This window comes from Roseateles microcysteis (assembly GCF_036880965.1).
Lineage (GTDB): Bacteria > Pseudomonadota > Gammaproteobacteria > Burkholderiales > Burkholderiaceae_C > JAUASW01.
This window is the reverse complement of record NZ_JBAJMV010000001.1, coordinates 788,009-902,459: the sequence shown is the minus strand read 5'-3', so window position 1 is coordinate 902,459 and position 114,451 is coordinate 788,009. Positions and strand designations below refer to the sequence as shown.

The following is a 114,451-nucleotide window of genomic DNA, read 5'->3' as shown; positions in this document are numbered from 1 at the left end:
AGCGCTTCGATGAGGAGGTGGGCCGCCACACCCGCGAATCGGGCCATGTGGCGATCGGCTTCGATGCCAGCCGGCCGCATGAGCCGCTCCTGAGCTGGCAGCGGGCCGGCTTCGAGGTGTTCGACAGCGTGGCGCTGAAGCTGGAGCCCGACGGCCTTGTGCGCGGGCTGCGTGAGTTGCCGACCGGGTTCCACTTCGCGCCGTTGGACCTGCAGGACCCCGAGCAGCTCGACGCGGCTGTGAATCTGCAATGCGCTGCCAACGCAACCGACGCCAGCGGATTTCAGGCCCTGGGCTACCGCGAGCACCGCTTTCGCCAGATGCAGGGCTATGCGGCGATGGAGAAGGCGGGCCGCGGGCATTGGTTCGGGGTGTGGCGAGGCGGCGAGCTGGTGGCCGACTGCGGCCTGTTTCACGATGGCATGCTTGGCCGCTTCCAGCATGTCACCACACATCCGGCCTGGCGCCGACGGGGCTTGTGCACGGCCATGGTTGAAGCCGCCTGCCTTTTTGGATTGGAGCAGCAGGAGCTTGAATTGCTGGTGATGTGTGCTTATCCAGCTGACGCTGCAATAGGCATTTATGAATCCCTTGGCTTCGAAGCCGATTGCCGCTACTGGGGCATGCAGCGCCGGCCCACCCGCGACCAGCGCGCAGCCTGAGATGCCTTTTGTCACGGGGCGGCTTCGGCTGCTACCATCCCGGCACTCCGCGCACTGCAAGACCATGACCAAGCTGCTCGACCGCAACCGACGCCCGGCACCTGCTGCCGCCGGCTTGCGCTCGCTCGAGCATTGCGCTGCGACTCATGGCTGGCTGTTCGCGCCGCATTGAGCCGGCCCCGACAGCTACCGTTCTTTCGCACCCCTTTTCCTGGTAATTTGCGGCTTCGGCCCTGCGGTCGATCTCACGAGGGTCGCCGCCGGTCGTGCCATGGAGTGATTCATCATGCTGACCTGGCTTGAGCCCTGGTATGAGCGTTTGAAGCGGGCGGTCACCCTGCCGCCGACCGACCTGCTGCGCGACCGCGTCTATCGCCGCCTGTGGAGTTCCATCCTGATCAGCTCGCTGGGCGGGCAGATCACGATGCTCGCCTTGCCATTGACGGCGGCGGTGCTGCTGCAGGCCACGCCCACGCAAATGGGCCTGCTGACCTCGATGGAGATCGTGCCCTTCGTGCTGTTCTCGCTGCCGGGCGGCGTCTGGCTGGACCGGGTGCGCAAGCTGCCGGTCTATGTTGCGGGCGAGACGCTGCTGGCATTCACCGTGGCCACCGTGCCGCTGGCGGCCTGGATGGGCTGGCTGAGCATGGGCTGGCTGTATGCCGTGGGCTTCGTGCTGGGATGTGTCTACACGGTGGCGGGCAGCGCTGCGCAGATCGTCCTGACCCAGGTCGTCTCGCGCGACCGTTTGGTCGAAGCACATGCCAAGAACGCCCTGGCATCGTCAGGCGCTGAAGTCGCGGGGCCGGGCGTTGCCGGGCTCTTGATCAAGATGCTCGGTGCGCCGATGGCCTTGGCTGCCGATGCCTTGCTGGTGCTGGCTTCCGCCTTGATCCTGCGTGGCATCAGGGTCGAAGAGCAGGTGGCGGCCAAAGGCTCGGGCGCGGACTTCTGGCGCGACCTGAAGGCCGGCGTGAACTTCGTGCGGCGGCAGCGGCTGCTGGTGAGCCTGGCTTGCGCGGTGGGCGGTTGGCAGATGTTCCACAACGGCGCGCAAGTGGTGCAGATCCTCTTCGCCACGCGGGTGCTGGGTTTGACGGCGCAGCAAGTGGGCCTGTCGTACGTGGGCCTTGGCGCCGGCACCGTGTTGGCCAGCGTGCTTGGCCACCGGCTTTCGCGACGCATCGGCCCGGGCCCCAGCCTGGTGCTGGGCTTTGCGACCTGTGGCCTCGGCTGGTTGGCCCTGGCCGTGGCACCCGCCAATGCGCTGGGCATCGCGGCCTTCGCCTTCATGCTGTTCACCTTCGGCATCGGCGCCGTGCTGATCTTCATCAACTTCCTGTCGCTGCGCCAGGCGGTCACGCCGGCGCCGCTGCTGGGGCGAATGACGAGCACCATGCGCTGGCTGATCCTGATTCCCGCTGGGCCTGGGGCCTTGATCGGCGGCTGGTTGGGCGAGCATGTGGACTTGCGCGCGGCCCTGCTTTTCTCTGGCTTCGGTGCCTTGCTGCTCGCAGTGCTGGCCTGGCGCAACTCGACCATCCGCGGCGTGCGCGAATTGCCCAAACTCGGCAGCGCGCATGAACCTGAACTGCAGCCGAGCAAGTGATGTCGATGATCGACCCCGTTCTGATCGAAGTGCCCGAAAAGATCGAGACCGATCGCCTGGTGTTGCTGGCACCGCGCGCTGGCGTCGGGCCGGCCCTGAACGAGGCGGTCATCGAGACCCTGGAACAGCTGCAACCCTGGATGCCCTGGGCGCAGCAGGCGCCGACCATTGACGAAACCGAGGGCGTGGTGCGGCGTCAATTGGCGGCCTTCATCCTGCGCCAGGACCTGCCGTTCCAGATCTACAGCCGCGAGCCGCAAGGTCGGCGCCTGCTGGGCGCCACCGGCCTGCACCGCTTCGACTGGGCGGCCGGGCGCTTCGAGATCGGCTACTGGCTGCGTCGCAGCGCGCAGGGGCAGGGTTTCATCAGCGAGGCGGTCCATGGCCTGGCGGCGATGGCTTTCAGCAAGCTGCGCGCCAGGCGCCTGGAGATACGCTGCGATGAACGCAACGTGCGCAGCCGCGCGGTGGCTGAGCGCTGTGGCTTCAAGCTCGAGTCCATTGCGCAAGGCGATTCGACCAATGTGGCCGGCGAGCTTCGCAACAGCTGCCTGTATGTGAGCTTCAGACCGGGCTGAACTTGTCGACCGCGTCGGTGATGATGCCGTCCAGGCCATTGGCGATCAGCCACTTGGCGACCGATTCATCGTTCACCGTATAGACCAAGGCCTTCATGCCCAGGCCGTGGATGGCTTCGACCATCTGTCGGTCCATCAGCGCGTAATTGGTGATGACGGCGATGCATTGCAGGGACTTCGCCTCATCGCGCCAGCTGGCTCGAAGGCTGTCGAGCAACAGGCCGCGTGGCAATTCGGGGGCTGCGGCTTGCGCGGCTGCAACGGCCGCGGGCTTGAAAGAGCTCAGCAAGGGTGGCCGCGCGTCGCCAGCCCAGAGCGCGCGAACAGCCAGCGCAACAACGCGTCCGGTTTCTTCTTCCTGACCGGGGTTCGGCTTGAGTTCCAGGTTCAGCCCGTAGCCATTGCGGCGGCAGAAGGCCGCCACGGTCTCCAGGCTGGGTATCTGCTCGCCAGCGTGCGCGCGGCTGTGCCAGCTGCCGGCGTCGAGACGGCTCAGCTCATGCCAGCTCAAGGCCCCGGCCGGGCCGCGGCCCGAGGTGGTGCGGTTGAGCTTGTCGTCATGCAGGAGAAAGGGCTGGCCGTCGCTGCTCAGCTTCACATCGCACTCAAAGGCCCGGTAGCCGTGCGCGGCGCCCAGCCGAAATGCGGCCAGCGTGTTCTCCGGCGCCAGCTTGCCGGCACCCCGGTGGGCGATCCAGAAGGGAAGGGGCCAGGACTGCATGCGTCAACCTCGTATCAGCCTCGTGCTTGGATGCGCCACTCTATTGCATCAATGCCCCCGCTGGGGCGGCGGCCATGCTGCACTGCGGTAGGATCACGCTCCGACGACCGCTGGGCCTCTTGTATCCGCGAGAACGCCCGGCAGCGATCTGCGGCACCGGCGCATCGGACCGGCCAAGCGGACGCTCTGCCGGCGCCATGACCATGGCGCCGGGCTTGCCATCAGTGCGAGGGTCGGCGACCTTTTGTTGGACTGACCAGGCCGCCATGAATGCACCGCATCCGCTGATGCCCGCCGAGATCGCCACCGCTGCCAACGAAGCAGTGCTGGATGCCGCGCCCCGACTGCGCGAGATTCCCTACAACTACACCTCGTTCTCGGACCGCGAGATCGTCATCCGGCTGCTGGGTGAATCCGCCTGGGACACGCTGAACCAGCTGCGCGAAGAGCGCCGTACCGGCCGCTCCGCCCGCATGCTTTATGAAGTGCTGGGTGACATCTGGGTGGTGCAGCGCAACCCCTATCTGCAGGACGACCTGCTCGACAACCCCAAGCGCCGCCAGATGCTGATCGATGCCCTGGAGCACCGACTGCACGAGGTGGAGAAGCGTCGCAACCCGAGCGACGCCAAGCGTGACGCCGCCGTGGGCGAGCTCCTGGAAGCTGCACGCAAGGCCGTGGCCGAGTTCGGCGCGCTGTTCCGTCGCATTTACGACCTGCGCCGGCAAACGAACAAATTGCTCGGCAAGCGCACCGCCAAGGACAACATCAAGTTTGATGGCCTGTCGCGCGTTTCGCATGTGACCGACGCGACCGACTGGCGGGTCGAGTACCCGTTTGTCGTCCTGACGCCCGATACCGAAGCCGAGATGGCCGGCCTGGTGGCTGGCTGTATCGAGCTGGGCCTGACCATCATCCCGCGAGGAGGCGGCACCGGCTACACCGGCGGCGCCGTACCGCTGGTGTGGAACAGCGCGGTGATCAACACCGAGAAGCTCGAGGCGCTGCGAGGCGTCGAGATGCTGCAATTGCCAGGCGTCGACAAGCCGGTGGCAACGATCTTCAGCGAGGCCGGCGTGGTCACGCAGCGCGTGTCCGATCTCGCCGAGCAGCACGGCTTTGTGTTCGCCGTGGACCCGACGTCGGCCGAAGCCTCCTGCGTGGGCGGCAACGTCGCCATGAACGCTGGCGGAAAGAAGGCTGTGCTGTGGGGCACGGCGCTGGACAACCTGGCCAGCTGGCGCATGGTGACGCCCGAGGCCAAGTGGCTGGAGGTCGTCCGCCTCAACCACAACCTCGGCAAGATCCACGACGTGGCGACGGCCAGCTTCGAGCTGCGCTACTTCGACGCCTCAGGCAAGAAGCTGGAGCGCACCGAGCGCCTCGACATCCCGGGCCGCACCTTCCGCAAGGAGGGTCTCGGCAAGGACGTGACCGACAAGTTCCTGGCCGGCCTGCCCGGCATCCAGAAGGAAGGCTGCGATGGCCTGATCACCAGTGCGCGCTGGATCGTGCACCGCATGCCAAAGCATGTGCGCACGGTCTGCCTGGAGTTCTTCGGCAATCCCAAGGACTGCGTACCGTCCATCGTGGACATCAAGGACTTCATGTTCGCCGAGGCGAAGAACGAGGGTGGTGCCATCCTCGCCGGCCTCGAGCACCTGGACGACCGCTACCTGAAGGCCGTGGGCTATGCCACCAAGAGCAAGCGCGGCGGCCTGCCCAAGATGGTCTTGATCGGCGACATCGTCGGCGACGACGAAAACGCCGTGGCGCGTGCAACGTCTGAAGTCGTTCGCCTCGCCAATGGCCGCAGCGGCGAGGGCTTTGTGGCCGTCTCGGCCGACGCGCGCAAGAAGTTCTGGCTCGACCGCAAGCGCACTGCCGCCATCTCCAAGCACACCAATGCGTTCAAGGTGAACGAGGACGTGGTGATTCCGCTGGAGCGCATGGGCGAGTACACGCTGGGCATCGAGCGCATCAATATCGAGCTCAGCCTGCGCAACAAGCTCGCGCTGGTTGATTCGCTGAAGGCCTTCTTCTCGCAGGGCAAGCTGCCGCTCGGCAAGAGCGACGACGCGAGCGAGATCCCGAGCGCCGAACTCCTGGAAGACCGCGTGCAGCAGGCGCTGGCCTTGCTCGACGAGATCAGCGGCCGCTGGGCGCGCTGGAAAGACGAGCTGGACGCACCGAGAGAAGAAGAGCGCAGCTACTTCGATCAGTTGCAGGACCACTCGCTGCGCGCTTCCTGGAAGGCGCAGATCCTGAAGCCCTTGCAGGAAATCTTTGCCGGCGGCGCCTTCGCTGCCATCATCGAAGAGTGCAAGCGCATCCACAAGGAAGTCTTGCGCGGCCGCGTCTGGGTGGCCTTGCACATGCATGCCGGCGACGGCAACGTGCACACCAACATCCCGGTCAACTCCGACAACTACGAGATGCTACAGACGGCGCACGAAGCCGTGGCACGCATCATGAAGCTGGCGCGCTCGCTGGACGGTGTGATCTCGGGCGAGCACGGCATCGGCATCACGAAGCTCGAATTTCTGAGCGATGAAGAGCTGGCGCCGTTTGCCGGCTACAAGGCCAAGGTCGACCCGGAGGGCCGCTTCAACAAGGGCAAGCTCTTGCGCCTGGGTGGGCCTGATTCGCTGACCACCTATGCCGATCTGACCAATGCCTACACCCCGAGCTTTGGGCTGATGGGGCATGAATCCCTGATCATGCAGCAGAGCGATATCGGCGCGATTGCCGACAGCGTCAAGGACTGCCTGCGCTGTGGCAAGTGCAAGCCGGTCTGCGCGACACATGTGCCACGCGCCAACCTGCTTTATTCGCCGCGCAACAAGATTCTCGCCACCTCGCTGCTGGTCGAGGCCTTTCTGTACGAGGAGCAGACGCGCCGGGGCGTGTCGATCAAGCACTGGGAAGAATTCGAGGACGTGGCCGACCACTGCACGGTCTGCCACAAGTGCGCGAACCCCTGTCCGGTCAAGATCGACTTCGGCGACGTGACCATGAACATGCGCAACCTCCTGCGCAAGATGGGCCAGAAGAGCTTCCGCCCCGGCAATGCGGCGGCGATGTTCATGCTGAACGCCACGAGCCCGGAGACGATCAAGCTCGCACGCAGCGCCATGGTGGGCGTGGGCTTCAAGGCGCAGCGCCTGGCGCACGACGTCTTGAAGACCTTCGCGAAGAAGCAGACCGCCGCGCCGCGCGCGACGCTGGGCCCCGCTCCGATCAAGGAGCAGGTGATTCACTTCATCAACAAGAAACTGCCGGGCGGACTGCCGAAGAAGACGGCGCGTGCGCTCCTGGACATCGAGGACAAGGACTACGTGCCCATCATCCGCAACCCGGCCGCCACCACGGCCGAGACGGAGGCTGTGTTCTATTTTCCGGGCTGCGGTTCGGAGCGATTGTTCTCGCAGGTGGGTCTGGCCACGCAGGCCATGCTCTGGCATGCGGGCGTGCAGACGGTCTTGCCGCCGGGCTATCTGTGCTGCGGTTACCCGCAGCGCGGTTCGGGCCAGTTCGACAAGGCCGAGAAGATGATCACCGACAACCGGGTGCTCTTCCACCGCGTGGCCAACACGCTCAACTACCTGGACATCAAGACCGTGGTGGTGAGCTGCGGCACCTGCTATGACCAACTGCAGGGCTACAAGTTCGAGGACATCTTCCCGGGCTGCCGCATCATCGACATCCACGAATACCTCTTGGAGAAGGGCATCAAGCTCAGCTCCAACCAGGCTTTCCTGTATCACGACCCCTGCCACAGCCCGATGAAGCTGCAGGACCCGATGAAGACCGTGAAGGCGCTCGTCGGGCCCGAGGTGGTGAAGAGCGAACGCTGCTGCGGCGAGAGCGGCACGCTGGGCGTGACCCGGCCCGACATCTCGACACAGGTCCGCTTCCGCAAGGAAGAAGAGCTGCGCAAGATGGAGACCGAATTGCGCGACAGCGGCAAGGTCGCGGCAGCCGAGAACCTGAAGATCCTGACCAGCTGCCCGAGCTGCCTGCAAGGCCTCTCTCGCTACGGCAACGACCTGCAGAATGGCCTCCTGGAAGCCGACTACATCGTGGTCGAGATGGCCAACCAGATCCTCGGCAAGGACTGGATGCCCGAGTACGTGGCCAAGGCGAATCAGGGCGGCATCGAGCGGGTGCTGGTCTAGGAGGCCGTTCGCAGGCGGCTGGCCGGCTTCAGCCGGCGGCCTTCCTCAGCGCATAGCCGAGCAGGGTGCCGACCTGGCGCAGGTACTCGACGTGCTCGGGCGTCCAGTCGAGGATGTCGGTGGTGTTCTCGCAGCAGAACAGGCCAAAAGGGGTGCCACCGATGTTGATGCCGACGTCGAGCAAGGAATAGATGCCAAGCGGCTCGAAGTAGATCTCGTTGAAGCAGCTGGTGATCGGATTGGCGCGGGCATCCCCTGCGACGATCAGGTTGTCGCGGCGCATGGCCTCGAAATAGGGGCCGAAGTCTTCCTCCGTCAGCACGGCGCCATTGGTCCACTTGGCATCCGTGCGGTCGTACAGGCTCAGGCACTCGATGCTCATGCGCAGTTCGGGATCCGGATAGCGCCAGAGGCTGGCGCGCGTGCAGCCCATTTCCTCTGCCAGGGTGCGCGTCAGCTGTTCATAGAACGCAGAGGAGGCCATGCCGCCGTCCATCAACTGCTTCGAGATGGCAAGAACCTTGGGCTTGTCAAACATCGGTTTCTCCTTGGGCTTCGAATGTGGCCCGCATGCGCGGGATCTGCGTAACTTGCCCTGTGGCAAACTCCCGCGCTTCCTCGTTTACCCGTACCTAGACGTTTTGGACAAGATTCTTCTGCAGTTGGCGGCCGAGCTGAAGGTCCGCCCCACCCAGGTCAATGCAGCCGTCGAGCTGCTCGACGGCGGCGCCACCGTTCCCTTCATCGCCCGCTACCGCAAGGAAGCCACCGAGGGCCTGGACGACATCCAGCTGCGCGAGCTGGAATCGCGCCTGGGCTATCTTCGCGAGCTTGAAGAGCGCCGCGCCGCGGTGCTCAAGAGCATCGACGAGCAGGGCAAGCTGACGCCTGAGCTGCGTGCATCCATCGAGGCCGCGCCCACCAAGCAGGAGCTGGAAGACCTCTACCTGCCCTACAAGGTCAAGCGCCGCACCAAGGGCCTGATCGCCCGCGAGGCCGGCCTGGAGCCGCTGGCCGACAAACTGTTTGCCGACCCATCGCTCGACCCGATGTCCGAGGCGGCCGCTTTCCTGAACCCCGACGCCGGCTTCGCCGATGCGTTTGCCGTGCTGGACGGTGTGCGCGACCTGCTCAGCGAGCGCTGGGCTGAAGATGCCGTGCTGATCGGCAAGCTGCGCGAATGGCTGTGGGAAGAAGGCCTGTTCCAGTCCAAGCTGATGGACGGCAAGGACGAGAACAACCCGGACATCTCCAAGTTCCGCGACTACTTTGATTACGCCGAGCCAATCCGCACCGTGCCTTCGCACCGCGCGCTGGCCGTGTTCCGTGGTCGCACGCAGGAATTCCTCGATGCCAAGCTGAGCCTCGACGAAGTGCTGGTGCCGGGTCAGCCCGGTCTGGCCGAGGGCCGCATTGCTCGCCATCTGGGCTGGAGCCATGCGGGGATGCATCCGGCTTCGCCGGGGCATGCCCAGCCCACCCGGGGGGCAGCGAGCGCAGGGAGCGTGGGGGCTCCGATTCGCGCGAGCGACGAGTTGATCCGCAAGACCGTGGCCTGGACTTGGAAGGTCAAGCTGGCGATGAGCCTGGAGCGCGACCTGTTCTCGCGCCTGCGCGAAGCAGCTGAAGCAACCGCCATCAAGGTGTTTGCGGAGAACCTGCGCGACCTGCTGCTGGCCGCGCCGGCCGGCAAGCGCGTGGTGATGGGCCTGGACCCGGGCATCCGCACCGGCGTGAAGGTGGCTGTCGTCAGTGACACCGGCAAGGTGCTGGACACCAACACCGTCTATCCGCACGAGCCGCGCAAGGACTGGGAAGGTTCGCTGCATACGCTGGGCCGCCTGGTGGCCACCCATGGCGTGAACCTGATCGCCATCGGCAACGGCACCGCCAGCCGCGAGACCGACAAGCTGGCCGCCGACTTGATCAAGCGCATCCAGCAGATGGCGCCTGAGGTGAACATCGAGAAGGTCGTGGTCAGCGAGGCCGGTGCGTCGGTCTATTCGGCCTCCGAGTTCGCATCGAAGGAGTTGCCCGACCTGGACGTGAGCCTCCGCGGTGCCGTGTCCATCGCCCGCCGCCTGCAGGACCCGCTGGCCGAGCTGGTCAAGATCGACCCGAAGAGCATCGGCGTCGGTCAGTACCAGCATGACGTGAATCAGAGCGAGCTGGCCAAGACGCTGGACGCCGTGGTGGAAGACTGCGTGAACTCGGTGGGCGTGGACCTGAACACGGCGTCGGCGCCGCTGCTGTCCCGCGTGTCGGGCCTCTCGGCTGCCGTGGCAGCGAGCATCGTGCGCTGGCGCGACGCCAACGGCTCTTTCCGCAACCGAAAGCAGTTGCTCGACGTGACCGGCCTGGGCCCCAAGACCTTCGAGCAGGCGGCAGGTTTCCTGCGCATCCGCGATGGCGACAACCCGCTGGACCTCAGCGGCGTGCACCCGGAAACCTATCCGGTCGTGCAGCGCATGCTGACCCAGCTCGGCCGCCCCGCGACCGAGGTGCTGGGCAAGAGTGACGTGATACGCACGCTTCGCCCCGAGGCCTTTGCCGACGAGACATTCGGCGCCATCACCGTCAAGGACATCCTGGCCGAGCTGGAGAAGCCGGGCCGCGACCCGCGTCCGGACTTCAAGGTCGCGCGCTTCAACGACGGCGTCGAGGACATCAAGGACCTGACCGAAGGCATGGTGCTGGAAGGCACGGTCTCCAACGTTGCGCAGTTCGGTGCCTTCGTCGACCTGGGCGTGCACCAGGATGGGCTGGTCCACGTGAGCCAGCTGTCGAACAAGTTCGTCAATGATGCCCGCGAGGTGGTGAAGACCGGCGACATCGTCAAGGTCAGGGTGCTGGAGGTCGACCTGGCCCGCAAGCGCATTTCGCTGACGATGAAGCTGGACGCGGCGCCGCAAGCCCGAGGTGCCAAGAGCGCCGACAACAACTTCCGCCCCGCAGCGCGCAATGAGCGAGCCGGTGGCAGCGGCAAGGCGCAGGCGCCGGCAGGCGGCAATGCCATGGCCGAGGCTTTTGCCAAGCTGCAAGGACGCCGTTGACGTCGCCTGCTCGCGCTTGGGCACCGGATTCCTGCAACTGATCGCATCCAGCCTGACAGGGTTTACGAGTATCGATATCGTGCCGCCTCAGTTCAGACCCTCCCTTGGAGCAGTACATCTTGACCAATAAGAAACACGCCATTGCCGCCGCTTGCGCGCTGCTGACCTCTGCCGCCGCATTTGCCCAGGAAGGCCCGCAAGGCCCCGGCGACGGCCAGCCCCGCCCTGGCGCCAAGCTGGAACGGGTTGAAATCAGCGCTCGCCCGCAGAGCGATACGGACCTGCGCCGCAAGTCCCAGGTGGCCAAGCAGGTCTATGGCCGAGAGGAACTCGACAAGTTCGGCGATACCAATGTGGCCGATGTGCTCAAGCGCCTGCCGGGCGTCAACGTGTCGGGTGGTGCACCGCGCATGCGTGGCCTGGGCAGCGGCTACACGCTGATCCTGCTGAACGGCGACCCGGCGCCCCCGGGTTTCGACCTGACCCAGCTGGACCCGGCCCAGGTGGAGCGCATTGAAGTCACCAAGGGCCCCAGCGCCGACCAGAGCGCGCAGGCGGTTGCCGGTGCCATCAACATCATCCTGAAGGACGCGCCCAAGGTCACTCAGCGCGACCTGCGCCTGAACATGGGCTACAGCGCCGTGCGACCCAGCGTGTCCGGCTCCTACACCTATGGCGAGAAGAAGGGCGACCTGGGCTACACGCTGCCGATCTCGCTGTTCTCCTGGCGCAATCAGCAGGAGTCGACAACGACCCGCGCAGCTCAAGGTTCGAATGGCCAGCCCTCGGTGATCACCCAGCGCCTGGAACAGAACGGCTGGGGCAACGGCTGGAACTTCTCGCCGCGCATGAACTGGAAGATCAGCGACGAGGAGAACCTGACGGCCATGGCCTTCATGCAGCAGGGCCGCTGGCACTTCAACCCGGAGTACGAGACGATTCTCAAGTCGGGCCTGCCGAGCGAGGACTACAACAGCCGCAACATCGGCACCTTCCGGATGGCACGCGCCAACCTGCAGTACAACAACCAGCTGAGCGAAACGCGCCGTATCGAGCTCAAGGCGGGCGGTCAGGAAGTACACGGCACGTTCAACAACACGGTCTACGACAACCAGCAGCGAGGTTCGGTCGGCGACAACACCGACCGCAACCTCACCCAGGCCGGCAAGTTCGCGCAGGTCCTCAATGACGCGCACAGCCTTGCGCTGGGCTGGGACCTGGAATGGCGCAAGCGCGACGAGACGCGTTTCGTGACCGTCGGCGGCAAGGCCCAGTTGCCGGGCGTTGATGGCCTGCCGTTTGCGGCCACCATTCAGCGCCAGGCCTTCTTCATCCAGGACGACTGGGAGATTTCGCCGCAGTGGTCGGCCTATCTGGGCCTGCGCACCGAGCGCATCGTCACCGAGAGCGCCGCCGTGGGCGATGCCGAGCGCCGCAACAAGAGCAGCGTCACGACGCCGCTCTTGCACATCAACTACAAGATCGACCCCAAGGGCCGTGACCTGATCCGCACCAGCCTGACGCGCAGCTACAAGGCACCCAACCTGAACCAGTTGCTGGCACGCCCGGCCATCTCGGGCCTGTACCCGGATCCGAACACGCCCAACACCTACCTGGCGCCTGACTTCATCGGCAACCCTGACCTCAAGCCCGAGCTGGCAACCGGTCTGGACGTTGCCTATGAGAAATACCTCAGCGGTGGCGGCATGATCAGCATCGGCGGCTTCTACCGCCGTGTGAACGACCTGATGCGCAACGTCACGACGCTCGAGGCTGCGGGCTCGGCCTTGAATGTGTCGAAGACGCAGGCGCGCTACGTCAATCATCCGACCAACTTCGCGCGTGCCGAGACGGCTGGCCTGGAGTTCGAGATCAAGGGCCGTGCCGGCGAATTGTTGCCCTCGGTCTTCGACGCCAAGCTGCCGCTGAACCTGCGGGCTTCGCTCAACTACTACAAGTCCAAGGTCCAGAATCTGCCCGGACCGGACAATCGCCTGGATGGCCAGCAGCCCTGGTCGATCACGGGTGGCTTTGACTACCGCCTGACGGGCCTGCCGGTGAGCATGGGTGCGAACCTGAGCTTCACGCCTGGCTACCTGACGACGCAGACCTTGACGCAGTCGATGGAGCAGACCCGCAGCCGTGGCTTCGACATGTTCGCGCAATGGATGCTCAGCCGCACCAGCTCGATCCGCATGTCGGCCAACAACCTGTGGCCGGTCGATACCCGTTCGACCACCTTCGTCACGAACGGCTACAGCCGTACTGAGCGTTATGGCCGCGCGCAGTTCGGCCTGTCGTGGGAGCAGAAGCTCTAAGCAGAGCATTTAGACTGCGGTGCATGCAAGCACTGCAAATCCATGCGGGCCCTCGGGCCCGCATTCGTTTGGCCGAACGCGGCCTGCGCGCCGACGACGTGCGCGTCATTCCCGCAGCGGCCGGCGGGCCCAAGGGCCTGATCCTCAACGGGCTTGATCGACACATCTTCGGCCCCTGGCTGGGCAGCAGCGCGCAGGACGTTCATCTGCTGGGAGCGTCGATAGGCGCCTGGCGCATGGCGACGGCATGCCTGGGCAATGCCGAAGAAGAGTTTGCTCGGTTGGCCGTGGAGTACGCGCACCAGGACTACGAGCATGCACCGGGCAAGGCGCCGACGGCTGCCTCCGTCAGCGGCGGATTTGCCGCCAAGCTGAACGAGGTTTTCGGCGGCCGCGAGGCCCAGGTCTTGAGCCATCCGCGTTTCCGCCTTCACCTTTTCACCTCGCGTGGCCGGCATGTGCTCGCAAGGGAAGGGCGCCTGCGCACGCCGCTTGGCTATTTCGGCGCCTTCGCAACCAACCTGGTCTCACGTCGTGCCATGGGCGCCTGGCTGGAGCGGGTCGTCTTCTCCGACCTGCGCTCGCCGCTGCCAATGCTCTTGAAGGACTATCGCAGTCGCCAGGTCGAACTCAATCGTCGCAATCTGCTGCAGGCGCTGCTGGCCAGTTGCTCGATTCCCTTCTGGCTGAAGGCCGTGCACGACATCCCTGGCGCGCCGCGTGGTGCCTATTGGGATGGCGGCATCACCGACTATCACCTGCACCTCGACTACGCGCAGATGCTGGGCGACGGCATCGTGCTGTATCCGCATTTCCAGCGCAGCGTGGTGCCCGGCTGGCTGGACAAGGCCTTGAAGCATCGGCATGCGCCGAGCGCGTTTCTCGACAACGTGGTGGTGCTCGCGCCCAGCGAGGAATTCGTCAAGAGCCTGCCGCGCGCCAAGCTGCCGGATAGAGCCGATTTCCAGCATTACGGCGACGATGTGAATGCACGTGCGAGCGCCTGGCTGCGCGCCGTGCGTGAAGGCGAGCGGCTGCGCGATGAATTTGCCACACTGACCCAGAGCAGCTCGGTTCAGGCGCTGCCGCTTTGATTCGCTACAATCGGCGCTCCTCCAATCAGCAAGGATGAGAAAGGCGACCTGGTTATGACACCGCGAACTACGACCTCCACCACTCAGGTTTAGTCGGCCGCGGCTCGTCTCGTCTTTTTCATTTCATACCAAAAGCGCGGCAAGTGGCCGCGCTTTTTGTTTTTCGAGCCCCGATCCTCGAGTGATCGCCGGGCTTCAGGAGCTACCCATGATTTCGATTCAATTGCCCGACGGTTCCAAGCGCGAATTCGACTCGCCCGTCACGGTGGCGCAAGTCGCCGCCTCCATCGGCGCCGGCCTGGCCAAGGCTGCACTGGCCGGCCGCGTTGACGGCAAGCTGGTGGACACCAGCCATCTGATGGCGACGGACTCGCAACTCGCCATCGTCACCGACAAGGATGCCGATGGCCTGGAAGTCATCCGCCACTCGACAGCCCACTTGCTGGCCTATGCCGTGAAGGAGCTGTTTCCCGATGCCCAGGTCACTATCGGCCCGGTGATCGAGCATGGCTTCTTCTACGACTTCTCGTACAAGCGCCCCTTCACGCCGGAAGACCTGGCTGCTATCGAATCGAAGATGAACGAGCTCGCCAAGAAGGACGAGCAGGTCACGCGCACTGTGCTGCCGCGCGACGAGGCCGTGGCTTACTTCAAGAGCATCGGCGAGGCCTACAAGGCCGAGATCATCGCCAGCATCCCGGCGAACGAAGACGTCTCGCTGTATGCCGAAGGCAAGTTCACCGACCTGTGCCGCGGCCCGCACGTGCCTTCCACGGGCAAGCTCAAGCACTTCAAGCTGATGAAGGTGGCCGGCGCCTACTGGCGCGGCGACCACAACAACGAACAGCTGCAACGCATCTACGGCACGGCCTGGGCCACCAAGGACGACCTGCAGAAGTACCTGACGATGCTGGAGGAAGCCGAGAAGCGCGACCACCGCAAGCTCGGCAAGGAACTCGACCTGTTCCACATCGATGAGGTCTCTCCGGGCACGGTGTTCTGGCATCCCAAGGGCTGGACGGTCTGGCAGGAGGTGGAGCAGTACATGCGCCGCGTCTACCGCGAGAACGGCTACCTGGAGGTCAAGGGCCCGCAGATCCTGGACAAGAGCCTGTGGGAGAAGTCCGGCCACTGGGACAAGTACCGCGAGAACATGTTCACGACCGAGTCGGAGAAGCGTGACTATGCGCTGAAGCCGATGAACTGCCCCGGCCACATCCTGATCTTCAAGCAGGGCATCAAGAGCTACCGCGACCTGCCGCTGCGCTTCGGCGAGTTCGGCCAATGCCACCGCAACGAGCCCACGGGCGGCCTGCACGGCATCATGCGCGTGCGCGGCTTCACACAGGACGACGGTCACATCTTCTGCACTGAAGACATGATCCAGCAAGAGGTCACGACCTTCACGACACTCTTGCGCAAGGTCTACAAGGACTTCGGCTTCAACGAAATCCTGTTCAAGCTGTCGACGCGCCCCGAGAAGCGCATCGGCACCGAAGAGAGCTGGGACCGTGCCGAGGCGGCGCTGGCCGAAGGCCTGCGCGCTTCCGGTTGCGAGTTCGAGTACCTGCCGGGCGAGGGCGCCTTCTACGGTCCGAAGATCGAGTACACGCTGAAGGACGCACTGGGCCGCCAGTGGCAGTGCGGCACCATCCAGGTGGACCCGAACATGCCCGAGCGCCTGGACGCCGAGTTCGTCGGCGAAGACGGCTCGCGCCATCGCCCCATCATGCTGCACCGTGCCATCGTCGGCAGCCTGGAGCGTTTCATCGGCATCCTGATCGAGCAGCACTCCGGCGCGCTGCCGGCTTGGCTGTCGCCGACCCAGGTTGTCGTCGCCAATATCACGGATGCGCAGGCCGACTACGTGGCTGAGATCGTGAAATCGCTGCAAAAACAAGGGGTTAGAGTCTCGGCAGATTTGCGGAACGAGAAAATCACGTATAAAATCCGCGAGCATTCTTTGCAGAAGGTACCGTTCATCCTGGTCGTAGGCGACAAGGAGAAGGCAAACGGTGCCGTTGCAGTGCGCGCCCGAGGCAACCAAGACCTGGGTGTGATGTCACTGGCAGACTTCCAATCGAAGCTGTCGGAAGCCATCACCTCCAAGGCCTGATGAGGTTCGATCCAGGGCGCGCTTTCGTTCTTGTCGGGCCTCGCCTTGGGTCCATTGAAAGGTAAGCACCATCGCTACTTTTGCTGACCGTCGAGCTATTCCTGAGCGAAAGCATCGGCTGAACCGTGAAATTCTTGCTCCCGAAGTCCGCCTGAATGGCCCGGAAAATGAGCCCATTGGCGTCGTGAGCATCCAGGAAGCCCTGCGCATGGCGGGTGACCTGGACGTCGATCTGGTTGAAATCTCGCCCACCGCCAACCCGCCCGTGTGCCGGTTGATGGACTACGGCAAGTTCAAGTACATCGAGCAGAAGCGCGCGGCCGAAGCGAAGTCGAAGCAGAAGGTCATCGAGATCAAGGAAGTCAAGTTCCGCCCGGGTACGGACGAAGGCGACTACCAGATCAAGATGCGCAATCTGCGCCGCTTCATCGCCGAGGATGGTGACAAGGGCAAGGTGACGCTGCGTTACCGCGGCCGCGAAATCACCCACCAGGACATCGGCATGCGCCTGCTGGAGCGGATTCGCGACGAGCTGGCAGACGTGTCGGTGGTCGAGAACATGCCCAAGCTCGAAGGCCGGCAGATGATCATGGTGCTTGCACCAAAGAAGCGCTAAAGCGTTTCTGGCAGTTTCAGCCCGCCGATCTGGTCGTCGGCGGGCTTATTAGTCTCCTGAGGCCAAACAAGTGCAACGAGGAATCGGAGCCGCCCCAGGGACATACTTAAAAGGAGCACTAACATGCCCAAAATGAAGACCAAGAGCAGCGCGAAGAAGCGTTTTCGCGTTCGTCCGGGTGGTACCGTCAAGCGCGGTCAAGCGTTCAAGCGCCACATCCTGACCAAGAAGTCCACGAAGAACAAGCGCCAACTGCGCGGCACCGTGACCGTCCACGAAACCAACATGGGCCACATGGCTCAAATGTTGCCTTTCGCTGGCCTGTAATTCCACCATTTAACTAAAGGAGATTTAATATGCCTCGCGTTAAACGTGGTGTTACCGCTCGTGCCCGTCACAAGAAGGTCCTGGCTCTGGCCAAGGGCTTCCGTGGTCGTCGCAAGAATGTCTTCCGCATCGCCAAGCAGGCGGTGATGAAGGCAGGCCAATACGCCTACCGTGACCGTCGTGCCAAGAAGCGCGTGTTCCGTGCACTGTGGATTGCTCGTATCAACGCAGCAAGCCGCGGTCTGGGACTGACCTACAGCAAGTTTGTGGCTGGCCTGAAGAAGGCTCAGATCGACATTGACCGCAAGGTCCTGGCCGATCTCGCCGTCAACGATCCTGCTGGTTTTGCCAGCATCTTCGACAAGGTGAAGGCCGCTCTCGCTTAATTGCCCGTCTGCCGCCGCGAGCGGCAGCGGCAGCCCCGGTGCAAGCCGGGGCGCGCCCTTTAAAGGCCGAACACCTGTGGTGCTCGGCCTTTTCTTATTTGTTTCCCGAACTGAAACGATCGCCCCGCGATGAACGATCTCGATCAATTGCTGCAACAGGCGCAAGCGGAATTCGCCGCTGCTGCCACGCCCGCTGACCTGGAGAACGCCAAGGCGCGATTCATCGGCAAGTCCGGTCGCGTGACCGAGCTGATGAAAGGCCTGGCCGCATTGCCGATTGAAGAGAAAAAGACCCGCGGCGCGGAGATCAATGTCTTGAAGACCGGCATCGAAGCCGCTCTCGCTGCCCGTCGCCAGGCGCTGGCCGATGCCGAGTTGGCCATCCAATTGAAGGCTGAGGCGCTGGACGTGACGCTGCCCGGCCGCAACCGCGGCACCGGTGGCCTGCACCCGATCACCCGCGCCATGGAGCGCATCGAGGCCATCTTTGGCTCGATGGGCTTTGATGTGGCCGACGGTCCCGAGATCGAGAACGACTGGTTCAACTTCACGGCGCTGAACACGCCGGAAGACCACCCGGCCCGCTCGATGCACGACACCTTCTATATCGAAGGCGGCCATGTGCTGCGCACCCACACCAGCCCGATGCAGATCCGTCATGCGGTCCAGCATGTGAAGAAGCACAAGGCGCTGATCGATGCCGGCCTGCCCATGCCCGAGATCCGCGTGATTGCGCCGGGCCGCACCTACCGCGTCGACAGCGATGCCACGCATTCGCCGATGTTCCACCAGGTCGAAGGCCTGTGGGTTGGCGAGAACGTTTCGTTCAAGGACCTGAAGTCTGTCTATGTGAACTTCATGCACCAGTTCTTCGAGACGACGGACATGGACATCCGCTTCCGTCCGAGCTATTTCCCGTTCACCGAACCCAGTGCCGAGATCGACATGATGTTCGGCTCCGGCCCCTTGAAGGGCCGATGGCTGGAGGTGTCGGGCTCGGGCCAGGTGCATCCGCAGGTGATTCGCAATATGGGCCTGGACCCTGAGCGCTACATCGGCTTCGCTTTCGGCTCGGGCATCGATCGCCTGGCCATGCTGCGCTACGGCGTCAACGATTTGCGCCTGTTCTTTGACGGCGACCTGCGATTCTTGAGTCAGTTCAAGTGATCCGCAAGAACAACCCGCAAACGAACGCCTGAAGAGAACAGAACATGCAATTCCCCGAGTCCTGGCTGCGGAGCTTCTGCAACCCCGCACTGAACACCCAAGAGCTGGCCGAGCTGCTGACCATGTCCGGCCTGGAAGTCGAAGAGCTGCGCCCGGTGGCACCGCCTTTCCATGGCATCGTGGTCGCCGAAATCCTGTCGGCCGAGCAGCATCCAAATGCCGACAAGCTGCGCGTCTGCACGGTCAACGCTGGAGGCGCAGAGCCGCTGCAGATCGTCTGCGGCGCGCCGAATGCGCGTGCCGGCATTCGCGTTCCTCTGGCCACCATCGGCGCTGAACTGCCCCCGGGCGAAGACGGCAAGCCTTTCCAGATCGGCAAGGGGAAACTGCGCGGTGTGGAGAGCTTCGGCATGCTGTGCTCGGCCCGTGAGCTGAAGCTTTCCGAGGACCACGGTGGCCTGCTGGAGCTGGCCGCCGATGCGCCCATCGGCCAGAACATCCGCGAGCACCTGAAGCTCGACGACACGCTCTTCACGCTGAAGCTCACCCCCAATCTGGCGCATTGCCTGAGCGTCTACGGCGTCGCCCGGGAAGTCTCGGCGCTGACTGGCTCGCCACTCCTGAAGCCGGAATTCACGCCGGTTGCCGTCAAGCATGACGCGAAGCTGCCGGTGCGCATTGAAGCGGCTGATCTTTGCGGCCGCTTCTCCGGCCGCATCGTGCGCGGCGTCAATACCAAAGCGCAGACGCCGGCCTGGATGGTTGAGCGCCTGGCCCGTTGCGGCCAACGCTCGGTGTCGCCGCTGGTCGACATCTCGAACTATGTGATGTTCGAGTTCGGTCGCCCCAGCCACATCTTCGACCTCGACAAGATCCACGATGGCCTGACCGTGCGCTGGGCCAAGCAGGGCGAGGCGCTGAAGCTCCTGAACGGCAACACGATCGAGCTCGACGAGACGGTGGGCGTCATCGCCGATTCGAAGCAAGTGGAGTCGCTTGCCGGCATCATGGGCGGCGACGCCACGGCCGTGTCTGACGACACGCGGAACGTCTACGTCGAGGCCGCTTTCTGGTGGCCCAAGGCGGTCGCCGGCCGCTCGCGCAAGTTCAACTTCTCGACGGATGCTGGTCACCGCTTCGAGCGTGGTGTCGATCCGGCGCAGACGGTCGAACACATCGAGCGCATCACGCAGTTGATCGTCGACATCTGCGGTGGTGAAGCTGGCCCCATGGACGACCAGACGACGCAGTTGCCTGCCCGCAAGCCGGTCACGCTGCGCGTAGCCCGTGCCGCCAAGATCATCGGCATGCCGCTGACCCAGGCGCAATGCGCGACCGTGTTCCAGCGCCTCGGCCTCGACTACGTGGAAGGCGAGGGCACGCTGACGGTGACGCCCCCGAGCTGGCGTTTCGACATCCAGATCGAGGAAGACCTGGTCGAGGAGGTGATCCGCGTCCTGGGCTATCCGAACTTGCCGGACACGCCGCCGCTCGCGCCGGTGGTGGGCAAGGTGCGCTCGGAGTCGCGTGCCTCGGTGCATGCGCTGCGCCACGCGCTTGCCGGTCGCGACTATTTCGAGACCATCAACTTCAGCTTCGTCGAAGCGCGTTGGGAGCAGGAGCTGGCGGGCAATGCCAATCCGATCCAGCTCTTGAACCCGATTGCCGCGCCGCTGGCCGTGATGCGCACCAGCCTGATCGGCAGCCTGGTGCAGGTGTTGCGCTACAACCTGACCCGCAAGGCCCCGCGCGTGCGCGTGTTCGAGATCGGCCGTGTGTTCCTGCGTGACGCCTCCATCGTCGAGAGCGACAGCAGCATCGCCGGCGTGCGCCAGCCGATGCGCGTGGCCGCGCTGGCCTGGGGAGCCGCAGACCAATCGCAATGGTCGCAGCGTGATCGCCTGGTTGACTTCTTCGATGTGAAGGGCGACCTCGAATCACTGTTTGCGCCGCGCCAATTGCAGTTCGTGGCCGCAGAACATCCGGCCTTGCATCCGGGCCGCAGCGCACGCGTGCTGCTGGATGGCCAGGAGATCGGTGTCGTCGGCGAGCTGCATCCCAAGTGGCGCCAAGGCTATGAGCTGCCCTCTGCCCCGGTGCTGTTTGAGCTCGACCTCGATGCGGTGCTGAGCTTGACCCTGCCCAAGGGTCAGGGCGTGCAGCGCCAGCAGTCGGTGTTGCGTGACATCGCAGTGATCGTTGGCGAGCAGGTCACCCATGACGCGCTGATCAGCACCATTCAAGGCGCACAGGACGGCCTGGTCCGTTCCGCCAAGCTGTTCGATGTGTTCAAGCCCGGTCAGGCCAATGCCGAGATGCAGGCCGGGGAGCGCAGCATGGCAGTGCGCCTGGAACTGCTGGACGAAGAGACGACGCTGACCGATGAGCGCATCGAGCAGACCGTGGCCCGTGTGCTCGCGGCCCTGGGTGAGAAGCTCGGCGCACGTCTGCGCGGTTGATCGAGAACAGCGGAGGAGACCAAGAGACCATGAGCGACGACCAAGAAGACATCAAGCCCGCCGCGTTGAGCGTGCTCCTGCCCAGCCTTGAAACACCCACGCTGACCAAGGCCGAGCTGGCCGACCTGCTGTTCGACAAGCTCGGCCTGAACAAGCGTGAATCCAAGGACATGGTCGAAGCCTTCTTTGACATCATCCATGCGACCCTGGTGCGTGGCGACGATGTGAAGCTTTCGGGCTTTGGCAACTTCAACATCCGTCGCAAGGCGCCACGCCCGGGCCGCAACCCGCGCACCGGCGAATCGATCCCGATCAAGGCGCGCAATGTGGTCACGTTCCACGCCAGCCACAAGTTGAAATCCCAGGTACAAGGCGATGCACCTGCCGGGGAAGACTTCGAGTAGAGTCTGACCTCCCAACCTGAAGCCCTTGATTTCAATGGAGAAAGCGCTCCCAGCCATCCCAGCCAAACGCTACTTCACCATCGGTGAGGTGAGCGAGCTGTGCGGCGTGAAGCCCTATGTGCTTCGCTACTGGGAGCAGGAGTTCACACAGCTGCGCCCAATGAAGCGCCGCGGCAACCGGCGCTACTACCAGCATCATGAGGTGCTGCTGATCCGGCGCATCCGTGACCTGCTGTACGACCAGGGCTTCACGATCAGCGGGGCCCGCAATCAGCTCTCCGATCTGGGCGCCGCGCGCATGGAAGCGCTGCAGGACTTCGAGCCCGATGCCGATTTCGGCGAACCTGTCGAGGTGGCGGCACCGCACAGCGGCGAGCAGATGTCGATGGGCCAGCTCCGGCAGGAGCTCAAGGCGATTCGCGAGACGCTGCTCCTCTGAGGGAGCGAAAAAATCGTATATACTCTCGCTCTTCAGTCGGGGCGTAGCGCAGCCTGGTAGCGCACTTGCATGGGGTGCAAGGGGTCGCGAGTTCGAATCCCGCCGTCCCGACCACTGAATAGCGAGAAATCCGAAGGGCCTGATGTGCAAGCATCAGGCCCTTTTCTCCTTCTTGGGCCTGTTGTACAAGATCGCCTGCAGCGCTTCTGAACCATGTCAACCGGACTTGATCCTTCGCTGATTACCGGTCTCCTCCTTGCCGGCGGCCAGGGCAGCCGCATGGGCGGCGTGGACAAGGGCATGCTGCCCTTCCGCGGGCACACGCTGGCGCAGAACGCGCTGGCCCGACTGGCGCCTCAGGTCGGCCCCTTGCTGATCAATGCGAATCGCAACCTGAAGGCTTATGCGAGCCTTGGTGTGCCGGTCTGCAGCGACGCTGAGGCAGACTTCCTCGGCCCGCTGGCGGGCTTTCTGAGCGGCCTGGACCGCTGTCGCACGCCTTATCTGGCCACCGTGCCTTGCGACACGCCGAACTTCCCTCTGGACATGGTGGCGCGCCTGGCACGTGCGCTGCAGGAGGCTGGTGCGGAGATTGCCATGGTTGTCACTCGCGACGGAAGTGGCAAGGTGCAGCGTCAGCCGGTGTTCTGCCTGATGAAGGCCAGCGTGCAGGCCGGCCTCGAAGACTATGTGGTCAGCGGTCGACGCAAGATCGAGGCTTGGGCCTGCGCGCAGGAATGCGTCGAAGTGATGTTCGAAGATGCGGCCGCATTTGCCAACGCCAATACGGCCGAGGAACTGCAGGCCCTGCAGCTGCGGCAGGGCGAGCGATAGGTGCAGTGAAGCAGCCCGAGCCACCCGTGAGTTAGGGATGCGCGCCCGGGCCGGGCTGGCCGATGCTTGCCGGACTTTCCTGGAGCCCGCGACATGCCCGCATTGACCACAGCCCTGCGCAACGAGTATCAGCAGCTGTTCGACAGCTGCCAGATCCTGCCCGAGCGCCAGGCGCTCGTGAATCAGATGACGCAGCAACTGCGCAATGCTGAGGCCCGCTATCGCGGTGTTGCCGACCCGCTTGGCATTCCCTGGTACGTGGTGGCCGTCCTGCATGCGATGGAAGGCGGGCTCGACTTCAAGCGCCATCTGCACAACGGCGATCCTCTGGCCGAGCGCACGGTGCAGGTGCCCGCCGGCCGGCCCAAGGTTGGCACGCCGCCGTTCACCTGGGAGCAGAGCGCCAATGACGCCTTGCGGCTGGACAGGTACGACAGCTGGTCCGACTGGAGTGTGCCGGGCATTCTCTACAAATGGGAGGGCTACAACGGCTGGGGCTATCGCAGCTACCACCCCGAGTGCAAATCGCCCTACCTGTGGAGCATGAGCAGCCACTACAGCCGCGGCAAGTATGTGGCTGACGGCACCTGGTCGCCCACGGCGGTCAGCAAGCAGGTGGGGGCGGCGGCCTTGCTGCGCCGGCTGGCGGAGCTGGGGCTGGTCGATGCGCCGTCGTTCGCCTCAACCGCGAACGACGCCCAACTGGCCAGGGCGCTGGCCAAGAGCAGCGCGGCACTGCGCTATTCGCCCGCCAAGGTCTTGCCGGGTGCGCTGGAGTTGCAGCAGTTCCTGAACCGCTTTCCAGGCATCTTTCTGCGCGAGGATGGCAAGCTGGGTGACCGTAGTTCCGAAGCCTTCCAGCAGGTCTTCGGCCACTATCTGCAGGGCGACCCGCGCGACGCCTGAGGCGAGCGCGAGTCAGGCCTCGAGACGGGTGCGGCGCTCGCTCAGAAAGCTCTGCGCCAGGGCGGTGCCGGGCTGCAGCCGCTGGCCGATATAGAGTTCGCGGCGGCGCTCCGAGATCTGGGTGCGCAGGCGGTTGGCCATCACCGTCAGCGGGCGCAGGCCCTTGGTCTCGGCCTTGCTGACGGCCTGCCAGAGCCGGTTCAGAGGGTGCTCCTGAAGCTGCCGTTGGCGTAGCTGCACGACGCCCAGCCGCTCCTGCACGATGTGCTCGGCTCGGCGCAGCCAGTCGAGGCGCGGCTGCATGTTCTCGCCAGTCACACGTACGGCGTCTTCGCCGGCGGCGATCAGGAGGTTCTCCAGCGCCTGGCGATCCTCGCGGGCATAGGCATCGTTGACCGCCATCATGCTGACCAGGCTGCGCTGGCGATCAGGCTCGCCGAGCACGCGATCAGGGTGCAGACGCATGGCGGCACGCCGGTAGAGTTGCTTCAAGCTCGGCGGTTCGCCAGGCGCGCCGGAGGCGGCAGGCTCAGGCGGCAAGCCCGGCGGAGGCGGCAAGGGCGAGGCCAGTGCCGGCATGGCGGCGTGGGTTATTTTCGGGGGGGGCGCGATGTCGGTGCCACCCAGGCCCAGCACGATGCGCTGCAGCTGGCCCTCGACATGCTCCAGCTCCTGATAGAGCGAGCCCAGCTCGCCCTGGTAGCGGTGCATGAACTGCAGGAGCGTGGCACGCAGCAGCTGGAAGTCCTGTTCCTGGATCGTCAGGTAGCGGCGCATGTCGGCCAGCGCATTCTGGCGGCGAGCCAGCGCGTGGCGCGACAGGGCCAGGCCTTCATTCATCACGCAGGGCTCTCCGGGACATGGGTCGTATTTTCACCTGAGAACAAGGGCCCAGAAATAGATACAGCCCCTAGAAGGGGCTGTTCGGTTCGGATCAGGCGACAGCTGGTTACTGCGAGGCGCCCGAAGCGGGTTCTGCCGGGGCCATCGGTGCGGAAGCCGCTTCCATGGCCGCAGGCGCGCTGGCCGTGGCCGCAACCGGCTCGTGCGTAGCCGCCTTGGTGTTGGCAGCCGTCATCGGCAGCAGCGGCACGATCAGCAGCGCCACGATGTTGATGATCTTGATCAAAGGGTTCACTGCCGGGCCGGCCGTGTCCTTGTACGGGTCACCCACGGTGTCGCCGGTCACTGCAGCCTTGTGGGCTTCGCTGCCCTTGCCGCCATGGTGGCCGTCTTCGATGTACTTCTTGGCGTTGTCCCAGGCGCCGCCGCCGGTGCACATCGAGATGGCCACGAACAGGCCGGTCACGATGGTGCCCATCAGCAGTCCGCCGAGCGCTGCCGGGCCGAGGGCCAGGCCGACGATCACCGGCACGACCACGGGCAGCAGCGAAGGCACGATCATTTCCTTGATCGCCGCCGTGGTCAGCATGTCCACGGCCTTGCCGTATTCGGGCTTGCCCGAGCCGTCCATGATGCCCTTGATGTCGCGGAACTGGCGGCGCACTTCCACCACCACCGAGCCGGCTGCGCGGCCCACGGCTTCCATGGCCATGGCACCGAACAGGTAGGGAATCAGGCCGCCGATGAAGAGGCCCACGATCACGTTCGGATCGCTCAGGTCAAAGGCCACCGAGAAACCGCGGCCTTCCAGCGAGTGGGTGTAGTCGGCGAACAGCACCAGGGCAGCCAGGCCGGCGGAGCCGATGGCATAGCCCTTGGTCACGGCCTTGGTGGTGTTGCCCACGGCGTCCAGCGGATCGGTGATCGCGCGCACGCTGTCCGGCAGCTCGGCCATTTCGGCGATGCCGCCGGCGTTGTCGGTGATCGGTCCGTAGGCGTCCAGGGCCACGACGATGCCGGCCATGCTCAGCATCGAGGTGGCTGCAACAGCGATGGCGTACAGGCCGCCCAGCTGGTAGGCCACCAGGATGGCCACGCAGACGAACAGCACCGGCCAGGCGGTGGAGCGCATCGAGACGCCCAGGCCGGCAATGATGTTGGTGCCGTGGCCGGTTGTCGAGGCTTCAGCGATATGCTGCACCGGCTTGTACTGCGTGCCGGTGTAGTACTCGGTGATCCAGACCATCGCGGCGGTCAGCACCAGGCCGACGGCGCAGGCACCGAACAGAGCGTTGGCCGAAACCATGGCGCCACTGGCGAGCGTCAGGCCCTGCGGGAAGAGCGCGGTGGTGATGAAGTAGAACGCGATCAGCGAGAGCACGCCTGCCACGGCCAGGCCCTTGTAGAGCGCCGGCATCACGTTCTTCATGCCCGGCGAGGCCTTGACCATGCTGCAGCCGATGATGGAAGCCAGGATGGATACGCCGCCCAGCACCAGCGGATAGATCAAGGCGTTGATCGTGCCTGCGCCCGCGACCATCAGCGCGCCCAGCGCCATCGTGGCGATCAGGGTCACGGCATAGGTCTCGAACAGGTCGGCCGCCATGCCGGCGCAGTCGCCGACGTTGTCGCCGACGTTGTCGGCGATCACGGCGGGGTTGCGCGGGTCGTCCTCGGGAATGCCGGCTTCCACCTTGCCCACCAGGTCGGCGCCGACGTCAGCGCCCTTGGTGAAGATGCCGCCACCCAGACGGGCAAAGATCGAGATCAGCGACGAGCCGAAGGCAAAGCCCAGCAGAGGCTTCAGCGTGGTCGGGTCGATGTGCTTGCCGCCCTCGCTGATGTGCCAGAAGAACAGGCCGACGCCCAGCAGGCCCAGGCCCACGACCAGCATGCCGGTGATGGCGCCGCCCTTGAAGGCAACGCTCAAGGCCGGCGCCATGCCCTTGGTGGCGGCCTGCGCCGTGCGCACATTGGCCCGCACCGACACATTCATGCCGATGAAGCCACAGGCGCCCGAAAGAACCGCGCCGATGACGAAGCCCACGGCGGTGGTCATGCCCAGGAAGTAGGCGATCGGAAGGGCCAGCACGACGCCGACGATGGCAATCGTCTTGTACTGGCGTGCCAGATAAGCAGCGGCGCCCTGCTGGATCGCAGCTGCGATCTCCTGCATGCGGGCATTGCCAGCGTCCTGACTCAGGATCCAGCTGCGTTGAACAAAGCCATATATGACTGCGGCGACGCCACAGGCCAGCGCGAAGTACAGCGCTACATCTGTCGACATGTACATGTCTCCTCGGTTGTCTCTGCCGTTGTGAATTCACGCCTGCAGCCATTCCGCCCAAGTCAGAGGGCCGCCAGGTCGCTCGGGGCATGCTAAGGAAGGGGCCCGTTTTGCGGGCTGCGTATTTACCAGCGAAATGCGGGTAAACGAGATTGGGAATGCGCGGCGTCAGGACAGGGCAAGCGGGCACCGTAGAATTCGGGTTTCCCCTGGCATTACAGAAGAACCGCGATGAGCCTGCACAACGTGACCCCCGGCGCCAAGGCGCCCGAGCAATTCAACGTCGTCATCGAGATCCCGATGAACGCCGATCCGATCAAGTACGAAGTGGACAAGGAAAGCGGCGCACTCTTCGTCGACCGCTTCATGACCACGGCCATGCACTATCCGTGCAACTACGGCTACATCCCGCGCACCTTGTCGGACGACGGCGATCCGGTCGACGTGCTGGTGATCACGCCCTTCGCGCTGACCCCGGGCGTGGTGGTGACCTGCCGCGCCATCGGCGTGCTGAAGATGGATGACGAAGCCGGTGGCGACGCCAAGCTGCTGGCCGTGCCCACATCGAAGATCCTGCCGATCTACGACCACTGGCAGAAGCCCGAAGACATCAACCAGATGCGCCTGAAGGCCATCCAGCATTTCTTCGAGCACTACAAGGACCTGGAGCCTGGCAAGTGGGTCAAGGTGCAGGGCTGGGAAGGCCCCGAGTCGGCCAGGGCCGAGATCGTTGCCGGCCTGGCGAACTACGCGAAGACGCAGCAGAAGTAATCTGCTTTCGCCCTGAACGTCAAAGCGCCCCTCGAGGGCGCTTTTTTATTTCGGGCTCTGGGCGCTGGTTCCAGCCTTGAAGGGCTGGTGCTCTTCCAGCTCGTTCACGTAGCCGCGCATGGCCTGACCCTCCCGAGCCAGGAACTCGGCCACTGCATCACTGAAGTCGGGATGCGCCAGCCAGTGTGACGACTGCGTTGGCACCGGCAAGAGCCCGCGCGCCATCTTGTGCTCGCCCTGGGCGCCGCCCTCGAAGCGGCGGTAGCCGTGCTCGATGCACCAGGCCAGGGGCTGGTAGTAGCAGGCATCGAAATGCAGGCAGGGGATTTGCTCGATGGCGCCCCAGTAGCGGCCGAAGGCGGCGCCGCGCTCTGGGTCCAGCGCGAGCAGTGACGCCGCAATCGGCACACCCTCACGCATGGCGATGAAGAGCAGCCAGTTCGCCGCCATCGTTTCGCTCATCAGGCGGAAGAAATCTCGCGTCAGGTAGGGCGTGCTGTGGTGCGCTCTGTAGGTGAGCTGGTAGCAGTGGTAGAAGAAGTCCCAAGCCTGTTCAGTGATTGCCGGGCCCTCGAGGGTTTTGAAGCTCACGCCGGCCTCGCGCACGCGACGCTGCTCCTGCTGGATCTTCTTGCGCTTGTCACGCTGCAGCGCGGCGAGGAAGTCCTGGAAATCGACGAAGGGTTCGGGCACACGCTGTGTCCAGTGGAACTGCACGCCCTCGCGTTGCAGCCACGCATGGTCGGTGGCGGCCTGATGGTCTTGTGGCGCGCCGAAAAGCAGGTGGATGGACGACAGGCCCTGCTGTTCCGCGAGCGCTTGAAGGGCCTGGACTAGGAGGGCGCGCTTCTCTTCATTGCGGGCCAGCAGCCGGCTGCCCGGTACCGGCGTGAAGGGCACGGCCACCAGCAGCTTGGGGTAGTACTCGAGGCCATGACGGCGGTAGGCATCGGCCCACGCCCAGTCGAATACATACTCGCCGTAGCTGTGTGATTTCAACCAGACGGGGCAGGCCGCCAGCAGCTCATCGCCTTCCCAGATGCCGATGAACTGCGGCTGCCACCCGGTGTCCGCCGTGGCGCTGCGGGATTGGTGCAGCGCCTGCAGGTACTCCAGCCGCATGAAGGGCGTGGGCTGCGCCTGCGTTGCAAGCAAGGCGTTCCAGGCAGGAATTGCCAATTCGCCCGGGTCGGCTTGAACCCGGATGACATAATTCTCTGGCCTAGTTTTCATGCCCTCATCCATGTCCCTGAAAGTCGCGCTGGCGCAAATCAATGTCACCGTCGGTGACCTCGCAGGCAATGCCGGCAAGATCGTGGAATGGGGCCGTCGCGCGCATGCGGCCGGCGCTCGCCTGCTGCTCACGCCTGAGCTGAGCCTGTGCGGCTATCCGCCTGAAGACCTGCTCCTGCGCCCGGCCTTCATCGAGGCCTGCGACGAGGCCTTGAAGGGCATTGCGACGGCCTTGGCCGATTGCGAGGGCTTGCATGTCGTGGTCGGTCATCCGTATCAACGCGAGGGCGATCTTAGGTCGCGCAGCCTGAGCGTGCTGCGCCGCTTCAATGCGGCCTCGCTGCTGGCAGGGGGACAGGTCTTGCGCACGTACTGCAAGCGCGAGTTGCCGAACTACCAGGTCTTCGACGAGCGCCGCTATTTCGTCTCGGGCCGCGACGCGGGCGAGGAGCCGCTGGTGTTTGAGGTCGAGGGTCGGCGCTTCGGTGTGCTGATCTGCGAAGACGCCTGGTTTGATGAGCCCGCGCGCGCAGCGAAGGCGGCGGGGGCCGAAGTGTTGTGCGTGCTGAACGCATCGCCTTTCCACGTTGGCAAGGTCGAGGAGCGGGAGCAGCGCATGGCTGAGCGGTCGCGCGATGTCGGGCTGCCCCTGCTGTACTCGCATCTGGTTGGCGGCCAGGATGAGGTGGTCTTCGATGGCGCTTCGTTCGCAGTGGGCCGCGATGGGCGCGTGGCCGCGCGCGCTGCGATGTTCGAAGAGGCGATGCCGCTGATCGAATTCGACGCACAAGCGACGCCTTCCGGCGAGCTCGTGCCGGTGCCTGAGTTGGAAGCGCAGGTCTGGGGCGCCCTGGTGCTCGGCGTGCGCGACTATCTCGGCAAGAACGGTTTCCCGGGCGCCTTGATCGGGCTTTCCGGAGGTATTGACTCGGCCCTGGTGCTGGCCATCGCCGTCGATGCGCTGGGCGCAGACAAGGTGCGCACGGTGATGATGCCGTCGCCATATACGGCCGATATTTCCTGGATTGATGCGCGCGACATGGCCGAGCGCCTGGGCGTGCGCTACGACGAAAAATCCATCGTGCCGATGTTCGAGGCCTTCAACGCGACGCTGGCTGACGAGTTCACAGGCCTGCCGCTCGATGCCACCGAGGAGAACATCCAGGCACGCATCCGCGGCACGCTCCTGATGGCCCTGTCCAACAAGTTTGGCTCCATTGTCCTGACTACCGGTAACAAGAGCGAGATGGCGACCGGCTATTGCACGCTGTACGGCGACATGGCCGGTGGTTTCGCGGTGATCAAGGATGTGGCCAAGACCCTGGTGTTCCGCCTCGCCACGTGGAAGAACCAACAGCCGACGAAGCGGGCAGACGGGACCATCGGCCCAGTCATTCCCGAGCGCATCATCACGCGGCCGCCTTCGGCTGAATTGCGTCCGGATCAAAAGGACCAGGACAGCCTGCCGCCCTATGAGGTGCTGGATGCCATCCTGGCGATGTACATGGAAGAAGACCGCTCGATCAGCGACATCGTGGCGGCCGGCTATGCCGCTGCCGACGTCGAGCGGGTCACGCGGCTGATCAAGCTCAACGAGTACAAGCGCCGCCAGTCGCCCGTGGGCATCCGCATCACGCACCGGGCCTTCGGACGCGACTGGCGCTACCCGATCACGTCCAGGTTCCGTGCTTAAATCAGGGTCAACACACAGCCATTTGCCGGAGCGCAGCACCATGAAGCAGATCACCGCCATCATCAAACCCTTCAAGCTTGACGAAGTGCGCGAAGCGCTGGCCGAGGTGGGTGCTTCCGGCCTGACGGTCACCGAGGTCAAGGGCTTCGGACGCCAGAAGGGTCATACCGAGCTCTATCGCGGTGCAGAGTACGTGGTCGACTTTCTGCCCAAGGTGAAGGTCGAGGTCGTGGTCAAGGACGATGAGGTCGACCGCTGCATCGATGCGATCCTGAAGGCCGCCAAGACCGGCAAGATCGGCGACGGCAAGATCTTCGTCACGCCGGTGGAGCAAGTGGTGCGCATCCGCACCGGTGAGACGGACGAAGCGGCCGTTTAAGGCCTTATTGGGCAAGGCGCTGCCACAGCGCCGTGCCCCAGATGCCGCCGCACAGCGTCAGCGCGATGAAGACCGCGGCGCTGCCAATGTCCTTGGCGCGCTTGGATAGTTCATGACGGTCGAACGAGATGCGGTCGATGGCCGCCTCCACCGCCGAATTCAGCAGCTCCACGATCAGGAGCAGCGCGAGGCAGCCCAGCAGCAGAGCGATCTCGACCCAGCTTTGCCCCAGCCAGAAGGCAACGGGCGTCGCAACGACACACAGCCAGGTCTCTTGCCGGAAAGCGCTCTCGCCCGTGTACGCGGCGCGCAGGCCTTCCATCGAATAGCCGGCCGCGTGGATGATGCGGTCGATGCCGGTGCGGCCCTTGTGTGGATTGCTCATCGCTTCACTGGGAGTTGGGTGACCAGGCGCGTTCCGCAGACGACATCGTGCAAGAACTGTTGGCCCGGCAGGACCTTGGCGAGCAGCGCGTAGGCGAGAACGCCGAGCGTGCCAACGCACAGGACGGCGGCCATTCCCAGACCATGCTGACGCAATTGCAGGGTCGACATGACCGGCAAGAGCCACCATGCGTAGGACAGGAGGTGGCGCGCCAAAGCCTGGGCGAAGGTCAGTGGCGAACCGTCAAGCCGCTCCACCTTGATGTGCCAGGTCTTCATGGCGAGCGTCTGGCCGCTCCTGGTCCAGAAAAACACAAAGTAGGAGGCGAAGCCCAAGGCCTCCACCGCCATCAAGCCTACCCGGTAGTCCATGGCGTTGCGTTGGCCAACGAGCGGTGAGAAGACCAGAGCCGTGACGACGGCTACACCGAACAACAGCAGGCCTTCATAGACAAAGCAGGCCATCCGACGGGCAATGCCCGGCAGGCTTGGGGTCGGCTCGCTCATTGCGCAGGGGCCGAGGAGGGCTTGGGCAGCAGGGTTTTCGGATCGACCAGGCTCGGGTCGGCGATCAGCTTGGGCATGCCAGGCATTTGATGGCGGGGGGGCGTAGGCGTCTGCGTGATCAGCACGGTGGTGGCGCCGGGCTTGGCTTGCAGCACCGACGGCGCAACCGGGCGACCAGTGGGCGTGGCCGGGGCGGCGGGCACCAAATTGGACTTGGAGCCTGCACCAGCGCCGGGCGTTGTGGCCGGCGCGCTGGCCTTCTGGGCGACCTTGAGTGCTGCTTTGTCAGCCAGTTCCTGCCGACGCTCAGGCGGCAGCGATTGGTAGGCTTCCCATTTGGCCTGGCGGTCATCGGCCTTGATCTGCTGGACACCCTTGTAGCCGAAGCGGGCCTGCTGGCGCTCCGCCACAGTCATGTGAGCCCATTCCCCCATTCTTTGCTGGATGCGAGCTTGCTCTTCGGCCGGCAGCGTGCCGTAGCGGCCGGCGACTTCCAACCACTTGCCCTGGCTGGCCGGGTCCAGGCTGTCCCAGTCCTTTTGCAGGGGCGCGAGCACGCGCTGGTAGCTCGCCGCCAAACCCTGCCAGCGTCCGCCGGCATTGGGTGCGGGCTTGCTTGCATGGCTGACGGGCTTGGGCGCTGCGACGCTGGAAGGGGCAGCCTCAGGCGCCGAAGCCGCCTCGGCTTGCGCCAGGGCGGCTTCAGAGACGGCGACGCTCAGCAGCAGGGCGAAAGAGGGGATGAGGAACCGGTGTGCCAGCGGCCGACGGGTCATAGGGTGGGGCTCGTCACTCTTGTTTTGGTTGTTGTTGCTGCTGCGGCTGTTGCTGCGGCGCTTGTTGCTGGTCTTCCTGCAAGTATTCGCGGAAGCCAGGGTCGCTGTAGGCGGCAGGTGGCAGTTTATCGGCCAACAGCGCGGTGTCGACCTCGGCGGCCGCGGTGATCTGCTCGTACCACTCGCTCTGCTGGATCAGCAGCAGGCCGGCAGCCAGCACGATCAGCGGCAACAGTGTTGCCAGCTTGAGCCAACGTGGCGAGCGGCCGTTGCCAGCCAGCGCCATGGAGCCACCGCCGACATCCATCGCCTGCAGCACGGTCGCTGCCGCCAGAGCGCGCTCGCGGCGCGCCTTGGTCAGTGCTTGCTCTCGCGCAAAGCGAAGCCGTTCAGTGATGTCAACCGGGAGGCCGGAGGCTTGCTTGTCGAGCCCAGCCGTCACGCGCTGCGCAAAGCGCGAGACCGCTTGATCCGGGTCCTGAGGCGTTTGGCTTGACTGGTTCATAGCGTGATTCCCTTGGCTTTCAGCGATTTCGCGAGCGAATGCACGGCTCGTGAACAATGTGTCTTTACACTGCCCTCGGAACAGCCCATGACGGAAGCTGTCTCGGCGACATCGAATTCTTCCCAGTAACGCAAGAGAAATGCTTCGCGTTGACGGGCGGGCAATTCAGCGACTTCCGCTTCGATCACCTGCAAGATCTGGGCCTTGGAAACCTCGTCGGCCGCACTGAGTGCGCCCATGGCGCCATCGCCAGTTTCCAGTGATTCAAGCAGATTGAAGTCGTCGTCGGGATCCCCGGACTCGAAGTCCGACATGTTCGACATGACCGCTCTGCGAACTTTCTGACGACGGAAATAGTCCATCGTCGCGTTCGACAGGATGCGCTGGAACAGCAGCGGCAGTTCCTCGGCCGGGCGGTCGAAGTATTTCTCGGCCAGCTTGATCATCGCGTCCTGCACGATGTCCAGCGCCGCATCGTCGTCGCGAACCATGTACGCCGTGCGCTTGAAGGCACGGCGGTCGACGCTGCGAAGGAAGTCGTTCAGTTCTTTATCGGTGGCCAAGGGAATTCGGGCAGGGGACCCAGCACTGGCAAAGGGTGGCGATTATTGCATTGCGAAGGCTCACCCTAGGGAATGCGAGGGGGTGTCAGCAATTCTGTGCATAATGCTGCTTCGCACAATGAGTTTTTGGTCTCAAGCTGGCCGCCCGACCGGGGCGCCTCGTTTCTGATCGCGCAGGTTCCGAATCCACCTCACGAGGGTGCGAGAAGGAGCACCGATGGTTTTTCGTTAGAGAAATTCACAAAGGTTCGAAAAATGGACATGTCTGCCGCGGACATCAAGCGTGCAGCGACCGTGGATGGTCGCGCACAGCCGCAAATCAATTCCCCCTCCTCGGAGCCGAACGGCTCTGAAATTCTTGTTCGTTGCCTTCAGGCTGAAGGGGTCCAGTACCTCTGGGGCTATCCGGGCGGCGCAGTGCTGTATATCTACGACGCACTGTACAAACAGGACACCATCCAGCACGTCCTGGTACGCCATGAGCAGGCCGCCGTCCATGCCGCTGACGGCTATGCCCGCGCGACAGGCGATGTTGGCGTTGCCCTGGTGACCTCGGGTCCAGGCGTGACCAATGCCATCACAGGCATTGCCACCGCCTACATGGATTCGATCCCCATGGTGATCATCACCGGCCAGGTGCCGACGCCGGCGATCGGGTTGGACGCCTTCCAGGAATGCGACACCGTGGGCATCACGCGTCCCATCGTCAAGCACAACTTCCTGGTGAAGGACGTGCGCGACCTGGCTGTCACGCTCAAGAAGGCCTTCCACATCGCCCGTACCGGCCGTCCTGGCCCGGTGGTGGTGGACATCCCCAAGGACGTTTCCCAGGCTAAGGCCCATTTCCAGTACCCCACGCATGTGGAGATGCGCTCCTACAACCCGGTGCGCAAGGGCCATTCGGGCCAGATCCGTAAGGCGGTGCAGTTGCTGATGCAGGCCAAGCGGCCCTACATCTACACCGGCGGCGGCGTGATCCTCGGCGAGGCTTCGAAAGAGCTGCGCGAGCTGGTCGAGTTGCTGGGCTACCCCTGCACGAATACGCTGATGGGCCTGGGCGCCATGCCCGCGAGTGACCCGCGCTTCCTCGGCATGCTGGGCATGCATGGCACGTATGAAGCCAACATGACCATGCAGAACTGCGATGTGCTGCTGGCCGTGGGCGCGCGCTTCGACGACCGTGTGATCGGCAACCCGAAACACTTCGGTTCCGTGGAGCGCAAGATCATCCACGTGGACATCGATCCTTCCTCGATCTCCAAGCGCGTGCGCGTGGACATCCCCATCGTCGGCGACGTGAAGGATGTGCTGCAGGAGTTGATCCATCAGATCAAGGAGGCGCAAGCCCGCCCTGATTCAAACGCGATCAATGCCTGGTGGAGCCAGATCAATGAATGGCGCCGCCGCGACTGCCTGGCCTACAAGCATTCCGACGAAGTCATCAAGCCGCAGATGGTGGTCGAGACGCTCTGGAACCTGACCAAGGACAGCGACACCTACATCACGTCGGACGTTGGCCAGCACCAGATGTGGGCTGCGCAGTTCTATCGCTTCGAGCAGCCGCGCCGCTGGATCAATTCCGGTGGTCTGGGCACCATGGGCGTCGGCCTGCCCTACGCCATGGGCATCAAGCTGGCCAAACCGGATGCAGACGTGTTTTGCATCACCGGCGAAGGCTCGATCCAGATGTGCATCCAGGAGCTGTCGACCTGCAAGCAGTACAACACGCCGGTCAAGGTCGTGTCGCTGAACAACCGCTACCTCGGCATGGTGCGTCAGTGGCAGGAGCTGGACTACGGCAAGCGCTACTCGCACAGCTACATGGAAGCGCTGCCGGACTTCGTCAAGCTGGCTGAGGCCTATGGCCATGTGGGCCTGCTGGTCGAGAAGCCCGGTGATGTCGAGGGTGCGCTGCGCGAAGCGAAGCGCCTGAAGGACCGCACGGTCTTCCTGGACATCCGCACCGATCCGACCGAGAACGTCTGGCCCATGGTCCAGGCGGGCAAGGGCATCTCGGAAATGCTGCTGGGCTCCGAAGACCTGTGAGGCGCTGAAGCTGCCGAGCGATCCTGGCGTTACCGCGCCAGCGTCGACCCGGCGGCAGACGTGCCGCTCAGCGGACCACCCAGCAATCCCACCATCGAAGAGCGTGGCCAAGAGCCGTCGGTTACCGCCGCCGGCTTGAAGAGCGCGAAGGACGAAGATTCATCATGAGACACATCATTGCTTTGCTCATCGAGAACGAGCCAGGTGCGCTGTCGCGCGTCGTGGCCTTGTTCTCGGCACGGGGTTACAACATTGAAAGCCTGACCGTGGCGCCGACCGAGGATCCCTCGCTGTCGCGCATGACCATCGTCACCACCGGCTCGGACGAGGTGATCGAGCAGATCACCAAGCACCTGAACCGCCTCATCGAGGTGGTCAAGGTGGTCGACCTGACCGAAGGCAACTACACCGAGCGCGAGCTCATGCTGATCAAGGTGCGCGCGGTCGGCAAGGAGCGTGAAGAGATGAAGCGCACCGCCGACATCTTTCGCGGCCGCATCATCGACGTGACCGAGAAGACCTACACGATCGAATTGACCGGCGATGCCGAAAAGCTCGATGCCTTCATCGTTGCGATTGATCGCGCCGCCATTCTCGAGACGGTGCGTACCGGCGCCAGCGGCATCGGCCGCGGCGAGCGGATTCTCCGCGTCTGAACGATTTCCCTACCCAACACCCTGAACCGATTTTTCCTGGAGACCGACATGAACGTTTATTACGACAAGGACGCTGATCTGAGCCTCATCAAGGGCAAGAACGTCACCATCATCGGCTACGGCTCACAAGGCCACGCCCATGCGCAAAACCTGAACGACAGCGGCGTCAAGGTCACCGTCGGTCTGCGCCGTGGCGGCGCCTCCTGGGCCAAGGCCGAGAACGCCGGCCTGAAGGTCGCCGAGATCGCTGAAGCCGTGAAGGCGGCCGACGTGGTCATGATCCTGCTGCCGGACGAGCAGATCGCCAGCGTCTACCAGGCTGAAGTCGAACCCAACATCAAGCAGGGCGCTTCGCTGGCCTTCGCTCACGGCTTCAACGTCCACTACGGCCAGGTCACGCCGCGTGCCGACCTGGACGTCTGGATGGTCGCTCCCAAGGCCCCGGGCCATACGGTGCGTGGCACCTACACGCAAGGTGGCGGCGTGCCCCACCTGATCGCCGTCTATGCCGACAAGACCGGCAAGGCGCGTGACCTGGCCCTGTCCTACGCTTCGGCCAACGGCGGCGGCAAGGCCGGCATCATCGAGACCAACTTCCGCGAAGAAACCGAGACTGACCTGTTCGGCGAGCAAGCCGTGCTGTGCGGTGGCGCCGTCGAGCTGATCAAGGCCGGTTTCGAGACGCTGACCGAAGCCGGCTACGCGCCCGAGATGGCCTACTTCGAGTGCCTGCATGAGCTGAAGCTGATCGTCGACCTGATCTATGAAGGCGGTATCGCCAACATGAACTACTCGATCTCGAACAACGCCGAATACGGCGAGTACGTGACCGGCCCCAAGGTCGTGACTTCGGCCACCAAGGACGCGATGCGCCAGTGCCTGAAGGACATCCAGACCGGCGAGTACGCCAAGAGCTTCATCCTCGAGAACAAGGCTGGCGCGCCGACCCTGCTGTCGCGCCGCCGCCTGACGGCCGAGCACCCGATCGAGCAGGTCGGCGAGAAGCTGCGCGCGATGATGCCCTGGATCAAGAAGAACCGTCTGGTGGACCAGTCCAAGAACTGAGTTTGCCTCTCTAGCGAAAGCCGCACCGCCCCAGGGCCGTGCGGCTTTTTTACTGGGACGCTGTTGTATCCTCCCGCACCATGACCGATCCGAAACTCAATGCCCCGTCCGATGTGGATGACGACGACGTCGATGCGCCCGTTCGGCCACGCCGCAAGGGCATCTACATCCTGCCCAACCTGTTCACTCTGGCGGCGCTGTTCGGCGGCTTCTACGGCATCGTGATGGCGATGAATGGCCGCTTCGAGCAGTCGGCCTATGGCATCTTCTGCGCGATGGTGCTGGACAGCCTGGACGGCCGCGTGGCCCGCATGACCAATACGCAGAGCACGTTTGGCGAGCAGATGGATTCGCTCTCCGACATGGTTTCCTTCGGCGCTGCGCCAGCGCTGATCATGTATGTCTGGGCCCTGCAAGGCCTGGGCAAGCTCGGCTGGATCGCAGCCTTCGTCTATTGCGCTTCGGCGGCACTGCGCCTGGCCCGCTTCAACACGAACATCGGCGTGGTGGACAAGCGCTTCTTCCAGGGCGTGCCCAGCCCCGCAGCGGCGGCGTTGGTGGTTGGCCTCGTATGGGTGATGGACGACGCGGGCTACACGGCCGTGCACACCAACCCGCAGCTGGCCTGGGTGGCCTTCGGCTTCACGCTGTATGCCGGGCTGACCATGGTCACCAACGTGCCGTTCTACAGCTTCAAGGATGTGAGCTTCAAGCGTTCGGTGCCCTTCATCGTGATCGTGGCGATTGCGCTGGGCATCGCGCTGATCAATATCCACCCGCCTTCGGTGCTGTTCGGCGTGTTCTGCATCTACGGTGTTTCCGGCTATGTGGTCTACGCCTACCGGCGCATGAAGGGCAAGCCGGTGAGCGTGATTGCCACATCGACCGATGAACCTGATGAACAGGGCCTTCATCGCTGAGCGGTGATCAAAAGCTCTGCTATATTCCAAAGCCATGAAGACGTTTGCCGCTATTGCGCTGCTACTACCAGTCGAACCTCGGGTTCGCTGATCGCGCACGCACGTCCAAAGCGTTTTGATCTCAACGGCCCGTATGCAACCCGCAGCGGGCCGTTTTGCTTGTACATAGTCTGCTGGTTGCAAATCTCGATCCTCTCGATTTGCCAGGAAGCACGACCATGTTGAAGCAGCCGAACACCAAGTACCGCGCCTTTGCCCCCATCGGATTGACCGATCGCACCTGGCCGGACGCCCAGCTGACGCAAGCCCCGATCTGGCTCAGCACCGACCTGCGCGACGGCAACCAGGCGCTGATCGAGCCGATGGATGTGCAGCGCAAGCTGCGCATGTTCGAGATGCTGGTGCGCATCGGTTTCAAGGAAATCGAGGTCGGCTTTCCCTCGGCTTCGCAGACCGACTTCGACTTCGTGCGTCGGCTGATCGAGGAAGACCTGATCCCCGACGATGTGACCATCCAGGTCCTGACGCAGGCGCGTCAGCCCTTGATCGAGCGCACCTTTGAATCGTTGCGTGGCGCGCGCAAAGCCATCGTCCACCTCTACAACGCTTGCGCGCCGGTGATGCGCAAGGTGGTGCTGGGCCTGGACGAAGACCAGATCGTCGAACTGGCCGTGGCGCACACGCAGATGATCCGCCGCATGGCAGACGCGCAGCGTGAGACCGAGATCGGCTTCGAGTACTCGCCCGAGATGTTCTCCGGCACCGAGCTGGCTTTCTCCAAGCGCGTGGTGGACGCGGTGACAGAGGCCTGGGGCGCAACACCCGAGCGCAAGGTCATCATCAACCTGCCGGCCACGGTCGAGCATTCGACGCCCAACATCTTTGCCGACATGGTCGAGTGGATGCACCGCCATGTGGAGCGTCGTGATTCCATCATCCTGTCCATCCATCCGCACAACGACCGCGGCACCGGCACGGCCGCTGCGGAGTTCGCGCTGATGGCGGGCGGTGACCGGATCGAAGGCTGTCTGTTCGGCAGCGGTGAGCGCACGGGCAATGTCGACATCGTCAACATCGCCTTGAATCTGTACACGCAAGGCGTCTCGCCGGAGCTGGATTTCTCTGACATCGACGAAGTGCGCCGCTGCGCCGAGCATTGCACGCAGTTGCCGGTGCATCCGCGTCATCCGTACGCGGGCGACCTGGTCTACACCTCGTTCTCGGGCTCGCACCAGGACGCGATCAAGAAGGCCTTCGCTGCTCGCAAGGAAGGCGATATCTGGGTCATGCCCTATCTGCCGGTGGACCCGAAAGACCTGGGCCGCAGCTACGACGCGGTCATCCGCGTCAACAGCCAGTCGGGCAAGGGCGGCATCTCCTATCTGCTCGAAGCCGAGTACGGCGTGGAGCTGCCGCGTCGCTTGCAGATCGAGTTCAGCCAGGTTGTTCAGGCGGTGATGGACGACAGTGGCAAGGAGCTCAGTGCGGCTGACATCTGGGGCATCTTCGACCGCGAGTACGGCATCAGCGAAGGCCCTGCCCTGAATCCGGTCACGAGCGAGGTGGGCGCGGGCCGAGTGAGCCTGCGCGCCCAGGCTGATCTGGGTGTTCGGCGCGTGCAGGTGCAAGGCGAGGGCACCGGCCCAATCGATGCCTTCATCAATGGCCTGAACGCGCACCTTGCTTCGGCCGTGCGCGTGCTGGATTATCACGAGCATTCCATCGGCAGTGGTGCGGACGCCAAGGCCGTGGCCTATCTGGAGCTGCGTGTCGGTGATGCGCTGACGGTGTTTGGCGTGGGCATCGATGCCAATATCGTGTCCGCCTCGCTGAAGGCCATTGCGTCCGGCTTGCGCCGAGCCGCGCAGCGCGGTCATCTGAAATTCAACGCCAACGTGGCAGCCTGAGGAGCCGAGCAATGTCGCAGCAACTGATCATCTTCGACACCACCTTGCGCGACGGCGAGCAATCGCCCGGCGCATCGATGACCAAGGACGAGAAGCTGCGCATTGCGCGCCAACTGGAAAGGCTGCGTGTCGATGTGATCGAGGCGGGCTTTGCAGCCTCGAGCAATGGCGACTTCGAAGCGGTCAAGGCGATTGCCGACGTGATCCGCGAAAGCACGGTCTGCTCGCTGGCCCGCGCCAATGATCGGGACATCGGCCGCGCCGCCGAGGCCTTGAAGGGCGCCGCCCGCTCGCGCATCCACACATTCATCGCGACCAGCGAGCTCCACATGGAGAAGAAGCTGCGCATGACCCGCGAGCAGGTGCTGGAGCAGGCGAAGCTCGCCGTGCGCTTCGCACGCAATCTGACTGGCGACGTGGAGTTTTCGCCTGAGGACGGCTATCGCTCGGACCCCGAGTTCCTGGCCCGTGTCGTCGAAGCCGTCATTGCCGAAGGCGCGACCACGATCAACATCCCCGACACCGTGGGCTATGCCATCCCCGAGCTCTACGGCAACTTCATCAAGACCTTGCGCGAGCGCGTGCCGAACTCGGACAAGGCCATCTGGTCGGTCCATTGCCACAACGACCTGGGCATGGCCGTGGCCAACTCGCTGGCGGGCGTGCAGATCGGTGGCGCGCGACAGGTCGAGTGCACGATCAATGGCCTTGGTGAGCGGGCGGGCAATTGCTCGCTGGAAGAGGTGGTGATGGCGATCAAGACTCGCCGCGACTATTTCGGCCTGGATGTGAATGTCGACGCCACGCAGATCGTGGCGGCCTCGCGCATGGTTTCGCAAACCACGGGTTTCGTGGTCCAGCCGAACAAGGCCGTGGTCGGCGCCAATGCCTTTGCCCATGCGTCGGGCATTCATCAGGACGGTGTGCTGAAGGCGCGCGACACCTACGAAATCATGCGTGCCGAAGACGTGGGGTGGGCGGCCAACAAGATTGTTCTGGGCAAGCTCAGCGGCCGCAATGCCTTCAAGCAGCGCCTGCAGGAGCTCGGCATCCAGCTCGAGTCAGAGGCCGAAGTGAATGCCGCATTCGTCCGCTTCAAGGACCTGGCGGACCGCAAGAACGAGATCTTCGACGAGGACATCCTGGCGCTGGTGATGGACGAATCGGTCAGCTCCGAGCAGGAACACTACCGCCTGCTCTCCCTGGCCCAACGTTCTGAAACCGGCGAGCGGCCGCATGCGGCCATCGTCTTTGCCGCCGGGACTGTCGAGCACCGCGTCGAGAGCGACGGCAACGGCCCGGTCGACGCCACGCTTCGCGCGATCGAGCAATCCGTGCAAAGTGGCGCAGAAATGGTCCTCTACTCGGTGAACGCGATCACCGGTGGCAGTACAGAATCTCAGGGCGAGGTCACGATCCGTCTGCAGCATGCGGGTCGGGTCGTCAATGGCGTCGGGGCCGACCCCGATATCGTGGTCGCATCGGCCAAGGCATATTTGAGTGCCTTGAACAAGCTGCAAAGCAAGACCGAGCGTGTCGCAGCGCAAGGTTGACTTGAAGAGTGGCGGTTAAGTTTTTGATCTTGCTAGGTTTTTGCTGATCACATAAACTGCCCATCTGACCGTTGGGGACGCTTTTGAAGACTCTTGCCACCTTTGTTTCCTCAGCCGTTTTGAGCGGCTTGCTGATGGCTTCGGGCGCGCTCATGGCGACCCAGGCCGAGGCGGCCACCTCGGCCAAGGCCGGTGGCAAGGCAAGCGCCCAGAGCGTCGTCCGCAAGTCCAAGCCGGCCACCCGCACGCCCCGCAAGGCCGCCGTCGTGGCTGCCGCGGCAGCCGCCCCCACTTTTGGCCAGCTCTATGGCCTGCACTCGGTGGACGATCCGCTGGACCTGAAGTCCAGCGTCGCCCTGGTCATGGACCAGGACACCAACGAAGTGCTCTTCTCCAAGAATCCGCAGGCGGTGCTGCCCATCGCCTCGATCACCAAGCTGATGACCGCCCTGGTGGTGGTTGAAGCCGGACTGCCCCTGGACGAGAAGCTGACGATCACCGATGCCGACAAGGACACGGAGAAGGGCACTGGCTCACGCCTGGCCATCGGCACCACGCTGCCGCGCAGCGAGCTGATGCACCTCGCGCTGATGGCTTCCGAGAACCGAGCTGCCCATGCGCTGGGTCGCAACTATCCCGGTGGTCTGGATGCCTTTGTTGCGGCGATGAATGCCAAGGCTCGGTCGCTGGGCATGGAAGACACCCACTATGTGGAGCCCACGGGTCTGTCCAGCCGCAACCAGTCCAGTGCCAAGGACCTGGCTGCGTTGGTGAAGGTGGCCCATGAAGTGCCGCTGCTGCGCGAGTACTCGACCTCCAAGGCGCACAGCGTCACGGTGGGCCGCCGCCAGATGGCTTTCCGCAGCACCAATGGCCTTGTCAGCAGCCGCGACTGGGATATCGGCCTCCAGAAGACCGGTTTCATCAACGAAGCCGGCAAGTGCCTGGTGATGCAGGCCCAGATGGCAGGCCGCAAGCTGATCATGGTGTTCCTTGACTCGACCGGCAAGTACGCCCGGATCGGTGATGCCGAACGCATCCGCAAGTGGTTGGCGACCAACCCGACAGCCGCGGCGACGAGTCTCAGCAAGGTCGAGTGAACCTGGCAGGCTGACAGAGAACGAAGGGGCTGCGGCCCCTTCAGTCTTTTTCAGACCCAGCGTTCAGCCGCGGTGGCCCAGCGCCGCGGAAATCTGCGCGGCGGTTTCCTTCAGCCGCGAGCTCCAGCCTTCTTCCAGCCGGTCGGCCGGCGCCGAGATCGACAGCCCGGCCACCAGCTTGGCCTGGTCGTCATAGATGCCGGCGGCCATACAGCGCACGCCCAGCTCCAGCTCCTCGTCGTCGCGCGCCAGGCCGCGCTGACGGACCAGCGCCATCTCGCGCTCCAGCGCCCCGATCTCGGTGATGCTGTTCTTGGTGTGGCCGGCCAGCCCGGTGCGGGTGGCATAGGCGCGCACCCGCAGCGGCTCGTCGCTGGCCAGGAACAGCTTGCCGACCGAGGTCAGGTGCAGGGGCGCGCGGCCGCCGACTGCGCGTACGACCTGCATGCCTGAGCGCTCGGAATAGGTGCGCTCGATATAGACGATCTCGTCGCCCTGGCGCACCGAGAGATTGACCGGCTGGTGGGTGAACTTGTGCAACTCGCGCATGGGACCGAGGGCCGCATCGCGCACGTCCAGCCTTGCCTTGACCAGATTGCCCAGCTCCAGCAGCCGCATGCCCAGCCGGTAGCTGCCGGCCTCGGGTCGGTCGACAAAACGCCCGATGGTGAGGTCGTTGAGGATGCGATGAGCAGTGGAAGGATGCAGGCCGGTCGATTCGCTGATCTGCTTCAGCGAAACCGGATCCTGGTGGCTGGCCAGCACGTCCAGCAAGGAAAAAGTGCGTTCCAGCACCTGGATGGCAGGTGTGGCGAGCTCTTTGTTTTTCATGCCGCCATTGTGGTCGATTTCGCACCCGTTTTACATGGCGAAATGGCCACATTGGCGGCAGCGAGGCCGGATCGGACTGCGCCTTCCAGCGTGGCAGGGTAGGGGCCGGCCACATAGTCGCCGGCAGCGATGAGCCCTGAAGCGATCAGCGCCGGTGGGCGGGCCAGGCCTGGCGTGCACGCGAATGTGGCCCTTTTCTCGGCCAGGACGCGAACCCGCTCGATAGCGCCCTGCCAGCCCAACGCGGCCCTTGCCTGCGCTTCAACAGCGTTGCCAGCCACCTGCAAGCCGGCGTCGACCCAGGCCTGGGCGCCGCTGATGACGAAGGCAAACAGCCCGGCCTGGCCGCTCAACTGCCCATGGTCGAATGCGAATTGGGCTGGAGCGCTGGGCGATTCGTGGAGCGCCACCATCGGTGCTGCCAGGCATGCGCCGGGCTGGCGCAGGTAGACCGTGATGATGGGCTCGTATCGCAAGCTGCGCGCCTGCTCGGCCCAGATTGGCGAGGCAGGCTGCGTGAGCCTGGCCGCTTCCATCGGCGGGCATGCCAGCACGACCGCATCGAAATGCTCGCCGTCGATCTGCCATCGGCCGTCCTCCATGGGCTGCAGGTCCTGAGCTCGCCGTCCCAGGCGCAAGTCTGCACCTTGAGTTTGAAGCCAGTCAGCGGCGGGCGAGGGCAGGAGGTCGCCCAGCGGCCTGCGGGGCAGCAGCAGGTCGGCCGAACCCGGGCCGCTGAACATGGCGTCCTGCAACACCCTCAGAAAGACCTGGGCGCTGGCGCGCTCGGCCGGCGTGTTCAGCGCCGCGACGCAGAGCGGCTCGACCAGATCGACGCGGACCGGCTCGGGCAGCCGTGCGCACAGCTGGGCAACGCTCAGCCCCGGCGGGCACTTGAAGCCACTGAACAACCAGGCGGAGCTTTGCGCGAGCAAGGCCAGGCGCGCCCGCCACGGCCAGCGCTCGTAGCGCAGGACGCCGCGCAGGAAGGAAAGCAGCGGCTGGCCGCCAGGCAGGCGCAAGCCTTCATGATCGGGATAGCGCAGCCGCAGTGGCGTGCGCAAGAACAGTCGATCCGGATCGGCGCCGACGCGGCGCATCAGGGCCAGGGTGTCACGGTAGGCGCCGATCAGGATGTGCTGGCCGTTATCGAGCAGTGGCGACTGGTCGCTCACGCTGCGGGCCCGCCCGCCCCATTGGCCCGACATCTCGAACAAGGTCACGTGTGCGCCGAGCTCGGTGGCGCGCACAGCCGCGGCCAGACCCGCCCAGCCGCCGCCCACGACGGCCACGCGGCGAGGCGCCTGCATCAGCGGCCGCGCCAGTTGGTGCGCATCGCTATCCAGAGCTTGCGCAATGGTGTCAGCGAAATGCGCTGGTGCAGCACCTGAAAGTTCTCGGCCTCGATCTCGCGCAGAAGCGCGCGGTAGATATTGGCCATCATCATCCCGGGCTTTTGCGGCTTGCGGTCCGCCTCAGGCAGCAGGGCGAAGGCTTCGTCGTAAAGGCGATGGGCGCGCTCGGCCTGGAACTTCATCAGGGCCGTGAAGCGCTCGCTGTAGCCCCAGGGCCGGTCGCGCTTGAGGATCTCATGCGCCTTCACGTCGAACTGCTGAAGTTCGCTGACCGGCAGGTAGATGCGGCCGCGCCGCGCGTCGTCGCCGACATCGCGAATGATGTTGGTGAGCTGCATGGCCTGGCCGAGCTTGTGGGCGTAGGCGGTGGTTTGGGCATCCTCCTGGCCGAATATTCGCGCCGCCACTTCGCCAACGATACCGGCCACCAGGTGGCAGTACCTCTGCAGGCCGGGGTAGTCCAGGTAGCGGGTCTGCTCCAGATCCATCTGGCAGCCTTCGATCACTGCCATCAGATGCTCCAGCCGGATGTCGAAAGGCGCGCAATGCGGCATCAATGCCTTCATCACCGGATGCTGCGGCTGGCCGGCAAAGGCGCTGGCTGCCTCCTTGCGCCACCAGGCGAGCTTGGTGGCGGCAACGCCGGTGTCTTGCGTCTCATCGACGACGTCATCCACCTCGCGGCAGAAGGCATAGAAAGCCGTGATCGCGGCGCGGCGCGGCGGCGGCAGGAAGAGAAAGGCGTAGTAGAAACTCGAGCCACTCTTGGCCGCCTTGTCCTGCACATACTGCTCGGGGGTCAAGAGCGGGCCTCCAGCATGAGGTCGGCCGAGCGGGGCATGCGCAGGGCACGCCAGAGCATGGGCAAGGTGTCGAAGGCCCCAAGGACTGGGCGCTGCTGCAAGGTGGCGAAATCCATGTGGGCGATTTTCTCAAGAATCCTGAGTCCGCCCTGGACAACCAGGCGCAACTCCCAGCCGGCCCGCCCTGGTATCTGGTGCACCAGTGGCGCGCCCTTGTCCATCAGCTCCCGGGCCCAGCCGCAAAGCTCGGCCAGCAAGGCGCGGCTGGCCGGGCTGTCCTGGCCGCGCAGCCAGTCCTGGCTGCTCATGCCGTGGCGCGCCAGGTCGCTGGTCGGCGCGTAGCAGCGGCCGTTCGGTATGTCGCGGCTGGGGTCTTGCCAGAAGTTGATCAATTGCAGGCTGGTGCAGATGGCGTCGGATCGGCGCAGCGCCTCGGTGTCCTGGATGCCGTAGAGGTGCAGGAGCAGGCGGCCGACCGGGTTGGCCGAACGCCGGCAGTAGTCCAGCAGTTCCAGCCGGTCTGAATACCGGGTCTTGTGCAGGTCCTGGATGAAGGCGTCCAGCAGGTCGTCCAGCAACTGCAAGGGCAGGGCGTACTGGCGGAACACCGGCCCCAGCGCCGCGAACACCCCGGTCCATCGCGACGAGACATGCCGGCCGGCTGCCATGGCGCGGAGGTCTTCGCGATAGGCCTGGAGGTCGGCCAGGCGCTGCGAGGCATCGGCGTCACCCTCGTCGGCCAGGTCATCCGCGGTGCGCGCGAACCAGTAAATGGCTGCAATGGCCGGCCGCAATGCCGGCGGGCACAGCCAGGAAGCAACAGGAAAGTTCTCGTAGTGCTCTATGCTCACGAGCGGCATTGTGTGTGTTTTTGGGAAGGCTTCGTTGTCATTGGCGCCCCCTTCGGCGGGTTTGACAGCGTGGTGGCCGCTGAATACATTACTGACCAATTAGTCAGTTACTGCGGAACGGGGCTGCAGCGGGCTTTTGCTCGGGCATGCCGACCCGCTTTTCACGAGGTTCTCATGCCCCAAGTTCGAACTGCCCTCGTCGTGCTCGCCCTGGCCGTGCTGGCGGCCTGCAGCAAGCAGGCGCCTGCGCCGGAGCCCGAGCGTTCGGTGCGGACCCTGAAGCTGGACAGTGGCAGCGCCGGCATGGTGCTGGAGTTTGCTGGCGAGGTGAAGGCGCGGACTGAATCCCGCCTGTCATTCCGGGTGGGCGGCAAGCTCTTGAGCCGCAAGGTCAATGTTGGCGATTCCGTTCGCCAGGGCCAATTGCTGGCCCAGATCGATGCCCAGGACCTGGTGCTGGCGCAGGATGCAGCCAAGGCCGGTGTGCTCGCTGCACGAGCCAATCGCGACCAGCTCGGCGCCGAACTCAAGCGCTTCATTGAGTTGCGCGACCAGGGCTTCATCAGCGCCGCCGAACTGGAGCGCCGCGACACGGCTTTCAAGGCCGCTCAGGCGCAGCTCGATCAAGCCCGGGCCCAGGCCGGAGTACAGGGCAACCAGGCGGCTTATGCGCAGCTGGTGGCGGACCACGCAGGGGTGGTTACCGGTGTCGATGCCGAGCCCGGCATGGTGGTGGGCGCGGGCACACCCATCGTGCGCGTGGCCCAGGACGGGCCTCGCGATGTGGTGTTTTCCGTGCCTGAGGATAAGGTGGCCTTGCTGCGAGCCGCGGCCAGCCAGCCCGGCGCCCTGAAGGTGCGACTGTGGGGGCAGGGCCAGACGGCGCAGGACCTGACGCTGCGTGAGGTGTCGGCTGCGGCCGACCCAGTCACCCGCACCTTTCTTTTCAAGGCTGATGGTGGTCGCAACACTGAATTGAAGCTCGGCCAGACGGCGACAGTGCTGCTGGAACTGCCGCGCACCGACAACATCATCAAGTTGCCGCTGGCGGCCGTGCTGGAGCTGGATGGCAAGAGCAGCGTCTGGTTGCTCGATCCCGCCACGATGACGGTCAAGTCGCAAGCGGTGCAGGTCGGGGGTGTGGACGGCAACGAGGTGGTGATCGTCGGCGGCTTGTCCACCGGGCAGGAAGTGGTGGTGGCCGGTGTGCACGTGCTGACGACTGGGCAAAAGGTGCGCCGCTACGACGTCAATGGCAAGCCGCCCGCTGCAGCTGTAGCGCCCGCAGCCACACTGCCCGCTGCCGCTTCGCGCTGACCCGGAGAGCTCTCGCATGAACAGCAATCCGAGCCGCGCCCCGGGGACCTCGCATTTCAATGTGTCCCGATGGGCGCTGGAGCATCCCGCGCTTACGCGCTACCTGATGATCGTGCTGATGGTGACGGGCTTCGCCGCCTACTTCCAGCTGGGTCAGGATGAAGATCCGCCCTTCACCTTCCGCGCCATGGTGGTGCAGGCCTATTGGCCTGGTGCGACGGCCCAGCAGATGGCCGAGCAGGTGACGGACAAAATCGAGAAGACGCTGCAGGAAGTGCCGTACTCGGACAAGATCCGCTCCTACACCAAGCCGGGCGAATCGCTGACCATCTTCCAGCTGAAAGACAACTCGCCGCCCAAGGAGGTGCCTGAGGTCTGGTATCAGGTGCGCAAGAAGATCGGCGACATGCGCGCCACGCTTCCGCAAGGTGTTCTCGGCCCCGGCTTCAACGACGAGTTCGGCGACGTCTACGGCTCCATCTTTGCCCTCTCTGCCGATGGGTTTTCACGCGAGGAATTGCGTCAGCATGCCGAGCGAGTGCGCAGCGAACTGCTCAAGGTGCCTGACGTGGCCAAGGTGGAAACCTTTGGCGTGCAGCCCGAAAAGCTCTTTGTCGAGATATCGCACAAGCGCCTGGCCGAGCTGGGCCTGGACCTGAATCAGGTCATCGGACAGCTCAATGCTCAGAACGCCGTGGAAGGCGCCGGCTTGCTCAATGCGGGCAGCAGCAACCTCCAGGTGCGGGTGGCAGGGCAGTTCAATTCCGTCGACGCTCTGCGCGAATTTCCGATTCGCGGCATCAACCCGGCCACCGGCGTGGCCAGCACGATCAAGCTGAGCGATATCGGCGTCGTCAAGCGCGAGTACGCCGATCCGCCGGCCGTCATGGTGCGCCACCAGGGCCGTGAGGTGATTGCCCTGGGCGTGTCGATGAGCAAGGGTGGCGACATCATCTCGCTGGGCAAGAGCCTGCAGAAGACCACCAAGCAGATCCGCGCGGCGCTGCCCGCCGGCATCGAGCTGCAGCAGGTGCAAGACCAGCCACAAGCCGTGGCCCGCTCTGTCAAAGAGTTCGTTCAGGTGCTGATCGAGGCCGTGGTGATCGTGCTTGTCGTCAGCTTCATCTCTCTGGGTTTGCACACGCGGCCCTGGCGCATCGACATCTGGCCCGGCCTGGTCGTGGCCATCACCATCCCGCTGGTCCTGGCGATCACCTTCGTCACGATGTTCTATTGGGGTGTGGGCCTGCACAAGATTTCGCTGGGCTCGCTGATCATTGCGCTCGGCTTGCTGGTGGATGACGCCATCATTGCGGTCGAGATGATGGTGCGCAAGCTCGAGGAGGGCTACGACAAGATGCATGCGGCCACCTTCGCGTACGACGCGACGGCTATGCCCATGCTCACCGGCACCTTGATCACCGCGGTAGGCTTCCTGCCCATCGGCATGGCCAAGTCGATGACCGGCGAATACACCTATGCCATCTTTGCGGTCACCGCGGCTGCGCTCTTGATCTCCTGGGTGGTGTCGGTCTACTTCGTGCCTTACCTCGGCGCGCTGCTCCTGAAGACGCACAAGCCCAAGGACGGCGAAGTGCATGAGTTGTTTGACACGCCGTTCTACAACCGCTTCCGCAAGCTGGTGTACTGGTGCGTCGAGCATCGCTGGAAGACGATAGGCATGACGGTGCTGGTCTTCGCCCTGGGCCTCGCTGGCATGGGCAAGGTGCAGCAGCAGTTCTTCCCTGACTCAAGCCGCCCCGAGGTGATGGTCGACCTGTGGCTGCCGGAAGGCGCGACCATGCAGCAGAGCGAAGCCGTGGCCAAGCGCTTCGAGGCCCGCTTGATGAAGGAGCCGGGCGTGTCCTCGGTGACCATGTGGGTGGGCAGCGGCGTGCCGCGTTTCTATCTGCCCCTGGACCAGGTGTTCCCGCAGACCAATGTGACGCAAGCCATCGTGCTGCCGAGCAGCCTGGCCGAGCGGGAGGCGCTGCGTCAGCGTCTGCCGGCGCTGCTTGCCGCTGAATTCCCGGATGTGCGCTCGCGCATCAAGTTGCTGCCCAACGGCCCGCCGGTACCCTATCCGGTGCAGTTCCGTGTGCTGGGTCAGGACGTCAAGACCGTGCGCGCCTGGGCCGACCAGGCCAAGGAAATCCTGCGCGCCAACCCGAACATGCGCGGGGTGAACGACAACTGGAACGAATCGGTCAAAGCGTTGAAGCTCGACGTCGACCAGGACAAGGCACGCGCGCTGGGCGTGACCAGCCAGAGCCTCGCGCAAGCGTCGCGCACCTTGCTGTCGGGTTCCGTGGTGGGCCAGTACCGCGAGGGCGACCGCCTGATCGACATCGTGCTGCGCCAGCCCGCCGACGAGCGCAATGCCATCTCAGACATTGCCAACGCCTATGTACCTACGGCGAGCGGCCGCGCGATCCCGCTGACGCAGATCGCCAAGGTCAGTTTCGACTGGGAGCCTGGCGTGCTGTGGCGCGAAGGCCGCAACTATGCGGTGACCGTGCAGGGCGATGTGGTCGAAGGTCTTCAGGGTGCGACAGTGACCGCGCAAGTCTGGCCCGCGCTGCAGAAGCTGCAGGCCAAGATGCCCAATGGCTATTACATCGAGGTGGCCGGTGCGGTGGAGGAGAGCAGCAAGGGCCAGGGCTCGATTGCGGCCGGCGTGCCGATGATGCTGTTCATCACCTTCACGCTCCTGATGCTGCAGCTGCAGAGCTTCTCGCGAGCCATGCTGGTCTTTCTGACCGGGCCACTGGGCATTGCCGGCGTGGCTGGCGCCTTGCTGCTCTTGAACCGGCCGTTCGGCTTCGTCGCCTTGCTCGGCGTGATTGCGCTGATGGGCATGATCCAGCGCAACTCGGTGATCCTGATCGACCAGATCGAGCAGGACCGCGAGCGTGGCGTGCCGGCCTGGAACGCGATTGCCGAGTCGGCGGTGCGGCGTTTCCGACCCATCGTGCTGACGGCGGCGGCGGCCGTGCTGGCCATGGTGCCGCTGTCGCGCTCGGTGTTCTGGGGGCCGATGGCCGTGGCCATCATGGGCGGCCTGATCGTCGCCACGGTGCTCACCCTGCTGGCCTTGCCGGCCATGTATGCCGCCTGGTTCCGGGTCAAGCGCCCGGTCGAGCCTTCTCGTTTGTAAGGCTGCAAGATTTTTGCCCCGGCGAAGCGGCTACAATCGCCGGTTTGCCGAATCGCCACAGGCTTGCCGACGGAATATCTATCCCCGGACGCAGGCCTGAGACAACGCCGCGCGGGTGGCGAAATTGGTAGACGCACCAGGTTTAGGTCCTGACGCCTTCACCGGCGTGCCGGTTCGAGTCCGGCCCCGCGCACCAGCTAACTTTGTATTGAGTCCAACATGGCCGTTACCGTCGAAACCCTCGAAAAGCTCGAACGCCGCATCACGCTCACGCTGGCGGCCGCTGACATCAACAGCGAAGTCGAGAACCGTCTGAAGAAACTGGCCCGTACCGTCAAGGCTGACGGTTTCCGCCCCGGCAAGGTGCCGATGAGCGTCGTGGCCCAGCGCTACGGCTACTCGGTGCAGTATGAAGTCATGAACGACAAGCTGGGTGAGGCTTTCTCCAGCGCCGCCAACGAAGCCAAGCTGCGTGTGGCCGGCGTGCCCCGCATCGCCCAGAAGGAACAGTCGCCTGAAGGCCAGATGGCCTTCGACGCCACCTTCGAGGTCTACCCGGAAGTCAAGATCGGCGACCTGGCCGGTGCCGAAGTCGAGCGCGTCAGCAGCGAAGTGAGCGAAGAAGCGATCGACAAGACCGTCGAGATCCTGCGCAAGCAGCGCCGCACCTTCGCCCAGCGTGCTGCGGCCGACGTGGTCGTCGAAGGCGACCGCGTGACCGTCGACTTCGAAGGCAAGATCGACGGCGAACCCTTCTCCGGCGGCAAGGCCGAAGCCTTCCAGTTCATGGTCGGCGAAGGCCAGATGCTCGAAGCCTTCGACAAGGCCGTGCGCGGCATGAAGGCTGGCGAAGGCAAGACCTTCCCGCTTGCCTTCCCGGCCGATTACCACAGTGCAGACGTGGCCGGCAAGGAAGCAGACTTCCTGGTCACGGTCAAGAAGATCGAAGCCCAGCACCTGCCTGAAGTGAACGAAGCGTTCGCCAAGGCCCTGGGCATCAAGGATGCTTCGATCGAGGCGCTGCGCGCCGACATCAAGAAGAACCTCGAGCGCGAAGTGAAGTTCCGCGTGCTGGCCCGCAACAAGGCTGCCGTGATGGAAGCCTTGGTGTCGGTGGCTGAGTTGGACGTGCCCAATGCCCTGGTCGCCAGTGAAACCGAGCGCCTGGTTGCCAATGCTCGCGAAGACCTGAAGAAGCGCGGCGTCAAGGATGCCGACAAGGCCCCGATCCCTGAAGAGCTGTTCAAGCCCCAAGCCGAGCGCCGCGTGCGTCTGGGACTGGTGGTCGGCGAGCTGGTTCGTTCGAACAATTTGCAGGCCAAGCCGGAGCAACTGCAAGCGCACATCGAAGAACTGGCACAGAGCTATGAGAAGCCCGCTGACGTCGTGCGCTGGTACCTGAGCGACCGGGAGCGCCTCGCCGAAGTGGAAGCCGTGGTCGTTGAAAACAACGTCACCGACTTCGTGCTGGCCAAGGCCAAGATCAACGACAAGGCTCTGCCTTTCGATGAGCTGATGGCCGCTGGCAACTGATCCAGCCTCGGCTGAATCCAGAGGGCGCCGCGCCGAAAGGTCGGCGCCTTTGTCATTTCGGCAGGGTCGGCTCGCCCTTGTCATTTCGCCAAGAGCACCCCACCTGTCGTTTCCGGCAAGGGGGCTGGCGAGCGGACATAATCAGTCCGGCAATGCGATGTTTCTAATTCGAGGATTTACATGAGCGCGCTTGAGACAAGCAATCTGGGCATGGTGCCCATCGTCATCGAACAGTCGGGTCGCGGTGAACGTGCCTACGACATCTACAGCCGTCTGCTGCGCGAGCGAGTCATCTTCCTGGTCGGACCGGTGAATGACGCAGTGGCCAACCTGGTGGTGGCGCAACTGCTGTTCCTGGAGAGCGAGAACCCTGACAAGGACATCAACCTCTACATCAATTCGCCCGGCGGCAGCGTCTCGGCCGGCATGTCGATCTTCGACACGATGAACTTCATCAAGCCGCAGGTCTCGACGCTTTGCATGGGCATGGCTGCGAGCATGGGCGCGTTCCTACTGGCGGCAGGTGAAAAGGGCAAGCGCTTCGCGCTGCCGAACTCCAAGATCATGATCCACCAGCCGCTGGGCGGCGCCCAGGGCCAGGCGACCGACATCGAGATCCACGCCCGTGAGATCCTGAAGACTCGCGAGCAGCTCAACCGTATCCTGGCCGAGCGCAGCGGCCAGAGCCTGGAAAAGATCCAGGCGGACACGGAGCGGGACTATTTCATGTCGGCCGACGAGGCCGCCGGCTATGGCCTGATCGACCAGGTGATCGCGAAACGTCCTTGAAACCGGTGTTTTGGTGCCAACTGGTGCCGCCGAAGGGCCCTTTTCTGCAAAAGGGCCCTATCTCCATTTGAACTATCATCAGTTCAGGAAGTCTGTCTGAAGGTTTGAGCGAATCCATGGCCGAGAAAAAAGGCAACTCCAGCGAAAAAGTCTTGTACTGCTCTTTCTGCGGCAAGAGTCAGCACGAGGTGAAGAAGCTGATCGCGGGCCCCTCCGTGTTCATCTGCGATGAATGTATCGAGCTGTGCAACGACATCATTCGTGACGAAGCGCCGGCCGAGACGCCACAGGCGCGCGCCAGCAAGTCCGACCTGCCGGTGCCCAGCGAGATCAAGGCCAGCCTCGACAACTACGTGATCGGGCAAGACGTGGCCAAGCGCACGCTGTCGGTCGCGGTCTACAACCACTACAAGCGCCTGCGTCACATGACGGGCGCCAAGGACGGCATCGAGCTGTCCAAGAGCAACATCCTCCTGATCGGGCCCACGGGCTCGGGCAAGACGCTGCTGGCGCAAACGCTGGCTCGCCTCCTGAACGTGCCCTTCGTGATCGCTGACGCGACTACGCTGACCGAAGCCGGCTACGTGGGCGAGGACGTCGAGAACATCATCCAGAAGCTGCTGCAGAACTGCAATTACGACGTTGAGCGCGCCCAGCGCGGCATCGTCTACATCGACGAAATCGACAAGATCTCGCGCAAGGCCGACAACCCCTCGATCACACGCGATGTGTCGGGCGAGGGCGTGCAGCAGGCCTTGCTGAAGCTGGTCGAGGGCACGATGGCTTCGGTGCCACCGCAAGGCGGCCGCAAGCACCCGAATCAAGACTTTCTGCAGATCGACACGACCAACATCCTGTTCATCTGCGGCGGTGCGTTCGACGGCCTCGAGAAGGTGATCCAGAACCGTTCCGAGAAGTCGGGCATCGGTTTCGGCGCCACGGTGAAGAGCAAGAGCGAACGTCGCGTGTCGGAAGTGTTCCGCGAGGTCGAGCCGGAAGACTTGATCAAGTTCGGCCTGATCCCCGAGCTCGTCGGCCGCCTGCCGGTGGTGGCCACGCTGGGCGAGTTGACCGAAGACGCGCTGGTGCAGATCCTCACCGAACCCAAGAACGCCTTGCTGAAGCAGTACCAGCACCTGTTCTCGATGGACGGCGTGGAACTCGAAGTGCGCCCCTCGGCCTTGGCCGCCATCGCCCGCAAGGCGCTGGCCCGCAAGACCGGCGCGCGCGGCCTGCGCTCGATCATGGAACATTCGCTGATCGATACGATGTTTGAACTGCCCGCCCTCGACGGCGTGGCCAAGGTTGTTCTGGATGAGCACAACATCGAGGAGGATGCCAAGCCACTGCTGGTCTATCGCGAGTCGAAGGCCAGTGCCTGACCCAACCGCACGAAAGCCGCCCAGCCCCCAAGCGCTGCCTTGCAATTTTTCTCTCAGGCCATAGATCGGTCTGAGAAAGAGAGGTTTTCATGTCCGGTCATCCCGTACTGCCCGCTGAACCCATCACACTGCCGCTGCTGCCGCTGCGCGACGTGGTGGTGTTTCCGCACATGGTGATTCCGCTGTTCGTCGGCCGCCCCAAGTCGATCAAGGCCCTCGAAGCCGCGATGGAAGCCGGCCGCCAGATCATGCTCGTGGCACAGAAGGCCGCTGGCAAGGACGAGCCCAAGCCCGAAGACATGTTCGAAGTGGGCTGCGTCTCCAGCATCCTGCAGATGCTCAAGCTACCCGACGGCACCGTGAAGGTGCTGGTCGAGGGCCTGCAGCGCGCTACTACCCAGCGCATCACTGATGGTGAAGAACACTTCAGCGCCGACGTGCTGCCGATCCCGCCCGAAGTCGATACCAAGCCGGAAGTCGAGGCGCTGCGTCGCGCTGTCACGCAGCAGTTCGACCAGTACGTCAAGCTGAACAAGAAGATCCCGCCCGAGATCCTCACGTCTATCGCGGGTATCGACGATGCGGGTCGCCTGGCCGACACCATCGCCGCGCATCTGCCGCTCAAGCTCGATGCAAAGCAGGCGGTGCTGGACCTGTCCGAAGTCTCCAAGCGGCTCGAGAAGCTCCTGGACCTGCTTGAGCATGAAGTCGACATCCTGCAGGTGGAAAAGCGCATCCGCGGCCGCGTCAAGCGCCAGATGGAGAAGAGCCAGCGCGAGTACTACCTGAACGAGCAGGTCAAGGCCATCCAGAAGGAACTGGGCGACGGCGAAGACGGCGCCGACATGGAGGAGCTGGACAAGAAGATCCAGGCTGCCCGCATGCCCAAGGAAGCGCGCAAGAAGGCAGACGCCGAGCTCAAGAAGCTCAAGCTCATGTCGCCGATGTCGGCCGAAGCCACGGTCGTGCGCAACTACATCGACACCCTGGTCGGCCTGCCCTGGAGCAAGAAGACCAAGATCAAGCACGACCTCTCGCATGCCGAGGACGTGCTGAACGAAGACCACTATGGCCTCGACAAGGTCAAGGACCGCATCCTTGAGTATCTTGCTGTGCAGGCGCGCGTCGACAAGGTCAAGGCACCGATCCTGTGCCTGGTCGGCCCCCCGGGCGTGGGCAAGACATCGCTCGGCCAGTCGGTGGCCCGTGCAACCGGCCGCAAGTTCGTTCGCATGGCCCTGGGTGGCGTGCGTGACGAGGCCGAGATCCGCGGCCACCGTCGAACCTATATCGGCTCGATGCCTGGCAAGGTGCTGCAGTCGCTGTCCAAGGTCGGCACGCGCAATCCGCTGTTCCTGCTCGACGAGATCGACAAGCTGGGCATGGACTTCCGGGGCGATCCGTCCTCGGCCCTGCTCGAAGTGCTGGACCCGGAGCAGAACCACACCTTCGGCGACCACTACATCGAGGTCGATTTCGACCTGAGCGATGTGATGTTCGTGGCCACCTCGAACTCGCTCAACATCCCGCCGGCTCTGCTGGACCGGATGGAAGTGATACGCCTGTCGGGTTACACCGAGGATGAGAAGGTCAACATCGCCCAGCGCTACTTGCTGCCCAAACAGCGCAAGAACAATGGCGTCAAGGACGAGGAGATGGACGTCACCGAGTCGGCCATCCGCGGCATCATCCGCTACTACACCCGTGAAGCCGGTGTCCGTTCGCTGGAACGCGAGATCTCCAAGATCTGCCGCAAGGTGGTGAAGAGCATTGCGCTCAAGACCATCGAAGGCCAGGCTGTCGTCACAGACGACAACCTGAACGACTTCCTGGGCGTGCGCAAGTACGACTTCGGCCGCGCCGAGAAGACCAATCAGGTCGGCCAGGTGGTCGGTCTGGCCTGGACCGAAGTGGGCGGTGATCTGCTGACCATCGAAGCCACCGCCATGCCGGGCAAGGGCAACATCATCCGCACCGGTTCGCTGGGCGACGTGATGAAGGAATCGGTCGAGGCCGCTCGCACGGTGGTGCGTTCACGCGCTCGCCGCCTGGGCATCAAGGACGAGCTCTTCGAGAAGCGTGACGTGCACGTTCACGTGCCCGATGGCGCGACTCCGAAGGACGGTCCGAGCGCAGGTGCAGCGATGACGACGGCCTTTGTGTCGGCCCTGACCGGTATCCCGGTTCGTGCAGACGTGGCGATGACCGGTGAAATCACCTTGCGTGGTGAAGTGACGGCCATCGGTGGCCTGAAGGAAAAGCTGCTCGCCGCTCACCGCGGTGGCATCAAGACCGTGATGATCCCGGAAGAGAACGTCAAGGACCTGCAGGACATTCCCGAGAACGTCAAGAACCAGCTCGAGATCGTGCCGGTGCGCTGGATTGATCGTGTGCTCGAAGTGGCGCTTGAGTCGATGCCTTCGCCACTGCCCGATGAAGAGCCGGCTGTCGCAGCCAAGGCGGAAGCTGCCGTGGTGGCGCCGCCCGCCGCGACGCACTGAGATTGACGAGCGCAAGGCCCAAAGCCTTGCGCGACGTCTAAAATTCGGTATAGAATAGCTGCTTCAGCGAACGGCGCAGGACTTTAAAAATCCGGTGCCAAGTCTGCAAAGACGTGTTGAACACTTAAGCGGGTGTAGCTCAGTTGGTAGAGCGCGACCTTGCCAAGGTCGAGGTCACGAGTTCGAGCCTCGTTACCCGCTCCAGGCACATAGATGGGAAGCCCAGGCTTCCCATTTTTATCAGCACCACCAGATGCTGGTAAATTGAATTGATGGATTCTCTGGCGCGGTAGCAAAGCGGTTATGCACCGGATTGCAAATCCGTGTAGGTCGGTTCGACTCCGGCCCGCGCCTCCAGAAGACATGCGGGTGTAGCTCAGTTGGTAGAGCGCGACCTTGCCAAGGTCGAGGTCACGAGTTCGAGCCTCGTTACCCGCTCCAAAAAAAGCCGGTTCGCGCCGGACTTGATGTCACCAACACATCGAGTGAAATGCGGGTGTAGCTCAGTTGGTAGAGCGCGACCTTGCCAAGGTCGAGGTCACGAGTTCGAGCCTCGTTACCCGCTCCAGTTTGAAGATCAAGGGAAGCCTGGCGGCTTCCCTTTTTTCTTTGTGCGTCTGATGCGGCAGAGATAATGCCGCACGCTCACGCGCTCGCCCGGGTGGTGAAATTGGTAGACGCAGCGGACTTAAAATCCGCCGGCCGCGAGGCCATACGGGTTCGATTCCCGTCCTGGGCACCACCGACAAGGGCCTCAGCCCTGGTGGCTTGCTGGCTTATTGACTCGGCCAGGCGCTGGCCTGCACTTCCAGGCGCAGATACCAATCAGACGGCAGCGTGCCGGCCCAGACCAGGTTGTGGTGGGGGGGCAGTCGGCGCTTGGCGAAGGTCATCCGCGCGTCGGCCAAGGCCAGCAGCGTGGAAGCCTGCCAACCCTGGTTCGGCGGGCTGGCAGCGGCGCCGACGGTCACGGTCAGCGGGCGCAAGCCGCCAAGCTGAGCAAGGGCACTGGCGATCCGGTCGCGCAGGCGCTCGCCCAACTCGGCTGCGGTCGCCAAGGTGGCATCCGGCAGGATCACGACGAACTCATCGGCGCCCATATAGGCCAGGCTGGCGCGAGGCGGCAGCAGTTGCTGCAAGAGCATCGCAAGCTGGGTCAGGACCTGCTCGGCCTGTGTCGGGCCATGCTCGTCCTGGTAGTCCTTGAAGTGGTCGACATCCAGTGTCAGCAGCGCCAGCGAATGGCCTGAGCTGCGAGTGGCTTGCGCCACCGCTTCCAGTGCCTGTTGCATGGCTTGGCGATTCAAGACTCCTTGCACGGCCCGCAGGTCGGCATTGGCGATGGTCATGGTTCTACCCGGCAGCGGTGATGCCCCATGCTAGTCACGCATTGCCGTCCCGCACATGCTCCATATCCCGCAGTGCCGGCATCAGCGCTTGGCGCTGCTGGCTTTCACGACTTCGCCGCCCTTCATCACGAAGTCGATGCTGGTGAGCCGGCTGACGTCGGCCAATGGGTCCTGGTGCACCGCAATGATGTCGGCGAACTTGCCGGCCTTCAGGCTGCCGACGCGGTCATCCCAGGCCATCAGCTTTGCCGCCTTGATGGTGGCCGCCTGGATCGCCTGCATCGGCGTCATGCCGTACTTGACCATGTAGGCGAACTGCTTGCCGTTGTCGCCATGCGGATAGACGCCGGAGTCGCTGCCGAAGGCCATCGTCGTCCCGGCCTTCCAGGCCTTGGCAAAGCTCTCGCGCTGGGCCTGGCCGATCTGGCGCTCCTTCTCGATGGACTCGGGCAGCATGCCGGCTTTCTCGCCTTCGCTCAGGATGTAGTCGTCGTTGTAGATGTCGAAGACCAGATAGGTGCCTTGCGCCAAGGCGAGCTTGATGCCCTCGTCATCGATCAGGCTGACATGCTCGACAGAGTCGACGCCGGCCTTGATGGCCTCGGTGATGCCACTCGCGCCATGCGCATGCGCGGCCACTTTGCGGCCCAGCTTGTGCGCCTCCTGCACGATGGCGACCATCTCTTCGGGCGTGTACTGCAGCGCGCCGGGCGTATCGCCCTTGCTGAGCACGCCGCCGGTGGCGCAGATCTTGATCAGATCAGCACCGTACTTGACCATCTCGCGCACTTTGGCGCGCGCTGCCCAGGGGCCGTCGGCCACGCCGCGGCCGGTGAATTTGTACTCGGCCGGCAGGAGGTTGTCGTCGCAATGGCCGCCTTGAATGCCGAGCGAATAGGCCGAGACCTGCATGCGCGGGCCGATGAAGTCGCCATCGTTGATTGCATCGCGCAGCGCCACATCGCCGAAGCCGCTGGCGCCGACGTTGCGCACGGTGGTAAAGCCCGCCAGCAAGGTGAGCTTTGCAGCGCGAACGCCGTAAAGCGCGGCGCGGGTGTCAGAAATGCCGAGCTGCGAATAGCCTTGCTGCCTGGCGTCGACCGTCAGGTGGGTGTGAACGTCGATCAAGCCCGGCATCACTGTGCTGCGGCTCAGGTCAATGACTTGCGCGCCCGCTGGAATCGCGACCTGGCTTGCTGCGCCCAGGCGCTTGATCTTCTCGCCTTGCACCAGCAGCACCTGGTCGGTGAGCACGCGGCCGGCTTCGACATCGACAAGACGCCCCGCCTTGATGGCCAGCAGCGGCGGCTCGGCGGCCAGCGCAATTGCAGACATGAGTGCGGTGGCGAGCGCCGCAAGGCGGCTGGGGCGAAGCAAATGCATGAAGGTCTCCGTGACTAGCGCGCGATGATATTCGGCAGGCCGCTGTGCCACACTGCGGGCCGCGTCGCCAGGGCGCTGCAAGGACGCAGGGATCTGCCAAGGAGTCGAGCGTGGGACTGTTTGATCAAAGCCTTCTCAACGACGGCGTGAAGAAGCGCGAGGTCTTCGGCTGGTCGATGTATGACTTCGCCAACTCGGGCTACACGACGGTGGTGCTGACCGCGGTCTACAACGCCTACTTCGTCAGCGTGATCGCCGAGAACAGCCCGTCCGCCACCTTGCTGTGGACGCTCCTGATAGCGGTCTCCAGCCTGATCGTGATGCTGACCATGCCGATGATTGGCGCGCATGCGGATCGCCATGCGGCCAAGAAGCGCCTGCTCTTGATCAGCACCGCCGGCTGCGTGTTCAGCACGATCGGGCTTGGGCTTGCAGGCCGCGGTGAACTGTGGGGTGCAGGTCTTGCGGTCATCGTTTCCAACTGCTGCTATTCCTACGGCGAATCGCTGATCGCCGCATTCCTGCCCGAGCTCGCGCGGCGCGAATCGCTGGGCCGTGTCTCGGGATGGGGTTGGGCCTTTGGCTATTTCGGCGGCATGCTGTCGCTGGGCTTGAGCCTCGCATATGTGCTTCATGCGCAGGCGGCAGGAATTCCGGCCACCGAGTTCGTGCCGATCACGATGTACATCACCGCCGGCATCTATGCGCTGGCGGCGGCGCCGACCTTCGTCCTGCTGCGCGAACGCACAGTTCCCAATGCAGCGCTGCCCAAGGCATCGGGCCTGGCCCCTCTGTGGGCATCCTGGCAGCGGGCGCGCGCCTATCCCGAGTTCCTGCGCTTCCTGGCCTGCGGCACCAGCTACCAGGCCGGCATCTCGGTGGTGATCGCGCTGGCGGCGGTCTATGCCGAACAGGCGTTGGGCTTCAAGCAGGCGCAGACCATGGCGCTGGTGTTCCTGGTCAATATCGCTTCGGCCGTTGGCGCGTTCGGCTTTGGCTATTTCCAGGATCGCGTCGGGCACAAGCATGCACTGGCCATCACGCTGGGCGGCTGGGTCGTGATGGTCAGCATGGCCTATCTGGCACAAGGCCCGGGCCTGTTCTGGGTGGCGGCGGTGATTGCCGGCCTGTGCATGGGCTCCAGTCAGAGTTGCGGCCGCGCATTGGCCGGCTCATTTGCACCGCCAGCCAGCCTGGGTGAGTTCTTCGGCCTGTGGACCTTTGCCACGCGCCTGGCAGCCATCATCGGCCCCTTGAGCTATGGCTTGATCACCTGGATCAGCGGCGGCAACCACCGGTTGGCGATTCTGGGCACCGGCCTTTTCTTCGTGATTGGCTGGCTCATCCTGCGCGGCATCGACATGGAGCGCGGCATGGCCCGCGCCACGCGTTAGACCGAGGCGGGCTCGACAGTCTGGGTTTGCCAGCCCAGCACCTGCTGCACGAAGCGCTGCATGGCAACAGCGTCGCCCGTCGTCTCGATGCGCATGCCGGCGCCGCTCGCGCCATGGGGCCACAAGCGCTGAGCCTGGTGCGCGACAGCGGTTTCGATGTTCAGCATCAGCACTTGTGATCCGAGTGCTGCCTGAAGCTGCTTCTGCACCAAGGGATAGTGGGTGCAGCCCATCAGCACCGTGTCGACCTGGGCTTCGCGCAATGGCGCGCAAAGTTGGTCGATCAAGGCGTTGAGCGCTGGCGATTCGAGATCGCCGGCCTCGATCAGGTCGACAAGCCCAGGGCAGGCCTGGCTGAAGACCTGGGCCTGGCCGGCATGCCTTGCCAGCAGATCTTGATAGCGCGCGCTGGTGATCGTGGCCGGCGTGGCAAGCACGCCAATTCGCGCGGCCTTGCTTACGGCCACGGCGGGCTTGATGCCCGGCTCTGTGCCGACGAAGGGTAGGGAGGGCCAGCGTTGGCGCAAGGCCTGGATCGCGTGGGCCGTCGCGGTGTTGCAGGCGACCACGATCAGTGCGGCGCCGCTCGCCTGGAGGTGCTCGCTCAAGGCCAGGCTGCGGGCCTGGATGAAATCCGGGCTGCGTTGGCCGTAGGGCGCATGAGCGGTGTCGGCGATGTAGTGCAGCGGCACCTCCGGCATTTGCCGACGCAGCTCCCGCAGCACGGTCAAGCCGCCGAGGCCGGAATCGAACACGCCAATGCTGGGAGACGCTGCTGCTTGCTTCATTGAGGGCGGCAGTCTACTTGCAGCCCGAAGCTCGCCGGTGCAGCGATTCTTGTGTTTAAAATCGAACGATCGTGCTATTTTTCTGCGGGCCTGGGCCTCGAAAGACATCAGGGCGACTCTGGCGCACCTGCGGCCACCCGTAGAATCCACTTAACGTTAACGTCAATCAGGCTCTGGAGTGCTGCCATGAAGGTATTGGTCCCCGTCAAACGCGTCGTCGACTACAACGTCAAGGTGCGCGTCAAGAGTGATGGCACAGGCGTGGATATCGCCAATGTGAAGATGTCGATGAACCCCTTCGACGAAATCGCCGTCGAAGAGGCCGTGCGCCTGAAAGAAAAGGGCGTGGTCACCGAGGTGATCGCTGTTTCCTGCGGCGTCACGCAGTGCCAGGAAACCCTGCGCACCGCCATGGCCATCGGCGCCGACCGCGCCATCCTGGTCGAGACCGACGCCGAGCTGCAGCCGCTGGCCGTGGCCAAGATCCTGAAGGCCCTGGTTGACAAGGAGCAGCCCCAGCTGGTGATCCTGGGCAAGCAGGCCATCGACGACGATTGCAACCAGACCGGCCAGATGCTGGCTGCGCTGACCGGCCTGCCGCAAGGCACTTTCGCCTCCAAGGTGGAAGTGGCCGACGGCAAGGTGGCCGTGACCCGCGAGGTGGATGGCGGCCTGGAAACCGTGAGCCTCTCCCTGCCGGCCGTGGTCACCACCGACCTGCGCCTGAACGAGCCGCGCTACGTCACGCTGCCCAACATCATGAAGGCCAAGAAGAAGCAGCTCGACATCGTCAAGCCGGCCGACCTGGGCGTGGACGTGACCCCGCGTATCAAGACGCTGAAGGTCGAGGAGCCTGCCAAGCGCGGCGCTGGCGTCAAGGTGCCGGACGTGGCCACCCTGGTGAACAAGTTGAAGAATGAAGCGAAGGTGATCTGAGATGACTGCTCTGGTAATTGCTGAACACGACAACGCCTCCATCAAGGGCGCCACGCTGAACACCGTCACGGCCGCCGTGGCCTGCGGTGGCGACGTGCACGTGCTGGTGGCCGGCTCGAACGCCACTGCTGCCGCCGCCGCTGCCGCGCAGATCGCCGGCGTGGCCAAGGTGATCCACGCCGACGCCGCCCATCTGGCCGACGGCCTGGCCGAGAACCTGGCCGCCCAGGTGATCGCCATTGCCGGCAGCTACAGCCACATCCTGTTCCCGGCCACGGCCTCGGGCAAGAACGTCGCCCCTCGCGTGGCTGCGCTGCTGGACGTTGCTCAGTTGAGCGACGTCACCAAGGTCGTCAGCGCCGACACCTTCGTGCGCCCGATCTACGCCGGCAACGCCATCGCCACCGTGCAATCGAGCGACGCCACCAAGGTGCTGACCGTGCGCACCACCGGCTTCGACCCGGCCGCCGCCGAGGGTGGCGCCGCTGCCATTGAAACCGTTGCCGGCGCCGCCGACAGTGGCAAGAGCACCTTCGTTGGCCGCGAGGTCACGAAGAGCGACCGCCCCGAGCTGACCGCCGCCAAGATCATCGTCTCGGGTGGCCGCGCCCTGGGTTCGAGCGACAAGTTCAATGAGGTGCTGACGCCGCTGGCCGACAAGCTGGGCGCTGCCCTCGGTGCCTCGCGCGCTGCGGTGGACGCGGGCTACGCGCCGAACGACTGGCAAGTGGGCCAGACCGGCAAGATCGTTGCGCCCCAGCTCTACATCGCCGCCGGCATCAGCGGCGCGATCCAGCATTTGGCCGGCATGAAGGACTCCAAGGTGATCGTCGCGATCAACAAGGATCCGGAAGCCCCGATCTTCTCGGTGGCCGACTACGGCCTTGAGGCTGACCTGTTCACGGCCGTGCCCGAACTGGTCGCCAGCCTGTAATCACGTTTCCCCGAGAGAGACAGCCTCACAGGCGCCGCCTCCCCAAGGGTTGCGGCGCCTTTTCGTATCTGGAGACCAAGCCATGAGCTACCGCGCCCCCGTCAAAGACATGCTGTTCGACATGCAGCATCTCGCCGGCCTGCAGACCCTGACCGAGCAGATTCCCGCCTTCGCTGACTACGGTGTCGACACCGCGCAGGCAGTGCTCGAGGAATGTGCCAAGCTCAATGAAGACGTGGTGGCACCCACCAACGTCGAAGGCGACAAGAACCCCTCTTACTGGAAGGACGGCAATGTCTTCACCAGCAAGGGCTTCAAGGAGGCCTTCCGCCAGTTCGCCGAAGGCGGCTGGCAAGGCCTGCAGCATCCGGCCGAGTACGGCGGCCAGGCGCTGCCCAAGACCATTGGCGCCGCCTGTGGCGAGATGGTCAACAGCGCCAACCTGAGCTTCGCGCTGTGCCCGCTGCTGACGGATGGCGCGATTGAAGCGCTGCTGACGGCCGGCTCCGACGAGCAGAAGTCCACCTACATCCCGCACCTGATCGACGGCAGCTGGACGGGCACGATGAACCTCACCGAGCCGCAAGCCGGCTCGGACCTGGCGGCCGTGCGCACCCGCGCCGAACCGCAGGCGGACGGCACCTACAAGATCTTCGGCACCAAGATCTTCATCACCTATGGCGAGCACGACATGGCCGAGAACATCGTCCATCTGGTGCTGGCCCGCGTGGTCGGAGCGCCCGAAGGCGTGAAGGGCATCAGCCTCTTCATCGTGCCGAAGTTCATGGTCAATGCCGATGGCTCGCTGGGTGCGCGCAATGATGCGCATTGCGTGTCGATCGAGCACAAGATGGGCATCAAGGCGAGCCCGACGGCCGTGCTGCAGTTCGGCGATCATGGCGGCGCCGTGGGCTATTTGGTCGGCCAGGAAAACCGCGGCCTCGAGTACATGTTCGTGATGATGAACGCGGCCCGCTTCGGCGTGGGCGTGCAGGGCATTGCGGTTGCCGAGCGCTCGTACCAGCATGCGGTGGCCTATGCGCGTGACCGCGTGCAATCGCGCCCGGTCGATGGCTCCAAGCCCGGTGCCGCCACCATCATTCATCACCCCGATGTGCGCCGCATGCTGATGACGATGCGCTCGCTGACCGAAGGCTCGCGTGCGATGTCCATCGTCGCTGCCGCAGCCTATGACGCGGCCCATCACCATGAAGATGCCGAGACGCGCAAGCAGAACCAGGCTTTCTATGAATTCATGGTGCCCCTGGTCAAGGGCTACAGCACCGAGATGAGCCTGGAGGTGACGGACCTCGGCGTGCAGGTGCATGGCGGCATGGGCTTCATCGAGGAAACCGGCGCGGCCCAGTACTACCGAGACGCCAAGATCCTGACCATCTACGAAGGTACGACCGCCATTCAGGCCAATGACCTGGTAGGTCGCAAGACCACGCGCGATGGCGGCACGCTGGCCAAGGCCGTGGCGGCGCAGGTCGAGAAGACCGAGGGCGAGCTGGCTGCGCGCAGCAGCGCTGCATCGCAGTCAGTGGCCAAGCGCTTGAAAGCGGCTCGCGAGGCCTATCTGCAATCGGTGGACTTCATTGCCGCGCAAGGCAAGGCCAACCCGAACGCGGCCTACTCGGGCTCGGTGCCCTACCTGATGCTGGCTGGCAACCTGGTGGCCGGCTGGCAGCTGGCGCGCTCGCTGATCGTGGCGGAAGACATGCTCGGCGAGGACGCCGAATTCATGGCCGCCAAGATCGCTACCGCGCGCTTCTACGCAGAGCACATCCTGCCGCGCTGCGGCGCGCTGCGCAATGCCATCGTCGAAGGCGCGGACAGCGTCACCGCGATGGCCCTGGACTCCTTCTAAGCGCCTTTCAGAACCCGGAGCTGTACGTGGCCCTGCCCCCCATCCTGCAAAACCTGCCGCTGCCCATCATCGGCTCGCCCTTGTTCATCATCAGCAATCCCAAGCTGGTGATTGCCCAGTGCAAGGCCGGCGTGGTCGGCTCGATGCCGGCACTCAATGCGCGCCCAGCCGAGCTGCTCGAAGAGTGGTTGATCGAGATCACCACCGAGCTGGCGGCCTACAACGCGGCCAACCCGGACAAGCCGGCTGCGCCCTTCGCGATCAACCAGATCGTGCACAAGAGCAATGACCGGCTTGAGCACGACATGGCCCTGTGCGCAAAGTACAAGGTGCCCATCATCATCACCAGCCTCGGCGCGCGCGAAGACGTGAACGCGGCGGTGCATGCATGGGGCGGCATCGTGCTGCACGACATCATCAACAACAAGTTCGCGAAGAAGGCCATCGAGAAAGGCGCCGACGGCCTGATCGCCGTGGCTGCAGGCGCTGGCGGCCATGCCGGCGTGAAGAGCCCGTTCGCGCTGATCCAGGAGATCCGCGAATGGTTCGACGGCCCGCTGGCGCTGTCGGGCTCGATGGCCACGGGCGATGCGGTGCTGGCCGCGCAAGCGATGGGCGCCGACTTCGCGTACATCGGTTCTGCCTTTATTGCCACAGAAGAGGCGCGCGCGCCGGCCGAGTACAAGCAGATGATCGTCGACAGCAACAGCGACGACATCGTCTACAGCAGCCTGTTCACCGGCGTGCACGGCAACTACCTGCGTGGCTCCATCGTGGCCTCCGGCATGGACCCGGAAAACCTGCCCGAAGGCGATGTGAAGACCATGGACTTCGGCGGCGCTGGTGCCAAGAAAGCCTGGAAGGACATCTGGGGCAGTGGTCAGGGCATCGGCGCGGTGCGCGAGGTGGTGCCTGCGGCGCAACTGGTGCAGCGCCTGGCACGCGAATACCAGGCGGCGCGCAAGCGACTGAGTCTCAGCTGAACTGAATCACTTGACGTATGTGCGCCAGCTCAGCGGGCTGTCGTTGGCGCGGTGCGGCGCCTCGATATTGGCCCGCATGGCCCAAGGCCGCATCTGGTGATGCAGGGGGATGAATAACACCTCGTCCCGCACGCGCAGCAGCGCCTCGCGGATCTGGGCGTTGCGCTTGGCCACATCGGTCTCGACCTTCATTGCATCGACCAGCTGGTCGATCCTGGCGTCGCTGACCTTGGAGAAGTTGGAGTGGCCATCAGGCCCGGTCGTGCGGGTGCGGATGATGTCCTGCAGCGTGTACTGGCCATCGAAGGTGGCCACACCCCAGCCCAGCAGATAGAGCGCCGCCTCGCCGCGCTGGTAGGTCTGGGTGTGCTGCGACCAGGGCGCGGCGATCAGGCGCGCCTTGATGTCCAGCTTGGCCCACATCGAGACGACGGCGACGCAAGTCTCCTCGTCGTTCACATAGCGGTTGTTGGGGCAATGGAAGGGCACTTCGAAGCCCGAGCCATACCCTGCCTCGGTCAGCAGTGCCTTGGCGCGCGCGAGGTCGGGCTTTGCCGGCGTGTCGATGTCCGGCGTGTTGCCGTTGACGCTGGGCGGCACCATCAGCGCCGCAGGGATCGAGTGGCCGCGCATGATGGTGCGCTTGATCGCCTCGCGGTCGATGGCAATGGACAGGGCCTCGCGCACCCGCTTGTCCTTGAACGGGTTCTTGCCCTTGACGCTGGCGCCCCTGAGTTCGTCGCTGCCCAGGTCCATGGCGATGAAGATGGTGCGGTTCTCGGCGCCCTCGATCACTTTCAGGCGCGCATCGGTGCGCAGCTTGGCCACGTCCTGCGTGGGCAGGTCGGTGAGCAGGTCCACGTCGCCCGCCAGCAGCGCCGCCACGCGGGTCGAGTCTGACTTGATCGGCAGGTAGCTGATCTCGGTCACGTTGCCGCGGTTCTTGAGGTCCCACCAGTCTTCATTGGCCACCATGGACAACTTCTGGTCGGGCTGCCAGCTGACGATCTTGTACGGTCCGGTACCCATCGCATTGCGCGAGGCGTAGCTGTCTTCCTTGGCCTTGTAGTCCTGCGTGTTCTGCGCCTTGTTCTTTTCGGCCCAGCTCTTCGACATGATGCGGAAGTTCGGCAGGTTGCGCAGCAGCAGCGGCGTAGGCGCAGAGAGCACCAGGTCGATCGTGTTGCTGTCTATCTTCTTCACCTCCTTGATGCCGGTGACGTAGATCTGCATATTGCCCTGGGGCTGCATCACGCGGCCGTGGCTGAAGACCACGTCGTCGGCCGTGAAGGGTGAGCCGTCGTGGAACTTCACACCCTTGCGCAGCTCGAAGCGCCACAGCGTGGGCGAGAGCATGGTCCATTTGGTGGCCAGACAGGGCTCGGGCTCGTACTTGGCATCCAGCCGCGTGAGGCCTTCGTAGGCATGGGCCATCAGGCTGGTGGTGGTGCTGTGGTTCTGCGAGTGCGGATCCAATGTCAGCACGTCGTTCTGCGCGGCCCAGCGCAGGGGCGCAGCGGACGCGCAGGTGGATGCAAGCAGGGCGACAGCGAAGAGCAGTGAAGTTTTCATGGCTTGATGTTCGCAAAGCGGGCTTCGGGTCTATCGTCAGGCCGATGCACCGTTTCGACATTGGCGCGCATGGCCCAGGGGCGGATCTGGTGATGGATGGGGATGAACAAGTGTTCATCCCGCACTCGGGTCAACGCTTCCTTGATCAGCGCATTGCGCTTGGCTGCGTCGACCTCGACCTTCATCGCGTCGATCAAGTGATCGAGCTTGGCGTCGCTGACCTTGGCGTAGTTGAAGCTGCCGTCCGGCCCGCTGGTGCGGGTGTGCGTGATCGCCTGCAAGGTGAACTGTGCGTCCCCGGTGGGCACGCCCCAGCCAAGCATGTAGAGCGGCGTCTCGTAGCGCTGGAAGGCCAGGCTGTGCTGCGACATCGGCTGGGCGGCGAGCCGGGCCTGCACGCCGATCTTGGCCCACATCGAGACGATGGCGACGCAGATCTCCTCATCGTTGACGTAGCGGTTGTTTGGGCAGTTCAAGGGAACTTCGAAGCCGGAGCCGTAGCCTGCTTCTGCCAGCAGCGCCTTGGCGCGCGCTATGTCTGCCTTGGGTGCGGCATCAAGTTCAGGCGTGTTGCCGTTGACACCGGGCGGCACCAGCAGAGCGGCCGGGATGGACATGCCACGCATGATGTTGCGCTTGATCGCTTCGCGGTCGATGGCGATGCCCAGCGCCTCGCGCACACGCTTGTCCTTGAACGGATTCTTGCCCCTGACGCTTGAGCCCTTCAGCTCATCGCTGCCCTGATCCAAGGCGAGAAAGATGGTGCGGGTCTCGGGCCCTTCGATCATCTTGAGCCTCGGGTCGGCCTTCAGGCGCGCCACATCCTGGGTAGGCAGGTCGGTGAGGATATCGACTCCGCCGGAGAGCAGGGCGGCCACGCGAGTGGCGTCCGACTTGATCGGCAGGTACTGCACCTCGGTGATGTTGTTGCGGTGCTGGTCCCACCAGCCGGCGTGGCGCTCCATCGTCACCACCTGATCGGGCTTCCAGCCGGTGATCCTGTATGGGCCGGTGCCCATCACATGGCGCGAGGCGTAGTTGTCTTCCTTGCTCTTGTAGTCCTGCACATTGACCGACTTGTTCTTCTCGGCCCAGGGCTTGCTGACAATGCGGAAGTCGACGATGTTCCTCAAGAGCAGCGGGCTGGGCGCATCCAGCAACATCTCGATCTCGTGCTCGCCGAGCTTGCGGATCTCCTTGATGCCGGTGACGTAGATCTGCATCGTGCCCTGGGGCTGGCGGATGCGGTTGAAGCTGAACACCACGTCGTCGGCGGTGAACGGCGTGCCGTCGTGGAACTTGACACCCTTGCGCAGCTCGAAGCGCACCTGGGTCGGCGAGATGAAGGTCCACTTCGTGGCCAGGGCAGGTTCCAGCTCGTACTTGGGGCCGTAGCGGGTCAGGCCTTCGTAGGCATGCATCAGGATGGCGGTGGTCGTCGTGTGGTTCTGCGAATGCGGATCCATCGACAGGATGTCGTTCTGCGCGCCCCAGCGCAGCGTGGCTGCCTGGGTACCCATGGCGATGCCAAGGGCCAGCAGGGCGGCGAACTTCCAGGTCTTTGGCACAGGCTCACTCCATCCATTCATTGACGATGGATGCTAGCGGCCGACCCTCAGGCAAAGGCTAGGGCTTGCCCGGGGCGCTGGCCTCGAAGTCGGCGTCGCAGCCGGCACCGGCGGCAATCCAGCGTTGCATCAGCTTGTTCACGGGCCAAGGCGCGGCAAGCAGGGCACCACAGACATACCGGCACGCCGCTTCATCCCAGCGAAGTGCCACGCAGGCACCGTGCCGCTTCAGGCTCAGCAGCATGCCGACCGGGCAGGGTTCGGCCAGGCAGCAGACGCCGCAGCCATTGCAGGGCGCACCAAAGGCGGGCTTTGGCGGGGCTTGCGGCTGTATCAGGATGACGCGTTGCTGGGCCATGCCGCAATGTAGCGGTGCCAATAAGAAACGCCGCTTCGATGAAGCGGCGTTTGACCGGGCAGAAGTCGTCTACTTCTTGACGCCCAGCTCACGCAGGCGCTCTTCCAGATAGCTGTGGGCGGTGTAGCGGTCCGACAGCACCACCTCGTTGCGCGGGTGCAGGAAAAGCGGCAGCGAGACGCGGCTCTTCTTGGCACCTTCGCCGGTCGGGTTGACCACGCGGTGCTGGGTCGAGGGGTAATAGCCCGCGGAAGCCTCCTGCAGCATGTCGCCGATATTGATGATCAGCATGCCGAAGTCGCAAGGCACATCGAACCATGCTCCGTCCATGCCTTGCACCTGCAGGCCGGGCTCATTGGCGGCGGGCAGGATGGTGAGCAAGTTGATGTCGCCATGTGCGGCTGCGCGAATCGAGCCGGCCGGCTCGTTGCCGGTCAGTGGCGGGTAGCGCAGCACGCGCAGCAGGGTCTGTGTGCTGTCCTTGATCATGTGGGACAGCGGCTCGCGGTAGCTCTTGGCGATCTCGGGTGGCGTGTAGCGCTCGACCCAGGACAGCAGTTCTGCAGCCAGCTCATTGGCCTGCTTGTAGTAGGAGTCCGCATCTGCCTTCAATTGAGCCGGCACCCGGCCCCAGGGGTAGATGTGGAAGTACTCCTTGATGTCCTTCTGCGTCGCGCCCTTGGCGGTCTCAGAGATCTCGGTGGAGAAGTAGCCGTCCTGCTTTTCCTTGGAGAAGGCGAACTGGTGCTTCTCTTCTGTGCCGAAGAAGGCGAGCCAGTCGGCGTAGATCTTCTCGACCAGGGCCTGCTGGATCGGATGGTTGATCAGCACGCCGAAGCCGGTTTCGTGCAGCGAGCGGGTGAATTGTTCCGCGGCGTCTGCGGCGCGGTAGTCGACGACTCGAACTTGCATGGGAACTCCTGATCTGTGTCCCGACGGCAGGCCATTCAAAGGCGGGGCCTGACCGTGCAGGGACGAAGTCTAGGCCATGGCAGCTTGGATCGCAAACGTTTGGCGCCTCCGCAGGCATGAAGGCGAGCCTTGTCTGGCAGCGGGCATGAGATGAGCGGTGGAAGCTAGCCAATGCCAAATCCTGCCGCACAAATCGGGTCGCCGGGGTCGGTCTGGAGCGGCTGGCAGTGCTAAAGTGCGTGCCCTGAGACTTATGGTCCTTCCCGTCCCTTTTGCCCGCAACAGCAAAGGTGGGTCGCAATCCGCCAATCGGTCGAGCCGTGTCGCGGAAGGTTTATCAACCAGCCAAATCCCTGGAAGCCGGGGTAAGAGGTGAGCGAAATGATGCAGCAATACAGGTCCAACTCGTACCTGTTCGGGGGCAATGCGCCCTACGTCGAAGAGATGTACGAGGCCTACCTCGACAACCCGGGCTCCGTGCCCGACAACTGGCGTGCGTATTTCGATGCGCTCCAACATGTCCCCGCGACGGATGGCACCGAGGCCCGCGATGTGGCCCATGCGCCGGTCATCGAATCGTTCGCGCAGCGCGCCAAGGCCAACGCCTTCGCCAACAAGGCCAGCAGCGCCGATCTCGCCGTTGCCCGCAAGCAGGTTCACGTTCAGTCGCTGATCGCGGCCTACCGCTTCCTCGGCAATCGCTGGGCGGAGCTGGACCCCCTCAAGCGCGCCGAGCGCCCCAAGATTCCCGAACTCGACCCTGCGTTCTATGACCTGACCGAGTCCGACATGGACATCTCGTTCAGCGCCGTGAACAGCTATTTCGGTGGCGAGACCATGACCCTGCGCGAGATCGTGCAGGCGCTGCGTGAAACCTACTGCGGTTCCATCGGCGCCGAGTTCATGCACGGCTCCGACCCGGCCGAGAAGCGCTGGTGGCAGGAGCGCCTGGAAAAGGCCCGCAGCAAGCCCAGCTTCAGCGCCGAGAAGAAGAAGGCGATCCTGGAGCGCCTGACGGCCGCCGAAGGCCTGGAGCGCTATCTGCACACCAAGTACGTCGGCCAGAAACGCTTCTCGCTGGAAGGCGGCGAGAGCTTCATCGCCGCGATGGACGAACTGATCAAGCGCGGCGGCGAGCGCGGCGTGCAGGAAATCGTCATCGGCATGGCCCACCGCGGCCGCCTGAATGTGCTGGTGAACACGCTGGGCAAGATGCCCAAGGATCTGTTCGCCGAGTTCGAGCACAAGGCTTCCGAGGACCTGCCCGCCGGTGACGTGAAGTACCACCAGGGCTTCAGCTCCGACGTGTCCACCGCGGGCGGCCCGGTCCACTTGTCGCTGGCCTTCAACCCGTCCCACCTGGAAATCGTCAACCCGGTCGTGGAAGGCAGCGTGCGCGCCCGTCAGGACCGCCGTGGCGACACCGCTGGAGCCCAGGTGCTGCCGGTGCTGGTGCACGGTGACGCGGCCTTCGGTGGCCAGGGCGTCGTGCAGGAAACGCTGGCCATGGCCCAGACCCGTGGCTATCGCACCGGCGGCACGGTCCACATCGTCATCAACAACCAGATCGGCTTCACCACCAGCGACCCGCGCGACCTGCGCTCGACCTGGTACTGCTCCGACGTCGTCAAGATGATCGAGGCGCCGGTGCTGCACGTGAATGGCGATGACCCGGAAGCCGTCGTGTGGGCCACGCAGCTGGCGATGGACTACCGCGCCGAGTTCAAGAAGGACGTGGTCCTCGATATCGTCTGCTTCCGCAAGCTGGGCCATAACGAGCAGGACACCCCGGCCCTGACCCAGCCGCTGATGTACAAGAAGATCGGTGCCCACCCCGGCACCCGCAAGGTCTACGCCGACAAGCTGGTCGCGCAGAACGTGCTGAGCGCCGAAGGTCCGGACGAGATGATCAAGGCGTACCGTGCGGCCATGGACGAAGGCCGTCACACGGTCGATCCGGTGCTGACCAACTTCAAGAGCAAGTTCGCCACCGACTGGTCGCCCTTCCTGGGCAAGAAGTGGACGGACAGCTGCGACACCGCCATTCCCGCCACCGAATGGAAGCGCCTGGCTGAAAAGCTGACGACGCTGCCCAAGGACTTTGCGGCTCACAACCTGGTGCAGAAACTCTACGCCGACCGCGCTGCGATGGGCCGTGGCGAGACCAATGTGGACTGGGGCATGGGCGAATCGATGGCGTTTGCATCGCTGGTCGCGTCGGGTTATCCGGTGCGCCTGTCTGGCGAGGACAGCGGCCGCGGCACTTTCACCCACCGCCATGCGGTCATGCACGACCAGAACCGTGCGAACTGGGATGACGGCACCTACATCCCGCTGCAGAACGTTGCCGACGGCCAGGCTCCGTTCACCGTCATCGACTCCATCCTGTCGGAAGAGGCGGTGCTGGGCTTCGAGTACGGCTACGCCGCAGCAGAGCCGAACACGCTGACCATCTGGGAAGCCCAGTTCGGCGACTTCGTCAACGGCGCGCAGGTCGTCATCGACCAGTTCATCGCCTCCGGCGAAGTGAAGTGGGGCCGCTCCAACGGCCTGACGATGATGCTGCCGCACGGCTATGAAGGCCAGGGCCCCGAGCACAGCTCGGCCCGCCTGGAGCGCTTCATGCAGCTGGCTGCAGACAACAACATGCAGATCGTGCAGCCGACCAATGCGGCCCAGATCTTCCATGTGTTGCGCCGCCAGATGCTGCGCATGTTCCGCAAGCCGCTGGTCATCATGACGCCGAAGAGCCTGCTGCGCGCCAAGGACGCCACCTCGCCGCTGACTGACTTCACCAAGGGTGAATTCAAGACGGTGATCGGGGAGCAGGATGCCGGCATCGACGCCGCCAAGGTCAAGCGCGTGATCGCCTGCTCGGGCAAGGTCTACTACGACCTGGTCAAGAAGCGCGATGAGAAGAAGGCCAGCGACGTTGCGGTGATCCGCGTCGAGCAGCTCTATCCCTTCCCGCACAAGGCTTTCGCCGCCGAGATCAAGAAGTACCCGAACGCGACCGACATCGTGTGGTGCCAGGACGAGCCGCAGAACCAGGGTGCCTGGTTCTTCGTGCAGCACTACATCCACGAGAACATGCTTGACGGCCAGAAGCTCGGTTTCGCCGGCCGCCCGGCCTCGGCATCGCCGGCCTGCGGTTATGCGCACCTGCACCAGGAACAGCAGAAGGCCCTGCTGGATCAGGCCTTCGCGAAGCTCAAGGGCTTCATCCTGACCAAGTGAGCCGGCCTCGGTACTGAACAGAATCGAAAGAACAAATCATGGCAATCGTAGAAGTCAAAGTCCCCCAGTTGTCCGAGTCCGTTGCCGAAGGCACGCTGCTGACCTGGAAGAAGAAGCCCGGTGAAGCCGTGGCTGTCGATGAAATCCTGGTCGAGATCGAAACCGACAAGGTCGTGCTGGAAGTGCCGGCGCCCTCCGCCGGTGTCATGGCTGAAATCGTCAAGGCCGACGGCTCCAGCGTCGTCAGCGAAGAAGTCATCGCGCGCATCGACAGCGAAGGCAAGGCCGGTGCTGTGGCCGCTCCTGCCGCCGCTGCTGGCCCTGCTGCGCCGCCGCCGGCCGCTCCTGCGCCGGCCGCTGCCGGCAAGGGTGATGTGGCCATGCCCGCCGCTGCCAAGCTGCTGGCCGACAACAATCTGTCGACCGGCGATGTTTCCGGCACCGGCAAGGACGGCCGTGTCACCAAGGGTGATGTGCTGGCCGCCGTGGCTGGTGGCGCCAAGGCTGCTGTCGCCGCTCCGGTGGCTGTCGCCGCTGCGCCCGCCGTGGCCAAGCCGCTGCCGGCGGTTGCCGCACCGATCTCGCAAAACCTGGGCGATCGCCCCGAGCAGCGCGTGCCGATGACGCGCCTGCGTGCTCGCGTCGCCGAGCGCCTGCTGCAATCGCAATCGACCAACGCCATCCTGACCACGTTCAATGAAGTGAACATGGCCCCGGTGATGGAGATGCGCAAGAAGTTCCAGGAGAAGTTCGAGAAGGAACACGGCGTCAAGCTGGGCTTCATGAGCTTCTTCGTCAAGGCCGCTGTTGCTGCTCTGAAGAAGTACCCGGTGCTGAACGCCTCGGTGGACGGCAACGACATCGTCTATCACGGCTACTTCGACATCGGCATCGCCGTCGGCTCGCCGCGCGGCCTGGTCGTGCCCATCATCCGCAATGCGGACCAGATGAGCTTTGCCGACATCGAGAAGAAGATTGCCGAGTTCGGTCAGAAGGCCAAGGAAGGCAAGATCTCCCTGGACGACCTGACCGGCGGCACCTTCTCGATCTCCAACGGCGGCACCTTCGGCTCCATGCTGTCGACGCCCATCATCAACCCGCCGCAGTCGGCCATCCTGGGCGTGCACGCCACCAAGGACCGCGCCGTGGTCGAGAACGGCCAGGTGGTCGTGCGCCCGATCAACTACCTTGCGATGTCGTATGACCACCGCATCATCGACGGCCGCGAAGCCGTGCTGGGTCTGGTCACGATGAAGGAGGCGCTGGAAGATCCGGCCCGCCTGCTGTTCGACATCTAAGCCGAGAGACGATTCATGAGCGCTGTTAAGCAATTCGACGTCGTCGTCATCGGCGGCGGCCCTGGTGGCTACATCGCGGCCATCCGCGCGGCCCAGCTGGGCTTCAACGTGGCCTGCGTGGACGAGTGGAAGAACGCGGCTGGCGGCCCGGCCCCGGGCGGCACCTGCACCAACGTGGGCTGCATTCCTTCGAAGGCCCTGCTGCAGTCCAGCGAGCACTTCGAGCACGCCACGCATCACTTCGCGGACCATGGCATCTCGACCGGCGAGGTCAAGATGGACGTGGCCAAGATGCTGGCCCGCAAGGACACCGTCGTGAAGCAGAACAACGACGGCATCCTCTACCTGTTCAAGAAGAACAAGGTGGCGTTCTTCCACGGCCGCGGCTCATTCGTCGCCGCCAAGGACGGCCTGTACGAGCTGAAGGCGGGCGAAGAGTCCGTGCTGGCCAAGCATGTGGTGCTGGCCACCGGCTCCAATGCCCGTGCACTGCCCGGCGCTGCCTTCGACGAGGAGAACATCCTCTCGAACGACGGCGCCCTGCGCGTCGGCGCCGTGCCCAAGAAGCTGGGCGTGATCGGTTCCGGCGTGATCGGTCTGGAAATGGGTTCGGTCTGGCGTCGCCTGGGCGCCGAAGTTACGGTGCTGGAAGCGCTGCCGGCCTTCCTGGCGGCGGTCGACGAGTCGGTCGCCAAGGAAGCGGCCAAGCTGTTCAAGAAGCAGGGCCTGAAGATCGAGCTGGGCGTCAAGATCAGCGAAGTCAAGTCCGGCAAGGGCGGCGTGTCGGTGGCTTACACCGATGCCAAGGGTGCCGAGCAGAAGCTGGATGTCGACAAGTTGATCGTCTCGATCGGCCGAGTGCCGAACACGATCGGCCTGAACGTCGAGGCCGTGGGCCTGAAGCTGGACGAGCGCGGTGCCATCGTCGTGGACGCGGACTGCAAGACCAACCTGCCCAATGTCTGGGCGGTCGGCGACGTGGTGCGTGGCCCGATGCTGGCGCACAAGGCCGAGGAAGAGGGTGTGGCCGTGGCCGAGCGCATTGCCGGCCAGCATGGTCATGTCAACTTCAACACCATTCCCTGGGTGATCTACACGAGCCCCGAGATTGCGTGGGTCGGCCGCACCGAGCAGCAGCTCAAGGCTGACGGCGTGGCCTACAAGGCCGGCCAGTTCCCCTTCCTGGCGAATGGCCGCGCCCGTGCGCTGGGCGACACGCAGGGCTTCGTCAAGTTCCTGGCCGATGCCAAGACCGACGAAATCCTTGGCGTCCACATCATCGGCCCCTTCGCTTCGGAGTTGATTTCTGAAGCTGTGGTGGCGATGGAGTTCAAGGCCTCGGCCGAGGACATCGCGCGCATTTGCCATGCTCACCCCTCACTGAGCGAAGCCACGAAGGAAGCGGCGCTGGCCATCGACAAGCGCACGCTCAACTTCTAATGCTTGTCTGAGACGAAGCAAGGGGCGGCACGGGTCGCCCTTTTTTATTGGAATCCTGACGCATGACCTCGGTCACCGAGCTGTACCAGCAAACCCTGAAAGAGCGCGGCTACACCGCCGACCCGGCGCAACTGCGCGCCGTGGCGGCCCTGCAGCGCTGCCAGGATGAATGGGCCGACTACAAGGCCCGCCGCAGCAACGCGGTGACCAAGCTGCTGATGCGCCCGCCGCTGCCGCGAGGCGTCTACATGTACGGTGGTGTGGGGCGCGGCAAGAGCTTCCTGATGGACTGCTTCTTCCAGGCCGTGCCGCTGACGCGCAAGACCCGCCTGCACTTCCACGAGTTCATGCGCGAGGTGCACCGCGAACTGCAGGACCTGAAAGGCATCGCCGACCCGCTGGAGGAACTGGGCAAACGCATCGCCAAGCGCTTCCGCCTGATCTGCTTCGACGAGTTCCATGTGGCCGACGTGACCGACGCGATGATCCTGCACCGGCTGCTGGACGCGATGTTCAAGCACCGCGTGTCCATCGTCACCACGTCCAACTTCCATCCCGATGGGCTGTACCCCAACGGCCTGCATCGGGACCGCATCCTGCCAGCCATCGAGCTCTTGAAGGAGAAGCTCGAGGTGATCAATGTCGACCATGGCACCGACTACCGCCAGCGCTCGCTGGAGCATGTGGAGCTGTATCACACGCCGCTGGACGACAAGGCCGACGCGGCGTTGACGCAAGCGTTCGAGTCGCTGGCCGAAGCGCGCGACGAAGACCCGCTCCTGCACATCGAGCACCGCGAATTGCGTGCGCGGCGGCGAGCCGGCGGTGTGGTCTGGTTCGACTTCGCTACGCTTTGTGGTGGCCCGCGCTCGCAGAACGACTACCTGGAGCTTGCGACGCAGTTCCATACCCTGATCCTCGCGAACGTGCCTGAGATGCCGGTGCGTCTTGCCAGCGAGGCGCGCCGCTTCACCTGGCTGGTGGACGTGCTCTACGACCGCCGAGTCAAGCTGATCATCTCGGCCGCGGTGGCGCCTGAGCAGCTTTACACCGAGGGCCCGCTGGCGCATGAGTTCCCGCGCACCGTCTCCCGGCTGCAGGAAATGCAGTCCAAGGAATACCTGTCGCTGGAGCGGCGCGAAGTCGATACCTCGCTGACCTGAGGAGCATGCTGCCCATGCCTCGCCATCTGCTGCTGCTGTTGGTGCTTGCCACGTCCTGCCTGCCGGCGCTGTCGCGACCCGCTGAAGACACGGACAGCGAGCGCGCGCAGCTGCGTCGACAGCAGCATGAGCTGGAGGCCCTGCATGCGCAACGACTCGCCGATTGCGCCAAGCGGTTCGAGGTCAACAAATGCCGCGACAAGGCGATGGCCGAGCATCGTTCCAGGCTGAAACCTTTGCTTGAACGTGAGCGCAGCCTCGACGACGAAGAGCGTGCCAATCGAGCCCTGGCCCAATCCTTGCGCAGCTCGGTGCGCCAGATGGATGGGGTGGCTTCGGCGCCGGCGGTTCGTCCGGCGCGGACTGCCAGCCAGCCAGCCGTACCGAAGCGCGTAGCCAGGTCCCAGGCTGAGCTGGAAGCACGCAGGGCAGAGAAGCTCGCGAAAGATGAAGAACAGGCGGCCGAGCGCATATATCAGGCCCAGCGAAGGCAGGCTGCGTTGGCTGCCCATGCCAAGTCGGTGCAGGAGCGCAATGCTCGCCGCGCCGGCACGCCCTCCGCCAGCCTGCCTGTGCCGACTGCTGCCTCGATTGCGGCGCTGCCGGCTGCTTCAGCGACAAGCCGCCACTGAGTCTGTCTGCGGCTTCAGCTGATCGGGTCCAGCCGCACCAGGCTCATCGACAGGTTGTCGCCACTGCCCTTGGCGCGCTGGCGGGCCTTGCTGATCAAGAGCTCGGCCGCTTCTCGCGGCGGCAGGCTGTGCACCACGGTGCCGAGCTCGCGCTCGTTGTAGTAGTGCCAGAGGCCGTCGCTGCAGCTGAGCAGGCTGTCGCCGATCTCGAGCCGCTCGATCTGGTCTTCGGTCGGTGTCGGGTCCTGCACGGTGCCCAGGCAACCTGTGAGCAGGTTGGACTGCGGATGGCTGATCGCCTCGTCTTCGGTGATCTGGCCTTCGTCGACCAGGCGCTGCACATAGGAATGGTCCAGGGTGCGCTTGATCATGTTCGGCCCGCGGAACAGGTAGATGCGCGAGTCGCCGGTATGAATCCAGTAGCAGCGCCGATCCGCACCCACCATGTAGGCGGCGATGGTGCTGTGCGGCTCTTCCTCGGTGGAAAGTGCCGTCAGCTTGATCATCAGGTGCGCTTCCGAGACCAGCTGGCGCAGCATCTCGGCCGGGTTTTCTTCGTCGGGAACGAAACGGTCGAAGAGTTGCTGGGCCGTCATGACGACCTGGTCGGCCGCCTTGCGGCCACCGCTCTTGCCGCCCATGCCGTCGGCCAGCACCGCGAGCATCCAGCCAGGCGCCCTCGGGTGACTGATCACTTCGACCTGGTCCTGCTGGTAGAGCCGGTCGCCGCGGTGGGTGCCGGTGGCGGCATTGAGCCTGAAGCCCGGTGAGCTGCGTGTCATGTCGTTTGGAACAATTTCCAAGGTGCGCGTCGATGCAAAACTATAATCGCGAACCTGAGCCGCCATGGACGAACAACTTCACTCGCTGTCGCGCCGCCTGATCGAGCTTCGCATGGAACATGCCGATCTCGACGGCATGATCGACCGTCTGGCCGACCAGCAGCCGCTGGACGAACTGGCCTTGCAAAGGCTGAAGAAGCGTCGCCTCGCGCTGCGCGACCAGATCGCCCGCCTGGAGCTTGCCTGCGCCCCCCAGGAACCTGCCTGATTTGGACTCCCGTTGACTCCTGAACTCACCGTCCTCGCCGGGGCCGAGGCGCCCAGCGAGCTGGAGCAATGGGTGGCCGCCGCCTTTGACGCCGGTGGCCCGCTGGCCCGTGCAGACGAGGGCTATTCACCGCGCGCGCAGCAGCTGCAGATGACGCAGGCCGTGGCTCGCGCCGTCGCCCGGCGCGAGACGCTGGTGGTCGAGGCCGGCACCGGCGTCGGCAAGACATTTGCTTACCTTGTGCCCGCCTTGCTGTCCGGCAGCCGGGCGCTGATCAGCACTGCCACCAAGAATCTGCAGGACCAGCTGTTCTTCCGCGACCTGCCGCGGCTTTGCGAGGCGCTGCATGTGCCGGTGCGCACTGCGCTCCTGAAGGGCCGGGGCAGCTACCTCTGCACCCATCGCCTGAAGCAGGCGCGCCAGGGTGCTGAGTTGCCGGATCGGCGCGCGGTGCTGGCGCTTGCGCGCGTGGAGCGCTGGGCGCAGGAGACCCGCAGCGGCGACTTTGCCGAGCTGGAGGGCCTGGACGAGCGCTCACCGATCATCCCCATCGTCAGCTCGACCCGTGACAACTGCCTGGGCTCGGAGTGCCCCGACTACCGCGACTGCTACGTCGTCAAGGCGCGGCGCGAAGCGATGGAAGCAGACATCGTCGTGGTCAACCACCACCTGTTCTTTGCCGACCTGGCGCTCCGCGAGAGCGGCGTGGCCGAGCTCCTGCCCTCGGTCGAGCTGGCGGTGTTCGATGAGGCGCATCAACTGGCCGAGGTCGGCGTTCAGTTCCTCGGCACGATGCTGGGCACGGCGCAGATGCTCGACTTTGCCCGCGATGTGCTGGGCCAGGGCCTGGCGCAGGCGCGGGGCCTCCAGGATTGGCAGGGTCTGCATGGCCGGCTGGAACTGGCGGCGCGCGAGTTGCGACTGGCGTGCGCCGGGCCACTCTCCGGCAATGGGCGCGAGGTGCGCGGCCTGCTCAAGCTGGCCTGGAAGGAACGTGCCGAGCGGCCCGGCTTTGCCGAGGCCCTGGGCGAGGTGGCCGACGCGGCGCGGCTGGCGCGCGAGACGCTGGCGACGGTGATCGAGAACTCGCCGGATTTCCAGCGCCTTCATGAGCGCGCCGAGCAGCTCGAGAAGCTGGCCCAAGGCTTTGCCGACAAGGCCGAAGAAGGCGCGGTTCGCTGGATAGACCTGAGCCCGCAGCAGGCGCGCCTGGTCGAATCGCCGCTGGACATTCGCCAGGCCATGCAGGAGCAACTGGCCGGCCCGCCCAAGGCCTGGGTGTTCACATCAGCCACCCTGGGTGACGACGAGCATCTGAGCTGGTTCACCGAGCCTGCGGGCCTGGACGATGCCACGGTGTTGAAGGTGGGCAGCCCCTTCGACTATGCCGGTCACGCGCGGCTCTACATTCCGCGCCGCTTCCCGAAGCCGAGCGAAGCCGATCATCCGGCCGAGGTGGCGGCACTGGCGGCTCGCTGTGCACGTGAACTTGGTGGCCGCACCTTCGTCCTGACCACCACGCTGCGCAATCTGCAGTCGATTGGCGAGGCCCTGCGCCAGGCTTTTGAAGAGCAGGGCGATGGCATCCGCGTCCTGCAGCAGGGCACCGCCACCAAGCGCGTCTTGCTGGCTCAGTTCATGGCCGACCCGCGGACGGTGCTGGTGGGCTCCGCCAGCTTCTGGGAAGGCATCGACGTGCCCGGCGACGCGTTGCAATGCGTGCTGATCGACAAGCTGCCTTTCCCGCCGCCGAATGACCCGCTCGTCGAAGCGCGGGTGCAGCGCCTTGAAGCCGCGGGCCGCAATGCCTTTGCCGACTATTTCATTGCCGAGGCGGCCATTGCCTTGAAGCAGGGCGGCGGCCGCCTGATTCGCAGCGAGCGGGACCGGGGGCTGCTGGTCGTCTGCGACCCGCGCATGGCCGGCATGAACTATGGCCGCCGGCTGCGCGACGCGCTGCCGCCGATGACCCGCCTGGCCGAGGAGGGTGAGGCCCTGGACTGGCTGCAGGAGCTGGCTGCGGCGCACGAGCAACAGCAATGAAAAAGCGCGTGACCGGCACGCGCTTCTCATGATTCAGCTTGATTCAGCAGGCCTGTCAGCTCACCAGAACTTCCACCAGGCCTTCTTCTTCTCCGGGTCGTCCTGGGCCAGGAACTTGCTTTGCGGGAAGCTCTTGACCAGCACGCGCTGAGCGTCGTCACGCAAGGGGGTCAGGCCCAGCTTGTCGTAGCTCTGCACCATCAGGTACAGCGCCTCTTCGGCGGCCGGTGCGCGCGGGAACTCCGTCACCGCGTTTTGCGCGCGGCTGGCCGCGGCCACGAAGGCATTGCGGTTGAAGTAGTAGCGGGCCACGTGGACCTCGTAGGTCGCCAGCGTATTGGTGATGAAGTCGATGCGGACCTTGGAGTCCTCGGCGTACTTCGAGTTCGGGAACTGGTCGACCAGCTGGCGGAAAGCCAGCAGCGCGTCACGCGATGCCTGCTGATCGCGCTCGGCGACGTCCTGGCTCGCCAGCCGGCCGAACAGGCCCAGGTCTTCGTTGAAATTGACAACGCCCTTCAGATATAGCGCGTAATCGATGGCCGGGCTGGACGGGTTGAGCTTGATGAAGCGGTCCAGTGCCGTGATGGCCGCTGCACGCTCACCGCTCTTGTAATTGGCCCAGGCCTGATCCAGCTGGGCCTGCTGCGCCATCAGCGTGCCGGCCGCGCGGCCTTCAACGCGTTCCAGCGTCTTGATCGCGCGGTCATAGCCGCCGCCCTCAAGGTCGGATTTGGCCTCTGCGTACAATTTATCCAGGCTGGTCTGGGAATTCGGATCATCCTTGGGCTCGGTCGAGCAGCCCGCCAGCGCCAGCGCAGCAGCGCCCACCAGCCAGACGGCCAGACGGCCACCCCTTGACAGCGACAGCTGCTTGGACGACGCATGCTTGGGGCTCAGATGCCCCAGCGATTTTTCACTCATGATCCCTAGAGGGGCTGGCGTCGCCGACCCGAAGCAGAAATAGGAAACCTGATTATATGGACCAGCTGGGCATCGACCTGGGGACAGTTCTGGGCAACGAGGAAGCCGAGGCCGAAGACGGGGTCGAGTGCCGGCGCGCCGAGGCCGGCCCGGCCTGGCATGGCCAGCGCCTGGACCGCTGCCTGGTCGAGATGGCTTCGGAGTTCTCGCGCAACCACCTGCAGTCCCTGATCGAGCGCGGCTGCGTTCGCGTCAACGGCCAGGCGGCCAGCTCTGCCTCCCGCAAGGTCCAGGCCGGCCAGCAGATCGAGATCGACCTGCAGCCCACGGCCGAGAGCCGGGCCTTCCGCGCCGAGCCCATGGAGCTGAACATCGTTCTCGAGGACGAACACCTGCTGGTGCTGAACAAGCCGGCTGGCATGGTGGTGCATCCGGCAGCCGGCAACTGGTCGGGCACCATCATGAATGGGCTGCTGGCGCACCATGCGGGCGCCGCCACCTTGCCGCGCGGCGGCATCGTCCATCGCCTGGACAAGGACACCTCGGGTTTGATGGTGGTAGGCAAGACGCTGGAGGCGGTCACCGCCTTGACGCGGATGATCGCGGCGCGTGAAGTGCACCGCGAGTACCTGGCCCTGGCCCATGGCCGGGTGCTCGCGCCGCTGGAAATCGATGCGCCGCTCAAGCGCGACCCGGTCTCGCGGGTCAAGATGGCCGTGCTGGCCACTGGCAAGCCTTCGCGCACCGATGTCTTCCCGCTCGGCACCGAGTCGTGGGAGACCCGCGTCATCAGTGCCGTGCATTGCGTGCTGCACAGTGGGCGCACCCACCAGATCCGTGTCCACATGGCTTCACGCGGCCATCCGCTGGTGTCTGACCCGCTGTACGGCGGCGTGCTGGCCCTGGGCCTGGCCCGGCAGGCCTTGCATGCGGCGCGGCTGAGCCTGGCCCATCCGATCAGCGGAGCGCCCCTGGTTTTCGAGGCGCCTCTGCCGGCCGATTTGCAGGCCGCCTGGGCAACCCTGGGTTTGCCCGAACCCCGCCTCGGAGAGCTCGCTGGCTGAGGCAGGCTACAATGCACCCTTAACGATGCGACCCTGGTCGCGATCGGCCCTTGGTGGTCGGGTCCGCACCGCATCGAAACCGCTGAGCAAGCTGCCACCGAGCCCGGTAGGGCCCGCTCCCAAGCGCTCAGCACCCGCCCCGACGTTGTCCTCCCTCCGCGCTGAATGCATGAGCGCGGCGCAGGCGCAGCCCCACGGGCCCAGAGAAGTACCGCCCGCCAGCAAGACCGGCGGGCCCACCGTCGTCAAACAACGGGAACGCTGACGAGAGTCAATGAATACACAGGATGCAAAGCGCGTCCTCGAGACCGCGCTGATTTGCGCCCAGCAGCCCCTGACCCTGCGCGAGCTGCGAACGCTGTTCGCCGATGAACTCGGCGCCGACACCCTGCGCAGCCTGCTCGATGAACTGGTGCGCGACTGGGAAGGTCGCGGCGTCGAGCTGGTGCCGGTGGCCAGTGGCTGGCGCTTCCAGAGCCGCCCCGAGCTGCGCGAATATCTGGACCGCCTGCACCCGGAGAAGCCGCAGCGCTACTCGCGCGCCGTGCTCGAGACGCTGGCCATCATTGCCTACCGGCAACCGGTGACCCGCGGCGATATCGAGGACATCCGCGGCGTCGTGGTCTCCAGCCAGATCGTCAAGCAGCTGGAAGACCGCGGCTGGATCGATGCCATCGGTCACCGCGAAGCGCCGGGCCGCCCGGCGCTGTACGCCACCACGCGGCAGTTCCTGGACGACCTGGGCCTGTCCAGTCTGGAGCAGTTGCCAGCACTGGAAGCGGGTGGTCAGCCCCTGGCTGGCCTGGAGCTGCCGCCGGAGATGCAGGCGTCCCTGCTGGACGAGGTGGCTGCGGAACCGGCCGCTGAACCTGAGCCTGCAACTGAGCCGGCCGCTGAACTTGAGAGGGCAGCCGAACCGGCCGCCGAGACTGAATCGGCAGCCGAACCGGCCGCCGAGACTGAAACTGATTCTTCTTCCGATGCGCCGTCGCCCAGCGACGACGCTCTGCCACCGCCGGCTTCGCCGGCCCCTGAGTCTGACGACGCCAACGCGGCGCAAGCTGACGCATGAACAAAGACAACCTCAAATCCGCCGACCTGCCCGCTGGCGATGCCGCGCCCGAAGAGGCCGCTCCCAAGCGACGCCGCAGTCCGGCCAAGGCCGCTGCGCCTGTTAGCGAAGCCGCCGAGGCGCCTGCCGCTGAAGCCAAACCGGTGAAGCCGCGCGCACCGCGCAAGACGGCTGCTGCGAAGGCGGCTGAAGCTGCTGAAGCGGCTGAAGCGGCTGAAGCGCCAGTTGCCGCCGTGACCGAAGAAGCCCCGGCGCCCAAGCGTCGCGCCCCGCGCAAGGCGGCAGCTCCCGCAGCCGAAGCCGTGACGGGTGAAGCGCCTGAAGCGCCGCCGCCAGCGCCGGCCCCGCCTGAACCCGAAGCCCCGCCGCCGGCCCCTGCGCCGAGCGAGGGTGGCGAGCCCGTTCGTGCCGGTGGTGCCGATGAAGGCGAAGGCGAGGCCAATGAGTTTGGCGACGACCGTGGCGGCCGAGGCCGCAATCGCCGCCGCGGCCGCAAGGGTCGTGGCGAGGGGGGTGATGCCGTGGAGGGCCAGCAGGGCGCCGAAGGTGCTGAGGGTGGCCGAGGCGGCCAGCGCACTTTCGAGGCGGTCGAGATGGCCGTGGCTGTCGAGCCTGAAGTGGCCGCCGCTGCTGGCGAGCTGTTCGCCGAAGTGCTGGCCGGCACCTATGACGCTGGCGAAGAGCCGCCCGAACTGGCCGAGGGCGAAGAAGTTCCTGACAACAAGCGCGTGCTGGCCGCCGACCCCGACGCACCGAAGCTGCAAAAGGTGCTGGCGCAAGCCGGTGTCGGTTCGCGCCGCGACATCGAGGACATGATTGCCGAAGGCAAGATCGAGGTGAACGGCGAAGTGGCCCACATCGGCCAGCGCATTTCCTTCGGTGACCGTGTCAGCGTCGCCGGCAAGCAGATCCGCATCCGCATCACGCCGCCGGCGCCGCGCATCCTGGCCTATCACAAGCCGGTTGGCGAAGTCGTCACCTTCAACGACCCGGAAGGCCGCCCCACCGTGTTCCGCCGCCTGCCGCGCCTGCAGCAGGGCAAGTGGCAGTCGGTTGGCCGCCTGGACCTGAATACCGAAGGCCTGCTGCTGTTCACGAACAGCGGCGAACTGGCCAATCAGCTGATGCATCCGCGCTTCGGCGTCGAGCGTGAGTACGCCGTGCGCGTGCTGGGCACGCTGACGCCCGAGCAGAAGGCGCGCCTGCTTGAAGGTGTCGACATCGAAGGCCAGAAGGCCCAGTTCAAGAGCATTGAGGACGGTGGTGGCGAAGGCGTCAACCACTGGTACCGCGTTGTCATCACCGAAGGCCGCAACCGCGAAGTGCGCAAGCTCTTCGACAAGGTGGGCCTGGCAGTCAGCCGCCTGATGCGCATTCGCTACGGCACCGTGGTGTTGCCGCGCGGCCTGAAGCGTGGCGTCTGGGTGGAGCTGGGTGACGACGATGTGCGCGTCATCCGTCGCCTGGCTGGTCATGTGCGCCAGGAACGCGGTGACCGCAATGATCAGCAGCGCGGCGACCGTGCTGAACAAGGCGGCAAGCCGCCGCTGCGTGGCAACGACCCGAAGCAGCGCGGCAACAACAACCGCCGCGCCGATGGTCGCCAGGCAGGCGTGGGCCCGCGCCCGAGCCGTCCCGAGCCTTCGCAGCGCCAGCCCGAGCAGCGCTTCGAAGAGCGTGCACCGCGTGATCACAACGAGGACGATGACGACTTCGTGCCGCGCAACATCAACCCGCTGGAACAGACCTTCGACCGTCGCTTCGCCACCGGCAGCAAGCGCATTCCGCAAGGCTTTGGTGCCGGCGGCAGCGCGCCGGACCGCCATGAGGGCAATCGTGGCCGTGGCAAGGGTGATGGCCCGCGCGAACCGGATCCGATGCAGACCTCGGTCGGCTATATCGGCGGCGACGCGTTCCTGCGCCGTGGCGGCCGAGGTGGTGGTGGCGGTGGTGGCCGCAGCGGTGGCGGCGGCCGAAGCGGCGGCGGTGGCGGCGGTGGTCGCTCCGGCGGTGGCGGCAATTTCGGTGGCCGCAAGCGCTGATTTGCCCCATCAATTGCCCATTCGTTAGGCGGGGGTGAGGCTTCTGTCAACAGAGGATCACCCTGACACGGTACAATCGAAGGCTTTGCACAGCCCCCAATTCCAGGAGAAAACCATGGCTATCGAACGCACCCTTTCCATCATCAAGCCCGATGCCGTGGCCAAGAACGTCATCGGCCAGATCTACGCCCGTTTTGAAGCTGCCGGCCTGAAGGTCGTCGCTGCCAAGATGGTCCACCTGTCGCAAGGCGAAGCCGAAGCTTTCTACGCCGTGCACGCTGCCCGTCCTTTCTTCAAGGACCTGGTCTCCTTCATGGTCTCCGGCCCGGTGATGATCCAGGCGCTGGAAGGCGAAGGCGCCATCCTGAAGAACCGTGACCTGATGGGCGCCACGGACCCGAAGAAGGCCGAGAAGGGCACGATCCGCGCCGACTTCGCCGACAGCATCGACGCCAATGCCGTTCACGGCTCGGACGCCGCTGAAACGGCAGCGCAAGAAATTGCCTTCTTCTTCCCCGGCATGAATGTCTACAGCCGTTAATTCAACGGCCCCCTGCCTCTTGTGCCCTGGCCTTGAGGCCCGTTAGCAAGAGGCAACACAAATGAACGCGGTCACGCTGCCCGAAACAACGAACCTGCTCGGGTTCGATCTCGACGGACTGGCCGCGTTTTGCGAGCAGCTGGATGAAAAGCGCTTCCGCGCCACCCAGCTCTTCCGCTGGATCCATCAGAAGGGCGCATCTGACTTTGCTCAGATGACCGACCTGGCCAAGTCGCTGCGCGACAAGCTGGCCACCCGAGCGCACATCGCTGCGTTGCCGGTCATTTCAGAACATCTTTCCTCCGACGGCACGGTCAAGTGGCTGTTTGACGTCGGCGCCGGCAATGCCGTCGAGGCCGTTTTCATCCCAGAAGACGATCGCGGCACGCTGTGCATTTCCAGCCAGGCCGGCTGCGCGGTGGGCTGCCGTTTCTGCTCGACCGGCCACCAGGGCTTCAGCCGCAATCTCGATACCGGCGAGATCACCGCCCAGCTCTGGTTCGCCGAGCACAGCCTGCGCAAACGCCTGGGCACCGAGGAGCGCGTGATCAGCAATGTGGTGATGATGGGCATGGGCGAGCCGCTGCAGAACTACAGCGCCCTGGTGCCCTCGCTGCGCACCATGCTGGACGACCACGGCTATGGCCTCTCGCGCCGGCGCGTCACGGTGTCGACTTCCGGCGTAGTGCCGATGATCGAGCGCCTGCGCGAAGACTGCCCGGTGGCACTGGCCGTGAGCCTGCATGCGCCGAACAACCCGCTGCGCGACCAATTGGTGCCGCTGAACAAGAAGTACCCGATTGCCGAGCTGCTGGCTTCCTGCAACAGCTATCTGGACAAGGCGCCGCGCGACTTCATTACCTTCGAGTACTGCATGCTGGACGGCGTGAACGACACGCCCGAGGCCGCCCGTGAGCTGGTGGAGCTGGTGCGAGGCAAGGTGTCCTGCAAGATCAATCTGATTCCCTTCAATCCCTTCCCGGCCTCGGGTCTGAAGCGCAGCTCCAACGAGCGCGTGAAGGCCTTTGCCGACATCTTGATCCAGGCCGGCCTGATCACCACGGTGCGCAAGACCCGCGGCGACGATATCGACGCCGCCTGCGGCCAGTTGGCCGGCGAAGTGCAGGACCGGACCAAGGTCCATGTGCGCATGGTGCGCGCGCCGGTGCAGGTTCATTTTGTGAAATCGGGTAAACCGGGTTCGGCCCAAGGCTGATTGCGCCTACCATCCGCGCCTATGAACAAGCACCTCGACAAGCTGATTCGTGCCGCCTGCGCAGTCGCGCTGACCGGTCTGGTGATGGGCTGCGCGGGCCCGCAACAGGGCGGAGGCAGCAATGCCCCGACCGGCGGCAGCGGCAATGTGCCGCGAACCGACTTCGACCGCACCGATCTTGACCGCCGCGCCGGCGTGCGCATGGAGCTGGCCTCGGGCTATTTTGCCGGCGGCCAGTACGCCACGGCCTTGAACGAGGTCAAGCAGGTGCTGGCGCTCAAGCCCGACATGCCGGAAGCGCTGACGCTGCGCGCACTGATCTACGCGGCGCTGGGCGAAACAGGCTTGGCGGACGACAGCTTCAAGCGTTCCTTGACACTCGCCCCGCGCGACCCCGACACCCTGCACAACTATGGCTGGTTCCTGTGCCAGCTCAAGCGCTGGGGCGAGGCCACGACGCAGTTCGAGCAGGCATTGGCCCAGCCGCAGTACCGCGGCCCGGCACGCACCTGGCTGGTCAAGGGTGTGTGCGAAGCACGTGCCCAGCAGACGGCCGAGGCCGAGCGCAGCCTCTTGAAGGCCTTCGAGCTCGACCCGTCCAACCCTGCCACGGCCATCAACCTGGCCGAAGTGCTCTTGCGCAATGGCCAGGCCGAGCGCGCGCGCTTCTACGTCAAGCGCGTCAATGCCAACCCCGAGCAAAGCAATTCGCAAAGCCTCTGGCTGGCGCTGCGCATCGAAAGGCGCCTGAGCAATTCCACCGCTGTGGCCGAGCTGGGCCAGGAATTGCGCAAGCGTTTCCCGCAATCTCCCGAAGCAACGGCACTGGACAATGGACGTTTCGATGACTGAGGGTGAACGCATGGAGTCGACCGTTGGCGAGGCGCCGGCCGCTGCCGTCGCGCCGCGCACCGCGGGCGCCTGGCTGCGCCAGGTGCGCCAGGCCCAGGGCATGCACATCGCCGTGCTGGCCGCCACCCTGAAGGTGCCGCTGGCCAAGCTGGAGGCGATCGAGACCGATCGTTTCCAGGATCTGCCCGACCCGACCTTTGTGCGTGCGCTGGCTTTGGCCATGTGCCGGGCCCTGAAGGTCGATCCGGCCACCGTGCTGGCCTTGCTGCCGCGCGTGCAGGACCCCGAGCTGGAGCGTGTTTCGCGCGGGCTCAACCAGCCTTTCCGTGAGCGCGCCACGCGGGACGAGGCCTTGAGCCTGGATGTCTTGAAGCGCCCCGTGCTGTTGGTGCCGCTGTTGCTGCTGGCCGCCGCCGCCGCTGTCTATTTCCTGCCGGCGAACTGGCTGGACCAGTTCAAGAGCCCGGCGGCTACCGAGGCCGTGGCGCCCGATCAGGCGGCTTCCGCGCCGGTCCTGAATGTAGAGACCGCTTCGGCCGTGCCGCTGCAGCCTGCGCCGCAGGTGAGCGCCGCCTCCGAGCCGGCAGCACAAGCCAAGCTTGATGCGCCATCGGCCGCGCCAGCGCTGCCGACGACCACGCCGGTCCAGACGCAGGCCCCAGTATCGCAAGTGCCGGTTGCCGCAGGCGCCGTCCCGCTGCAAATCAAGACCAGTGCCGATTCCTGGGTCGAAGTGGTCGATGCCAAGGGCCAGGTCTTGCTGTCCAGGCTGCTGCGCCGCGATGAAGTGGCTGACCTGGCGGTGCAGACCCCGATCAAGCTGCGCATCGGCAATGTGGCAGGTACCACGGTGAGCCTGCGTGGCTCGGCGGTGGACCTGTCGCAGGCCACGAACAATGTCGCGCGGCTGGAACTGAACTGATTGCTTGCTAGGTTGTCGAGATGAGTGAGAACGCCGCGTCGCTGCGCCCCCTGGAAGAAGCCATTGCCGCCGCCCAAGCCGGCCGCCGCCTGACGCGCCAGGCCCAAGTGAAATGGGGCAGCCGCCTGGTAACGGTCGGCGGCGATGCCCCGGTGCGTGTGCAATCGATGACCAACACCGACACCGTGGACGTGATCGGCACCGCCATCCAGGTCAAGGAGCTGGCCATTGCCGGCTCCGAGATGGTGCGCATCACGGTCAACACGCCCGAGGCGGCGGATGCCGTACCGCATATCCGCGAACAGCTGGACCGCATGGGCGTCGACGTGCCCCTGGTCGGCGACTTCCACTACAACGGCCATCGCCTGCTCACCGAGCATCCGGCCATGGCCCAGGCCTTGTCCAAGTACCGCATCAACCCCGGCAACGTGGGCAAGGGCGACAAGAAAGACCGCCAATTCGCCATGATGATCGAGGCGGCGATGAACTACGACAAGGTCGTGCGCATCGGCGTCAACTGGGGCAGCCTGGACCAGGAGCTGCTCGCGTCCATGATGGACGAGAACGCCCTGCGCGTCGAGCCCTGGGACGGCAAGCAGGTGATGTACCAGGCGCTCATCCAGTCGGCGCTGACCTCGGCCGGCTATGCCCGCGAGCTCGGCCTGAACCCGGACAACATCATCATCAGCTGCAAGGTCAGCGGCGTGCAGGACCTGATCTCGGTCTATCGGGCCCTGAGCGCGCGCTGCGACTATGCCTTGCACCTGGGCCTGACCGAAGCGGGCATGGGCACCAAGGGCACGGTGGCCTCGAGCGCCGCGCTGGCCGTGCTGCTGCAGGAAGGCATCGGCGACACGATTCGGGTGTCCCTGACGCCGCAGCCCGGCGAGGCGCGCACACAAGAAGTGGTGGTGGCTTCGGAGATCCTGCAATCGCTGGGTCTGCGCGCCTTCAACCCAAGCGTCACTGCCTGCCCCGGCTGTGGCCGCACCACCAGCACCACTTTCCAGGAACTGGCCAAGCAGATCGACGATTTCCTGCGCGAGCAGATGCCGGTCTGGCGCAAGAAGTACCCGGGCGTCGAGAACATGAAGGTGGCCGTGATGGGCTGCATCGTGAACGGCCCGGGCGAGAGCAAGCATGCCGACATTGGCATCAGCCTGCCTGGCACCGGCGAAGCGCCGGCCGCCCCGGTTTTCATCGACGGCCAGAAGGCGCTGACGCTGCGCGGCGAGAACATCGCTGGCGAGTTCCATGCGCTGGTCGAGAACTACATCGAGAAGCGCTTCGGCACCTTGGCGGCCTGAAGCGAAAATCCATCCATGACTGATGCGAAGAAGATGCAGCCTCTACAGGCTGTGAAGGGCATGAACGACATCCTGCCGCCGGACTCGGCGCGCTGGGAGTGGCTGGAAGCCAAGATGCGCAGCGTGCTGCAGCGCTATGGCTACCAGAACGTTCGTACGCCCATCGTCGAACCCACTGCGCTGTTCGTGCGTGGCATCGGCGAGGTGACCGACATTGTCGAGAAGGAGATGTACGCCTTCGAAGACCGCGCCGACAAGCATGGCCAGGCCGAGCATCTGGCCTTGCGCCCCGAGATGACGGCTGGCGTGGTGCGCGCCATGACCGAACATTCCTTCCTGCGCGACTCCGGCCGCCGGCTGTACTACTTCGGCCCGATGTTCCGCCGCGAGAAGCCGCAGAAGGGCCGCTACCGCCAGTTCCACCAGATGGGTGTCGAGGCCCTGGGCTTTGCCGGCCCGGACGTGGACGCCGAGGTCATCCTGATGGGCAGCCGCCTGCTGCGCGAACTGGGCCTGAAAGAGGGCGAGCATTTCCGCCTCGAGTTGAACTGCCTGGGCGAGAAGCCCGAGCGCGCGGCTCACCGTGAAGCGCTGATCGCGCACTTGGAAGCGCACAAGGACCTGCTGGACGAAGACAGCCAGCGCCGCATGCACACCAACCCGCTGCGCGTGCTGGACACCAAGAACCCTGCGCTGCAGGAGATGGCCAATGCGGCACCCAAGCTGCTGGACTTCCTGGGCGATGCTTCGCTGGCGCACTTCAATGGCGTGCGTGCGATTCTGGACGCCGCTGGCATCAAGTACACGATCAACCCGCGACTGGTGCGCGGCCTGGACTACTACAACCTCACCGTGTTCGAGTGGATCACCGAGAAGCTCGGCTCCCAGGGCACCGTTTGTGGCGGCGGCCGCTATGACGGTCTGATCGAGCAATTGGGCGGCAAGCCCGCGCCGGCGGTCGGCTTCGGCATGGGCATGGAGCGCATGCTGCTTCTGCTGGAAGAAGTGGGCGTGGCACCCGCCGCGCCGGTGCCTGATGCCTATGCCATCGTGCCCAGCGCCGAGCAGTTGCCCCAGGTCATGGTGGCACTGGAAGGCTTGCGCGAGGCCGGCGTGGCCGTCGTGCTGCACCCGGGCCAATCGAGCATGAAGTCGCAATTCAAGAAGGCCGATGCCAGCGGCGCGGCCTTTGCCCTGGTTTTCGGGCCCGACGAGCTCGCTCGCGGCGAGGTGGCCGTCAAGCCGCTGCGCAGCGAGGGCGCTGCACAGTACACCCGCAGCCTGGCGGCGGTCGCCGAGTGGGCGACCGAACTCCTCCGCGCATAATCGCGGCTCTTTCCCTTTCCTCTCCCTGGTATCTCCCATGGCTTCGCATCTCGACCTCGAAGAACAAGAACAGCTGGACCAGCTGAAGGCTTTCTGGAACAAGTACGGCAACCTGATCACCTGGGTGATCACGCTGGCCCTGCTTGGCTTCGCCGCCTGGACCGGCTGGGGCTGGTGGCAGCGTGAGCAGGCCGCCAAGGCCACGGCGCTCTACGACGCGCTGGAAAGCGCGGAGAAGGCCGGTGATGCCGACAAGGCGGCGCGCGCCTTTGCCGACCTGAAGGAACGCTTTCCGCGTACCACCTATGCGGCGCAAGGTGCGCTGCTGGCGGCCAAGATGCAGTTCGACAAGGGCCAGGTCGACAATGCCAAGGCCAGCTTGAGCTGGGTGGCCGAGAGCGGCGCAGAGTACCGCGAGGTTGCCAAGCTGCGCCTGGCCGGCCTGCTGATTGATGCCAAGGACTATGACGGTGCCAGCAAGACGCTGGACGGCATCAGCTCGCCCGACTACGCCGCCCTGGTGGCCGATCGCCGCGGTGACATCGCGCTGCTGCAGGGCAAGCCCGATGTGGCCAAGGCCGAATTCGCCAAGGCCTATGCGGGCCTGGACAAGCAGCTGGACTACCGCAAGATCGTGGATGCCAAGCTGACCAGCCTGGGCGCTGCCCCGGTCGAGCCCGAAGTGAAGGCCGAGGTGAAGCAATGAGCGGCAGCCGCCACGCGTCGCGCAGCCTGATCGCCGCCGGCCTGGCCGCGCTGCTGTCAGGTTGCGCGGTCTATGACTGGGTGATGCCCGCCAAGAAGGCGCCGCTGGAAACCTACACGGCCAGCCTGAGCGGCCGCTCGGCCTGGAACATCCGTGTCGACAGCATCAAGTTCCCGCTGAATGTTGCCGTGGCCGGCGATCGCATCGTCGTGGCCGACAGCGACGGCGTGCTGCAGGCACTCAATGCTGCAGACGGCAAACAGCTCTGGCGCGGCGAGCTCAAGGGCAAGCTTTCCGCTGCCGTGGGCAGCGACGGCCGCTATGCCGCTGCAGTGAGCGCAGACAACGAACTCGTGGCGTTCGATGCGGGCAAGAAGTTGTGGAGCAAGCAGCTCACCACGCCGGTGAAGACCGCGCCGTTGGTTGCTGGTGAGCGCGTCTTCGTGCTGACCGTGGACCGCCAGGTGCTGGCCTACGACGCCATCGATGGCCGCAAGCTGTGGGAATTGCGCCGCCCGGGTGAGCCGTTGACGCTGAACCAGGCCGGTGTGATCAACGCCTACAAGGACACGCTGGTGGTGGGGCAGGGCCCGCGCCTTGCCGGCGTCGACCCGCTGAGTGGTCAGCTCCGCTGGGAGGCCAGCGTGGCCAATCCGCGCGGCACGAACGAAGTCGAGCGCCTTGCAGACCTGGTCGCGCCGCTGGCGCGCAGCGGCGAGATGCTCTGCGCCCGTGCTTTCCAGGTCGCCGTGGGTTGCATCAATGCCGAGCGCGGCACCGCCATCTGGAGCCGCAACAATGCGGGCCAAGTGGGTGTGTCAGCCGACGGCGATCTGTTGGTCGGTGCCGATGTGTCGGACCGCATCACCGCCTGGAAGACTGCCAATGGCGACGTGGCCTGGTCGGCCGACCAGTTGCAGGGCCGCAAGCTCGGCGCGCCGCTCCTGACAGGCAAGGTCGCCGTTTTCGGCGATGGTGAAGGCTATGTGCATTTCCTCTCGCGTGAAACCGGCAAGACCCAATTGCGCCTGGAGACCGACGGTTCGGCCGTGGTGGCCGCGCCGCAGGCCGTGGCGGGCCTGATCGTCGTCGTCACCGCCAAGGGCGGCGTGTTCGGCTTCAAGCTGAACTGAGCGGGTCTTTTGCGCGCCGAAGTTTAAACAACGCGAGAACAACAACAAGAAGGATTGCCCGCGCATGAAGCCCGTTATTGCCCTGGTGGGCCGACCCAATGTCGGCAAGTCCACGCTCTTCAACCGCCTGACCAAGACGCGCGACGCCATCGTCGCGGACTTCGCCGGCCTGACCCGCGACCGTCACTACGGTGATGGCCGCCTGGGCGACCGCGATTTCATCGTCGTCGATACCGGCGGCTTCGAACCCGACAGCACCACGGGCATCGTCAAGGAAATGGCCAAGCAGACCCGCCAGGCCGTGGCCGAAGCGGACGTGGTGGTGTTCGTTGTCGATATCCGCCTTGGCCTCTCGGCGCAGGACCAGGACATCGCGCGCTACCTGCGCACCGCCAACAAGCGCATCCTGCTGGCGGTCAACAAGGCCGAAGGCATGAGCGACTCCCCGCTGCTGGGCGAGTTTCATGAGCTGGGTCTGGGCGAGCCGCATCCGATTTCCTCGGCCCATGGCCAGGGCATCCGCAGCCTGCTGGAAGCGGCGCTGGAGCCGTTCGACAAGACCGAGGAAGAATTCGGCGCGGGCCCGCAGGAAGACGGCGTGATCCGCCTCGCCGTGGCTGGCCGCCCGAACGTGGGCAAGAGTACGCTGATCAACACCTGGCTGGGTGAAGAGCGCCTCGTTGCCTTCGACATGCCGGGCACGACTCGCGACGCGATTGCCGTCGATTTCGAGCGCCATGGCCAGAAGTTCAAGCTGATCGACACCGCCGGCCTGCGCCGCAAGGGCAAGGTCTTCGAAGCCATCGAGAAGTTCTCGGTGGTCAAGACGCTGCAGGCGATCAGTGATGCAAACGTGGTGCTGCTGCTGGTCGACGCGACGCAAGGCGTCTCGGAGCAGGATGCGCACATTGCCGGCTATGTGCTGGACAGTGGCCGCGCCGTGGTCATTGCCGTCAACAAATGGGATGCCATCGACAGCTACCAGCGCGAGCAACTGCAGCGCTCGATCGAGCAGCGCCTGGCTTTCCTGAAGTTCGCGCCCATCCTGAACATCTCGGCCTTGAAGCGCCAGGGCCTGGGGCCTTTGTGGGACGCGCTGGCTTCGGCCTACAGTTCGGCCTTCAAGAAGATGACCACGCCGGTGCTGACCCGCCTGATCCAGGAAGCCACGCAGCACCAGACCCCCAAGCGCATCGGCGCCTTCCGCCCCAAGATGCGCTATGCGCACCAGGGCGGCATGAACCCGCCCATCGTGGTCATCCACGGCAATTCGCTGGAAGGCATCACCGATGTCTACAAGCGCTACCTGGAAGGCCGCATCCGCGACCACTACAAGCTGGTCGGTACGCCGCTGAAGATCGAGTTGCGGTCGTCGAAGAATCCTTTCGACGAAAAGGGCGACTAGGGTTCTTACCGAGACTTTCAGCGCCCATTCAGCACCCTGTGTTAAGGTGGACGCTCTTCCCACTCCCCACATCACGGAGCATATCGTGAGCAACAAAGGCCAACTCTTGCAAGACCCATTCCTGAATCTGCTGCGCAAAGAGCATGTGCCCGTTTCGATCTATCTGGTCAACGGTATCAAGCTGCAAGGCCATATCGAGTCCTTCGATCAGTACGTGGTCCTGCTTCGCAACACCGTGACCCAAATGGTCTACAAGCACGCGATTTCCACCGTGGTGCCGGGCCGTGCGGTCAATTTCCACGCCAACGACGGCCCGGGCGAGACGCCCGCCTGACCGGTCTGATCCGGTCTGCGGGCTGAAGCCAGCCCAACAAGCAACACCTTGAGTTCCTCTACAAACTCTGTCGCGACGCCGCCCTCCGAGGCGGCGCGCGCCATTCTCGTGGGCGTCGATTTTGGTCGAGACGCCTCCTTCGACGCGACGCTGGACGAGCTGGCCTTGCTGGCCGAGTCGGCCGGCGACACGCCAGTGGCCCGTGTCATTGCCCGCCGCAAGGCGCCCGATGCCGCGCTCTTCGTCGGCTCGGGCAAGGCCGACGAAATCAAGCTGCTGGTGCAGGCCCATGAGGCCCACACCGTGCTGTTCGATCAGGCGATTTCGCCGGCCCAGCAGCGCAATCTGGAGCGCGTCCTGGGCGTGCCCGTGGCCGACCGCACCGCTCTGATCCTGGAGATCTTTGCCGCCCGTGCGCAGAGCTTCGAGGGCAAGCTGCAAGTTGAGCTGGCGCGCCTGCAATACCTGGCCACGCGCCTGGTGCGCCGCTGGAGCCACCTGGAGCGTCAGAGCGGCGGCATCGGCATGCGCGGCGGCCCGGGCGAAGCCCAGATCGAGCTGGACCGTCGCATGATCGACGACCGCATCAAGGCCACCAAGGAGCGGCTGAAGAAGGTGCAGCGCCAGCGCAGCACCCAGCAGCGCGCTCGCCAGCGCAACGGCGTGTTCCGCGTCTCCCTGGTCGGCTACACCAATGCCGGCAAGAGCACACTGTTCAACTCGCTGGTCAAGGCGCGCACCTATGCGGCCGACAAGCTGTTCGCGACGCTGGACACGACGACGCGCTCGCTCTATCTCGAGCAGGCCGGCGCCAGCGTTTCGCTCTCCGACACCGTCGGTTTCATCCGCGACCTGCCTCACAAGCTGGTCGAGGCCTTCCGCGCCACGCTGCAGGAGGCGGCCGACGCCGACCTGCTGCTGCATGTGATCGACGCCGCCAGCCCGGTGCTGGACGAGCAGCTCGCGGAGGTCGAGAAGGTGCTGGCCGAAATCGGCGCGGCCGACATTCCCCAGATCCTGGTCTACAACAAGCAGGACATGCTTGAGGAAAGCCAGCGGCCGAGAGCCCCGCAAGACTGGATCGAGCGCGATGGCGGCGTACGTACGCCCCGCGTGTTCGTGAGCGCGCTGGACGGCACCGGACTCGATGTGCTGCGCGCACAGATTGTCGAGGCAATGCGCGGGCAGAATGTCGGCTTGAATCTGCACGACCTGGCCCCAACTGATGGGGCCGAAGATCCAGAAGATGCGGCGGCCGACTTGGCGCCTTCCACTGAACAACAGGCAAGAGCATGAACACCATTGGGCCGAATGCGGACCGCCCGGCTGAGAGCGGATTGATTGCACGAGCGGGGCAGGCGCTGCGCTCGCAGGCTGGCCGCCTGCTGAACAATGGCCGCAACGACGGGCCGCCGGACCTGGACGAACTCTGGCGCGACTTCAACCGCAAGCTTTCGGGCATGTTCGGCGGGCAAAAGCGCGGCTCCGGCAATGACGGCGGCAACGGCGGCAACAACAACAACTTCCAGCCCGACATGAAGAGCGCCGGCATCGGCGCCGGCCTGATCGCGGGCGTTGTTGCGCTTGCCTGGCTGGGCAGCGGCCTGTTCATCGTCCAGGAAGGCCAGCAGGCCGTGGTCACGACTTTCGGCAAGTACAGCAAGTCTGTCGGTGCCGGCTGGCAATGGCGCCTGCCGTATCCGATCCAGGCGCACGAGACAGTGGCCGTGACGCAATTGCGTTCGGTCGAGGTGGGCCGCAGCGGCGTGGTCGCCGCGACCGGTCTGCGCGATTCGTCCATGCTGACGCAGGACGAGAACATCGTCGACATCCGTTTTACGGTGCAGTACCTCTTGAAGGACGCCCGCGAGTTTCTCTTCGAGAACGCCAACCCCGAGGCCGCCGTGATCCAGGCAGCCGAATCGGCGGTGCGGGAAATCGTCGGCAAGAGCAACATGGACTCGGTGCTCTACGAGCAGCGCGACGCCATCGCCACCGACCTGATCAAGTCGGTGCAGGCTCAGCTGGACCGCCTGAAGGCAGGCATCATCGTCAAGAACGTCAATGTGCAGCAGGTGCAGGCGCCCGAGCAGGTGCAGGCCGCATTTGACGATGCCTTCAAGGCCACGGCAGACCGCGAGCGTGCGAAGAACGAAGGCCAGGCCTACGCCAACGACGTGATCCCCAAGGCGCAGGGCCGGGCAGCGCGCCTGCGGGAAGAAGCCGAGGCCTACAAGGCCCGCGTGGTGGCTGAGGCCGAGGGCGATGCCCAGCGCTTCAAGAGCGTGCTGGCCGAATACCAGAAGGCTCCCGCAGTCACCCGCGACCGCCTCTACATCGACACGATGAAGCAGGTGTATTCCAACGTCAGCAAGGTGATGGTGGACAGCCGTTCGGGCTCGAACCTGCTCTATCTGCCGCTGGACAAGCTGTTGCAGCAAGGCACAGGCACGGTCACGGCCAGCCCGCCGCAGCCGGTGGTGTCCACGGAACCCGTCTCTTCGCTGGGCAACGCCGATGTGCGCTCCCGCGATGGCCTGCGCAGCCGCGACCGCGACGGCCGCTGAGCGAGGAAGTTGAAATCATGAACCGCATCGTCACCATCGTTGCCATTGCCCTGGCTGCTTTCATGCTGGCCAGTTCCACGCTGTTCATCGTCGACCAGCGCCAGTTCGCCGTCGTCTATGCGCTGGGTGAAATCAAGGAAGTCATCAGCGAGCCCGGACTGAAGGTCAAGGCACCGCCGCCGTTCCAGAACGTCGTGTTCCTGGACCGCCGCATGCAGACCCTGGACAGCCCCGAGTCGCGCCCCATCTTCACGGCCGAGAAGAAGAGCCTGGTGATCGACTGGCTGGTCAAGTGGCGCATTTCCGAGCCGCGCCAGTTCATCCGCAACAATGGCGTCGACATCCGCAATGTCGAGAACCGCCTGAGCCCCATCGTGCAGGCCGCGCTGAACGAGGAAGTGACCAAGCGCACCGTGCGTGCCATGCTTGCCACCGAACGCGAGAAGGTCATGACCGACGTGCGCCAGCGCCTGCAGGACGAAGCCAAGCAGTTCGGTATCGAGATCGTTGATGTGCGCGTCAAGCGCGTCGATTTCTCCGGCAGCATCACCGATTCGGTCTACAGCCGCATGAAGTCGGAACGCCAGCGCGTGGCCAACGAACAGCGATCGACCGGCTCGGCCGACGGCGAAAAGATCAAGGCCGATGCCGACAAGCAATTCGAAGTGATCGTGGCCGAGGCCTATCGCGACGCGCAGAAGCTCAAGGGCGAGGGCGATGCAAAGGCCTCGGCCATCTATGCCGAATCCTTCGGCCGTGACCCGAACTTCGCCCAGTTCTACCGCAGCCTGGAAGCCTATCGCGCCAGCTTCAAGAACAGGTCCGATGTGATGGTCGTCGACCCGAGCAGCGACTTCTTCAAGGCCATGCGTGGCAGCGGTGCCGGTGGCGCCGCGCCTGCCGCACCTCGCAAGTAAGCCAGCCTCGTGCCGGCGATTTCGGACCTGCTGTGGGGCGCACTGGCGCTGATGCTGGTGGTGGAGGGCTTGCTGCCCTTCCTCAGCCCCACGCTCTGGCGCCAGGTGTTCTCTCGCGTGCTGGCGATGAGCGATGGCCAGATCCGCTTCATCGGCCTGTCCAGCATGGTGTCTGGGCTGCTGCTGCTTTACTTCAGCTGGCCCTGAATCAGTCCTGAACCGACGGGCTCATTGCACAAACGCGATGGCTTGCATTGCCTGAGCCTGTTCAGCGGCGCCCGGCAGGCCGGTACAATGCGCTTTTAACCCCCCTCGAATGTCCATGAGCTCTGCTTGGCTGCTGCCCGAGCACATTGCCGACGTCCTGCCGTCCCAAGCGCGCCGCATCGAAGAGTTGCGTCGCGAGTTGCTGGACATGGCCCGCGGCTACGGTTGCGAACTGGTCATGCCACCGCTGCTGGAACACCTGGACTCGCTGCTGTCCGGTGCCGGGCGTTCCCTCAATCTGAAGACCTTCAAGCTGGTCGATCAGCTGTCTGGTCGCAGCCTGGGTTTGCGTGCGGATACGACGCCACAGGTCGCGCGCATCGATGCGCACCTGCTCAATCGTGCTGGTGTGACGCGCCTCTGCTATTGCGGTCCGGTGGTTCACACCCGACCGGCAGGCCCGCATGCATCGCGTGAGCCCTTGCAGCTGGGCATCGAGATCTACGGCCATGCCGGCCTCGAAGCCGACCTGGAAGTGCAGGAGCTGGCGCTGGATGCCCTGCGCCGCGCCGGCCTGGTCGGCATCACGCTGGACTTGGGCGATGCCCGCATCCTGCAAGGCGTCCTGGGCGATCAGAAGTTGCCGGCCGATCAACTCGAAGCCATTGGCGCGGCCTTGGCGGCCAAAGACCAGGCCGAGCTGGCCAGCCTGTGCGCCGGCTTGCCGTCTTCGGTGGCTCAAGGCCTGCAGGCCCTGCCCAATCTGTACGGCGGCTTCGAGGTGCTCGAGCTGGCGCGCAAGTGCCTGCCGGCCCATCCGCTGATAGACGCGGCGCTGGCCGATCTGGCCTGGCTGACCAAGCATCTGGGTCAAACCCATCCGGACGTGCGGCTGGGCTTCGACCTGGCGGATTCCAGCGGCAACGAGTACTACACCGGTGCGCGTTTCGCCCTCTACGCTGAAGGCTGCAGCGATGCGGTGCTGCGTGGCGGGCGCTATGACGAGGTGGGTGCTGTTTTTGGCCGGCGCCGTCCGGCGGTCGGCTTCAGCGCCGATTTGAAGACCCTGGTGAGCCTCGGCCCGGTCAGCCCCTTGCGGGCGGCGGTGCGGGCGCCCTGGGGCGAAGATCTCGGCTTGCGGGCGGCGATCCGCCGGCTGCGCGAGCAAGGTGAGACCGTGGTGTGCGTGCTGCCCGGGCACGAGCACGAAGGCGACGAATTCGACTGTGACCGTGAACTGGTCCAGGTCGGCTCTCAATGGGCGGTGCGGGCTCTCTGAGGCTCTAGCGTCGCCAACAGCAATTCAAGTAGGAACGAAAAATCATGCAAAGCGAAATCGCGCGCGGTCGCAATGTGGTCGTGGTCGGCACCCAATGGGGTGATGAAGGCAAGGGCAAGGTCGTCGACTGGCTGACCGATCATGCCGAAGGCGTGGTGCGATTCCAGGGCGGCCACAACGCCGGCCACACGCTGGTGATCAAGGGCGTCAAGACGGCGCTGCAACTGATCCCCTCTGGCATCATGCGCGACGGCGTGGCCTGCTACATCGGCAACGGCGTGGTGGTCGACCCCACCCATCTGCTGGGCGAGATCGAGCGCCTGGAAAAGGCAGGCGTTGAAGTGCGTTCGCGCCTTTTCATCAGCGAGTCCTGCCCGCTGATCCTGCCCTTCCACGTGGAAGTGGACAAGGCTCGCGAAGCCCTGCGGGAGAGCAGCGGCAGCGGCAAGATCGGCACCACGGGCAAGGGCATCGGCCCGGCCTATGAAGACAAGGTTGCCCGCCGCGCGCTGCGCGTGCAGGACCTGAAGCACCCGGATCGCTTTGCCAAGAAGCTGCGCGAACTGCTGGAGCTGCACAACTTTGCCTTGACCGGCTACCTGAAGGCCAATGCGCTGGAGTTCCAGCCGATCTTCGACCAGGCCATGAAGATGGCCGAGCTGCTCAAGCCGATGATGGCTGACGTGGGCTACCTGATCCACAAGGCCCACAAGGCTGGCGCCAACATCCTGTTCGAAGGCGCGCAAGGCACGCTGCTGGACATCGACCACGGCACCTACCCGTATGTCACGTCGAGCAACTGCGTGGCCGGCAATGCCGCTGCCGGTGCTGGCGTCGGCCCGCAGATGCTGCACTACATGCTGGGCATCACCAAGGCCTACACCACGCGAGTCGGCTCGGGCCCGTTCCCGACCGAACTCGAGTGGGAGAAGGAAGGCACCGTCGGCTACCACCTGTCGACCGTGGGCCAGGAAAAGGGCACCGTGACCGGCCGCGCCCGCCGCTGCGGCTGGCTGGATGCCGCCGCCCTGAAGCGCTCCATCATCATCAACGGCATCACCGGCCTGTGCATGACCAAGCTGGACGTGCTGGACGGCCTGGCCGAGATCAAGATGTGCGTGGGCTACGAGCTGAACGGCAAGACCACCGACATCCTGCCGCTGGACGGCGACGAGATCACGGCCTGCGTGCCGGTCTACGAAACCTTCCCTGGCTGGACGGAAACCACCTTCGGCGTGACCGACTGGAACAAGCTGCCGCTGAATGCGCGCCGCTACCTGGAGCGCGTCAGCGAAGTGATCGGCGCACCGATCGCCATGGTCTCGACCGGCCCCGACCGCGAGCACACGATTCTGTTGCAACACCCGTACAAGGCCTGAGGCCGAGAGTGGCAGCAAGCCCCGACACTAGCAATCACCGAATCAGGAGAAGTTCCCCATGTTGACCGACGACGGCAAGCATCTGTATGTGTCCTGGGACGAGTACCACCTGCTGACCGAGCGCCTCGCGCTGAAGGTTCACGCCTCGGGTTGGGAGTTCGACCAGATCCTGTGCCTGGCCCGCGGCGGCATGCGCCCCGGCGACGTGCTCTCGCGCGTGTTCGACAAGCCGCTGGGCATCATGTCCACCAGCTCGTACCGCGCCGAAGCCGGCACCATCCAGGGTCGCCTGGACATCGCCAAGTACATCACCATGCCCAAGGGCGAACTGGCCGGCCGCGTGCTGCTGGTCGATGACCTGGCCGATTCCGGCGTGACGCTGAAGGCCGTGGTTGAGCGCCTGCGCGGCATGCCTTCGATCACGGAGCTTCGCTCGGCGGTGATCTGGACCAAGTCGGTGTCGACCTACACGCCCGACTACTACGTCGAAATGCTGGAGACCAGCCCCTGGATCCACCAGCCTTTCGAAGAGTACGACGGCATGGGCCCCGAAGCGCTGGCCAAGAAGTTCAGCGTCTGAGGGCAGCCTCGATGACCCGCCAGCAAGCCGATCAGCAGTTCGGTTTGTTGACTGCCGTTTTCGAACGCGCAAAGAAAAAGGCCAGCACGCGAGTGCCGGCCTTTTTTGTTGTTCGTGCGCCCAATTGTTCCGTGGTTCGCATGATTGCGGGCCACAAATGCAAAGAGCCAGCACACTGTGCTGGCTCTTACAATTTGGTGCCCAGAAGAGGACTCGAACCTCCACGGAGTTACCCGCTAGTACCTGAAACTAGTGCGTCTACCAATTCCGCCATCTGGGCTAGTTTGCTCTGGAGCCGTGAAGCTCTTTTGCATTTCAGGAAAGACTAGGATTCTATCATCAAAAATTTTAAGAACGCAAGCGCACCCAGCCTGAGCACGGGCGGAACCGGTGGCGCGCTGCTCAGCGAGGTCGAGGGCAAGCTGCAGGGCCACCGTGATGGCCATGGCTTCCTGATACCTGACGACGGCCAGCCCGATGTCTATCTCTCCTCGCAGGAGATGCATGCGGTCATGCATGGCGACCGACTGCGCGTGCGCATCACGCGCTACGACAAGCGCGGTCGTCCCGAGGGCAAGGTGCTCGAGATCCTCGACCGCAAGAAGAAGCCCATCATCGGCCGCCTGCTGCTGGAGTCCGGCATCTGGCTCGTCGCGCCAGAAGACAAGCGCTTCGGCCAGGACATCCTGGTTCCGAAGAATGCCATCGCCAATGCGGTGGCTGGGCAGATTGTTTCGGTGGAGCTGACCGAACCGCCTTCGCTGTATTCGCAGCCGGTCGGTCGCGTGACCGAGGTGCTGGGCGAGATCGACGACCCCGGCATGGAAATCGAGATCGCGGTTCGCAAGTACGAGGTGCCGCATGCCTTCAGCGCGGCGACGCAGGCGCAGGCCGCCAAGCTGCCCGAGCGGGTCCGCAATGCAGACCTGAAGCATCGTGTTGACCTGCGCGACGTGGCCCTGGTCACCATTGACGGTGAAGACGCCCGCGACTTCGATGACGCGGTCTACTGCGAGCCGCACAAACAGGGCCGGGGCAAGACGGCCTTCAACGGCTGGCGTCTGATCGTCGCGATTGCTGACGTCAGCCATTACGTCAAGCCCGGCGAGCCGCTGGACGACGACGCGTATGAACGCGCCACCTCGGTCTACTTCCCGCGCCGCGTCATCCCGATGTTGCCGGAGAAGCTGTCCAACGGCTTGTGTTCCCTGAATCCGCATGAAGACCGTCTCGCGATGGTCTGCGACATGCTGATCGATGCCGAGGGCCAGACGCACGCCTACCAGTTCTACCCGGCGGTCATCAATTCACATGCGCGGCTGACCTATACCGAAGTCGCTGCGGTGCTGGGCAACACGCATGGCCCTGAGGCTGCGCGCCGCAAGGACCTGGTGCCGCATCTGCTGCATCTGCACGAGGTCTACCGGGCGCTCCTGGGCCAGCGCGCCAAGCGCGGTGCGGTGGACTTTGAAACCACCGAGACGCAGATCGTGTGCGATGACAACGGCAAGATCGAGAAGATCGTGCCACGCACCCGCAACGAGGCACACAAGCTGATCGAGGAGGCCATGCTGGCTGCCAATGTCAGCGCGGCCGACTTCATCGCCGGCGGCAAGCATGCTTCGCTGTTCCGTGTGCACGAGGGCCCGACACCCGAGAAGCGCACGGCCTTGCAGGCCTATCTGCGCGCGCTGGGCATCGGCCTGGGCATCAGCGATGACCCGAAGCCCGGTGAATACCAGGCGATTGCTGCAGCCACGAAAGACAGGCCCGACGCCACGCAGATCCATTCGATGCTGTTGCGCTCGATGCAGCAGGCGATCTACACCGGTGCCAACGGCGGCCACTTCGGCCTGGCCTATCCGGCCTACACCCACTTCACCAGCCCGATCCGCCGTTACCCAGACCTGCTGGTCCATCGCGTGATCAAGGCCCTGCTGGCCAGCAAGCGCTACCAGTTGGACGCCGGCAAGATGAACGTGCCGGAGCCGGCCAAGCGCCCCGGCCGCCCCAAGCCGATCAACCCGGCTACCGCGTCCACCGAAGCTGAGCGTTGGGAAGTCGTGGGTGCCCATTGCAGTGCCAACGAGCGCCGCGCTGACGAGGCCTCGCGCGACGTCGAGGCCTGGCTCAAGTGCCGCTACATGCGTGAGCACCTGGGCGAAGAGTTCAGCGGCACGGTCAGCGCGGTGACGAGCTTCGGCCTGTTCGTGCAGCTCGACCAGCTGTACGTCGAAGGCCTGATCCACATCACCGAGCTGGGTGGCGAGTACTACCGCTTCGACGAGGTGCGCCAGGAGCTTCGCGGCGAGCGCACGGGCATCCGCTATGCGACTGGCGCGCGGGTGCAGGTGCAGGTCAGCCGGGTCGACCTGGACGGCCGCAAGATCGATTTCCGCCTGGTGCGTGATGGTGAGGATGCGCGCCCCAGCGCCAAGCCGCCGCGCGACAAGACGCATCAGCCCAAGGAAGTGCCCAAGACCGCCGTCGAGGCGCTGGAGCAGGTCCGGCGTGAGGACAGGACGGTCAAGGCAGGTGGTCGCAAGGCCAAGCCGAGCAAGCCCGCACGGCCGCCCAAGGTGGCTGCTGAAGCGCCGCCAGCCCATCCGGTCAAGGCGGCTCGCACGAAGGCCCGCGCTGGCGCCGAAGCCCGCACCCGCAAGCGTCGTTGATGGAGATTGCCTGACTGCGCGGCGCCTTCAGGGGCGCTGGTGCAGGCTGTGCATGCGTTCGATCAGATCGCTGGCCCGCAAAGGGCCGGCGTTTTGTGCGTCCGCCGCAGCGCCGTGCCAGTAGACGGCCCGGCAGGCCATCGCGAGTTGATCTGCCTGGCCAGCGCTTGCGCCGCCCTGAGCCCACAGGCCGCCGATCCAACCCGCCAGCACATCGCCGCTGCCCGGCGTCGCCAAGGCCGCATTGCCGCTTGAGTTGATCGAGGGCAGGGCGCCCGGGCTGAGCACGATGCTGCCGGAGCCCTTCAAGACAATGCCGCAGCGATAGCGTTGAACCAGCGCTTCGGCGGCGGCCAGGCGATCAGCTTGGACCTCACCGCTGCTGCAACCCAAGAGGCGCGCGGCCTCCAGCGGATGTGGCGTGAGCCAGGTTGACTGCCGGCGGGCGCCGCGCTCGCGCAGCTGGGCCTGCAGCGTTGGATCGGCGGCAATGCAGTTCAGGGCGTCGGCGTCGAGCAGCAGCCGTTCGGCTTCGGTGAGCAGCGTTGGCAACAAGGCAGCGATGGCCTCGCCGGCGCCGCAGCCCGCCACAATGACGCGGCCTTGCCACGCTGCCGGAGCGCCGAGCTTTGCGGCGGGCCAGTGCATGAGCTCGGGCCGCCCTGGATCGGCGATATCGCCAGTCTCGCCAAGCAGGCCGAGATAGACGCGACCGGCACCGCTCGCCAAGGCTGCGCGCGCGGCAAGACGTGCGGCGCCTTGCATGCCGGGTGAGCCGCCGATCACCAGCACAACGCCGCGGCTGCCTTTGTGGGCGGCATGCCAGCTTGTGGTGCCGGCGCTCATGGCGTTTGCGCCGATCATTTGGCAAGGACCATCGGCCGGCGCAGCCATGCCGAGATCATCGAACCAGATGCGGCCGGCTGCTTCGCGACCTTGTCCGGTGAAGAGGCCGGTCTTCAAGGTCAGGAGCGCCAGCGTGTCTTGTGCGCGGACCCACGAGGCGCCGTGGACGCTGCCCGTTTCGCTCGCCAGCCCGCTGGGCAGATCGACCGACAGCACCGGTACTGCCTGGGCATTGATGCGTTCAATGGTGGCTGCGATCGGCCCTTCTGGCTGGCGGCTCAGGCCAAGCCCCAGCAGTGCGTCGATCAACAGCCCGGCACCTGGGCAATCTCTCCATCCTTGGCTGATGGTGACGCCCGCTGCCTGCGCTTGCGCGAATGCCCGGGCTGCGTCGGGCGGTGCCGCCTTGCCTGCGTCGATCAGGCTCACGACCGGCTCGCGGCCCGCAGCCAACAGCAAGCGCGCCGCAACCAAGCCATCGCCGCCGTTGTTGCCTGGTCCGCAGACGATGTGGATGCGCCTTGCATGCGGCTGCAGCGCCAGCGCGAGCTTGGCGAGTGAGAGCCCGGCGCGTTCCATCAGCGGCGGCTGGTGATCGCCGGCCTCGAGCGCCCGGCATTGCGCCGCGCTGTGCAGCGGACGCGAAAAAGGCGCGGGCAGGACCTGGGTCAGCATGGCGCCAGCTTGTCAGCGCAGCCTGGAAATGTCCATGCCGGCCAGGTCGACCGCGCTTGCCCGGCCGGCCATCTGGTCGGCCAGGGCGCGCGCCGCACCATTGGCAAGCGACCAGCCGCCGTCGGCGTGCGCCGTGTTCAGCCAGACGCCAGCCAGGCCGCTCGCGCCCAGCAGCGGCAAGCCGTCAGCGACGCGAGTACGGGCGCCGCGCCAGCGCTGGACCGCGCCGTATTGGGCAGCTCCCGGGAACCAGTCATGCAGCACCTTGTGCAGCGTATCCGTGGCGCGCTGGCTCATCTGCGCAGAGCGGCCGCCGATTTCGGTCACGCCGGTGACCCGCACGCGCTGGCCGATGCGGCACATGCTCACGTGGTACTGGGCATCAACCAGGCCGGAACGCGGGCCCAGGTCCGGATGGGCTTCAAGCTGCCGCAGCGGTGCGGTGATCGAGTAGCCCTGCCAGGTCATCAGTGGCAGCTTGAGGCCCAGCGGCCTCAGCAGCGCGGCCGAGTCACCTGCCGTGCAGATCACCACGGCATCGAAGCTCTCCAGCTGCGGCTCCATGGTCTCTGGGCGGGTGTCACCGCCCGAGTCGCTGTCGGGGCCGGCTGCTGCGAGGCTTTCCTCCGGCGGCGTGTAGGCATGCAGGATCTGCGGCTTCGCGCCGGGCTCGATGCGTTGCACGGTGGTGTGGAAGCGGAATCGGACGCCGAGGCGGCGCGCCTCGCCGCGCATCAGGTGCGCGAATTGGCGGCAGTTGCCGACCTCGTCCTGAGGCAGGCGGATGCCGCCGGCCAGCGGCGTATCCGGGCTGAGACCAGGCTCCAGTGCAAGGCATTCGGCTGCGTCCAACTGCCGGTGTGGCAGTCCAAGCTCGGTCAGCAGCGTCAGACCGGCCTTTACAGCGGCCAGCTCACGAGCGCTGCGCAGCAGCATCAGCAGGCCTTCGCTGCGCTCGTAGTCGAGCTGCAGCGAGTGACGCAGCTCGGCCTGGCGAGCCTGGCTGTAGCTGAGCAGGGGCTGCAGGCGCTTGGCGTTTTCGGCGTTGAAGCAGGTTGCGCGCCACACGGCGGGTGAGAGCAGCTTTGTCGCACTCAAGTGCAGCGAGCTGTGCTTGCGCCTGGGCTGCAGCAAAGCGCGGCGACCGAGTGCGCTCCAGGCCGTCAGGTAGGCCGGCGCCATCAAGCCGCCGTGGGCGAAGCTCGATTCGGCAGCCACGCTGCCGCGTCGCTCGAACACGGTCACTTCATGGCCATCGGCCGCGAGCTCGAAGGCGCTGCAGACGCCGGCAATGCCGGCGCCGATCACGGCAACTCGCATCACTGCACTCCCGCGGCGAGCGCCGCTTCGATCTGCAGCGCCAGCGAGAGCAGGCGATCGTCCTGATGGGCCGTGCTCCACAGCATCAGGCCAACGGGCAGTTCGCCAGGCTGCTGGCAAGGCAGGCTGATCGCGCAGCCGTCCAGCATGTTCACGACGGCCGGGTTGCGCAGCACGAGGCCATTGGTGGCCATGTAGGCGTCGAGGCTCGCCTCAAGTGGCGCCAGCTCAGGCGCGACCACCGGCACGGTGGGGCTGATCACGGCATCGAAGCCAGTCAGATCGGATTGCATGTCGGCAATCCAGTCGCGGCGAAGCGCCTGCAGATCGATGTAGTCGGCAGCGCTGATGGCGGCGCCGCGCTGGATGCGTGTGGATACGCGGGAGTCGTACATGGGGATCAGTTCTTGCATTCGGTGTCGGTGCCAGGCCCAGGCTTCAGCGGCTACCAGGCCACCCTGGGCCTGCAAGGCCGCCAGGCCTTGCAGGCAGGGCAGGGAGATTTCTTCGATCTGTGCGCCCTGCTGGCGCAATACCTGCAGGCTGCGCTGGAAGGCGAGGCTGACGGTGGCGTCCATGCCGTCGAGCAGCAGAGGCTCAGTGACGAGCGCCAGGCGCCAGGCCCGCAGCGGGCGCGGCAAGATAGCCACGCGGCGCGCGGCGAGGATCTCGTGGATCAGTACCGCATCGCGAACGCTGCGCGTGATCGCGCAGACCGTGTCAAGCGAAGTCGACAGCGGAATACTGCCGTCGCGGGGCGTCAGCGCTGCGGTGCTCTTGAAACCGACCAGACCCTGGAAGGCGGCCGGGATCCGGATCGAACCGCCGGTGTCCGAACCCAGTGCGGCCCAGGCTGCGCCGGTGGCCACCGAGACGGCAGCGCCCGAGCTGGAGCCGCCGGGAATCCGTTCCAGGCCATCGAGCGGGCGCGTGACCGGATTCAGGGGCGTGCCGTGATGCGCATTGATGCCGAGGCCGGAAAAGGCGAACTCGGTCATGTTGGTGTGACCTACCAGGGCGGCGCCAGCGGCACGCAGGCGGGCCACTGCGGCGCCATCTTGAGCAGCCGGGCCCGCGTCCGTCAGCGACGCCGAAGCGGCCGTGGTGGGCTGCCCAGCAACATCGAACAGGTCCTTGATGCTGATGGCCAGCCCGGCCAGAGGTGCCAGCGGCAGGCCGGCGGCCTGCAGTTCATCGCACTGGCGAGCGTGCAGGAGGGCGCTGTCGAAGAAATCGCGCACCCAGGCGTGACTACAAGCTTCGCTGCGAGCGGCGGCCAGGCTTTTCGTCATCGCTTCGACGGCGCCAAGGCGGCCCGCATGTCGCTGCTGCAGTGCAGCGCTCAGGTCATCAGGCATCAAGGGTGATATACTCGTTGGGTTTTGCCGCATGCCATAGGCGTTTTGCCTGGTGTGCTCGAGCGAAATAAATCGCAAACCGGCTACTGAAAGGTGTCGTCCTGCAAAGACGTAAAAGACGTAATACACGTCGCACGTCGCACGTCATGTGTTGCAGAACGATTCGCAGCCGGATTTTAGATCCAACCTTCGGAGTTACTTCATGTCCGTCACGATGCGCGAAATGCTGGAAGCCGGTGTCCACTTTGGTCACCAAACCCGCTTCTGGAACCCCAAGATGGCCCCGTTCATTTACGGCCATCGCAACAAGATCCACATCATCAACCTCGAAAAGACGCTGCCCAAGTTCGAGGAAGCGATGAAGTTTGTGCGCAATCTGGCGTCCAAGCGCGGCAACATCCTGATGGTCGGCACGAAGCGTCAAGCCCGTGAAGTCATTGCCCTGGAAGCCCAGCGTTGCGGCATGCCCTACGTCGACTCGCGTTGGCTCGGCGGCATGATGACCAACTTCAAGACGGTCAAGGGTTCGCTGAAGAACCTGAAGGACATGCAAGCCCAGGTTGATGCCGGCACGCAGCCCGCCATCAAGAAGGAAGCCCTGCTGTTCCAGCGCGAAATCGCCAAGCTGGAAAAGAACATCGGCGGCATCCAGGACATGACTGCACTGCCGGACGCCATCTTCGTGATCGACGTCGGCTATCACAAGATTGCCGTTGCCGAAGCCAAGAAGCTGGGCATCCCGGTGATCGGCGTGGTTGACACCAACCACTCGCCCATCGGCATCGACTACATCATCCCGGGCAACGACGACTCGGCCAAGGCCGTGGCTCTGTACGCCCGCGCTGTCGCCGACGCCGTGCTGGAAGGCCGTGCCAACGCCGGCAACGAGGTGGTGCAAGCCGCCGCACCGGCAGGTGATGAATTCGTGGAAGTGAACGAAGGCAACTAAGCCCTCGTCACACCCATGCGAAGGGGCTGCTTACAGCCCCTTTTTTCCAAGTTGATTTTTTGTTCGGGCGCTTGTCGCCCGGGTGATGGAGACTGAAGATGGCTGCAATTACCGCAAGCATGGTGGGTGAGCTGCGCGCTCGCACCGACGCTCCGATGATGGAGTGCAAGAAGGCCCTGACCGAAGCCGATGGCGATCTGGGTCGTGCCGAAGAAATCCTGCGCGTCAAGCTGGGCAACAAGGCTGGCAAGGCCTCGTCCCGCGTGACGGCTGAAGGTGTGGTCGCCACGGCCGTGGTCGCCGGTGTCGGCGCCCTGGTCGAAGTGAACTGCGAAACCGACTTCGTGTCGAAGAACGATGCCTTCCTGGCCTTCGTGAACGCCATCGCTGGCCTGATCGCTACCGACGCTCCGGCCGACGTGGCTGCCCTGTCGGCTCTGCCGCTGTCGCAGGAAGGCTTCGGCCCGACGGTGGAAGACGTGCGCAAGGGCTTGATCGGCAAGATCGGCGAGAACATGACGATCCGCCGCTTCCAGCGCTATGCCGCCGGCAACAAGCTGGCCACCTACCTGCACGGCACCCGCATCGGCGTGGTCGTTGAATTTGACGGTGACGAAATCGCCGCCAAGGACGTCGCCATGCATGTGGCCGCCATGAAGCCGGCCGCCCTGTCGTCGGCCGACGTGCCTGCCGAGCTGGTCGAAAAGGAGCGCAAGATCGCCGCCGAGAAGGCCGCTGAGTCCGGCAAGCCGGCTGAAATCGTCGCCAAGATGGTCGAAGGCTCGGTGCAGAAGTTCCTGAAGGAAGTCTCGCTGCTGGACCAGGTCTTCGTGAAGGCCGCCGACGGCAAGCAGTCCGTCGCTGCGATGCTCAAGGAAAAGGCCACCAACGTGAAGGGCTTCACCCTGTACGTGGTTGGTGAGGGCATCGAGAAGAAGGTGGACGACTTCGCCGCCGAGGTGGCCGCCCAGGTGGCTGCCGCCAAGGGGCAGTAAGCCTCCTGATACAAAGGGCGCCTCTGGCGCCCTTTACACTTGTGCCTGCGTTGTTGCCGAGGGGCGGCAACGCGGTGCCTCACACCCAACGCAGACTCCGAGGTCACAATGCCCGCGTACAAACGCATCCTGCTCAAGCTCTCCGGTGAAGCCCTGATGGGTGACGATGCCTATGGCATCAATCGCGCCACCATTGTGCGCATGGTCCAGGAGGTTCGCGAGATCACGCAGATGGGGGTCGAGGTGGCCGTCGTCATCGGCGGCGGCAACATCTTCCGTGGCGTCGCTGGCGGTTCCGTCGGCATGGACCGTGCTACGGCCGACTACATGGGCATGCTGGCCACGGTCATGAATTCCCTGGCCCTTGCCGACACCATGCGCCAGGAAGGCATCACCGCCCGCGTGATGTCGGCCATCGCCATCGAGCAGGTGGTCGAGCCCTATGTGCGCCCCAAGGCGCTGCAGTACCTCGAGGAAGGCAAGGTCGTCGTCTTTGCCGCCGGTACCGGCAACCCCTTCTTCACCACGGATACCGCCGCTGCGCTGCGCGGTGCCGAGATCGGTGCCGAGATCGTGCTGAAGGCCACCAAGGTCGATGGCGTCTACAGTGCCGACCCCAAGAAGGACCCCGAGGCCACGCGCTATTCGCGCATCACGTTCGACGAAGCCATCAGCAAGAACCTGCAGGTCCTGGACGCTACCGCCTTTGCGCTGTGCCGCGACCAGAAGCTGCCGATCAAGGTGTTCTCGATCTTCAAGCAGGGCGCCCTGAAGCGCGTCGTGATGGGCGAGGACGAAGGCACCCTGGTCCACGTCTGAGAGACGCAAGAAGTAGCAAGACCCACGTTCGAGAATCATCATGAGCATTGCAGACATCAAGAAGAACGCCGAAGCCAAGATGGCCAAGTCCGTCGAGGCGCTCAAGAACGAATTGCACAAGATCCGCACCGGCCGTGCCCACCCTGGCCTGCTGGATCAGGTGAGTGTTGACTACTACGGCTCGATGGTGCCGATTTCGCAGGTGGCCAATGTGACCCTGCTCGATGCCCGCACGATCAGCGTCCAGCCCTGGGAAAAAGGCATGGGCGCCAAGATCGAGAAGGCGATCCGCGAGTCGGACCTGGGCCTGAACCCGGCCAGCCAGGGCGAGTTGATCCGCGTGCCGATGCCGCCGCTGACCGAAGAGCGCCGCCGCGACCTGACCAAGGTCGTGCGCAACGCCGGTGAAGACGCCAAGATCGCCGTTCGCAACCTGCGCCGCGACGCCAACGAGCATGCCAAGAAGCTCTTGAAGGACAAGGAGATCGGTGAGGATGACGAGCGTCGCAGCCTGGACGAAGTGCAGAAGCTGACCGACCGCGTCATTGCCGAGATCGACA

96 protein-coding genes and 8 tRNA genes (2 of these 104 cut by a window edge) are annotated in these 114,451 nt (G+C 64.7%); 77 read left to right on the top strand and 27 right to left on the bottom strand.

Going from position 1 to position 114,451, the window contains the following annotated elements; genetic code table 11:
- From V3596_RS04115 to V3596_RS04105, 3 genes are all read left to right on the top strand, one after another.
- Nucleotides 1–662 carry the 3' portion of a GNAT family N-acetyltransferase gene (locus tag V3596_RS04115; RefSeq protein ID WP_334276315.1) on the top strand. It extends 187 nt beyond the left edge of the window, so only the last 662 of its 849 coding nucleotides appear in the window; its start codon lies off the left edge, out of view; its stop codon occupies nt 660–662.
- A gap of 286 nt (nt 663–948) precedes the next feature.
- Nucleotides 949–2,271: an MFS transporter gene (locus V3596_RS04110; protein ID WP_334276314.1), complete on the top strand. Its 1,323-nt coding sequence runs from the start codon at nt 949–951 to the stop codon at nt 2,269–2,271.
- Nucleotides 2,272–2,276: 5 nt separating this feature from the next.
- Nucleotides 2,277–2,849, top strand: coding sequence for a GNAT family N-acetyltransferase (locus V3596_RS04105; RefSeq protein WP_334276313.1), 573 nt, complete (start codon nt 2,277–2,279; stop codon nt 2,847–2,849).
- Here the strand turns inward: V3596_RS04105 and ugpQ are convergent.
- Nucleotides 2,836–3,570, bottom strand: a complete 735-nt coding sequence (gene ugpQ / locus V3596_RS04100; RefSeq protein ID WP_334276312.1) for a glycerophosphodiester phosphodiesterase — start codon at nt 3,568–3,570, stop codon at nt 2,836–2,838. The genes V3596_RS04105 and ugpQ overlap by 14 nt on opposite strands.
- A 266-nt stretch (nt 3,571–3,836) precedes the next feature.
- Here ugpQ and V3596_RS04095 point away from each other — a divergent pair, with 266 nt between their 5' ends.
- Nucleotides 3,837–7,748, top strand: coding sequence for an FAD/FMN-binding oxidoreductase (locus V3596_RS04095; RefSeq protein ID WP_334276311.1), 3,912 nt, complete (start codon nt 3,837–3,839; stop codon nt 7,746–7,748).
- Between the two features lie 28 nt (nt 7,749–7,776).
- On the opposite strand, the gene V3596_RS04090 is transcribed toward V3596_RS04095, so the two are convergent.
- Complete coding sequence (locus V3596_RS04090) at nt 7,777–8,286, bottom strand: GAF domain-containing protein (RefSeq protein WP_334276310.1); 510 nt, start codon at nt 8,284–8,286, stop codon at nt 7,777–7,779.
- A gap of 103 nt (nt 8,287–8,389) precedes the next feature.
- Here V3596_RS04090 and V3596_RS04085 point away from each other — a divergent pair, with 103 nt between their 5' ends.
- The 14 genes from V3596_RS04085 (at nt 8,390) to V3596_RS04020 (ending at nt 23,867) form a co-directional block, all read left to right on the top strand.
- Nucleotides 8,390–10,801: a Tex family protein gene (locus tag V3596_RS04085; protein WP_334276309.1), complete on the top strand. Its 2,412-nt coding sequence runs from the start codon at nt 8,390–8,392 to the stop codon at nt 10,799–10,801.
- A gap of 119 nt (nt 10,802–10,920) precedes the next feature.
- Nucleotides 10,921–13,119, top strand: a complete 2,199-nt coding sequence (locus V3596_RS04080; RefSeq protein ID WP_334276308.1) for a TonB-dependent receptor plug domain-containing protein — start codon at nt 10,921–10,923, stop codon at nt 13,117–13,119.
- A 23-nt stretch (nt 13,120–13,142) separates the two neighbouring features.
- Entirely contained in the window at nt 13,143–14,213 is a 1,071-nt protein-coding gene (locus V3596_RS04075; RefSeq protein ID WP_334276307.1) for a patatin-like phospholipase family protein, read from the top strand.
- Between the two features lie 208 nt (nt 14,214–14,421).
- Complete coding sequence (thrS, locus tag V3596_RS04070) at nt 14,422–16,329, top strand: threonine--tRNA ligase (protein ID WP_334276306.1); 1,908 nt, start codon at nt 14,422–14,424, stop codon at nt 16,327–16,329.
- Nucleotides 16,330–16,399: 70 nt separating this feature from the next.
- Nucleotides 16,400–16,945, top strand: coding sequence for a translation initiation factor IF-3 (gene infC / locus V3596_RS04065; protein ID WP_334276487.1), 546 nt, complete (start codon nt 16,400–16,402; stop codon nt 16,943–16,945).
- A gap of 123 nt (nt 16,946–17,068) precedes the next feature.
- Nucleotides 17,069–17,272, top strand: coding sequence for a 50S ribosomal protein L35 (rpmI, locus tag V3596_RS04060; protein ID WP_282823763.1), 204 nt, complete (start codon nt 17,069–17,071; stop codon nt 17,270–17,272).
- A 29-nt stretch (nt 17,273–17,301) separates the two neighbouring features.
- Nucleotides 17,302–17,658 (top strand): 50S ribosomal protein L20, encoded by a 357-nt coding sequence (rplT, locus tag V3596_RS04055; protein ID WP_334276305.1) that lies wholly within the window; start codon nt 17,302–17,304, stop codon nt 17,656–17,658.
- 129 nt (nt 17,659–17,787) lie between these two features.
- On the top strand, nt 17,788–18,825 hold the full coding sequence (pheS, locus tag V3596_RS04050) for a phenylalanine--tRNA ligase subunit alpha (protein ID WP_334276304.1): 1,038 nt from the start codon (nt 17,788–17,790) through the stop codon (nt 18,823–18,825).
- A 44-nt stretch (nt 18,826–18,869) separates the two neighbouring features.
- A complete protein-coding gene (gene pheT / locus V3596_RS04045; RefSeq protein WP_334276303.1) occupies nt 18,870–21,284 on the top strand; it encodes a phenylalanine--tRNA ligase subunit beta in 2,415 nt (804 codons plus the stop codon).
- Between the two features lie 29 nt (nt 21,285–21,313).
- Nucleotides 21,314–21,688, top strand: a complete 375-nt coding sequence (locus tag V3596_RS04040; protein ID WP_334276302.1) for an integration host factor subunit alpha — start codon at nt 21,314–21,316, stop codon at nt 21,686–21,688.
- A 34-nt stretch (nt 21,689–21,722) separates the two neighbouring features.
- Nucleotides 21,723–22,127, top strand: a complete 405-nt coding sequence (locus tag V3596_RS04035) for a MerR family transcriptional regulator (RefSeq protein ID WP_334276301.1) — start codon at nt 21,723–21,725, stop codon at nt 22,125–22,127.
- A 37-nt stretch (nt 22,128–22,164) separates the two neighbouring features.
- Nucleotides 22,165–22,241 (top strand) — tRNA-Pro (locus V3596_RS04030).
- 99 nt (nt 22,242–22,340) lie between these two features.
- Nucleotides 22,341–22,961, top strand: a complete 621-nt coding sequence (gene mobA, locus V3596_RS04025) for a molybdenum cofactor guanylyltransferase MobA (protein WP_334276300.1) — start codon at nt 22,341–22,343, stop codon at nt 22,959–22,961.
- Between the two features lie 93 nt (nt 22,962–23,054).
- Nucleotides 23,055–23,867, top strand: a complete 813-nt coding sequence (locus V3596_RS04020; RefSeq protein ID WP_334276299.1) for a hypothetical protein — start codon at nt 23,055–23,057, stop codon at nt 23,865–23,867.
- A 12-nt stretch (nt 23,868–23,879) separates the two neighbouring features.
- Here the strand turns inward: V3596_RS04020 and V3596_RS04015 are convergent, their stop codons facing one another.
- Together V3596_RS04015 and V3596_RS04010 are read right to left on the bottom strand one after the other, a co-directional pair.
- A complete protein-coding gene (locus tag V3596_RS04015; protein WP_334276298.1) occupies nt 23,880–24,707 on the bottom strand; it encodes a J domain-containing protein in 828 nt (275 codons plus the stop codon).
- Between the two features lie 109 nt (nt 24,708–24,816).
- Nucleotides 24,817–26,997, bottom strand: a complete 2,181-nt coding sequence (locus V3596_RS04010) for a sodium-translocating pyrophosphatase (protein ID WP_334276297.1) — start codon at nt 26,995–26,997, stop codon at nt 24,817–24,819.
- A 231-nt stretch (nt 26,998–27,228) separates the two neighbouring features.
- Here V3596_RS04010 and ppa point away from each other — a divergent pair, with 231 nt between their 5' ends.
- Nucleotides 27,229–27,768 (top strand): inorganic diphosphatase, encoded by a 540-nt coding sequence (ppa, locus tag V3596_RS04005; protein ID WP_334276296.1) that lies wholly within the window; start codon nt 27,229–27,231, stop codon nt 27,766–27,768.
- Between the two features lie 45 nt (nt 27,769–27,813).
- Here ppa and V3596_RS04000 read toward each other — a convergent pair whose 3' ends face one another.
- Entirely contained in the window at nt 27,814–29,001 is a 1,188-nt protein-coding gene (locus tag V3596_RS04000) for a GNAT family N-acetyltransferase (protein ID WP_334276294.1), read from the bottom strand.
- A 10-nt stretch (nt 29,002–29,011) separates the two neighbouring features.
- On the opposite strand from V3596_RS04000, the gene V3596_RS03995 reads away from it, so the two are divergent.
- Both V3596_RS03995 and V3596_RS03990 read left to right on the top strand, forming a co-directional pair.
- Nucleotides 29,012–30,694 carry an NAD+ synthase gene (locus tag V3596_RS03995; protein WP_334276293.1) on the top strand — a complete coding sequence of 561 codons (1,683 nt, stop codon included), beginning with the start codon at nt 29,012–29,014 and terminating at the stop codon, nt 30,692–30,694.
- 40 nt (nt 30,695–30,734) lie between these two features.
- Nucleotides 30,735–31,073 (top strand): P-II family nitrogen regulator, encoded by a 339-nt coding sequence (locus V3596_RS03990; protein ID WP_233369985.1) that lies wholly within the window; start codon nt 30,735–30,737, stop codon nt 31,071–31,073.
- A gap of 4 nt (nt 31,074–31,077) precedes the next feature.
- Here V3596_RS03990 and V3596_RS03985 read toward each other — a convergent pair whose 3' ends face one another.
- From V3596_RS03985 to V3596_RS03965, 5 genes are read right to left on the bottom strand one after another with little or no spacing between them, the layout of a single operon-like run.
- A complete protein-coding gene (locus tag V3596_RS03985) occupies nt 31,078–31,458 on the bottom strand; it encodes a diacylglycerol kinase (protein WP_334276292.1) in 381 nt (126 codons plus the stop codon).
- Nucleotides 31,455–31,964, bottom strand: coding sequence for an RDD family protein (locus V3596_RS03980; protein WP_334276291.1), 510 nt, complete (start codon nt 31,962–31,964; stop codon nt 31,455–31,457). Before V3596_RS03980 ends, V3596_RS03985 begins: the two co-directional genes overlap by 4 nt.
- Entirely contained in the window at nt 31,961–32,740 is a 780-nt protein-coding gene (locus V3596_RS03975) for a DUF3106 domain-containing protein (RefSeq protein ID WP_334276290.1), read from the bottom strand. Before V3596_RS03975 ends, V3596_RS03980 begins: the two co-directional genes overlap by 4 nt.
- Before the next feature lie 13 nt (nt 32,741–32,753).
- Nucleotides 32,754–33,245 carry a DUF3619 family protein gene (locus V3596_RS03970; RefSeq protein WP_334276289.1) on the bottom strand — a complete coding sequence of 164 codons (492 nt, stop codon included), beginning with the start codon at nt 33,243–33,245 and terminating at the stop codon, nt 32,754–32,756.
- Nucleotides 33,242–33,808 carry an RNA polymerase sigma factor gene (locus V3596_RS03965; protein WP_282823717.1) on the bottom strand — a complete coding sequence of 189 codons (567 nt, stop codon included), beginning with the start codon at nt 33,806–33,808 and terminating at the stop codon, nt 33,242–33,244. Before V3596_RS03965 ends, V3596_RS03970 begins: the two co-directional genes overlap by 4 nt.
- Before the next feature lie 255 nt (nt 33,809–34,063).
- On the opposite strand from V3596_RS03965, the gene V3596_RS03960 reads away from it, so the two are divergent.
- From V3596_RS03960 to pbpG, 7 genes are all read left to right on the top strand, one after another.
- Entirely contained in the window at nt 34,064–35,854 is a 1,791-nt protein-coding gene (locus tag V3596_RS03960) for an acetolactate synthase 3 catalytic subunit (protein ID WP_334276287.1), read from the top strand.
- Nucleotides 35,855–36,018: 164 nt separating this feature from the next.
- Nucleotides 36,019–36,510 carry an acetolactate synthase small subunit gene (ilvN, locus tag V3596_RS03955; RefSeq protein WP_334276286.1) on the top strand — a complete coding sequence of 164 codons (492 nt, stop codon included), beginning with the start codon at nt 36,019–36,021 and terminating at the stop codon, nt 36,508–36,510.
- A gap of 48 nt (nt 36,511–36,558) precedes the next feature.
- A complete protein-coding gene (gene ilvC, locus V3596_RS03950; RefSeq protein WP_334276285.1) occupies nt 36,559–37,575 on the top strand; it encodes a ketol-acid reductoisomerase in 1,017 nt (338 codons plus the stop codon).
- 80 nt (nt 37,576–37,655) lie between these two features.
- On the top strand, nt 37,656–38,495 hold the full coding sequence (gene pssA, locus V3596_RS03945) for a CDP-diacylglycerol--serine O-phosphatidyltransferase (RefSeq protein WP_334276284.1): 840 nt from the start codon (nt 37,656–37,658) through the stop codon (nt 38,493–38,495).
- A 218-nt stretch (nt 38,496–38,713) separates the two neighbouring features.
- Nucleotides 38,714–40,402: a 2-isopropylmalate synthase gene (leuA, locus tag V3596_RS03940; RefSeq protein WP_334276283.1), complete on the top strand. Its 1,689-nt coding sequence runs from the start codon at nt 38,714–38,716 to the stop codon at nt 40,400–40,402.
- 11 nt (nt 40,403–40,413) lie between these two features.
- Nucleotides 40,414–41,955, top strand: a complete 1,542-nt coding sequence (locus V3596_RS03935) for a 2-isopropylmalate synthase (RefSeq protein ID WP_334276282.1) — start codon at nt 40,414–40,416, stop codon at nt 41,953–41,955.
- Between the two features lie 134 nt (nt 41,956–42,089).
- Nucleotides 42,090–43,055 (top strand): D-alanyl-D-alanine endopeptidase, encoded by a 966-nt coding sequence (gene pbpG, locus V3596_RS03930; RefSeq protein ID WP_395386823.1) that lies wholly within the window; start codon nt 42,090–42,092, stop codon nt 43,053–43,055.
- A 63-nt stretch (nt 43,056–43,118) separates the two neighbouring features.
- Here the strand turns inward: pbpG and V3596_RS03925 are convergent, their stop codons facing one another.
- From V3596_RS03925 to hpnC, 4 genes are read right to left on the bottom strand one after another with little or no spacing between them, the layout of a single operon-like run.
- On the bottom strand, nt 43,119–43,886 hold the full coding sequence (locus tag V3596_RS03925) for an IclR family transcriptional regulator (protein WP_334276280.1): 768 nt from the start codon (nt 43,884–43,886) through the stop codon (nt 43,119–43,121).
- Nucleotides 43,883–45,196 carry a hydroxysqualene dehydroxylase HpnE gene (gene hpnE, locus V3596_RS03920; protein ID WP_334276279.1) on the bottom strand — a complete coding sequence of 438 codons (1,314 nt, stop codon included), beginning with the start codon at nt 45,194–45,196 and terminating at the stop codon, nt 43,883–43,885. The genes V3596_RS03925 and hpnE overlap by 4 nt, the downstream gene beginning before the upstream one ends.
- Nucleotides 45,196–46,044: a presqualene diphosphate synthase HpnD gene (hpnD, locus tag V3596_RS03915; RefSeq protein ID WP_334276278.1), complete on the bottom strand. Its 849-nt coding sequence runs from the start codon at nt 46,042–46,044 to the stop codon at nt 45,196–45,198. Before hpnD ends, hpnE begins: the two co-directional genes overlap by 1 nt.
- On the bottom strand, nt 46,041–46,904 hold the full coding sequence (hpnC, locus tag V3596_RS03910; RefSeq protein WP_416383957.1) for a squalene synthase HpnC: 864 nt from the start codon (nt 46,902–46,904) through the stop codon (nt 46,041–46,043). Before hpnC ends, hpnD begins: the two co-directional genes overlap by 4 nt.
- A 165-nt stretch (nt 46,905–47,069) precedes the next feature.
- Between hpnC and V3596_RS03905 the strand changes: the two genes are divergently transcribed.
- From V3596_RS03905 to V3596_RS03850, 12 genes are all read left to right on the top strand, one after another.
- Entirely contained in the window at nt 47,070–48,212 is a 1,143-nt protein-coding gene (locus V3596_RS03905) for an efflux RND transporter periplasmic adaptor subunit (protein WP_334276276.1), read from the top strand.
- Nucleotides 48,213–48,228: 16 nt separating this feature from the next.
- Complete coding sequence (locus V3596_RS03900; protein ID WP_334276275.1) at nt 48,229–51,369, top strand: efflux RND transporter permease subunit; 3,141 nt, start codon at nt 48,229–48,231, stop codon at nt 51,367–51,369.
- Nucleotides 51,370–51,478: 109 nt separating this feature from the next.
- A tRNA-Leu gene (locus tag V3596_RS03895) sits at nt 51,479–51,565 on the top strand.
- 23 nt (nt 51,566–51,588) lie between these two features.
- Nucleotides 51,589–52,902, top strand: coding sequence for a trigger factor (gene tig / locus V3596_RS03890; RefSeq protein WP_334276274.1), 1,314 nt, complete (start codon nt 51,589–51,591; stop codon nt 52,900–52,902).
- A gap of 180 nt (nt 52,903–53,082) precedes the next feature.
- Nucleotides 53,083–53,691, top strand: a complete 609-nt coding sequence (gene clpP / locus V3596_RS03885; protein WP_334276273.1) for an ATP-dependent Clp endopeptidase proteolytic subunit ClpP — start codon at nt 53,083–53,085, stop codon at nt 53,689–53,691.
- 116 nt (nt 53,692–53,807) lie between these two features.
- Nucleotides 53,808–55,073, top strand: a complete 1,266-nt coding sequence (gene clpX / locus V3596_RS03880) for an ATP-dependent Clp protease ATP-binding subunit ClpX (protein ID WP_334276272.1) — start codon at nt 53,808–53,810, stop codon at nt 55,071–55,073.
- An 89-nt stretch (nt 55,074–55,162) separates the two neighbouring features.
- Nucleotides 55,163–57,574 carry an endopeptidase La gene (lon, locus tag V3596_RS03875; protein ID WP_334276271.1) on the top strand — a complete coding sequence of 804 codons (2,412 nt, stop codon included), beginning with the start codon at nt 55,163–55,165 and terminating at the stop codon, nt 57,572–57,574.
- A 128-nt stretch (nt 57,575–57,702) separates the two neighbouring features.
- Nucleotides 57,703–57,778 (top strand) — tRNA-Gly (locus V3596_RS03870).
- Between the two features lie 79 nt (nt 57,779–57,857).
- Nucleotides 57,858–57,931 (top strand) — tRNA-Cys (locus tag V3596_RS03865).
- Between the two features lie 8 nt (nt 57,932–57,939).
- Nucleotides 57,940–58,015: transfer RNA gene (locus tag V3596_RS03860), tRNA-Gly, on the top strand.
- Nucleotides 58,016–58,066: 51 nt separating this feature from the next.
- Nucleotides 58,067–58,142 (top strand) — tRNA-Gly (locus V3596_RS03855).
- An 87-nt stretch (nt 58,143–58,229) separates the two neighbouring features.
- Nucleotides 58,230–58,316 (top strand) — tRNA-Leu (locus V3596_RS03850).
- A gap of 34 nt (nt 58,317–58,350) precedes the next feature.
- Here V3596_RS03850 and V3596_RS03845 read toward each other — a convergent pair.
- Nucleotides 58,351–58,923, bottom strand: coding sequence for a GGDEF domain-containing protein (locus V3596_RS03845; RefSeq protein ID WP_334276270.1), 573 nt, complete (start codon nt 58,921–58,923; stop codon nt 58,351–58,353).
- Nucleotides 58,924–59,004: 81 nt separating this feature from the next.
- Nucleotides 59,005–60,258: a Xaa-Pro dipeptidase gene (locus V3596_RS03840; protein ID WP_334276269.1), complete on the bottom strand. Its 1,254-nt coding sequence runs from the start codon at nt 60,256–60,258 to the stop codon at nt 59,005–59,007.
- Nucleotides 60,259–60,416: 158 nt separating this feature from the next.
- Here V3596_RS03840 and V3596_RS03835 point away from each other — a divergent pair, with 158 nt between their 5' ends.
- Entirely contained in the window at nt 60,417–61,700 is a 1,284-nt protein-coding gene (locus tag V3596_RS03835; RefSeq protein WP_334276268.1) for an MFS transporter, read from the top strand.
- Here the strand turns inward: V3596_RS03835 and murI are convergent.
- Nucleotides 61,697–62,488 (bottom strand): glutamate racemase, encoded by a 792-nt coding sequence (gene murI / locus V3596_RS03830; RefSeq protein WP_334276267.1) that lies wholly within the window; start codon nt 62,486–62,488, stop codon nt 61,697–61,699. The genes V3596_RS03835 and murI overlap by 4 nt on opposite strands.
- A gap of 186 nt (nt 62,489–62,674) precedes the next feature.
- Here murI and V3596_RS03825 point away from each other — a divergent pair, with 186 nt between their 5' ends.
- The 4 genes from V3596_RS03825 to V3596_RS03810 all read left to right on the top strand — a co-directional run bounded on the left by V3596_RS03825 (nt 62,675) and on the right by V3596_RS03810 (nt 67,211).
- On the top strand, nt 62,675–63,424 hold the full coding sequence (locus V3596_RS03825) for an electron transfer flavoprotein subunit beta/FixA family protein (RefSeq protein ID WP_334276266.1): 750 nt from the start codon (nt 62,675–62,677) through the stop codon (nt 63,422–63,424).
- Between the two features lies 1 nt (nt 63,425).
- Complete coding sequence (locus V3596_RS03820; protein WP_334276265.1) at nt 63,426–64,358, top strand: electron transfer flavoprotein subunit alpha/FixB family protein; 933 nt, start codon at nt 63,426–63,428, stop codon at nt 64,356–64,358.
- 82 nt (nt 64,359–64,440) lie between these two features.
- On the top strand, nt 64,441–66,228 hold the full coding sequence (locus tag V3596_RS03815; protein WP_334276264.1) for an acyl-CoA dehydrogenase: 1,788 nt from the start codon (nt 64,441–64,443) through the stop codon (nt 66,226–66,228).
- A 26-nt stretch (nt 66,229–66,254) separates the two neighbouring features.
- Nucleotides 66,255–67,211 (top strand): NAD(P)H-dependent flavin oxidoreductase, encoded by a 957-nt coding sequence (locus V3596_RS03810; RefSeq protein ID WP_334276263.1) that lies wholly within the window; start codon nt 66,255–66,257, stop codon nt 67,209–67,211.
- 6 nt (nt 67,212–67,217) lie between these two features.
- Here the strand turns inward: V3596_RS03810 and V3596_RS03805 are convergent, their stop codons facing one another.
- From V3596_RS03805 to V3596_RS03790, 4 genes are all read right to left on the bottom strand, one after another.
- A complete protein-coding gene (locus V3596_RS03805; RefSeq protein WP_334276262.1) occupies nt 67,218–68,783 on the bottom strand; it encodes an ABC transporter substrate-binding protein in 1,566 nt (521 codons plus the stop codon).
- Nucleotides 68,780–70,351 carry an ABC transporter substrate-binding protein gene (locus V3596_RS03800; protein WP_334276261.1) on the bottom strand — a complete coding sequence of 524 codons (1,572 nt, stop codon included), beginning with the start codon at nt 70,349–70,351 and terminating at the stop codon, nt 68,780–68,782. The genes V3596_RS03805 and V3596_RS03800 overlap by 4 nt, the downstream gene beginning before the upstream one ends.
- A 58-nt stretch (nt 70,352–70,409) precedes the next feature.
- Entirely contained in the window at nt 70,410–70,709 is a 300-nt protein-coding gene (locus tag V3596_RS03795; RefSeq protein ID WP_334276260.1) for a hypothetical protein, read from the bottom strand.
- 69 nt (nt 70,710–70,778) lie between these two features.
- Nucleotides 70,779–71,621, bottom strand: coding sequence for an isopenicillin N synthase family dioxygenase (locus V3596_RS03790; RefSeq protein ID WP_334276259.1), 843 nt, complete (start codon nt 71,619–71,621; stop codon nt 70,779–70,781).
- A 381-nt stretch (nt 71,622–72,002) separates the two neighbouring features.
- Between V3596_RS03790 and V3596_RS03785 the strand changes: the two genes are divergently transcribed.
- The 5 genes from V3596_RS03785 to V3596_RS03765 all read left to right on the top strand — a co-directional run bounded on the left by V3596_RS03785 (nt 72,003) and on the right by V3596_RS03765 (nt 79,391).
- Nucleotides 72,003–74,858, top strand: a complete 2,856-nt coding sequence (locus V3596_RS03785; RefSeq protein WP_334276486.1) for a 2-oxoglutarate dehydrogenase E1 component — start codon at nt 72,003–72,005, stop codon at nt 74,856–74,858.
- A gap of 38 nt (nt 74,859–74,896) precedes the next feature.
- The gene (gene odhB, locus V3596_RS03780; RefSeq protein WP_334276258.1) at nt 74,897–76,156 is read left to right on the top strand and encodes a 2-oxoglutarate dehydrogenase complex dihydrolipoyllysine-residue succinyltransferase; all 1,260 of its coding nucleotides are present in this window, start codon (nt 74,897–74,899) and stop codon (nt 76,154–76,156) included.
- 15 nt (nt 76,157–76,171) lie between these two features.
- The gene (gene lpdA, locus V3596_RS03775; protein WP_334276257.1) at nt 76,172–77,596 is read left to right on the top strand and encodes a dihydrolipoyl dehydrogenase; all 1,425 of its coding nucleotides are present in this window, start codon (nt 76,172–76,174) and stop codon (nt 77,594–77,596) included.
- 62 nt (nt 77,597–77,658) lie between these two features.
- The gene (zapE, locus tag V3596_RS03770; protein WP_334276256.1) at nt 77,659–78,759 is read left to right on the top strand and encodes a cell division protein ZapE; all 1,101 of its coding nucleotides are present in this window, start codon (nt 77,659–77,661) and stop codon (nt 78,757–78,759) included.
- Between the two features lie 14 nt (nt 78,760–78,773).
- Nucleotides 78,774–79,391 carry a hypothetical protein gene (locus tag V3596_RS03765; protein WP_334276255.1) on the top strand — a complete coding sequence of 206 codons (618 nt, stop codon included), beginning with the start codon at nt 78,774–78,776 and terminating at the stop codon, nt 79,389–79,391.
- 14 nt (nt 79,392–79,405) lie between these two features.
- Here V3596_RS03765 and V3596_RS03760 read toward each other — a convergent pair whose 3' ends face one another.
- On the bottom strand, nt 79,406–80,173 hold the full coding sequence (locus V3596_RS03760; RefSeq protein ID WP_334276254.1) for a PP2C family protein-serine/threonine phosphatase: 768 nt from the start codon (nt 80,171–80,173) through the stop codon (nt 79,406–79,408).
- A gap of 64 nt (nt 80,174–80,237) precedes the next feature.
- Here V3596_RS03760 and V3596_RS03755 point away from each other — a divergent pair, with 64 nt between their 5' ends.
- Both V3596_RS03755 and V3596_RS03750 read left to right on the top strand, forming a co-directional pair.
- The gene (locus V3596_RS03755; RefSeq protein ID WP_334276253.1) at nt 80,238–80,441 is read left to right on the top strand and encodes a YdcH family protein; all 204 of its coding nucleotides are present in this window, start codon (nt 80,238–80,240) and stop codon (nt 80,439–80,441) included.
- 150 nt (nt 80,442–80,591) lie between these two features.
- Nucleotides 80,592–82,484 (top strand): ATP-dependent DNA helicase, encoded by a 1,893-nt coding sequence (locus V3596_RS03750; RefSeq protein WP_334276485.1) that lies wholly within the window; start codon nt 80,592–80,594, stop codon nt 82,482–82,484.
- Between the two features lie 60 nt (nt 82,485–82,544).
- Here the strand turns inward: V3596_RS03750 and V3596_RS03745 are convergent, their stop codons facing one another.
- Entirely contained in the window at nt 82,545–83,408 is an 864-nt protein-coding gene (locus V3596_RS03745; protein ID WP_334276252.1) for an outer membrane protein assembly factor BamD, read from the bottom strand.
- 56 nt (nt 83,409–83,464) lie between these two features.
- On the opposite strand from V3596_RS03745, the gene V3596_RS03740 reads away from it, so the two are divergent.
- The 20 genes from V3596_RS03740 to V3596_RS03645 all read left to right on the top strand — a co-directional run bounded on the left by V3596_RS03740 (nt 83,465) and on the right by V3596_RS03645 (nt 104,257).
- Complete coding sequence (locus tag V3596_RS03740; protein ID WP_334276251.1) at nt 83,465–84,472, top strand: RluA family pseudouridine synthase; 1,008 nt, start codon at nt 83,465–83,467, stop codon at nt 84,470–84,472.
- 274 nt (nt 84,473–84,746) lie between these two features.
- Complete coding sequence (scpB, locus tag V3596_RS03735; RefSeq protein ID WP_334276250.1) at nt 84,747–85,544, top strand: SMC-Scp complex subunit ScpB; 798 nt, start codon at nt 84,747–84,749, stop codon at nt 85,542–85,544.
- Nucleotides 85,541–87,586 carry a pseudouridine synthase gene (locus tag V3596_RS03730; RefSeq protein ID WP_334276249.1) on the top strand — a complete coding sequence of 682 codons (2,046 nt, stop codon included), beginning with the start codon at nt 85,541–85,543 and terminating at the stop codon, nt 87,584–87,586. The genes scpB and V3596_RS03730 overlap by 4 nt, the downstream gene beginning before the upstream one ends.
- Nucleotides 87,587–87,701: 115 nt before the next feature.
- On the top strand, nt 87,702–88,127 hold the full coding sequence (gene ndk / locus V3596_RS03725) for a nucleoside-diphosphate kinase (RefSeq protein ID WP_334276248.1): 426 nt from the start codon (nt 87,702–87,704) through the stop codon (nt 88,125–88,127).
- 61 nt (nt 88,128–88,188) lie between these two features.
- Nucleotides 88,189–89,343 carry a dual-specificity RNA methyltransferase RlmN gene (gene rlmN, locus V3596_RS03720; protein WP_334276247.1) on the top strand — a complete coding sequence of 385 codons (1,155 nt, stop codon included), beginning with the start codon at nt 88,189–88,191 and terminating at the stop codon, nt 89,341–89,343.
- Between the two features lie 21 nt (nt 89,344–89,364).
- Nucleotides 89,365–90,195, top strand: a complete 831-nt coding sequence (pilW, locus tag V3596_RS03715) for a type IV pilus biogenesis/stability protein PilW (RefSeq protein ID WP_334276246.1) — start codon at nt 89,365–89,367, stop codon at nt 90,193–90,195.
- A gap of 10 nt (nt 90,196–90,205) precedes the next feature.
- The gene (locus V3596_RS03710) at nt 90,206–91,117 is read left to right on the top strand and encodes a RodZ domain-containing protein (RefSeq protein WP_334276244.1); all 912 of its coding nucleotides are present in this window, start codon (nt 90,206–90,208) and stop codon (nt 91,115–91,117) included.
- 20 nt (nt 91,118–91,137) lie between these two features.
- On the top strand, nt 91,138–92,424 hold the full coding sequence (gene ispG / locus V3596_RS03705) for a flavodoxin-dependent (E)-4-hydroxy-3-methylbut-2-enyl-diphosphate synthase (RefSeq protein ID WP_334276243.1): 1,287 nt from the start codon (nt 91,138–91,140) through the stop codon (nt 92,422–92,424).
- A 15-nt stretch (nt 92,425–92,439) separates the two neighbouring features.
- Nucleotides 92,440–93,750 (top strand): histidine--tRNA ligase, encoded by a 1,311-nt coding sequence (gene hisS / locus V3596_RS03700; RefSeq protein ID WP_334276242.1) that lies wholly within the window; start codon nt 92,440–92,442, stop codon nt 93,748–93,750.
- Between the two features lie 37 nt (nt 93,751–93,787).
- Nucleotides 93,788–94,456 carry a YfgM family protein gene (locus V3596_RS03695; protein WP_334276241.1) on the top strand — a complete coding sequence of 223 codons (669 nt, stop codon included), beginning with the start codon at nt 93,788–93,790 and terminating at the stop codon, nt 94,454–94,456.
- The gene (gene bamB / locus V3596_RS03690; RefSeq protein ID WP_334276240.1) at nt 94,453–95,589 is read left to right on the top strand and encodes an outer membrane protein assembly factor BamB; all 1,137 of its coding nucleotides are present in this window, start codon (nt 94,453–94,455) and stop codon (nt 95,587–95,589) included. The genes V3596_RS03695 and bamB overlap by 4 nt, the downstream gene beginning before the upstream one ends.
- Nucleotides 95,590–95,653: 64 nt before the next feature.
- On the top strand, nt 95,654–96,994 hold the full coding sequence (gene der / locus V3596_RS03685) for a ribosome biogenesis GTPase Der (RefSeq protein WP_334276239.1): 1,341 nt from the start codon (nt 95,654–95,656) through the stop codon (nt 96,992–96,994).
- 85 nt (nt 96,995–97,079) lie between these two features.
- Nucleotides 97,080–97,328 carry an RNA chaperone Hfq gene (hfq, locus tag V3596_RS03680; protein ID WP_334276238.1) on the top strand — a complete coding sequence of 83 codons (249 nt, stop codon included), beginning with the start codon at nt 97,080–97,082 and terminating at the stop codon, nt 97,326–97,328.
- Nucleotides 97,329–97,376: 48 nt separating this feature from the next.
- Nucleotides 97,377–98,624, top strand: a complete 1,248-nt coding sequence (hflX, locus tag V3596_RS03675) for a GTPase HflX (protein WP_334276237.1) — start codon at nt 97,377–97,379, stop codon at nt 98,622–98,624.
- Nucleotides 98,621–99,895: an FtsH protease activity modulator HflK gene (hflK, locus tag V3596_RS03670; RefSeq protein ID WP_334276236.1), complete on the top strand. Its 1,275-nt coding sequence runs from the start codon at nt 98,621–98,623 to the stop codon at nt 99,893–99,895. Before hflX ends, hflK begins: the two co-directional genes overlap by 4 nt.
- 17 nt (nt 99,896–99,912) lie before the next feature.
- Nucleotides 99,913–100,812, top strand: coding sequence for a protease modulator HflC (gene hflC, locus V3596_RS03665; protein WP_334276235.1), 900 nt, complete (start codon nt 99,913–99,915; stop codon nt 100,810–100,812).
- An 18-nt stretch (nt 100,813–100,830) separates the two neighbouring features.
- Nucleotides 100,831–101,019: a DUF2065 domain-containing protein gene (locus tag V3596_RS03660; RefSeq protein ID WP_334276484.1), complete on the top strand. Its 189-nt coding sequence runs from the start codon at nt 100,831–100,833 to the stop codon at nt 101,017–101,019.
- Nucleotides 101,020–101,134: 115 nt separating this feature from the next.
- A complete protein-coding gene (locus tag V3596_RS03655; RefSeq protein ID WP_334276234.1) occupies nt 101,135–102,298 on the top strand; it encodes an ATP phosphoribosyltransferase regulatory subunit in 1,164 nt (387 codons plus the stop codon).
- Nucleotides 102,299–102,342: 44 nt separating this feature from the next.
- On the top strand, nt 102,343–103,677 hold the full coding sequence (locus tag V3596_RS03650; RefSeq protein WP_334276233.1) for an adenylosuccinate synthase: 1,335 nt from the start codon (nt 102,343–102,345) through the stop codon (nt 103,675–103,677).
- A gap of 58 nt (nt 103,678–103,735) precedes the next feature.
- Complete coding sequence (locus V3596_RS03645; protein WP_334276232.1) at nt 103,736–104,257, top strand: phosphoribosyltransferase; 522 nt, start codon at nt 103,736–103,738, stop codon at nt 104,255–104,257.
- A gap of 195 nt (nt 104,258–104,452) precedes the next feature.
- Here the strand turns inward: V3596_RS03645 and V3596_RS03640 are convergent.
- A tRNA-Leu gene (locus V3596_RS03640) sits at nt 104,453–104,537 on the bottom strand.
- 91 nt (nt 104,538–104,628) lie between these two features.
- Between V3596_RS03640 and rnr the strand changes: the two genes are divergently transcribed.
- Nucleotides 104,629–106,929: a ribonuclease R gene (gene rnr / locus V3596_RS03635; protein ID WP_334276483.1), complete on the top strand. Its 2,301-nt coding sequence runs from the start codon at nt 104,629–104,631 to the stop codon at nt 106,927–106,929.
- Between the two features lie 27 nt (nt 106,930–106,956).
- Here rnr and V3596_RS03630 read toward each other — a convergent pair whose 3' ends face one another.
- The 3 genes from V3596_RS03630 to V3596_RS03620 are packed head-to-tail and all read right to left on the bottom strand — an operon-like array spanning nt 106,957 to nt 111,128.
- Nucleotides 106,957–108,450 (bottom strand): NAD(P)H-hydrate dehydratase, encoded by a 1,494-nt coding sequence (locus tag V3596_RS03630; protein ID WP_334276231.1) that lies wholly within the window; start codon nt 108,448–108,450, stop codon nt 106,957–106,959.
- A gap of 12 nt (nt 108,451–108,462) precedes the next feature.
- Nucleotides 108,463–109,770: an FAD-dependent oxidoreductase gene (locus V3596_RS03625; protein ID WP_334276230.1), complete on the bottom strand. Its 1,308-nt coding sequence runs from the start codon at nt 109,768–109,770 to the stop codon at nt 108,463–108,465.
- The gene (locus V3596_RS03620) at nt 109,770–111,128 is read right to left on the bottom strand and encodes an amidase (RefSeq protein ID WP_334276229.1); all 1,359 of its coding nucleotides are present in this window, start codon (nt 111,126–111,128) and stop codon (nt 109,770–109,772) included. The genes V3596_RS03625 and V3596_RS03620 overlap by 1 nt, the downstream gene beginning before the upstream one ends.
- 202 nt (nt 111,129–111,330) lie before the next feature.
- Here V3596_RS03620 and rpsB point away from each other — a divergent pair, with 202 nt between their 5' ends.
- The 4 genes from rpsB to frr form a co-directional block, all read left to right on the top strand.
- Nucleotides 111,331–112,077: a 30S ribosomal protein S2 gene (rpsB, locus tag V3596_RS03615; RefSeq protein ID WP_334276228.1), complete on the top strand. Its 747-nt coding sequence runs from the start codon at nt 111,331–111,333 to the stop codon at nt 112,075–112,077.
- 98 nt (nt 112,078–112,175) lie between these two features.
- Nucleotides 112,176–113,072 carry a translation elongation factor Ts gene (tsf, locus tag V3596_RS03610; protein WP_334276226.1) on the top strand — a complete coding sequence of 299 codons (897 nt, stop codon included), beginning with the start codon at nt 112,176–112,178 and terminating at the stop codon, nt 113,070–113,072.
- Nucleotides 113,073–113,180: 108 nt separating this feature from the next.
- A complete protein-coding gene (gene pyrH / locus V3596_RS03605) occupies nt 113,181–113,891 on the top strand; it encodes a UMP kinase (protein ID WP_334276225.1) in 711 nt (236 codons plus the stop codon).
- Nucleotides 113,892–113,931: 40 nt separating this feature from the next.
- A protein-coding gene (gene frr, locus V3596_RS03600; protein ID WP_334276224.1) for a ribosome recycling factor crosses the window boundary here: on the top strand, nt 113,932–114,451 show its 5' portion. 41 nt of this gene lie beyond the right edge of the window; the window shows 520 of its 561 coding nt (coding positions 1–520); the start codon lies at nt 113,932–113,934; its stop codon lies off the right edge, out of view.

What these genes read in the sequence shown, in the direction of transcription:
- V3596_RS04110 (WP_334276314.1), top strand. Translation starts at nt 949, where the DNA reads ATGCTGACCTGGCTTGAGCCCTGGTATGAGCGTTTGAAGCGGGCGGTC.
- V3596_RS04105 (WP_334276313.1), top strand. Translation starts at nt 2,277, where the DNA reads ATGATCGACCCCGTTCTGATCGAAGTGCCCGAAAAGATCGAGACCGAT.
- ugpQ (WP_334276312.1), bottom strand. Translation starts at nt 3,570, where the DNA reads ATGCAGTCCTGGCCCCTTCCCTTCTGGATCGCCCACCGGGGTGCCGGC.
- V3596_RS04095 (WP_334276311.1), top strand. Translation starts at nt 3,837, where the DNA reads ATGAATGCACCGCATCCGCTGATGCCCGCCGAGATCGCCACCGCTGCC.
- V3596_RS04090 (WP_334276310.1), bottom strand. Translation starts at nt 8,286, where the DNA reads ATGTTTGACAAGCCCAAGGTTCTTGCCATCTCGAAGCAGTTGATGGAC.
- V3596_RS04075 (WP_334276307.1), top strand. Translation starts at nt 13,143, where the DNA reads ATGCAAGCACTGCAAATCCATGCGGGCCCTCGGGCCCGCATTCGTTTG.
- thrS (WP_334276306.1), top strand. Translation starts at nt 14,422, where the DNA reads ATGATTTCGATTCAATTGCCCGACGGTTCCAAGCGCGAATTCGACTCG.
- rpmI (WP_282823763.1), top strand. Translation starts at nt 17,069, where the DNA reads ATGCCCAAAATGAAGACCAAGAGCAGCGCGAAGAAGCGTTTTCGCGTT.
- rplT (WP_334276305.1), top strand. Translation starts at nt 17,302, where the DNA reads ATGCCTCGCGTTAAACGTGGTGTTACCGCTCGTGCCCGTCACAAGAAG.
- pheS (WP_334276304.1), top strand. Translation starts at nt 17,788, where the DNA reads ATGAACGATCTCGATCAATTGCTGCAACAGGCGCAAGCGGAATTCGCC.
- pheT (WP_334276303.1), top strand. Translation starts at nt 18,870, where the DNA reads ATGCAATTCCCCGAGTCCTGGCTGCGGAGCTTCTGCAACCCCGCACTG.
- V3596_RS04040 (WP_334276302.1), top strand. Translation starts at nt 21,314, where the DNA reads ATGAGCGACGACCAAGAAGACATCAAGCCCGCCGCGTTGAGCGTGCTC.
- V3596_RS04035 (WP_334276301.1), top strand. Translation starts at nt 21,723, where the DNA reads ATGGAGAAAGCGCTCCCAGCCATCCCAGCCAAACGCTACTTCACCATC.
- mobA (WP_334276300.1), top strand. Translation starts at nt 22,341, where the DNA reads ATGTCAACCGGACTTGATCCTTCGCTGATTACCGGTCTCCTCCTTGCC.
- V3596_RS04020 (WP_334276299.1), top strand. Translation starts at nt 23,055, where the DNA reads ATGCCCGCATTGACCACAGCCCTGCGCAACGAGTATCAGCAGCTGTTC.
- V3596_RS04015 (WP_334276298.1), bottom strand. Translation starts at nt 24,707, where the DNA reads ATGAATGAAGGCCTGGCCCTGTCGCGCCACGCGCTGGCTCGCCGCCAG.
- V3596_RS04010 (WP_334276297.1), bottom strand. Translation starts at nt 26,997, where the DNA reads ATGTCGACAGATGTAGCGCTGTACTTCGCGCTGGCCTGTGGCGTCGCC.
- ppa (WP_334276296.1), top strand. Translation starts at nt 27,229, where the DNA reads ATGAGCCTGCACAACGTGACCCCCGGCGCCAAGGCGCCCGAGCAATTC.
- V3596_RS04000 (WP_334276294.1), bottom strand. Translation starts at nt 29,001, where the DNA reads ATGAAAACTAGGCCAGAGAATTATGTCATCCGGGTTCAAGCCGACCCG.
- V3596_RS03995 (WP_334276293.1), top strand. Translation starts at nt 29,012, where the DNA reads ATGTCCCTGAAAGTCGCGCTGGCGCAAATCAATGTCACCGTCGGTGAC.
- V3596_RS03990 (WP_233369985.1), top strand. Translation starts at nt 30,735, where the DNA reads ATGAAGCAGATCACCGCCATCATCAAACCCTTCAAGCTTGACGAAGTG.
- V3596_RS03985 (WP_334276292.1), bottom strand. Translation starts at nt 31,458, where the DNA reads ATGAGCAATCCACACAAGGGCCGCACCGGCATCGACCGCATCATCCAC.
- V3596_RS03980 (WP_334276291.1), bottom strand. Translation starts at nt 31,964, where the DNA reads ATGAGCGAGCCGACCCCAAGCCTGCCGGGCATTGCCCGTCGGATGGCC.
- V3596_RS03975 (WP_334276290.1), bottom strand. Translation starts at nt 32,740, where the DNA reads ATGACCCGTCGGCCGCTGGCACACCGGTTCCTCATCCCCTCTTTCGCC.
- V3596_RS03970 (WP_334276289.1), bottom strand. Translation starts at nt 33,245, where the DNA reads ATGAACCAGTCAAGCCAAACGCCTCAGGACCCGGATCAAGCGGTCTCG.
- V3596_RS03960 (WP_334276287.1), top strand. Translation starts at nt 34,064, where the DNA reads ATGGACATGTCTGCCGCGGACATCAAGCGTGCAGCGACCGTGGATGGT.
- ilvN (WP_334276286.1), top strand. Translation starts at nt 36,019, where the DNA reads ATGAGACACATCATTGCTTTGCTCATCGAGAACGAGCCAGGTGCGCTG.
- ilvC (WP_334276285.1), top strand. Translation starts at nt 36,559, where the DNA reads ATGAACGTTTATTACGACAAGGACGCTGATCTGAGCCTCATCAAGGGC.
- pssA (WP_334276284.1), top strand. Translation starts at nt 37,656, where the DNA reads ATGACCGATCCGAAACTCAATGCCCCGTCCGATGTGGATGACGACGAC.
- leuA (WP_334276283.1), top strand. Translation starts at nt 38,714, where the DNA reads ATGTTGAAGCAGCCGAACACCAAGTACCGCGCCTTTGCCCCCATCGGA.
- V3596_RS03935 (WP_334276282.1), top strand. Translation starts at nt 40,414, where the DNA reads ATGTCGCAGCAACTGATCATCTTCGACACCACCTTGCGCGACGGCGAG.
- pbpG (WP_395386823.1), top strand. Translation starts at nt 42,090, where the DNA reads ATGGCTTCGGGCGCGCTCATGGCGACCCAGGCCGAGGCGGCCACCTCG.
- V3596_RS03925 (WP_334276280.1), bottom strand. Translation starts at nt 43,886, where the DNA reads ATGAAAAACAAAGAGCTCGCCACACCTGCCATCCAGGTGCTGGAACGC.
- hpnE (WP_334276279.1), bottom strand. Translation starts at nt 45,196, where the DNA reads ATGCAGGCGCCTCGCCGCGTGGCCGTCGTGGGCGGCGGCTGGGCGGGT.
- hpnC (WP_416383957.1), bottom strand. Translation starts at nt 46,904, where the DNA reads ATGCCGCTCGTGAGCATAGAGCACTACGAGAACTTTCCTGTTGCTTCC.
- V3596_RS03905 (WP_334276276.1), top strand. Translation starts at nt 47,070, where the DNA reads ATGCCCCAAGTTCGAACTGCCCTCGTCGTGCTCGCCCTGGCCGTGCTG.
- V3596_RS03900 (WP_334276275.1), top strand. Translation starts at nt 48,229, where the DNA reads ATGAACAGCAATCCGAGCCGCGCCCCGGGGACCTCGCATTTCAATGTG.
- tig (WP_334276274.1), top strand. Translation starts at nt 51,589, where the DNA reads ATGGCCGTTACCGTCGAAACCCTCGAAAAGCTCGAACGCCGCATCACG.
- clpP (WP_334276273.1), top strand. Translation starts at nt 53,083, where the DNA reads ATGAGCGCGCTTGAGACAAGCAATCTGGGCATGGTGCCCATCGTCATC.
- clpX (WP_334276272.1), top strand. Translation starts at nt 53,808, where the DNA reads ATGGCCGAGAAAAAAGGCAACTCCAGCGAAAAAGTCTTGTACTGCTCT.
- lon (WP_334276271.1), top strand. Translation starts at nt 55,163, where the DNA reads ATGTCCGGTCATCCCGTACTGCCCGCTGAACCCATCACACTGCCGCTG.
- V3596_RS03845 (WP_334276270.1), bottom strand. Translation starts at nt 58,923, where the DNA reads ATGACCATCGCCAATGCCGACCTGCGGGCCGTGCAAGGAGTCTTGAAT.
- V3596_RS03840 (WP_334276269.1), bottom strand. Translation starts at nt 60,258, where the DNA reads ATGTCTGCAATTGCGCTGGCCGCCGAGCCGCCGCTGCTGGCCATCAAG.
- murI (WP_334276267.1), bottom strand. Translation starts at nt 62,488, where the DNA reads ATGAAGCAAGCAGCAGCGTCTCCCAGCATTGGCGTGTTCGATTCCGGC.
- V3596_RS03825 (WP_334276266.1), top strand. Translation starts at nt 62,675, where the DNA reads ATGAAGGTATTGGTCCCCGTCAAACGCGTCGTCGACTACAACGTCAAG.
- V3596_RS03820 (WP_334276265.1), top strand. Translation starts at nt 63,426, where the DNA reads ATGACTGCTCTGGTAATTGCTGAACACGACAACGCCTCCATCAAGGGC.
- V3596_RS03815 (WP_334276264.1), top strand. Translation starts at nt 64,441, where the DNA reads ATGAGCTACCGCGCCCCCGTCAAAGACATGCTGTTCGACATGCAGCAT.
- V3596_RS03805 (WP_334276262.1), bottom strand. Translation starts at nt 68,783, where the DNA reads ATGAAAACTTCACTGCTCTTCGCTGTCGCCCTGCTTGCATCCACCTGC.
- V3596_RS03795 (WP_334276260.1), bottom strand. Translation starts at nt 70,709, where the DNA reads ATGGCCCAGCAACGCGTCATCCTGATACAGCCGCAAGCCCCGCCAAAG.
- V3596_RS03790 (WP_334276259.1), bottom strand. Translation starts at nt 71,621, where the DNA reads ATGCAAGTTCGAGTCGTCGACTACCGCGCCGCAGACGCCGCGGAACAA.
- V3596_RS03785 (WP_334276486.1), top strand. Translation starts at nt 72,003, where the DNA reads ATGATGCAGCAATACAGGTCCAACTCGTACCTGTTCGGGGGCAATGCG.
- odhB (WP_334276258.1), top strand. Translation starts at nt 74,897, where the DNA reads ATGGCAATCGTAGAAGTCAAAGTCCCCCAGTTGTCCGAGTCCGTTGCC.
- lpdA (WP_334276257.1), top strand. Translation starts at nt 76,172, where the DNA reads ATGAGCGCTGTTAAGCAATTCGACGTCGTCGTCATCGGCGGCGGCCCT.
- zapE (WP_334276256.1), top strand. Translation starts at nt 77,659, where the DNA reads ATGACCTCGGTCACCGAGCTGTACCAGCAAACCCTGAAAGAGCGCGGC.
- V3596_RS03765 (WP_334276255.1), top strand. Translation starts at nt 78,774, where the DNA reads ATGCCTCGCCATCTGCTGCTGCTGTTGGTGCTTGCCACGTCCTGCCTG.
- V3596_RS03760 (WP_334276254.1), bottom strand. Translation starts at nt 80,173, where the DNA reads ATGACACGCAGCTCACCGGGCTTCAGGCTCAATGCCGCCACCGGCACC.
- V3596_RS03755 (WP_334276253.1), top strand. Translation starts at nt 80,238, where the DNA reads ATGGACGAACAACTTCACTCGCTGTCGCGCCGCCTGATCGAGCTTCGC.
- V3596_RS03750 (WP_334276485.1), top strand. Translation starts at nt 80,592, where the DNA reads ATGACGCAGGCCGTGGCTCGCGCCGTCGCCCGGCGCGAGACGCTGGTG.
- V3596_RS03745 (WP_334276252.1), bottom strand. Translation starts at nt 83,408, where the DNA reads ATGAGTGAAAAATCGCTGGGGCATCTGAGCCCCAAGCATGCGTCGTCC.
- V3596_RS03740 (WP_334276251.1), top strand. Translation starts at nt 83,465, where the DNA reads ATGGACCAGCTGGGCATCGACCTGGGGACAGTTCTGGGCAACGAGGAA.
- scpB (WP_334276250.1), top strand. Translation starts at nt 84,747, where the DNA reads ATGAATACACAGGATGCAAAGCGCGTCCTCGAGACCGCGCTGATTTGC.
- V3596_RS03730 (WP_334276249.1), top strand. Translation starts at nt 85,541, where the DNA reads ATGAACAAAGACAACCTCAAATCCGCCGACCTGCCCGCTGGCGATGCC.
- ndk (WP_334276248.1), top strand. Translation starts at nt 87,702, where the DNA reads ATGGCTATCGAACGCACCCTTTCCATCATCAAGCCCGATGCCGTGGCC.
- rlmN (WP_334276247.1), top strand. Translation starts at nt 88,189, where the DNA reads ATGAACGCGGTCACGCTGCCCGAAACAACGAACCTGCTCGGGTTCGAT.
- pilW (WP_334276246.1), top strand. Translation starts at nt 89,365, where the DNA reads ATGAACAAGCACCTCGACAAGCTGATTCGTGCCGCCTGCGCAGTCGCG.
- V3596_RS03710 (WP_334276244.1), top strand. Translation starts at nt 90,206, where the DNA reads ATGGAGTCGACCGTTGGCGAGGCGCCGGCCGCTGCCGTCGCGCCGCGC.
- ispG (WP_334276243.1), top strand. Translation starts at nt 91,138, where the DNA reads ATGAGTGAGAACGCCGCGTCGCTGCGCCCCCTGGAAGAAGCCATTGCC.
- hisS (WP_334276242.1), top strand. Translation starts at nt 92,440, where the DNA reads ATGACTGATGCGAAGAAGATGCAGCCTCTACAGGCTGTGAAGGGCATG.
- V3596_RS03695 (WP_334276241.1), top strand. Translation starts at nt 93,788, where the DNA reads ATGGCTTCGCATCTCGACCTCGAAGAACAAGAACAGCTGGACCAGCTG.
- bamB (WP_334276240.1), top strand. Translation starts at nt 94,453, where the DNA reads ATGAGCGGCAGCCGCCACGCGTCGCGCAGCCTGATCGCCGCCGGCCTG.
- der (WP_334276239.1), top strand. Translation starts at nt 95,654, where the DNA reads ATGAAGCCCGTTATTGCCCTGGTGGGCCGACCCAATGTCGGCAAGTCC.
- hflK (WP_334276236.1), top strand. Translation starts at nt 98,621, where the DNA reads ATGAACACCATTGGGCCGAATGCGGACCGCCCGGCTGAGAGCGGATTG.
- hflC (WP_334276235.1), top strand. Translation starts at nt 99,913, where the DNA reads ATGAACCGCATCGTCACCATCGTTGCCATTGCCCTGGCTGCTTTCATG.
- V3596_RS03655 (WP_334276234.1), top strand. Translation starts at nt 101,135, where the DNA reads ATGAGCTCTGCTTGGCTGCTGCCCGAGCACATTGCCGACGTCCTGCCG.
- V3596_RS03650 (WP_334276233.1), top strand. Translation starts at nt 102,343, where the DNA reads ATGCAAAGCGAAATCGCGCGCGGTCGCAATGTGGTCGTGGTCGGCACC.
- V3596_RS03645 (WP_334276232.1), top strand. Translation starts at nt 103,736, where the DNA reads ATGTTGACCGACGACGGCAAGCATCTGTATGTGTCCTGGGACGAGTAC.
- V3596_RS03630 (WP_334276231.1), bottom strand. Translation starts at nt 108,450, where the DNA reads ATGCTGACCCAGGTCCTGCCCGCGCCTTTTTCGCGTCCGCTGCACAGC.
- V3596_RS03625 (WP_334276230.1), bottom strand. Translation starts at nt 109,770, where the DNA reads ATGCGAGTTGCCGTGATCGGCGCCGGCATTGCCGGCGTCTGCAGCGCC.
- V3596_RS03620 (WP_334276229.1), bottom strand. Translation starts at nt 111,128, where the DNA reads ATGCCTGATGACCTGAGCGCTGCACTGCAGCAGCGACATGCGGGCCGC.
- rpsB (WP_334276228.1), top strand. Translation starts at nt 111,331, where the DNA reads ATGTCCGTCACGATGCGCGAAATGCTGGAAGCCGGTGTCCACTTTGGT.
- tsf (WP_334276226.1), top strand. Translation starts at nt 112,176, where the DNA reads ATGGCTGCAATTACCGCAAGCATGGTGGGTGAGCTGCGCGCTCGCACC.
- pyrH (WP_334276225.1), top strand. Translation starts at nt 113,181, where the DNA reads ATGCCCGCGTACAAACGCATCCTGCTCAAGCTCTCCGGTGAAGCCCTG.